The following is a 115,343-nucleotide window of genomic DNA, read 5'->3' on the forward strand; positions in this document are numbered from 1 at the left end:
AATTTGAACAATACTGTCGCAAAACATTAAAAATCAAAATATTTCAATAATATGACACCGCGTATGATGTTTCATACGCGGTGTTCGGGTTTTCTGTAGTTTCAGCCTTTGATCGTTTTTTACTTTGAAATACGCCCGCCGCTAATCTTCGCGGAATGCCCGGTTCAAACTATCCGTAATAGGAGAAACCAGATAATCGATGGCGCGGCGCTCCTTGTGCACGATGATTATTTCAGCGGGCATGCCGGGATAGAGTCGGGCCGTCGGATTTGCGGCAAGGGATGCCGGAGTAATTTCGGCACGGGCCACGAAAAACGCCGTGTCGGTCTTTTCATCCAGCGACTGGTCGGCGGCTATATAGGTCAGTTTGCCATCGAGCGGCGCCATCGAACGCTGATTATAGGCAGTCAACCGGATCTGTGCGCCAGCACCAACCGAGATACTGTCGATGTCGCGCGGGCTGATCTTCATTTCAACGACCAGAGGCTCGTTTTCCGGGACGATATCCATGATCGCTTCGCCCGGCGCGATGACGCCGCCCGGCGTGCGCAGCCGGATATTGGCGACGATCCCGTCCTGCGGCGAGCGAACCTCCACGCGCCGCATCACATCCTTGGCGGCAACGATCCGTTCCTGCACATCCGAAAGCTCGACCTGGCTCGACGTGATCTCACCTGCAATCTCGGACTGGAGGTCGCTTTCAATACCCGTCAGGGCGAATTCAGCGCCGGCTTTTGCCTGTTCGGCCTTCGCCTTGTCACCGGCATATTCGCCTCGGTCGCCCGCAAGCTGGCTGAGGCGCGTATCGATTTCCGTCAGTTTCGATTTCTGGGCGAAGCCTTTTTCAACCAGGCTGGCAATGGCCTTGCGCTGATCGCTGATGAGTTCGATCTGGCGGTCGGTGGCCGCGATCTGCGCCGTTGAGGCCTTCGCCTGTTCCGTATACTGCTCGATGGTCTTCTGCTGGATGTCGATCTTGCTCAATTTTTGCGCAAGCCGCTTCTGGAAAAAGATATTCTCGGCGCGGATGGCGTTTTGCGCGTTTTCGCCGCCATCGGCAAACCCTTCCGGAAAGCTGATTTCCTTCTCGCCCGATTGCTCGGCGCGCAGCCGCGCCAGTTTTGCGATCAGGCCGATGCGCCTGCTTTCGAGCGACTGGAGATCGGAACGCGCCTTGGTGTCGTCAAGCCGGAGAAGCGGCTGGCCAACCTTGACGATGTCGCCTTCCTGTACCAGCAGGCGATCCAGAATGCCGCCCTCAAGATGGCTGATGGTCTTGCGCTTGGAATCGACGATGACCGTTCCCATCGCAACCGCGGCACTTCCCAGATTGGCGGAATAGGCCCAGGCGAAAAATCCGCCGAAAGCGACACCAATGGTGGCGAGACCGGCAATGATGAGACCGCGCAGGGGCGAGCGCGAATCCTCCCGCTCCAGATCGAGCGCCCATTCGGGTTTGACGCTGCCGAAACGGGTGAGAGCCTTGTGATCCGCCGATTCTGCACGCGGCGCGAGCAGGCTGGAAACACGACGAGGAATGACAGATTTACCCATCATGCGTTTGCTGCTCCTGTTTGCGGGCCGGTATTGGCGGGTGTCAATGAGGCGACGACATCGGTGCGCGGACCGAATTGCGAAATGCGTCCGTTTTCGAGCACCAGCAGCTTGTCAGCGACCTGCATGATAGAGGGCCGATGTGCGATCATGATGACAATGGCGCCATCGTCGCGGGCGTGTTCAATGGCGCGGATCAGGGCGCGTTCGCCGATGGCGTCGAGATTCGAATTGGGTTCGTCGAGAACGATCAGGCGCGGGCGGTTGTAGAGGCAGCGGGCAAGCCCGATTCTCTGGCGCTGGCCGCCGGACAGTGTCAAGCGACCGTCGCCGACCGGCGTATCGTAGCCGAGCGGCATGCGTCCGATCATTTCATGCACATCGGCAAGGCGCGCGGCTTCCAACACGCGATGCGGGTCGCTGTCACCCATGCGGGCGATGTTGTCCTTGATGGTGCCGTCCAGCAGCGAGACCGATTGCGGCAGATAGCCCGCAATCTCGCCGAATGAACCGCGTTCCCAAAGATAAACATTGTTTCCATCGAGGAAGACGCCGCCGGAAGTGGGCTTGACGATGCCGATCAACAATCGCGCGAGTGTCGATTTGCCCGCAGCCGAAGGGCCGACGACGCCCAGCACTTCTCCGGGCGACATCGAGAATGAAATACCCTTGATGATCGGAACGTCGACACCCGGAGCGGCATAGATCAGCTTGTCGACCACGAGATCGCCATTGGGCCGCGGCGTGGGCATGGTCTGGCGGGTGGCCAGATTTTCCGAAAGCAATGACTGGACGCGCTTCCAGCTGGCGATTGCGCTGACCCACTGGCGCCAGTTTTCGACGATTCGGTCGAATGGCATCAGCAGGCGACCGATAATGATGCTGGTCGCGATCATCGCGCCGGGTGTGATTTCCTGCTGCATGGCAAGCAGCGTACCGATGCCGAGCGATCCGATCTGAATGATGAAACGCGCGGTGCGGGCAATCGAGGATAGGGCGCGGGCGCGCGTTCCGCCGAGGTCGAGCACGTCGAGCGCCTGAACCTGCATCGTGCGCCAGCGGCGGGCGAGCGCCGGGAGCATGCCCATCGCTTCGATGACTTCGGCGTGGCGCAGGCTGCCGCCGATTTTCGAAACAGCCTCGATATTGGCTTGATTCGCTTCCTGGATCAGGTTCCGGGTCAGGAGGTCGGTGAGCACGCCACACGCGACCAGAATGATGACAGCCACAAGACCGATCACGCCCAGCATCGGATGAAGCAGGAACAAAACCCCGAGAAAGATCGGCGACCAGGCCGCATCGAGCGGTGCATTGATGGCGGGTGAGGTCAGGAAACTGCGCAATTCGTTGAGATCGCGAAGGGTCTGGGTCGCTTTCGGCATGCCCTGGTTCACCGAAGCCTGCACGGCGGCGGTCAGAACCGCGAGATTGAGGCGGCGCACAAGCGCGCTTCCCATGGCCTGGAAGGAGAGCGATCGGATGAACTCCAGCACGCCGAACACCAGCATGGCGCCGACAGCCAGCAGGGTCAGCATGGTGAGCGTATCCATGCTTCGGCTGTTCAGCACTCTATCATGAACCTGCAACATATAGAGAGGTACAGTGAGTTGTAGCAAATTGATACAGGCACTCAGCAGCACCGCATAAAGCAGCCCCGACAGGAAAACGCGGCGGGCCTTGAAAATCAGGCCTTTGGGCGTAGTTACAGAATCGTCCTGCCCCTTTTTGTGTGTGGGGCTCTTGCCAATCGAACTGATTTCGCGAGTATCATTCATACGCTATCTGCCTTGGAATGGTCACAGGTGGCGGATATCCCTAAAAACTGTGGTCAGGTTCTCAATATCAGTAAAGTAATACTGTAGAGAATGTGACAGAAAAAAGGTTCTTGAGGCGGGGAAATGCGAAAGGAGCAAAGAAAATATAACCGAAAATTTCTTCAAAATTTGAAGTAAAATTGAAAATGGAGAGAAAAAGATGCAAAAACTTCTACACGAGGGAGTGGAAGTCGAAACATCAGTCGATGGCTTTACTGCCGTTGATTTTCCTGAAGTCACCGCCGAAAAACAGGAACGCAGACATCCGGTTCATACAGTCGTTATCACGCATTTCGAACTGGCCCGGATGATAGAACGAGTGAACCGCCGCTTTGTGAGCTTGCTGAAAACCGAGCTGACGAAGTTGGGCGTGGAAGATATCGGCCCGGCTCAGACCCTGGTTCTGATGGCTATCGGCGATGTCGAGCTCACTGTGGGTGAACTATTGGATCGCGGACATTATGTCGGTTCCAACATTTCCTATTATTTGAAACAGCTTACCGACGGTGGCTATGTCGATCGCGTTGCCTCGCAAAGGGACAAACGATCCGCGCGTATTCGCTTGACGGACAAGGGTGAACGGCTGTGTGCCAGCCTGCGAAACGCAAGCCGGGCCTACAATCACATTCTCACGCGGGATGAAGATGATCTCAGAAATCTGGAGATCGCCTATCAGACCCTGCACAGACTGGAACTCGTGTGGGGTAATGCCGCACGGTTCGGCATTTGATGCGTCGCGGCGATTTTCGGCCGTCGGTCGAGCACGTTTTGTAACATGCGTATAGCATTTGTGCACAGGCGTGGCTTCGGCCAGTTCGCTGCGCTGGCTGAAAATCTGGCCACCAGCGGACATGATGTAAGCCTGATCTGCGAGACAGTGGACCGTCGCCTTCCAGCGGTCCGCGTCATCCGCCACAGAGTGGAAACCGGGCCTCGCACCGGCGGTGCGATGGCCAGATATCTTGAAGTGCCCGATCATCACACGAGGATCGGGTACCGCGTGGCAGAGACACTGGAATCCATGGCTCATCACGGTCAGGCGCCCGATATCGTCGTCGGCCATATCGGTTGGGGCAGCATGATGTTCGTCAAGGACGTGCTGCCCGCGGCACCGGCGCTTGGCTATTGTGAATTCTTTTATCGCGCCAATGGCGCGGATGTGGGGTTCGCCCCCGATGACAGACCCGATATCGAGACCCGCAAGCGACTGCGCCTGCGCAACATGGCGCAGCTCATTACCCTTGAGGGGATCGACGGTGGCCTGAGCCCTACGCACTGGCAGAAAAGTCTTTATCCGCGTTCGGTGCACAATCGCATTGCCGTGGTGCATGAAGGCGTGGATACGAAGCTTTTCTATCCCGATCGCCATGCCACGATCCAGTTGCCGGATGGGCGGACGCTGAAAGCAGGGGAATCGCGCGTGATTACATTCGTCGCGCGCGATCTCGAGCCCTATCGCGGGTTTCCCCAGGCGCTTGAAGCGGCAGCCAAGGTTATTCGCAAGAACGACGACGCAATCTTCGTTTTTGTCGGCGGCGATGGCGTCAGCTACGGAACGCCGCCGCCGGGGGGAGGCTCCTGGCGCGAGCATCTCATCAAGAATTTCGATCTGCCGCCTGATCGTGTCGTCTTTCCGGGCACGATTGCGCATGGCCAGTTGCGCAAGCTCTATCAGATATCGACGGCCCATATCTATCTGACCTACCCGTTCGTCCTGTCCTGGTCGGTCGTGGAAGCGATGGCTTGCGGTGCGCTTGTCATCGGCTCGGACACGCCGCCTGTGCGCGAAGTGATCCGCTCGGGACAGAACGGCCTGCTGGTGCCCTTTTTTGATACAGATGTGCTGGCCGAAGTGATCCTGAACGTCCTGCGCGACCCGGATGCATGCCTTCCGATGCGGGCAGCCGCGCGCCGCACGGTGGAAAACCGGTTCAGGTTGTCGGATTGTTTACGGCAGCAAAAAACCTTGATCGATGCAGTATTGAACGGGCGATAACGAGTATGTGGCGATAATCGGGCATGGAAAGCCCAATAATGAAATATAAAATATCGTATTTCAGTGTGTTTACGGTGTAATATCAATATATCGTGACTTTGTTTCAAATTTTGAATTAAAACCTTTTCAAATATTCGCAATATTATCATATAGTTGATGCTATATCGCTGTTGACAATACATAATCTGTATTTTCTGATTGTAGCGGCAGGCCGAGACTCCCAAGTCGGCCCTCACACAATGGATGATTATGTTGAGCACACCACTTCCTGCGATCTCGGCGCGGAAATCCCGCCGATATGCCATTGCTTCGATGCGTGATCGTGAAGCCCTGGAAGCGACGTCTCTGGGCGAGCTGACCACCTTTGTCGAAGGCGATGGAAGACGTCTTCGGCTGGCGAATACATTTCCTCTTGTGGCGGTTGCCGCATCGCAGGAAGGCGAGAACGAGCTGAAGACGATTCTGGAGCAGGTTTATCGTCTGAGCACCATTCCGGAACTTCCCGTTGTGCGCATCGACGACACGACGCCGGAGACTGTGCCGCACTTGGTCACGCAATTGCTCGAAAGCAGTTTGGACCGTCTCGTCGGCCATGTCAGCAAGGTCCATGCCGAGCTTGCCATGCTGCGGCGCGAACGCGAGACGATGTTTGAGAATTACCGGGCGATTGAGGATGCATTCCACGCCCGCAACTGGGATTCGTCGACCGAAATCTTCAGCCATGCCCCTTTGGTCGATCCGAAGGATGAGGGGTTTGCACGCCTGCTGCGCGAATCGGAGATCGAGCAACTGTTTCCGGTTTCGAGCTATGCCGTGTCCGGTTTCGCCCTGCATTTCCGCGATCTGCCTGCCAACCGCAACGGCCAGCTGATTGTGACGCTGGACTATCTGGAAAGCGGCGAAGGCATTGCGGAATGGCTGGTGCCGTACGGCACGCTGCATTCGGAATGGAATTTCTTCGCGCTTCCAAAGGCCTGCGACGGCAGTCATCGCACATTGCGCCTGCGCATATCCGCCACGGGCGGCGTTCCACCGGAACTGTCGCTCGGCAATGTGATCGCCAATGAGCGTTATGCAGCGCGGGCCCGCATTCCGCATGCCGATCTCGACATGCGACCGCTGGCGCTGCGGATTTTCACCGGCCTGCCGGGTGTTCGTCCCGCATCGCTGCCCAATGCCATTGTGCCGACCGCGCTGATGAATGGCCGCAAGGTCGATGATTATCGCCTGCCGATCGAGTTGTTGCGCAATGTGGCCAATGTTTCCGTTACGCCCATTACGCCGGATTTTCCGACGGTGCGTTTTCTGGAACATGAAGATGCCATTGGCTGTCACCCGCTTGAGGAGGGCGTCACCGCGGCTGCGATCCGCCGTGTGGTCGCGCCGGGAACGGTGCGCATTTCCGCCCGCGCCGTGATCGATCATCCCGAAGGGCAGCCCTGTGCGGTTGGTCTATTGCTGGTCAATCTGGCGTCCGATGTGAAGGAGGAAATCAACGCGATTTCCAGTCTCGACCGCCGCCGTCAACAGGTGCTGTTCAGCGGTTGGTCGGAAGTCGCGCCCAATCGCCCGATCGACATCAACTTCATGCTTGAAGAACCGATCGACCGCACGATGGATCTGGTGGTGCTGAGCAGGGCGGCTGCGGATTCCGTCGATTTTTCCTGGCTCAAGGTCTTCAATTTCCGGCTGGTCAAGCACGTCGAGGCGCGCCCGGTTCAGGAATTAGCCAAAGAGGCCGCGAATGTACGATAGGTCGAAGGATTTGATCGTCATTGCCATGCCGCTTTATGGCCATGCGGCGCTTGCGCTCGAAGCACTGGAAACCATTCTCGCATCAGAGACGGTTTTCCGCACGCAGATCGTGGTATCGGTCGATGGCGATCCGCGCCGTGAGGTGTTCGACAGCCTGACGCTTTATGCGGCAGCGCATTCCAACATTCACATCATCTTCGGCGAGAATGCCGGTCCCGGCGGCGCGCGCAATCGTGCTGTCGACTATATTCTCGAAGAGATGCCGGATGTGAAGGCGGTCTATTTCGTCGATGCCGACAACCGGGTGCAGCCGCATACCATCGACACGCTTTATCGCAAGCTTTTGGCGTCGAATGCGGGCTGGGTCTACACCAATATCGACACGTTTTCGGTCAACTGGCGCGCGCATTACGGCGACAGCTATTCGCGGCTGATCCACTGCATCACCGACAATATCTGCGATACGGGATCGATGATTTCCGCGGATGTCTTCCGCAGCGGTGTGCGTTTCGATGACGACCGGCAAAATGGCTTTGAAGACTGGGAGTTCTGGCTCTCGGCGATTGAAGCGGGATTCGTCGGCGCACCCTGTCACGATACCGGCTTTGAGTATCGCCTACGTGCGGAAAGCCGTTTCAAGGAAGCCAATCGCGACCGTTCCGGCTCGATCAGTTTCTTGCGCAAGCGGCACAAGGCATTGTTCCGACGCCCGACGCTTGTGGGTTTCGAACATGAGGAATGTCCGCGCTATGGCGTGATCCGGGCAGGCGAGGGGACGGTCAGCCTTTTCACCGATCTTGGCCTTGGCACATCCGACCTGAAATTCGATGATGTCATTCGCGCATTCTGGGGCAGCGTTTCCGAGCCCGATAATTTTCACTTTCCGCCATTTCTGGCCTCGTCCAACACGGAAACGCTGAAGCTTCTGGCGCGGTCGCGGCTGCTGCCGAATATATTGTCGCGGCTCGAAAAGCTGTCGGAACAGGCCAATATCGTCTTTGTGGAACTGACCAATGTCGAAGACGAGCGGCGGATCGACACCGAGATCATGCCGTCGGGCACGCGCCAGCCACATGCCGATCTGATTTTCGTTTCGACCAGACTGATCAAGGAAATCATCGAAAACGATGCGCTGGACTGGTTCACATCCTTGGGCACGCAGCAATTGTGGCCCACATCGGCGCTGATGAAGGTGCGCTTCCCGTTCCCGCGCGTTCGTCAGCGCCGTGCCCTGTCGCGGCCGGAACAGTCGATGCTCAATCTGGTGACATCGATTGCGACAAGCCCGCTCAAGCAGAGCGCGTCCGCGCGCTGGACCTGGCGCCCGCGCCGCTTGCCGGCATTGTCGGACATGTATCGGGTCTTGCGCAACGAACTTGGCGGCGGGCCGGTTCTGCCGCTGGCGCATAACCCGGCAAGGAAAAAGACCGCTGCCGTTCTGGTGCCGAACGCCTCTTTCGGCGGGGCGGAGAAGGTTGCCTATGCCGCCGGCCGCGAGTTGAAGAACCAGGGTTTCGAAACCCATCTCTTCGTGCTCGGCAATGAACGCATGGATGTGCTCGACGAGTTCGATCAGGCCTTCGATTACCTGCATTTCTGGAAGGAGGGCATCCCGGCCTGGGGCGACACAAATCGCTTCCTCGGTCAGGACTTCATCACGGAAGATCATCCGCTCGACTGGAGCATCCTGCGCGGCCAGCTTTCCGGCTTCGATCTGGTGGTGAACAACCACGTCATGGCCGCGCATCCCCTGATGGGGAAGCTGCGCTCGGAAGGCACGCGCACCGCCTGCTATCTGCATGTGGTGGACGAAACGGTCTTCCGCCGTCAGGCCGGTCAGCCCTATGCGGCAATTGCTTTCGAACACGCCTATGACGCTTTTCTCACCTGTTCGGATCAGCTGAAAATCTATCTGCACAGTTTTGGCGTGCCGTTTGAAAAAGTGTTCTCGGTGCCAAACGGGGCCAGTTTTTCAATCGATACAAAACAGCGGGAGCAAGTCACCGCAGCGCGCAAGCAGGGCCGCAAGGGCGAGCCGATGCGTATCCTCTATATGGGACGGCTCGACCGTCAGAAGGGCATCGACCGGTTGCACGACGCAATTGTCAAGCTGAAAGAGCAGGGTATTCCGTTCGAGGCGCAGGCCATCGGCGGCGAAATCCTGTCCGACGATCCAAGCGCATCGTGGATGACGCGCCTGAAGGAAGCAGGCGTGAAGGTTTCCCCGCCGGTCTTCGACGGCAAGGACATTGCGAACCATCTCGCATGGGCCGATGTCCTGCTGATGCCGTCGCGCTGGGAAGGCGCGCCCTTGATGATCGCCGAGGCGCAGCAGCTTGGCTGCGTGCCGGTGGCAACCGCCGTCGGTGCTGTCGACGAGCTTATCAATCATGGCCGCGACGGCATTCTCATTCGCAATGGCAATGACGCGCAGATCGTCTCCGACATGACGCGCATCCTGACCATTCTTGCACAGGATCGCGATGCGTTGATGCGGACCGCCGAAGGGGCACTCGCCTCCGCTGCCCACCGCACATGGAGCGCGGCATTTTCCGAATTTACCGACTGGGCGAACGAAATACGTCCCGTCTATCCGAAATCCCGGTCTTCCCAGCCGGATGTTGCAGACGATGCCAGCGCGACCGCCGTTCTCCCCGGCCGCGCAGTTGCCTGATTATACCAGAAAGGTCGACCTATGAGCCGCCCAACCAATCCACGAATCCTCGTCACGGGCATTCCGAGCCATCTGACGCGCCTCATCCAGCGTGCGGATAAGGCGCAGGTCCATTACTCGGAAAAGCAGCGGGATTCCGAATCCAGGGATAATTTTATCCAGGAGCTGAAGAATATCTCCAATACCGGCAATTATCTGATCGGCGAAGGTGCGATGACGGCGCTTTTGCCGACGGCCCGGCACATTCCGTTCTGGCACCTCTATAATTGCGTCAATAATGGAACGGGACTGGAAGAGATCAACAAGGAATTCGATATCTGCGTCTTCACCTGCGCAAACCTTCTGCGCAAGGGACTTTCAGCGGATGCCGAAGCGCTTGTTCTGTCCAGGCTCGACATGCCCGTCGTCATGCTTGGCATCGGCATTCAGAACCGGCCCGATATTGAAGGCGAGGACGGTTTGCCTGCGGGCACGAAGAAACTGCTGGAAGTGTTGAAAGGCCGCGAACATTATTTTCTCACGCGCGGCGAAAACGCAGCCGGTTATCTGCGTGACCAGGGCTTTTCCTATGTCCGTCCGGTCGGCTGTCCGTCGCTCTATTTCAGGCCGGACAATATGCGCAAGGCCATCAGCCGTCTGCCGGATGTGAAGGTCGGCGAGGGCCGCACCGTCTTCACCGGCTATATGGGGGCTGAACTTGAAACCATCGGTGACATGAATGCACTCGGTTCGAATGACGGATGTTCGGCCTATGTGGTTCAGGACGAGCTTCTGCATTTCGATATGCAGCTTGAACCCGATGCCAATGGCCGCGCCTATGATTCAACCACCGGCGAACTCGTCGGCCCGCTGACCTACAAGGGCTCGGGCGATCTCAAGAAGAAGATCAGCGTTCACGCCTTTCTCGATACCAATCAATGGCGCGCCTGGTGCTCGACCATGGATTTCTCCTTCGGTCGCCGCTTCCATGGCAATGTCATCTCCATGCAGGCGGGCGTGCCGAGCCTGATGGTCGCTGTCGATGACCGCATGCGCGAGATGCTGAATTTCTCCGGCCTGCCGAAGATCGATGCGCGTGATCTCAATGCTGCCAATGATCGTCGCGCTTTCGTCAGCGATCATATCGCTGCGATGAACATTCCCGACGTCATCGAAAACTATTCGGCTCGGGAGCGGAATTTCCGAAGCGTGCTGTCAGAAATCGGCATTGGCTGATCCTGGAGCTTTGTCCAGCAGTTTTATCAATTCAAGCGAAGATGGATCATCATGCGCATAATGATTACCGGCATCCCGTCATATCTGATGCGGACCGTCGAAAGTGTTTCCGGGGCGCGCGTTAAGCATCGCCCCTATTTCGAGCCCATCCGCACCAGGAAGGATGTGATCGATCAGGTCAAGAAGATTGCCAATACCGGCAATTATCTCATCGGCGAGGGCGCGGCCAACGCCGTGCGCGGCCATGATGTGACCTATGTGCCGTTCTGGCATCTGGCCAATAGTCTCAATTCGCCGGATACTTATGCGGAGCTGAATGAGAGCTTCGATCTGTGCCTTTTTGCTTCCGCCAATCTTTTGCGCCCCGGCTATGCGGCCACGACGGAATCCTTCGTCTTTGAAAAGCTGAACATGCCGATCGTGGTCATGGGCATCGGCATTCAGAAGAAGGAAAACCTGAAGGCGGAACTGCCGGAAGGCACGCGCCGGTTTCTCGAAATCCTGCGCCGCAAGGAGAGTTTTTTCCTCACGCGCGGGCATTTCACCGAGGCGTTTCTGAAGGATGCGGGCATGAAATATGTCCGTCCGACCGGGTGTCCGTCGCTCTATTATGCACCCGACCAGATGAAGCGCTCTCTGGCCCGTCTTGCCGACCCGACGCTTGCCGATGCGCAGAAAATCTCCTTTGGCGGTTATCTTGGCAGCGTGGCCGATACGATTGTCGATGCGCATGCGCTGCTCGAAAAGGACAGCGTCGCAAGCTATGTCATTCAGGACGAAGTCATCGTCTACAACATGAACATGGCGGTGGAAGATCATGCGGAAGCCTACGATCAGGCCGCAAGCCGCATCACCGCGCCTGTCGATTACAAGCATATGGAAAAATGGCAGCGCAAGAATGAATTGCTGGTGTTTTTCGACACGCATAAATGGCGCAGCTGGATTTCCGGTCAGGATTTCGGTCTGAGCCGCCGCTTCCATGGCACGATCATCGGCATGCAGTCGGGTATTCCGGGACTGATGATCGCCGTTGATGATCGTATGCGTGAAATGCTGGGCTTCGTCGGATTTCCGCATATCGAGGCAAGCGTCTGGAATCGCGAGCCACAGAAAAAGGCATATCTGCGCGACTTTCTTTCCAGGATCGATGTGCCTGCGGCCATCAATCGCTATTCGGAATGCGAGGCCAATTTCAATGGCGCGCTGAAGGATATCGGTATCCGCTGATGAAAACCGGCAGGAGCATTGGGGGCAGGAAACGGGCAATGGCAGTCCTGCTTGGCGCTGCCTTGCTTGCCATGGCACCCGGTGGGGCTCTTGCCGATACGCGCTTTGGCGTCAACCGGGTCAATATGGCCTGGCTCAAGCCCGCCGAGCGCGAACAGATCTTCGACCAGATGGTGAAGAACGGTGTGGCGGCGGTCAGGCTGTCCCTGACAAGGCCGCTCGATCAAAGTATCGATGCCGTGCGTCTGGCCCATGAAAAAGGACTGGCCGTCCTGCTCGAAATCTCGCTCAACAATGCGGATTTCTATCCGGAGGGAACGAAGCCCCGGTCTGGACGCGGACGCATCTGGGATATGTATCGGCTTTCCGACATATCGCCGGAGCGTTTTCAGCAGGTGGTCGGGGACGCCTTGCAGAAGATCGACGCGCTTGGGGTGCCACTGCTTGCCGTCGAACCCGGCAATGAGATCAATTGGGGCGCCTATAATGGCGATCTGGCCATTCTGCCCAAGGCAAAGATGAAGACCGCTCGCTCACTCGACGCGATGGAAGAGCTTCCCCTCGTCGAAAAGGGTGCGGAAAAATACGTCGAACTTTTGCGCATCGTGCGTGCGGAACTCGCGCAAACCAGACACAGCGCCAGGGCAAAGGTAGTATCTGCGGGCCTGTCCGATATTCCCTTCATCGATGCCGACCGGCGGGGAATAGATACGGTCGAGCCTGCCGCCTTTACCGATCTTCTCAAGAAGTACGGCCTGGATGAAGCTGCCGATGGCTATGGCATCCACATCTATCCGGGCAGCAGCGGCACGCAGGCCGCACGGGCGAAACACATCAGCAATGCGCTGTCATTTTGCGGCGGCGCCAATGGCAAGCCATGCTGGATCACGGAATGGGGCTTTGCCAACACATCCAAGGCCTGCCCCGCCAATGACAATAATCGCGAAAAACTGGTCGGGAAGGCCCGCGACCGCTTTCGCCAGATGATGGATAGCGGCCGGATCGCAGCCGCCTATTATTTTGATTGGGATGCAAGCACGTATGGTGTGTGGCGCTGCGGCGCGCTGACGCCGGCCGGTAAAGCTGCAACGGTGACGCAATGAAACTCAAGACTGTGATCATTGGCGGTTCCAACACCGTCATGCTGCCGGGCTATCTGCCCACACTTCTGTCGACCATGGCGCGGCGCGGGGTGGAACTCGATATCCTCGCCGATCTTGCGGTCGGCGGCACGACGAGCGCGCTTGGCCTTTATCAGCTCAAGCAGTTTGAACGGCTTGAAGAGTGCGAGCTGCTGCTGATCGAATATGCGATCAACGATGCTTTTGTTTACGGCGATGAACGGCGCCCATTCCGCCATTGGGCGCGGTTTTACGAGGGGATCATACGCTACGCGCTTGAGCGCAATCCGAACCTTCGCATTGCAACGCTCATCTTCGGCGCGCGCAATGGCTCCTTTCTGAATTCCGTTCCTTCAATTGATGCGGGCATCCATTACATCTCGCAATGGTATGGAACCATCTCCGCCGATGTTTCACGAATGCTGATGCAGCAATATGGCCGCGATGTCGTGAGCAATCCGGCCTTCTATCTCGATCAGGGCCATTATGCGCGCCCGGTTTCGACAACCATCGTCGCGAATCTGATCGCCGATGTTCTCGAACCGGCCTTGTCGGTTCCGCATCGTCCCAAGGCGCTGCCATTCGCCATCGATCCCGACCATTTCGCCAATGCGCGGGCTTTGAGCGGCGAGCAGCTTTGCAAGCGGCTTGGCCGCGTGCCGGTCCAGTACAGCAACCGCCGCTTTTCGATCTCGGCGCTTGATCTTGGCTCGGACAGAATGCGCTTTGAGGTGGATAACGGGCAGTTGCTGGCGCTTGGCTATGTCTGCGATCCGCGTATTCCGCCGCTTGATGTGGCAATGGGCGGGGAGGTGCATCGCGCTGCGATGATGAAGGGAGGCGTGCGTGATGGCACCTACAAGTTCCTCGTGTCGATGCTGAGTTTCGAGTTTCTTTACGGCGCGAAATTGCTGGAGGCTCGCGGAAATGTGGCGCTGATCCTGTCTGGAGCCGACGAGGGCGTGGAGCACAAGCTGCATGTCCCCAAAGACAGTGCCCACCACGAGGAGCTGCCCGCGGAGCCGGTTCTTCCGATCACCGGTATCCTGTTTTCCGGCAATCTGAAAGTCATGTCGCTGGAGAAGAAAGCTGCGGCAAGCGCGGATTTATCGGAAGCGGCCCAATAGTGCGCCATGCCGTGTAAATCCTGACGCTGGCTCATGGCGGTCATCGCAACCGACCGGCCATGTATAGCTTTATTAACCCGTTGTTAAGAATCTGGAACAAACCGGTCTTTTGCGTGTTAGAATAACATATGCAGAAATGCACAATGCACATCGCTACGCACCATGGGAGGGAGGGCAGAGATGAGCAATATTCTATTCTGGACCGCTTTGGTGATTGTACCCGTGCTTTTGGGTACAGCCTATGCCTATCTGCAATCGATCCGCCACAGGGACGATTTTTAAAAGCAGAGCTATAGTTTCGGCGGGATGATTCAAGCGAAGCGCCGCAGTAGTTCCGGTGCATGAAATCGACGTGGATTGAAAATCGGTCCGCCATTCGTGGCAGGACCGTGTCGGTGGCGCTTCGTCGGCGCCGACAGGCAACATGCTCATTGCCCTGGTTTTGTGAAATAGTTTCATTTTATCAGCGATATTTTACGTTGCCTAATGAAAGAAAATACCCTTGTATTATTGGGACTGCGGCAGCCGTCGGGGCGCTTTGAACAGACTTCAGCACGAAGGGGCGTGCCACGCCGGTTGACGCTCCCGGCATTCTGACAATGTTTGCATGGAAACGGCGAGACGCAGCCACGATGGGAACAGTGTGAAGCTGAACATCTGAACCGGCGACGGTAATGGCAGGTCGAACAGACCGCATCATTCAAAGGAGGGTACAACGGTAATGGGTAGACGCGCATATGAAAAGCTCGCGGGGATCTGTGCATCCCTGAACACGTCCGAGCAGGAACTTGCCCATTCCCTCGGTATCTCGCGCATTGCGTTGAAAGCGATAGACCGTACCGACGCACCTCTTTATCTACGGCTGGCGCTGGCCGCTTTGGTATCGGAAATGAACCCCGATGAAATATTGAATTCCAAACGTGGAAATGGGGAAATCGACGCATCCCTCCCGCTCTTGTCTGCGCGCTAACAGGCAAGGTCATCGGTTCGAAGATCTCGGACGACAAGATATTTCGCCTTGCTTCCTTTGACGGAAATATCCCGTTCTCAGCAACAGGCGGTTGCGTTCCGCATGCGTGCAGCCCATGCCGTGGCAAGATGACGGAACGGCCGCTTTCGGCTTTTCACGCGCTGCAACGCAGCCATGGTCGCAAAGACCGTGGCGAACAACGTAGCGGCGGCTTCTTCCCTCGCCATTTTCCACATCCCATTGTGAGGGGCGTTCTCCCGAGCGCCCCTTTTTGCGGCATTGCGATCAATCTGTAACGTTACAGATTCTTTGGGTGAGAGCGATGCCTGCATCTCGGCAAGCATTATATGGCATAAAAAATCTCTTCTTCTCCCGAAGTATGAACTATATTAAAAATAGCATAATCAATGCATTAATATGGGCGCGCATAGGAAATTCCAGAGGCTGACAATTAAGGGCTTGCAAGCGAAGGCTTTTTGAATACCATACCTGTAACGTTTCAGATTTGGGAGGATATGGAATGTTGCCTGGAAGGACAAAGATTCTTGCCGCATCCGTTTGTCTGGCTATGACAACGCTGACAATGGTGGGCTCGGCTTCAGCGGCCAATCTCGAAGTCACGCATTGGTGGACCTCCGGCGGTGAAGCCGCGGCGGTCAAGGTGCTGGCTGAAAAATATGACGCGCTCGGCGGCGATAAATGGGTTGATGGCGCCATCGCCGGAAGCGGCTCTACCGCGCGCCCCATCATTATCAGCCGTATTCTCGGCGGCAATCCCATGGGGGCCACCCAGCTCAACCATGGGCGGCAGGCCGAGGAACTGGTTCAGGGCGGCTTGATGACAGACCTGACCGAGCTTGCTGAAAAGGAAGGCTGGGCTGACTTCATTCGGCCAAAGAGCCTTCTGGACTCCTGTACTTATGAAGGTCGGCTCTATTGCGTGCCGCTGAACATTCATTCCTGGGAATGGATGTGGATCAATCCGCAGGCATTCCGTGATGCCGGTGCCGAACCGCCGAAGAACTGGAATGATCTTGTCGCTGCGGCACCCAGGCTGCGGGAAAAGAACATCGTGCCGCTGGCAACCGGGGACGGCTGGCAGGTGAACGGTATGCTGAACGTGCTGACAACCGCAATCGGCGGCAAAGACCTCTATCTGAAGGTCAACAAGGACAAGGATGCCGAAGCGGCGCGCGGCCCGGAAATGAAGAAGGTTTTTGAGGCGCTGGCGGAGGCGCGCTCGCTGGCCGACCCCGGTTATGTCGGCCGTTCTTGGAACGAGGCAACCAATATGGTGCTGACCGGCCGCGCCGGCACGCAGATCATGGGCGACTGGGCGCAGGGCGAATTCGGCACCGCCGGCAAGGTTGCCGGCAAGGATTATGACTGCCTGCCCGGTCTTGGTCTGCATCCGTATCTGGATACGGGCGGCGATGCGATCTACTTTCCTAAGAACAATGACCCGGAAATCACCAAGGCGCAGCTGAAGCTTGCAAGCATGCTCGTTTCCAAGGAAACGCAGGTTGCGTTCAATCTTGCCAAGGGTTCGCTACCGATCCGTGGCGATGTCGATCTCGATTCAGCTTCAAGCTGTATGCGTGCGGGCATCGATATTCTGAAAGACCCGGACAATATCGTTCCGTCGGTGGAACAGTTGCGTGCCCCCGATACGCAGGGGCAGATCGAAAGTCTTGTCGCCGAATTTTTCTCCAATCCCGACATGGCGGTCGATGACATTCAGGAGCGTTTTGCGGAGATTATCGAGCAGGCACAATAATCTCATTCAGGTCCCGCACGGTCGATGAGGACGATGGTGCGGGATTTCCCGAAAAACGGGACAGGGAGGATAGCAATGGCCGTCATCGAAGAGGGCAATCGTCGAAGACCGCCCGGCATATTTCGCAATCTGAACGCGAAAGTTGCCGCACTTCCGATGATCGCGACGGTTCTCGTGGTTTTCATCGGTTGTACGCTCTGGACAGTGCTCTATTCGTTCACATCTTCCAAGTCGCTGCCGATGTTGAACTTTGTCGGTTTCGACCAGTATACGCGCCTGTTTTCCGCAACCCGCTGGCATGTCTCGGTGCGAAACCTTGCGATCTACGGCATTCTCTGCATGGGCTTTTCGCTCGTGACAGGGTTCGTGCTCGCAGCCCTGATGGACCAGAAAATTCGCTTCGAAAACACGTTCCGCACGATTTTTCTCTATCCCTATGCCCTGTCGTTCATCGTGACCGGCCTCGTCTGGCAGTGGATATTCAATCCGCAGCTCGGCCTGGAGAAAGTCGTCCGCGATATCGGCTTCGACAATTTCCAAATGGCGATCCTGTCGAGCCGCACCTACGTCATCTATGCGATTGTCATTGCCGGGCTCTGGCAGATGACCGGCCTGGTCATGGTTCTTATGCTGGCCGGGCTGCGCAATGTCGACGATGAAATCTGGAAGGCGGCGCGCGTCGACGGCATTCCGAAATGGAAAACCTACCTTTTCATCATCCTGCCCATGATGCGCCCTGTTCTGGTGACGACGGTGGTGCTGATCGCGACCGGCATCGTCAAACTCTACGATCTGGTTGTTGCCATGACCAATGGCGGTCCCGGCATAGCGTCGGAAGTTCCGGCGAAATATGTCTATGACTTCATGTTCGGCTGGGCCAATCTCGGGCAGGGGCTTGCCGCTTCCACGGTCATGCTGACCACCGTTCTTGTCATCCTTGTTCCATGGACGATGCTTGAATACAGCCGGAGGAAAGCGCGATGACGGAAGCTGTCCTGAACAGACAATCGCCGACCGGGGCCGACGCCGTTCACTCGAGGGTCGGTTCGGCAACGAAGCAGGCATCGCAACCCTGGGGACGCAAGCCGAAACGTCGCTTTGCGCCTGCAACCATCATGCTCTACTGCGTCCTGTTTGTCGCTGCCGTCTATTATCTGCTGCCGCTCTACGTGATGGTCGTCACATCCTTGAAAGGCATGCCCGAAATCCGGCTTGGCAATATCTTTTCACCGCCAGTCGAGATCACTTTCGAACCATGGGTCAAGGCCTGGAGCCAGGCTTGCACCGGCCTTTACTGTGAAGGCATCAGCGCGGGTTTCTGGAATTCGATCAAGATCACCGTGCCAAGCGTGATCGTTTCCATCGCCATTGCTTCGGTCAATGGCTATGCACTGGCAAACTGGAAGTTCAAGGGATCGGAGATATTCTTTGCGATCCTGCTGTTCGGGGCATTCATTCCGTATCAGGTCATGCTTTATCCGCTCGTCATCATTACGCGCGAGCTTGGGATATTCGGCACGCTGACCGGCGTTGTCTTCATCCATACCATCTTCGGCATGCCGATCCTGACACTGTTGTTCCGCAATTATTTCGCCGGTCTGCCGCCGGAACTCTTCAAGGCGGCACGTGTCGACGGAGCCGGGTTCTGGCGCATTTTCTTCCAGATCATGCTGCCGATGTCGCTGCCGATCTTCGTTGTCGCGATCATTCTGCAAGTAACGGGTATCTGGAACGATTTTCTGTTTGGCGTGGTGTTTGCCGGAACGCAGAATTTTCCGATGACCGTTCAGCTCAACAATATCGTCAACTCCATGCAGGGCGTGAAGGAATATAACGTCAATATGGCTGCCACCCTTCTGACTGGGGCCGTGCCGCTGCTCGTTTACTTTCTGTCCGGCCGTTATTTCGTTCGCGGCATCGCCGCCGGCGCAGTGAAAGGATGAGTTCATGAGTTCAAGCGTTTCCATCCAGGATCTGTCGCTCGACTTCGGCTCGGTCAACGTGCTGCAAAATCTCAATCTGGAAATCGGCGAGGGCGAATTTCTCGTGCTTCTCGGGCCTTCCGGTTGCGGCAAGTCCACGCTGCTCAATTGCGTGGCGGGTCTTCTCGACATTTCCGAAGGCAGTATTTTCATCAAGGGGCGCAATGTCACCTGGGAAGAACCGAAGGATCGCGGCATCGGCATGGTGTTTCAGTCCTACGCGCTTTATCCGCAGATGACGGTTGAAAAAAACCTTTCCTTCGGCCTGCGCGTTGCCGGCCTGCCGAAAGGGGAGATCGACAAGCGGATCAAACGCGCCGCCGAAATCCTCCAGATCGAGCCCCTGCTGCAACGCAAGCCCTCGGCGCTGTCGGGAGGGCAACGTCAGCGTGTCGCGATCGGCCGCGCACTGGTGCGCGATGTCGATGTGTTTCTGTTCGATGAGCCGCTTTCCAATCTCGACGCAAAATTGCGTTCCGAATTGCGCGTCGAGATCAAGCGTCTTCACCAGAAGCTCGGCAATACGATGATTTATGTCACCCATGACCAGATCGAAGCCCTGACGCTGGCGGATCGCATTGCCGTGATGAAAGGCGGGGTGGTGCAGCAGCTGGCCGACCCGCTCACGATTTACAATCGACCGAAGAACCGGTTCGTCGCGGGCTTTCTCGGTTCGCCATCGATGAATTTCTTTTCAGGCGAAATCGCTGCCAAAGACGGCAAGCCCATATTCCATATCGGAGAGAGCGCCGTGTGTCTGGACGGATATGACGGGTCGCTGCCGCCGGGACGCAAGGCCACGCTCGGCATTCGCCCGGAGCATGTGAGGCTGGGCGCTGAGGATGGCTTTGAGGCCGTCGTCGATCTGGATGAGCCGATGGGCGCCGACAGTCTGGTCTGGCTGCGCCTCAACGGGCATCCGCTATCCGCGCGGGTTGAGGCCGGTAAACGCTATCGGGCAGGCGAAACGGTCAGGATCGGCTTCAAACCCGATGCCCTGTCGCTTTTCGATGCCCAAACGGAGGAGAGGCTTTAGATGAATAGCGAAAAACGCGCCCCTTAAGAGCCTTCAGCAAGAGGCGAAATCATTGGCTTTCAGTCGGCGGACCGAAGACGGTTTCGGACCGCGCGGGAAAGTTTTGCCCGAAAGAAAGCCCGACACAATTCTGGATAGAGTGCCAAGGATGAGGACATGAACGGATATTCCTACCAACTTTACAGCTCCCGCAATTTCCAGCCGCTGGAGCGCACGCTCACCATGCTGCGCGACCTCGGCTATCGTGGGGTCGAAGGCTATGGCGGAGTTTACGGCGATCCGGCGCGGTTGAAGAATGATCTGGATGCGTCAGGGCTTTCCATGCCGACCGGGCATTTCGGTCTTGATATGCTTGAAAACGATGTCGACCGGGTTCTGGAAATCGCAAAGGTCGCCGATATGAAGGCGATTTTCTGCCCTTATCTCGAAGCGGATCGCCGCCCGGACAGCGTTGCCGGCTGGCAGGCGTTCGGCAAGCGTCTTGTCGCAGCCGGAGAGCCTTATCGCAAGGCGGGCTATGCGTTCGGCTGGCACAATCACGATTTCGAGTTCCGCCCGCTGGCCGACGGTTCCGTGCCGCAACAGCATATTCTTGACGCTTCGTCCGATCTTGCATGGGAGGCGGATATTGCGTGGATCATCAAGGGTGGCGCTGACCCGCTTGAATGGATCGAGCGTTATGGCGACCGCATTCTTGCAGTTCATGTGAAGGACATTGCCGCAAATGGCGAGAACGCCGACGAAGACGGCTGGGAGGATGTCGGCCACGGAACCGTTGATTGGGCTGCCCTGTTTGCGGCCTTGCGCAAGACACCGGCCCGCTATTTCGTCATGGAACACGATAATCCGTCGGACGATACCCGATTTGCGAGCCGTTCCATCGAAACCGTAAGACATTTTTGAGCGGGAGAACGACATGAGCAGGACACTTGGTGTCGGTATTATCGGTTGCGGCAACATATCTGCGGCCTATCTCAGGCTGTCTCCCATGTTTCGGGGCATCGAAATCAGGGCATGTGCCGATATTGATCCCGCGGCGGCGAAAGCGCGTGCGGAGGAGTTCGTCGTAAAGGCCCAGTCCATCGATGAACTGCTTCGTAACGACGAGATCGATATCGTCGTCAATCTGACGGTTCCGGACGCCCATTATGCCGTGACGAAACAGATATTGGCTGCGGGCAAACATGCCTATTCGGAAAAGCCGCTGGTTCTCTCGATGGAACAGGGTTTGGAACTGAAGGCGCTTGCCGATGGCCGCAATCTCAAGGTGGGATGCGCGCCGGATACGTTTCTGGGTGGGGCGCACCAGTTGGCGCGCCGCGAGATCGATCGCGGTTCGGTGGGCCGCATTACATCGGGCACATGTCATGTCATGAGCCATGGCATGGAGCATTGGCATCCGAATCCGGACTTTTTCTTCCGAAAGGGCGGCGGGCCGATCCTGGATCTCGGGCCCTATTATATCGCCAATCTCGTCAACCTCATCGGACCTGTGAAACGTGTCGCGGCCCTGACGTCAGCCGCGACGCCGGTACGGACGATCAGTTCCGAACCGCGCAAGGGCGAAACCATTCCTGTCGAGACGCCGACGACCATTCATGCGCTGCTGGAATTCGAACAGGGTGCAACAATAACCCTTTCGGCAAGTTGGGATGTTTGGGCCCATCGCCACGCGAACATGGAATTATATGGCACCGAAGGATCGCTCTATCTGCCCGACCCGAATTTTTTTGGCGGGGACGTGCAATTGGCGAAGCCGGGAGAGCCTGCCGGGCTTGTTGAGAATTGGGACCACCCTCTTGGGATTGCCAATGAGCAGCATGCGCAAGGTATGATGGCGAATTACAGGACCGTTGGCCTGGCGGATATGGCGGCAGCCATTCTGGACGGTCGTGACATGCGCTGTTCGCTGGAACGCGCATTGCATGGGGTCGATGTCATGCTGGCTATCCTTAGGTCGGGTGAGGAAAAGCGATTTATCGATATCGAAACACGCTGTACGCGCCCGGAAGCACTGGATGTTGCGGCGGCAGAAGCCCTGCTGCGGCCAGCAGAAAACGGAAAAAGACGGGCGGCAAACTGAGATTGCATCGCTCCTCCCGAGCGATTGGAGGCTATTTCGTTCCTGTAGGGACGAAGTGGCCTCCGCCCATTCTTACCCGATGGTTTGCAGTGACTTGACATCGACGCCGTTGATGCGGCCAAGGATGGCTTTTCCAAGCTGCTGCCCGGCCAGCTTGAAATTTTCCTCGACGACAATCAGGCCCGGACGAAACCAGTGCAGGATTTGCGTCGACTGCTTGGCTGCCACATCGACCTCATTGCCTATGCTCAATCCGGCGTCTTCGACGCCTGCAACAACGGCCAGGGCCGCGGCACTGCCGGAGCAGATGATACCGTCCGGCCGCTCCGGTCTTCGCATCAGACGGGCCACGTGCTGCCGCAGATCTTCAAGCGGCGTGTCCAGATCCACGCCTTCGAGCGGCGATCCGCTGCAATGAAAGGCTCGCAGCCCTTCATAAAATCCGCCCGCCATATGCCGGTAATAGGTGAGATGCGCGGGGGGAGCCAGCAAGGCAAGCCGCTTTCGCCCGCGCGTAGCGAGTTTACCGACCATATCCAGCGCGAAAGTAAAATTATCGAAGTCGTGATAGGGATGCTCGATGCCCGTATCGGTGCGGCCATGCGTGGCGAAGGGAAAATCATGTTCCGTCAGATAATGAACACGTTGATCGTCCGGTTCCGTGCGGGAGAAAATGATTCCGTCGGCTGACCCCGTTTCGACAATATAGCGAATGGGCTCGATCGGCGCCCGCGAATGAAAATAGGGCGTGAGAATGAGGTGGTACTGCGTTTCTGCCAGTACATCCGCGACCCCGTGAATGACCTGACTGGTAAAGCCCATGATCTCGTCCTGCGTGTTCAGGACAAGCGCGATAACATTTGTCTTGCCGGTCCGAAGACGTACGCCAGCCCGATTGGGACGATAGCCAATCTGCCGTGCGATCAGTTGCACACGTTTTCGCGTTTCCGGGCCTATTTCCGGCGCATCCTTCAAGGCGCGCGACACCGTCGTCACACCAAGGCCGGTCATGAACGCTATCGTCTTCAATGTCGGGCGTTCATTCTCGAGGAACGGTCTGGCTGGGTTTTGCGGCCTGGAAGCCTGCGAGCTCCGTTTTTCGTTCATACGCGTGTCGTCCGGAAGCGAGGGGCGAGGTATACGGCAAATATAGAATTTTCTTTATCTATCAATAGCTTGTTTTGACGAGCTTGTCATCTTTTATGATGACGGGCCACCCGTTTTTGATACTGCCATGGGTTGAATATAGCGCATCTCATGCATCATATCCGAAGGGAGATTTGTTCTGCACCCGATCAATCCGGCGCGCGCCGCCGGGACAAATCAGGGCTTGCCGATATTCGCCGTTTTGACCGGACTGTCATGATGGATCCGGCCAGGCTTAATTGCGAAGGCACTGCGAGACGCCTTTGGCGATCACAAGCATATCGGCGACCGTCGCGGTGAAGGGGTGATGGCGAGATCGGACGCGCCATGCCGAAGGCCCGCTTCCGGGGGGCTATTATTCCCGCCAGGCTGGCAAAAGCAGTTCGGCGACCAGCCCGCCGGATGGATCGTTCATCAACCGGATATCGCCCGCATTGGCCCGTGCCACATTGCGCGCAATCGTCAAGCCGAGGCCGAAACCGCCGGACTCACGATTCCTGGACTTGTCGGCTCGGTTGAAGGGCTGGAACATCTCTTCAATTTGGTTCTCCGGAATGCCCGGACCATCATCCTTCACGCGCAGCACGAGTTCGTCGTTTTCATGCCGAAGCGACAGTTCGGCCTTGCCGCCATAGGCAATGGCATTGTCGATGAGATTGGTGATGCTGCGCTGGATCGAAACCGGCTGGCAACAGGCAATGGCATCGCGCCGGTCGGAGTTTCGCTCATCCAGCGTGGCCTGCGGATAGTTATCGGCGATCGAAAGGAGAAGCGACCAGAGATCGACTTTTTCCTTTTCTTCATTGGCCAGTTCAAATGTAGCGAAGTCGATGACCGAGCGCGAAATCGCCTCGATATCATTGAGATCCCTGGCGAGCGACGTTGCAAGCGCTTCATCTTCGACCAGCGCCAGACGAAGCCGGACGCGGGTTAGCGGCGTGCGCAGATCGTGCGCCAGCGCAGCCGCAAGCTGCTCGCGTTCAGCCACGTAATCAAGCAATCTGGCTTGCATCGTATTCACCGCCTTTGCTGCGGCTTTATATTCCCGGCTGCCATCTTCGGGTAATGGCGGGCTTTTAAGGTCGCCGCCGATCCGGTGTACGGCGTGTTCCAGCACGCGGTAAGGAGCGGTGAGGCGGCGGGTCGCCCATATGGCGACGAGAACCACGCTGAGCGCAACAAGCGCAAAAAGCGGAATGGTTTCGCTTGTGATGATCGGATCGGCTGGGGTGATCCGTGTGGTGAAGTTCATCCAGCGCCCGTCGCCGAACTGCAGCGACGTGGTGAGGCTGGCGCTCTGGTTCGTCGTTGCAGCAAGGTCGTTGATCTGTTTCTCGACATCGCCCATATCGACATTGTCGGGGTTCTGCGCCAGGGCGGCGTGAAGCCCATGTGCGAGTTTGTTCCGGCGTATGCGCGCATCGATCACGCCGTAACGCGCCAGCCGCGCGACAAGCACATCTTCCAGTTCTGCAAGGTCGTCTTCACTGGCCAGTACGGAGGGCACATCGGGTTGCGCCGTGATCGTGATCGCCTGGCCGGAATTGGTCAGACGAACCGCAAGATTGTTCCAGTCGCCAAGCGGGGTCGTGCTGAGCAGCTTGACGAGCGCTGTCGCCCTTTCGCTGAGACGAAAGAGTTCCAGCGCATTGTTTGCATCCTCGCGATCCTGCGAGACGATCCAGAGCGTTGCGATCTGCGTAATCAGAAGGCCGCTTATCAGAATGGTGAGAAGCCAGCTCGGCAGAGAGCGCGGAAAGGGAAACCTCATTCCAATTCGACCTGATGCCCGAACTGATAGCCGCCGCCGCGAATGGTGAGGATTATCTGCGGGGAGCGCGGATCGTCGTTCAATTTGCGCCTGAGCCGGCTGATAAGGATATCGACGCTTCGATCATAACCGTAAACCGCCTGGTTTCCGGCCATTTCCATGAGCTGGTCGCGGCTGAGTATATGCTGCGAACTTTTGACGAAGGCTTCGAGCAGATTGAACTCGGCACTCGTCAGCTCGACGCGCACGTCCGACGGCGATGTAAGACGCCGCCGCGCGCAATCGAGCGTCCAGCCGGCAAAACGGTAGCTGTGCGTGACGGGGCGGCTTGGTCCACGGTTGTTCTCCAGCCGTCTTAGAACGGCGCGGATACGGGCGAGCAGTTCGCGCGGATCGAACGGCTTGGCCAGATAATCGTCCGCACCGATTTCAAGGCCCAGTATCTTGTCGGCGGCATCGGCAATCGCCGTCAGCATGATGATCGGCACGCGCGAATGGCGGCGGATATCCTGACATATCTCAATGCCGCTCTTGCCGGGCAGCATGACGTCGAGAATAATCAGATCGATGGCAGTGCGGCTCATCACATCATGCATCTCGTCGCCGCTATGGGCGACGGAAACGCGCATGCCGCGGCGTTTGAGGAATTCGTGCAGAAGGTCACGTATGTCCTTGTCGTCATCGACGATCAGAACGTGGGCGTCTTCTTTCAATTTGCAGCTTCCATAATAGCGTTCATTCCCTTGATAGTAGCGCCGGGATTGCGACGATAAAAAGCCTTTGGCTTCGGTTTTCAACCGACATCTGGCCGGCGCTACAATTCAGAAACAAATTGCAACAGACGCGAAAAACAAGCGCAAACAAGGCGTGCAATAACGGTGTCGCTGAAGAAACTGAAGCCTATTGAAAGATCGAATTCGTATGTATCGCTCGATTTTTATATCGAAAACAGCTGCGAGAGCGTTTCTTTCACCCCTTTGCCTTGCGGCCATGCTGTCTTTTCCGCTTCCCGACGGAGCAATGGCGGCACAGCTCATAACGCGCAGCGAACGGTGTGACAGGCTTCAGCATCAACTGCAAACCGCGCTTTCCGGTCGTGTCGAAACTCGGCGCGCCCGTCAGGCGGAAACCTTGCAGAAGCGAGGGATGAAGTTCTGCGCAAGCAGAAGAGAGGCGCAGGGCCTGCGAGCCTATGCCGAAGCCCTCAAACTTCTAGGGGTCAAACCCGACGTGGCCGACGCAGGCGGACAGGAAACTGCTTTACCTCCGGTGGGGAAGAACCCCAACGGAAAACCCAATTGAGGAACCGGAAAATGAAGAAGTCGCTTATTTCTGCTCTCGGCATGGCTGTTGTTTTGGGTCTGTCCGCTCCTGTTCTGGCGGCGAGCGCTCCAAGCACCGCTCCGGCCGCTGCTTCGACGACCGTAAAGCATCATGTCAAGAAGACCGCTCCGGCCAAGAAGCTTAATAAGGCGAAGAAGCCGCACAAGAAGGCCGTTCCGGCCAAGAAGCACTAAGTTTTGCGTGTTGTGCGATAACCGGCAAGCTCCCTCGCAGTCCGGTATTCGTCACAAAAGGCCGCTGCCTGTCGGACACAAGCTGTCCGATCTGCAGCGGCCTTCTTCTTTGTCCGTCCGTCGGGAGTCCGGTCTTGCCGAAGCCATTCCAGCCGCCATATTCATCGGTTGGACCGTGAGGAAGAGTTCGGATGACGACAATCGACCTGAAACGTATTTATGACGCTCCGTCGCCTGATGACGGCTACCGCGTGCTTGTGGACCGCGTCTGGCCGCGCGGTATGACGAAGGAGAAGGCAGATATCGACCTTTGGGCCAAGGATATCGCCCCTTCGACCGATCTTCGCAAATGGTTCGGCCATGATCCCGAAAAATGGAATGATTTTCAGAAGAAATATCGGGCGGAACTGGAGGGCAACAGGCCAGCGCTGAAGAATCTCATCAGCGAGGCCGAGGCAAGGGGCGGGCGTCTGACGCTGTTATATGGCGCAAGGGACGAAGAGCATAATCAGGCCGTTGTCCTGTATGCGTTCATGCGGTCCCTGTAGGGCATTCAGTCCCTGCCTTCCTCGGGTGCTCCCAATGGAAACAGGTGACGGAACGGCCGGGCCTCATCAAGCGCACGGGCGTAACTTGGCCGCGCGAGCAGACGTTTGCGGTAGGCCCGCAGATTGGCGAATTTTTCGGGAATGGCATAGGTCCAGTCTGCATAAAGCAGGGAAGGCGCGGCGGCACAGTCCGCGAGGCTGAAATCGTCGCCCACGACCCATTCCCGACCCTCCATATGCCGGTCCAGAAAAGCGTAAGCCGTGTCGAACGCCGCCCGCCAGCGATCTCCCCCGTCGTCATGTTCCCGGCCAATCGCAATATAGACAAGGCGTTGCTGGGGATAGTTTACGTAATTATCGAAGAAACGATCCCACATGCGCACATCCGCGCCGACCAGCGGTGCGGATGGGATCAGCCGCTTTGTGTGAGGATAGGCTGCTTCGAGATATTCGATGATGCCTGTTGCTTCGAAGACCAGTTTTCCATTGTCCGTCAGGACCGGAAATTTGCCGAACGGCCAAAGCGCGGCGAATTCACTGGCCACCGGTTCGGTGCCGTCGAGCATGCCGGTTTCGAAAGCCAGGTCCTTTTCGTAGAAGGCCGTTATCGCCTTCTGGCAATAGGACGAGAAGGGATGAAGATAGAGTTTCAGCGTCATCATGATCCTCCCAGACAGATGGCAGATGAACGTCAGGCGCCGTTGGTGCGATAGTCCGCACGATTGATGCCATGACGCTGCATCTTATCGTAAAAGGTCTTTCGTGGAATACCGAGAGCTTCGATCGTTTCCTGGACATTGCCCTTATGGGCGGCAAGCGTTTCGCGGATCAGGGTTTCCTCGTAGCGCTCAAGCCGTTTTGGAAGGGGCTCCTGTGCACTGGCCGTGGGCTGTGGCGAATGGAGCGCTTTTGCAACGCCAAGAGCGACACGGTCGGCGAAATGGGCCAATTCTCGGACATTTCCCGGCCAGTTGTGGCTCATCAGGTGACGATGTGTCGCCGCATCGATTGCCGGAACCTCGCGATTGAAGCGTTTTGACGCCCGCGTCAGAAAATGCGCGAAAAGCAACGGGATGTCTTCCCGTCTTTCCCGCAGCGGCGGAATGGAAAGGGTGACGACATTCAGCCGGTAATACAGGTCTTCACGGAAATCACCCCTTTGCGCGGGATCGCCAAGGTCGATCTTTGCCGCCGCCACGACACGCAGATCGACGGGGCGAACCTCATTGGTGCCGAGCGGCGTAATCTCCCGCATTTCGAGAACACGCAGCAGTTTCACCTGTGTCGCAGCGGGCATGCTTTCGATTTCATCCAGAAACAATGTGCCGCGGCTTGCGTGCTCAATCCGTCCGAGCCGCTTTTTCTGCGCTCCGGTGAACGCACCGGCCTCATGACCGAACAATTCGCTTTCAATGACGGTTTCGGGCAGGGCGCCGCAGTTCAGCGCCACGAAATTGCCTTTGCGGCGGCGGCTCCACTTATGCAGGAGCTGCGCGACGACTTCCTTGCCGCTGCCGGTTTCCCCCGCCACAAGTACATCCACATCCGTGTCGGCTATGTTGCGCAAGGTTCGCCGCAGATTGTCCATGGCCGGCGTCTGGCCGATCAGCGGCAGATCGCCCTCCACGTTCTCCGCCGCCTGTCGCAGCGCACGGTTTTCAAGGACAAGCTGGCGCTTCTCCCAGGCGCGGCGGATGCTGTGCACCAGCCTGTCGGCGGCAAAAGGCTTGGCGATGAAATCATAGGCACCGTCCTGAATGGCCTGTACGGCCATCGGAATATCTCCGTGACCGGTAATCAGGATCACGGGCAGATCGGAATCAATCGCCTTTATCCGTGCAAAGAATTGCAGGCCGTCGATATGCGGCATGCGGACATCGGTAACGACAATGCCGTCATAATCGGGGGCAATCGTGCCCAACGCATCAAGAGCGTTGGAAAAATCGATAACCCTGAACCCGGCAAGCTCAAGCGTCTGGCGCGTAGCGCGGCGCAGCGCCCCATCGTCATCGACAAGAATAATGCAGGGTGAACTGTCCATCATGCTTTTCTCAATTCGATGTGGAAGGATGTGCCTTTGGTGCTGCTTTGTACGGATATGGTGCCGCCATAGTCCGTGACGATTTCCTTCACAATGACCAGACCCAGACCCAGACCTTTTTCCTTCGAGGTGTTGAAAGGCGAAAACAGATTGTCGCGAATATGCTGCGGCATGCCAGGCCCATTGTCGCAAACCCTTATGACGACCTTGTCGCCCTCCACATGGGTCCGGACCTCAATTCGACCGTCATGTTCTTTTGAATCAACGGCTTCCAATGCATTCTGGAACAGGTTTATGAAAACCTGTTCCAGCCTGATCGAGGGGCCGATGACCTTGAGATCGGACGGCGGCAGCGCAATATCGAGTTGATCCATACGGCCGGAAAAACGGCTGCGCAACAATACGAGCGCGCTTGATATGACCTGACGGAGGGACGTCGGCTCGGACGGGGAGCGTCCCTTTCGCGCGAGTGCTTTCAGATCCCCGGTTATGGTGCCGATACGCTCTGTCAGTGCGGCGATTTCGTTGAGGTTTTCGGCTGCATCCGAAAGCTGGTTTCGTTCGATGAACGTTTTTGCATTGTCCGCATAGGCGCGAATGGTCGCCACCGGCTGATTGATTTCGTGGGCCACTCCGGCAGCCACCTGTCCCATGATGGCAAGGCGGTTGGCATGAACGAGATCCTGCTGCACGCCCTGAAGCATGGTTTCGGTGCGGCGATGGTCGCTGATTTCCGCCTGCAATCTGTCTCGCGCGAGACTGAGATCACGGGTGCGTTCTTCGACCCGTTCTTCCAGTTCCATTCGCGTGCGCCGCGCATCGGCGATGCGGGCCGCCAGAATTTGCCTGCGCCGCAGAACCAGTCCGCTAATCATCGCAGCCGCAGCGAGAGCGATAAAAGTGAACAGGCGGGCCTCGCGTATAGCGGCGGGTATTTGCGGGCGAATGGGTGCAAGGCTGTACATCTGCCATGGCGTGGAGGGCACATCCGAACGGATGGCCAGAAAATCCGTCTTGCGTGCATTGCCCGGCAGCAGGGCATCAATCAGCAAAACATCGTCCCCGTCGATGGAATTGACCGATAATGGCAGCGGGCTGAGGTGCGTGTCGCCGAACTGCCGGCTATCGCGGATGGAGCGACGCTCATCCTCCCCGATTGAACCGATGGTCATGAAGCGCCAGGAAGGCAGGCTTGTAATCAGAACGATATCGCGCTCATCCGTCACAAAGGTTGGCCGCCCGGCATCGTTCCAGGCGCTTTCCAGCCGATCGAATTCCAGCTTGACGACGATCACGCCAAGCGGACCGTCCGGGCCGTCGACGCGGCGGGATATATAGAGTCCGGGATGATTGCTGACATTGCCGAGCGCGAAATATTCAGTGCTGCCCTTCTTCAGTGCATCATGGAAATAGGGACGAAACTCATAGCTGTTGCCGACAAAGCTGTCCGGCTCCCGCCAGTTGCTTGCAGCGATGGCAATGCCATCCATTCCGACAAGATAGATGACAGCCGCCTGCGTGCCTTCCGCCAGCGTTTCCAGTTTAAGGTTCAGAGGATCGATCGTGGCGGCTGATTTATCCTGTAGCGCCATTTCCAGCGCCCGGTCCTTTGACAATACCAGAGGCAAGGCGCGCTGCTTGTCGAGAACGGCGCGCAACAGGGCTGTGTTCAGGTTGGCATCGATCCTTGTCTGTTCGCTCAGCGACAAAACGGCCTTGTCTCGCGCCATGTCACCGACGATCCAGAAGGCAAGCGCAAAAACCACGGCCCAAAACAACCCAAACAACGCCCATGTCCTGCGGTTGGAGTTTTTGGGGTGAGGCGGAGTGCCTGCGGCGGAATCATTAGAAATCATTATCTCTATTGTGCATTATTTCGCACATTGCAGAAACAGAAATGTGCGGTTGACCGCACTTATGCGCCCCAAAAATAACTGCGGAAACTAATAAACACAAACAAAACAATGGTTTGAATGAAGGCGGTAAACTGGCACGGAGATTGCAATTCATAGGTCCAGCAGCGGTGGAAACCGTTGAAACTTGAGACTGAAAGGCCCGGGAGGCTGGACAAGTTCCGTGCTGGGCCGAACGGAGGACATCATGATTGCAACACCTTCCGGCACTGCGGCCGCGCCGCGCGGTCGGGTTCCTTTTTACAAGCATCTTTACGTACAGGTCTTGGTGGCCATCGCAGCCGGTATTCTGCTTGGCCATTTTTATCCGGAGCTTGGTGCGCAGCTTAAACCGCTTGGCGATGCGTTCATCAAACTCGTGAAGATGATAATCGCCCCTGTCATTTTCCTGACTGTCGCGACCGGCATTGCCGGGATGACCGATATGAAAAAAGTGGGCCGCGTTGCCGGCAAGGCAATGATCTATTTCCTGACATTCTCGACGCTGGCCCTGATTATCGGCCTTATCGTGGCCAATCTTGTGCAGCCGGGCGCCGGAATGCATATCGACCCGGCTTCGCTTGACCCGAAAGCGGTTGCGAATTATGCCGCCAAGGCGCATGAGCAGACCGTCACCGGCTTCTTGAGCAATATTATCCCGACCACGATTGTCGGAGCTTTTGCGGAAGGCGACATTCTCCAGGTTCTGTTCATCTCGGTCCTGTTCGGCATCGCGCTTGCCCTGGTTGGCGACAAGGGCAAGCCCGTGACCGACTTTCTCCAGGTTCTGACCGCGCCGGTTTTCAAGCTGGTTTCGATCCTCATGAAAGCGGCTCCGATCGGCGCTTTCGGTGCCATGGCTTTCACCATCGGCAAGTACGGCATCGGCTCGATTGCCAATCTCGCAATGCTGATCGGTACGTTCTATCTCACCTCACTGCTGTTCGTGCTTGTCGTTCTGGGTGCGGTCGCGCGCTATAACGGCTTTTCGATCCTCGCGCTCATCCGCTATATCAAGGAAGAACTGTTGCTCGTCCTGGGCACATCCTCGTCCGAAGCAGCCCTGCCCACGCTGATGGACAAGATGGAGAAGGCAGGCTGCAAGCGCTCGGTGGTCGGCCTTGTCATCCCGACGGGCTATTCGTTCAATCTGGATGGCACAAACATCTACATGACGCTGGCCGCGCTTTTCATCGCGCAGGCAACCGATATTCCGCTGTCGCTCAGCGATGAGATTCTGCTTCTGCTGGTGGCGATGCTCAGCTCCAAGGGGGCCGCAGGCATTACGGGGGCCGGTTTTATCACGCTTGCCGCGACGCTGTCCGTCGTGCCGGCTGTTCCGGTCGCCGGTATGGCGCTGATCCTCGGCATCGATCGCTTCATGTCGGAATGCCGTGCGCTGACAAATCTTGTCGGCAATGCTGTTGCAACCATTGTCGTGGCGCGTTGGGAAAACGAACTGGATACCGAAAAGCTTGCCGCCGCAATGAGCGGCAGGCCCGTTGTTGCGGATTTTGTTCCGCAGCTGGAGCCGGCCGAGTAACAGCGCTATTCATTTACAGGAAGAAATGGCCCGCTTCTGGCGGGCCGTTTCTATTCAGTAATGGCAGGCTTGCCCTGTGTTATCAGTCGGGCACTATGCTGGCCTGAAATATAGGTCCACAGCCAGCTCCAGGCGACGGCAGCACGGCTTCGCGTTCCGATGAGGAAGAAGATGTGCGCGATGCCCCAGAACCACCAGGCGATCAGTCCCTTGAGCTTGAAACGCCCCATATCGACCACGGCGGCACCCCTGCCGATGGTGGCCAGATTGCCCTGATGCCTGTAACGGAAGGGCATGGGCGGCGTTTTGCCTTCGACCCGGCTTCTGATGACCCTGGCAACATAGGCCCCTTGCTGTTTGGCTGCCGGAGCGATGCCGGGAACCGGCTTGCCATCCTCTCCTTCCACCCAGGCCGTATCCCCGATGACGAAGATATCGTAATGACCGGGAACGTTGAGGTTGGACAGGACCTTGACCCGTCCTGCACGGTCGCATTCAGCGTTCAGCCATGTCGCGGCGGGGGAGGCGGCAACGCCTGCCGCCCAGATCGCCGTGCGGCACGGAACGAATTCGTCGCCAATGGTTACGCCTTCGGCGGTGATGTCCCTGACCGGAATTCCGAGCCGCACGTCCACGCCAAGTTTCTTCAGCGCGTTCAGGGCATAGTCGGACAGGTCCTCTGGAAATGCGGACAGAATGCGTGGGCCGGCTTCCAGCAGCATCACGCGTGTCTGCCGCGTGTCGATATTGCGAAATTCGGGCCGGATGGTCTGCTTGGCAAGCTCTGCGATAATGCCCGCAAGCTCGACGCCGGTTGGTCCCCCGCCCACAATGGCGAAAGTCAACAGCGCCTGTCGTTTGGCTTCGTCGGTTTCGCGTTCCGCCCGCTCGAAGGCCAGAAGCAGGCGCCGGCGAATGGTGGTCGCGTCCTCAAGCGCTTTCAGCCCCGGAGCCAGCGCTTCCCACTGATCATTGCCGAAATAGGCATGACGCGCTCCTGTGGCGAGCACCAGCATGTCATATGAAATCTCCGTGCCGTCTTCGAGCCGCACCAGGCGGTGCCCGGTATCGACGCCGGTGACTGTGCCGAGCAGCGTTGTCACCTCCCTGCGATCCTTGAACAGATGGCGGATCGGCCAGGCAATCTCCGACGTGGCAAGGATGGTCGTTGCAACCTGATAGAGCAGCGGCTGGAAAAGATGATGATTGCGCTGATCGACCAATGTTATCCGCACCCTGACATTGCGGAGATCGTGGATCAGTTGCAATCCGCCAAAGCCTGCGCCGACGACAACGATATGAGGTTCACGCTTTTTGCTCATTATTTTCCGCCTGTTTTTCCTTTCTCAGTATGTAGGCTGTGGTGACGAAAAAGAAGAAAAAACAAGCGGGCATGAGCCGGGCGCAGTCAGCGCGTTCTGTCATCAGGTCGAGGACAGGACCAGCAGGTCGCGACGCACCTCATCGCCATTGCCGCTTGAAAGTTGCTTCTCGATGGCCCCATGCGTTGCCTCCCAGATCGGCACCGCCGCAGCAAGGACGGCTCTGCCCGCCGCCGTCAGTTGCAGCAAGCGCTCGCGCCTGTCGTTCGGGTTGACGATGATCTCAACCCAGCCTTGCCGCTGCAAAGGCTTCAATGCGGCCGTCAGGGTTGTCTGGTCCATGGCCAGAAGTTCCGCGACCGGCTTCATTGGCGGCGGCGCAGGTCGATTGAGCGACATCATCAGCGAGAATTGGCCATTTGTCAGCCCCACGGGGCGCAGGGCATCGTCAAAGCGGCGGGCGAGGGCGCGGGCAGCGCGCTGAACATGCAGACAGAGGCAGGTATCCCGAACCAGAAGTGTAGTTTCAAAAGGCACATCGAGGGTATTTGACATGCCCTATTAATATTGATATCAATGTAAATCGTCAAGCAATAACATGATATTTGGGCACGGGCAGGGAGCAAAAGCCGGAGGAGGGCTAGCACCATGAATGAGGTCGTATCCCGCGAGGTTTGGCTTGAGGCGCGCCGTGCGCTTCTGGCAAAGGAAAAGGAAGCCACCCATCTGCGCGACAAGGTCAATCGCGAGCGTCAGGCACTGCCCTGGGTGAAGGTCGACAAGGATTACAGCTTTGACACGCCTTCCGGGCGCAAATCGCTTTCCGATCTGTTCGACGGTCGCAGCCAGTTGCTGATTTATCATTTCATGTTCGGTCCCGACTGGGATCAGGGCTGCACGGGATGCTCGTTCCTTGCTGATAATTTTGACGGTGCGGTGACGCATCTCAACAATCATGATGTGACGCTTGTTGCCGTTTCACGCGGGCCGCTGGCAAAACTGGAAGCCTACAAGAAGCGGATGGGGTGGCATTTCCCATGGGTTTCGGCTGAAGGCAGCGATTTCAATTTCGACTATCACGTCTCCTTCACGAAGGATGAGCTCGAAAACGATCGTGTTTTCTATAATTTCGACAGATTGCCAGCCGCGGACGCCTTTGATGAGCTGCCGGGCATGAGCGCTTTCTACAAGGATGAAAGCGGCGCGATCTACCACACTTATTCAAGCTATGCCCGCGGCATCGAGGAATGGATCGGTACGCTGATGATCCTCGACCGCGCGCCCAAGGGCCGCAACGAAAACGGCACGATGCATTTCGTCAAGCGGCACGATGAGTATCAGGCACAGGCTTCCAGGCACGGCTGCTGCGGCTGATCGCTCGGACACGACATCCAATCCAAGGGAGGATATTCGATGAATAAGAGCGCATCTCCGTTCGTCTGGTACGAACTCATGACAACAGATGCTGATAATGCCCAGGATTTCTATACGAAAGTCGTCGGCTGGACCGCGAAGGATGCCGGTGTTCCCGGCATGAAATATACGCTGTTCGAAGTGCCCGGATGCATGATCGCAGGCATGATGTCGATGGCCGACATGCCAAAGGAGGATTGCGGCGGCCAGCCCGGCTGGATCGGTTATGTCGGCGTGACAAGTGCCGATGACTATGCCCGCAAAGTCGAAGCGGAGGGCGGCAAGGTTCTCAGAGCCCCGCAGGATATTCCGGATATCGGGCGGTTTGCGATTGTGTCCGATCCGCAGGGAAGTGTTTTCGCACTCTTCGAGCCAAAGGACGACACGCCCCCGCCGGCTGATTTCGGTTCGCGCAAGCCGGGCCATCCGGGCTGGCATGAGCTGCATGCCCAAGATTGCGAGACGGTGTTTCCCTTCTATGAGAAAGTGTTCGGCTGGAAGCTCTCACGCAATTTCGATATGGGCCCGATGGGCAATTACAAGGTGTTCAGTGTCGATGGCGCTGACCATGGCGGGATCATGACCGCACCGCCCGGCGCACCGGTTGGCTGGGGTTTTTACTTCATGGTCGACGGCGTGAAGGATGCGGCCGGCAGGATCAAGTCTCTGGGCGGAACGGTTCTGCACGAACCGATGGAAGTGCCGAACGGCGATTGGGTTGTCAAAGGCAAGGACCCGCAAGGCGTGAACATCGCGCTTGTCTCGCCGAAACCGTAGGGCATGGCTCCCGAAAGCGGGAACCGTTCCGGCGGGGAAATCAGTTCACCGAACTGATTTCCGATCCGGCTGCGACCGGACAAGACACTGAAACCCTATTGCCACTGTGAAAGAGATTGAGTAGAAGTGTCGTCACATCAAGAGTTGGGGCGACGCCCAACGCCAACCTGCCTTTCCGGGCAAGGTGGTACTCTCTGCAAGGGGAGGATGTGGCCAAACCGGCAATTATACGGATAAAGCCACTCGCGTCTGCCCTGACACAACGAAGGACCGACGCGACATGCCGATTAAAATTCCTGACGATCTGCCAGCAACCAGTGTTCTCGAAGCCGAGGGCGTCATGGTCATGCGTGAGGCAGACGCCATTCGTCAGGACATTCGGCCGCTGAAGATCGGTCTTCTCAACCTGATGCCCAACAAGGTCACGACCGAGACGCAGATTGCACGTCTTCTCGGCGCGACGCCGCTACAGGTCGAGCTTACGCTTGTCCGGATCACCAACCATGTGGCACGCCATACGCCTGCCGATCACATGCTGTCCTTCTACCAGCCATGGGAAGAGGTGAGGGACCAGCGTTTTGACGGCTTCGTCATCACGGGCGCTCCGGTCGAACGCCTCGAATTCGAGGAAGTCACCTATTGGGATGAAATGCAGCGTGTCTTCGACTGGACGCAGACCCATGTGCACCGGACGCTGAACATATGCTGGGCTGCACAGGCTGCGGTTCACTATTTCCACGGCATGGCCAAATACGAATTGCCGGGCAAGGCGTCGGGCGTCTATAGCCAGCGCAACCTCGTGCCGTCATCGCCTTATCTTCGCGGCTTTTCCGACGATTTCAAAATCCCGGTTTCGCGCTGGACCGAAGTGCGCAAGAGCGACATTCCTGCCGACAGCGGATTGAAGGTGCTGGTCGACAGCCCTGAAACCGGGCTCTGCCTGCTGGACGATCCGCGTCATCGTTCGCTGCACATGTTCAATCATGTGGAGTATGACACGACATCGCTTGCGGACGAGTATTTCCGCGACATTCAGGCTCAACCGGAAACGAAGGTTCCAGCGAATTATTTCCCCGGCGACGATGCGACGCGCCAGCCGGAAAACCGCTGGCGCAGCCACGCGCATCTTCTTTTCGGAAACTGGATCAACGAGATGTATCAATCCACGCCCTACGACCTCGACACTATCGGCAAGCGTTAAGGGCGCAGAACCCGGCGTCGCGATGTTGTATGCCGGGTTGCGAGGCAAGGTTTCGGTAAAGGCAGTCTCACTGCTTTTACGGGCGATCAGCTGGCGGCGCGCGCCAGCCACCTATGCCATTCATCTTCCGAGCCGTGGAAGACGTTGAGGTCGATCTTCCCGTTTACGCCCTGCGACAGGCCTGATCCCGAATATTGCCAGAATGTCCACGGACGGCCCGGATAGACCTTGGACGGGTGCTGGGCGACCGCTCGCAGCCAGAACGGATAATTGGTGAAGGCGCCTTTCAGGTTGTCGTCATAGAAATCCGGCGCGGTATAGATGATCGGCCGCTTTCCATAATGCTGTTCGAGCCTGTCCATGAAGACCTGCATCTTTTCCCGCACCTGGGCCGGAGAAGGCCGCCGCTTGCAGGACGAATCGCCGTTCCATTCCACGTCGATGACGGGGGGAAGCGCATCCGCATCCCTGGGAACATTACGGATAAACCAGTCGGCCTGCTGGCTTGCCACGCGACACCAGTAGAAGAAGTGATAGGCGCCGCGCTTGATGCCCGCCGCTTTCGCCGCGCGCCAATTCCTGGCAAACATGGGGTCGAGATGGTCGCCGCCATCGGTTGCCTTGATATAGGCGAAGTTTGCGCCCTGCGTGCGCAGTTTCACCCAGTCGATATCGCCCTGCCAGCGGGAGACGTCCACGCCATGCACGGCGAGCTTGCGCGGCGAAGAGCGCCCGAAATTGATCGGTTTCGCATCACGAAAGCGGTGGCTGTAGATTTTCGTGCGTTCCTGCGGTGCAAGTCGCACCGGCGGATAGGCTGCGACCTCCGGCTTGGGAACCGAGATGCGCGCCTGTGGGCGTTCTTGTGGCTGTTCCACGGTCCGTTCCGGCGGCCTTGGTTGCGGCGTGACGGCTGCCGGGGGCTCGGCCTTGAACGGGCCTGCATCCGGTATGGGGCCAGCCCATGCCAGGACTTCTTCCCGCTCGGCAACAGGCATTGGCTGCGGTGCGCGCGCCATCTCGCTCAACGGGGCGGGCGGAACCGGACGCGTGATCGAACTCGTTGTCTCCGCCGAGGTTTTCGTCTGGAGCATGATGCCGTCGATGCCGGAACTCGACGTACAGCCTGTCAAAGCGGCACAGGCAAGGGCAATGACCGATACAACCGAAGAACGCATGAGCACCCGTAACGCAAAACAAATGGCTGCAACGCTCGTTGCGAGCGAATTGCTAACCAAAGCTTACCGGGAAATGCTGAATCCAAAGTTTACGAAATTGCTAATGATCATTCTCTAATGCGATTGTTCGAGAATTTTTATGAGCCTTGTTGCAGACGTCTCCAATGCGGCTTCATCAAATCCTGAGAAACCGAGGATAAGTCCCTGGCGCGGCGTCAGTTTTGTATAAAGCGCCGAGAGGGGGTGAACCTCGATGCCAGCCTCCGCGAGCATGGAGGCCAGGCGGATATCGCTTTGTCCGTCCGGCAAGGCCAGCAGCAGCGAGAGTCCGGCGGGCGGAGCCTCAATTCGGAAAAGTTTCGGCTCACCGGGCGCCAGTGCCGCGATGAGCCTGCGGCGGCGCGATGCATATATGCGGCGCATGCGCCTGATGTGCTGGGCAAAGGCGCCCGTCTCGATAAAACTGGCCAATGCCGGCTGGGCCAATGGCGACGGCGCGGGAAACAGGGTTTGTCGCAGCACTTTGAACGGATCGGCCATATGTGAGGGTACGATGAGAAAGCCAAGGCGCAGGAGTGGCGAGAAGACCTTGGAGAAGCTTCCGATATAAAGAATGCGTTCCGGGTCGAGCGACAGGAGAGCGGGCAGGGGTTGGCCGACATAACGGTGCTCGCTGTCATAATCATCTTCGATTATGAGCGCGTCGTATTCTCGCGCCCAGGCAATCAGTTCCAGGCGGCGCCCCAAGGCCATGGTCACGCCGGTCGGGTGGTGTCGTGCCGGTGTGACGAAGGCAGCACGCGCATCGACGGCTTTCTCACGACCCGCCGAGACATCAAGACCGCTGCCATCGACCCGAACGGGGATGATGTCGAGACCGTTGGCGCCAAGGATCTTGCGCGCCGGCGGATAGCCGGGCTCCTCCATCCAGAGCTTGTCGTTTGAGGTAAACAGCGCTTCCCGGATGAGGGAAAGAGCGTCTGCGCTGCCGCCGGTAATGATGATCTGATCCGGCGATACGATCATGCCCCGCCATTCGTGCAAATGACGCGACAGCGCTGATCGCAGGCGATGAAAACCGAACACATCGCGGCTGTCCAGCAGATCGGCGGAAGGATTGCGCCAGACGCGCCCGAGCAGTTTGCCCCACTCATCATGTGGAAAATGATCGCTATCGAACACGCCAAGCCGAAAGGGGCCGATTTCCTCGCGATGAAACCGCGGCTGCGTTGCCGTCCTGCCCGGAGAGGGCTGGCCAATGGTCAGGCTGGTATCCGGCAGTTCGGCAACGACGCGGGTGCCCGATCCTTGCCGTCCTTCCAGATAACCCTCGGCAATCAACTGGTCGAACGCGGCAAGAACCGTGGTGCGGGAGAGGCCGAGTTCCACAGACAAGGCACGTGTGGAAGGCAATCTCGCATTCGGCTTCAGGCGGCCCGCCAGGACTGCCTGTCTGATCTGTTCAACCAATTGGGCGGCAAGTGAAACCTCACTCGCACGATCAATCCCGAATTCCGGCACGCTGTTGGAAAGTGGCATCTTCTGAATTGTCTAAATTGGTTATTTCTTCAAGGCCACTATGCGGGCAGTCTGGCCAAATATAAAGGAGAAATATCGGCCATGATGACAGCCCCTTCCGAACGCAGCCGTGTCAAACGCATGCATGAACGCGGTGCCTATGATGCAGCCACGGTTCATTCGATTATCGACGCTCAACCCCTGGCGCATGTGGCCTATGTGTTCAGCGGAACGCCCTATGTCTCACCAACGCTGGTCTGGCGGGAAGGCAATTTCATTTACTGGCATGGCTCATCCGCCAGCCGCATGCTTGAAAGCTGCGACGAAACGGAAGTCTGCGTGAGTTTTACGCTGCTCGATGGGTTGGTTCTGGCCCGTTCGGCCTTTCACCACTCCTGCAATTATCGCTCTGTCATGGCTTTCGGTACGGCGCGCAAGGTTTCGAACGTTGCGGCGAAGGAACACCATTTGCGCAGTTTCGTGAACGGTCTTTTCCCCGGACGCTGGGAAGGGTTGCGCCCGATGATGGCAAAGGAACTGAAGGCCACCATGCTTCTGGAACTGGAGTTGAACGAGGCTTCGGCAAAGGTTCGTTCCGGCCCGCCGAAGGACGACGATGCTGACTATGCGCTGCCGATCTGGGCGGGCATCATTCCCATGAGCATGCAGATGGGTGCGCCGATCGACGATGGACGTGTTCTGCCGGGCGTTGCTGCTCCGGACGCCGTCATGCCGTTCGGCTATGGGGCGGAAGCAGCGGAATAAACCGCCGACGGCTCAAGCGGGTCCGAGGAAGATATGTGTCTCGGACTTCGCAATCCCGTCCATTGCGCGAATGCCTGTTACCAGCCGATGAAATTCGTTCATGTTGGGAACTTCGATCTCGGCGATCAGATCCCACGTTCCGTTGGTGGTGTTGACTGCGGAAAAGCCGGGGTTTTTGCGCAAGGTCGCGATCACGCTTTTGATGTTTCGTCCGGTGAGTTCGATCATCATGATGCCGCGGATCATGTCGGTGGAACCATGATCCTTCAGCCGAACTGTAAAGCCGGCGATAACACCCGATGCGATCAGCCGTTCCATCCGGCTCTGGATTGTGCCCCGCGCCACTCCGAGAATGCTTGCAAGCGTCGGGATGGACGCGCGCGCGTTAACGCGCAATTCCGAGATTAATCGTTGATCCAGATCATCCATCATTCCACCGCTCATTTGACGATTTCGTCAGTTTGATTGCGTTTATCGCAGATTACTGGACATTTCTATACAAGAATGACGTTTTCGTTGATCCTTTGCTTCGTTAGCGTGCTTGAAAATAAACAAGCCGGATAAGCAGAAACACAACCGGCAAGGGGAATTCGGAGGTGGATCGATGGAGTTTTCTTTCTCCTGCTCCTGGGTAACCGGGACGCGACGGTCTTGTCTGTTCCGAATAGGTTTTCCCGAGAAATTTGCCGCCGCCCGTTGGGCGTCGACGATCTGGAAAGATGCGCCTATCTGGCGCTCGGAACGGGCATCGCCCGTGATCGCGTTACGATCACTTAGGAGAAAATGAAATGAAAACCCTTCTGTCTTCACTCATTGCAGCTGGCGTCGGCGCTTTGATGATGCTTGCGCCCGCGCATGCGGACGACCTCCAAAAGGTCAAGCAGAGCGGCGAATTGCGTATAGGCATGAGTGGCGTTTTTCCGCCGTTCAGCTTTGTTGATGGTCAGAACCAGGTCGTCGGTTTCGATGTCGATATCGGAACTGAAATCGCCAAGCGGCTCAGTGTGAAGCCGGTTGTCGTGACCACCGCTTTCGACGGCATCATTGCCGGGCTGCGTGCGGGCAAGTTCGACATTGTTGTCGGCAGCATGAGCATCACGCCGGAGCGCGAAAAGGCCGTCGATTTCGCAGGCCCTTACTATCGCGGTGGACGTGGCATCTTCGTGACCGAAGCTTCGCCGATCAAGTCCATGGACGAACTGAAGCAGGGCAAGACTATTGCCGTGACGCTCGGCGAAACCAGCGACAAGTGGGCGCGCGAGCAGGGTGGCTGGACCGTCCGAACCTACAAGGGTATCCCCGAACTGCTGCTTGAACTCCGTTCGGGGCGTGTGGACGCTATTGCTTCGGATGATATTCCGATCCTGATCGCCATCAAGGAAAGCGGCGAGAAAGTTCGCCAGCTCGACACGCCCGAGCTTCAGGGCACCGACAATGTCGGGATTGCTCTGCGCAAGGGGAACCCTGAGCTGAAGGATGCGATCAACAAAGCTCTCGACGACATGAAAGCCGACGGTACCTACGAGAAGATCTCGAACAAGTGGATCGGTCGCGACATCCGCTAATCGCATGAAACCCCATGCCGGGACGGCAGTTGGAATAAACGTCCCGGCAGCATGTCTTTCCGGCTTGGTTTTCCAGACAGGAAAGGGGAGATAATGAATTTCTCTTTGATGGCGGAGGTCTTTCCATATTTTCTGGAAGCCGCCCTTGTTACCGTCGAGATATCGGCGCTTGCCATTCTTATCGGTTTGAGTGTCGGTGCACTTGCCACAACCGCGAAACTGTCGCGCTTCTGGCCATTGCGTTTCATCGGAACGGCTTACGTCAGTGTGTTTCGCGGCACACCTTGCCTGTTGCAGCTTTTCGTTCTCTATTTTGGCGGGCCGCAGATCGGCATCAATCTGGAGCCCTTCGCAGCCGGTGCTATCGGTCTGGGGCTCAACATCGGTGCCTATTACGCGGAAGCCATGCGAGGTGCTATTCTGACGGTTGATGCGGGGCAGAATGAAGCTGCCCGTTCCATTGGTTTCAGCAGTGGGCAGTCGATGCGCTTTGTGGTGTTGCCACAGGCCGCCCGTCTGATGATCCGCTCGCTTGGGGTCAATACCGTCATGCTGATCAAGGGTTCCGCTCTGGTTTCAGCAATTTCGGTGGTCGAGTTGACCTATACGGCCCAACGTTTCATCGGTTCCACCTATCGTCCGTTTGAGATATTCGGCATCGCCGCGGCCATTTATATGGTTCTTATCTATATCGTTGCACGCTTCGTGGATTTCCTCGAAGCCCGCTACGCGCTCAAATAGGCGGTGATCCCATGCAACTCGATTTTTCCATCGTCCCGCCCTATACCGAACTCCTCATGACCGGCATCTGGTGGACGCTCATCATTGCCGTGTCCTCATCGATCGTGAGTTTCTTCGGTGGCATCGCCTTTGCTCTGCTTGTCCTTTATGGAAACTGGCTGGTGCGCTATCCGGTTCGCTTTTTCATCTGGCTGTTCATGGGCACCCCGCTGCTTTTGCAGCTGTTCCTACTCTATTACGGTCTCTCGCAGATCGGCATCAACATTCCGGCTGTTTGGACAGGCATCATCGGCTTGGGCCTGCATTTCGCGGTCTATAATTCCGATCTCTTCCGCACTGCCATCCTGACTGTCGATCCGGGGCAGAACGAGGGAGCCCGGTCGCTTGGCTTCGGCAGCGGCCAGACCCTGCGCTACATCATCATTCCGCAGGCTGTCCGCAATGCGCTGCCGCAGGTGGGTAACAATCTGATCGCACTCCTGAAGGACACGGCACTCGTGTCGGTGATCGGTATAACTGAGCTGGTGCATGCGTCGCAGCAGGCGATCAGCGAAACCTACAGCCCATTTGAATTCTACATCACTGCCGCAGTGATCTTCTACCTACTCAATCTCATCCTGGAAGCCGGATTGCATTGGATGGAAAAGAAAGTCGAGGCCTACCGATGAGCAACAGCAAACCCATGGTGGAAGTGCGTGATGTCCACAAGTCCTATGGCGCGCTCGAAGTTCTCAAGGGCATTAATCTGTCGGTTGAACGCGGCCAGATCATCGCCATTATCGGTCCTTCCGGTTCTGGTAAAAGCACGCTGCTTCGCTCGATCAATCATCTGGAAACAGTCAATTCAGGCCAGATACTTCTGGATGGAGTTCAGGTGAACCAGCCATTGAGCGGACGCGCTTTCGAGCGCCATATCAATGCCGTGCGCCAGCAGATGGGCATGGTTTTCCAGCACTTCAACCTGTTTCCTCATCTCAACGTGATGGAAAACATCACGCTTGGGCCCATCAAGCTGAAGGGCAAGAGCAGGCCGGAAGCGCAGGAACTGGCTGTTTCTCTTTTGAAGAAGGTCGGCCTTGCCGACAAGGCTTCAATGTATCCGTCGCGTCTTTCGGGCGGGCAGAAGCAGCGTGTGGCCATCGCCCGTGCGCTTGCGATGCAGCCCAAAGTCATGCTGTTCGACGAAGCGACTTCCGCGCTCGACCCGGAGCTGGTCGAAGAGGTCAATCAGGTCATGAAGCAGCTCGCACAGGAACACATGACCATGTTGATCGTGACCCATGAAATGCGTTTTGCCGCCGAGGTTTCCGACAAGGTGCTGTTCATGGACAAGGGTGTCGTGGTCGAGGAAGGCCAGCCGGATGTGATCTTCACCAACCCGGAAAATGAAAGAACGAGAGCGTTCCTGAGAAAGCATCTCAACCAGTAAGTCGGCGTTTGAACCAGATTTGAGAGCCCGTCTGTGCCTTATCCAGGGCGCGGAGACGGGGAACTATTAAGCGAGGAAAGACCGTGGCAACCCCAAATGAATGGAACCCGACCGATCGGGTGCGAGAACTCTCCTATCGCATGGTAAGATGGCCGAGCGAGACGGGAACACCTGACGAGGCGTCCTTCGGTCCGAAGCTTGCCGAGCTTTTGCGCGAGATTCCCTATTTCCAGAAGAATCCAAACGACATTGCCGTTATCGATAGCCACGGTTCGCCGATGACCAAGAATGTCATCGCCGTCGTTCGTGGTGCGGGGCGGCGAGCTCTGGCGCTGGCCGGTCATTTTGACGTGGTCGAGACTGCCAATTATCGCGATTTGAAGCATCTGGCTTTTGAACCGGATGCCTTGCTGGAAGCGCTTTTGGCCGATCTTACCAACCGCCCACTCGCGTCGAATGAGGAAAAGGCGCTCGCTGACTTTCAGAGCGGAAACTATATCCCCGGACGTGGTATGCTCGACATGAAGAGCGGTGTTGCCGCCGGTATCGCGGTATTGGAACGTTTCTCGCAGCTGCCGGATCGCGAAGGTAATCTGATCCTGTTCGCCACACCTGATGAAGAGCGCGGTTCGAGAGGTATGCGCAGCCTGCGCGATGCCTTGCCTGAACTTGCAGAGCGCTGGGGTCTCGATATCGTTGCCGGTATCAATCTGGACGCAACCAGCGATCAGGGCGACGGTTCGGAAGGCCGGGCCATCTATCGTGGCACTATCGGAAAACAGCTTCCTTTTGCCTTCATTGTCGGGCAGCCGTCGCATGCGAGCTATCCGTTCGAAGGCGTCAGCGCTCACCTCATCGCATCGGAAATCATGCGGGCGGTGGAGGCTAATGCAGCCCTTTGCGACACGGCTGATGGTGAAGTTTCGCCACCTCCGATCTGTCTTGAGGCGCGGGATTTCCGTGGCGGCTATGAAGTGACCACGCCGGAACGGACATGGATAGCCTTCAACTGGCTCACTCACTCCATTTCACCCGACGCTTTGTTTCACCGTTTCAAGGCGGTTGTCGGTGAGGCACTGGATCGCGCGATCACGCATTTCAATGTCGAAGCGGCACGCTTTGCAAAGCTCGTCGGTAGCGAGGCGGATGCCAATCACAAGGGACGCATTTTGACTGCGGCCGAGTTGCGCGAGGAAGTTCGGCGCATCGGTGGTGATGCGGCAATCGAACGGATAACCGCACTCGAAGCTGAACTTTCCAGCAGTGACAACCCGCTCCTCATCACGCGGGAGCTTGTCAATGCCATGGTTGCCGAGGCACGTATTACAGGTCCGACGGTTGTTATCGGCTTCGGAAGTCTCGTCTATCCGCATGTTCGCATGGGAGGTGAAACGGCAGACGAACAGCGTTTCGCGGAAGCTTTGGAAACCGCACGCGTCGAGATTGAACGTCAGTTCGACACAACGATCCGATACCGCGAAATCTTCGCCGGTATTTCCGACATGAGCTTCTTCGGGCACGTACCGAATGCAGCGGATAGCGAAATCATCGCAGCGAATACACCGGCGGCTCAGTTCATCGATCGCGCCCATCCGAAGGCACTTTCCTATCCGGTGGTGAATATTGGTCCATGGGGCCGCGAATATCACCAGCGGCTGGAACGGGTCTACGCACCTTATGCCTTTACAGTGCTGCCCCAGTTTCTCTATGGCATTGCTGCGCGCTTCCTGAAATCTTAGAGCGCGTTTCCTTGTCCTTCACCTGGCCTGATTAACCGTGATCGCGATCATGTGAAGGACATCGTCGGCGCTGCAACCGCGTGAAAGGTCGTTGGCGGGTTTGGCAAGGCCCTGGAGCACCGGACCGATAGCCTGCGCACCGCCAATGCGCTGGGCGATCTTGTAGCCGATATTGGCCGCTTCGAGATTGGGAAAGACGAAGACATTCGCATTGCCTTTCAGTGGGGAACCAGGCGACTTCGCATGGCTGATCGCCTCCACGAAGGCGGTGTCGAACTGCAATTCACCGTCGATGCAAAGGTCGGGCCGTGCCGCGCGCACCTTCCGGGTCGCCTCGACCACTTTCGATACACGCTCATGCGCAGCGCTCCCGCCCGTCGAAAAGGAAAGCATGGCAATCGCCGGGTCTTTTTCGGTCAACTGGCGGTAGGATTCCGCCGACTGCATGGCGATATCGGCAAGCTGCGCGGAATCCGGTTCCACCACCAGTCCGCAATCGGCAAAGATGAATGCTCCCTTTTTCTGGTGATGCGACTGGCAGAGCAGCATCAGGAAAAAGCTGGAAACAAGCGATGCCCCTTCCGCCTTGCCGATGATCTGCAAGGCATGGCGCACCACATCGGCGGTGGTTGAAACAGCGCCCGCCACCGTCCCGTCCGCATCGCCCGCGCGCACCATCATGGCGGCAAAGCCGAGCGGCGTTGTTGCCATCGCGGCGGCCTGCTCCTCCGTCATGCCCTTGGCCTTGCGCAGTTCGTAAAGAGCCTGCGCATAATCAGCACTTCTGGCCGATGTCTCGGGATCGATGATATCAATGTTCGATCCGCCGATCTGCCTGCCAATAATCTCCGCCGAACCAAGCAGCGTGATGCGGGCGATGCCCTCGCGGTCGGCGCTGAGCGCCGCGTCGATGATACGCGGGTCTTCTCCCTCCGCCAGCACGATATGGCGCGGGTTCAAACGGGCTTTCTCGAAAATCTTTTCCAGTGGCAGCATGGCTCAAGCTCTCAGAAAGGCCGGGAGTTTTCCTCCCGGCCTGATCGCTGACGGGTTGGCTCAGACAGGCATTTGCGCGCGCATGTCGGCCTTGCTGATGCCGGCCACCACGACCGGCTTTTTCATCGCGTCCCGGCGGAAGGGTTCGCCCAGTTCCTGATTGAGAACGACTTCGATGAAGGTCGTGACCCCCTTGGCCTGCTCATCGATTGCCGTTTGCAGGGCCTCGGTCAGGGCCTGCTGGCTATCGACGGTCACGCCCTTCAGTCCGCAGCCATCCGCCACCTTGGCATAGCTGAGATTAGGGTTGAGCTCGGTGCCGACGAAATTATTGTCGTACCACAGCGTCGTGTTGCGCTTTTCTGCACCCCATTGATAGTTGCGGAAAATGACCATGGTGATGGCTGGCCAGCCCTTGCGCCCGATGGAGGTCATTTCGTTCATCGAGATACCAAACGCCCCGTCGCCGGCAAAACCCACGACCGGTGTTTCCGGCTGGCCGATCTTGGCGCCGACGATGGACGGAAAGCCGTAGCCGCAGGGGCCGAACATGCCCGGCGCCAGATATTTGCGGCCATGTTCGAATGTCGGATAGGCGTTGCCAATGGCGCAATTATTGCCGATATCCGTCGACATGATCGCATTTTTCGGCATGGCCGCCTGAATGGCCCGCCATGCCTGACGCGGCGACATGCGGTCTTTCTCGCGCTCGCGCGCATCCGCGTTCCATTGCGTGCCTGGATCGTCATCCTCGTGATCCATGGACGAAAGCTGCTGGAGCCAGGCGGATTTGCGCTGGTGAACGAGTTGCTTGCGCTCCTCGCGGCCTTCATTTCCGGCATTGGCGCCAAGCTGGTCCAATATCTGCCGGGCGACCTGTTTTGCGTCGCCGCAAATGCCAACCGTGATCTTCTTGGTGAGGCCGATGCGATCCGGATTGATATCGACCTGAATGATCCTGGCATCCTTCGGCCAATAGTCGATACCGTAGCCCGGCAGGGTCGAGAACGGATTGAGGCGGGTGCCGAGCGCCAGAACCACATCCGCTTTCGCAATCAGTTCCATCGCAGCCCTGGAGCCGTTATAGCCGAGTGGGCCGACCGAAAGCCGATGGCTGCCGGGGAAGGCGTCATTATGCTGATAGCCGCAGCAGACCGGCGCATCGAGTTTTTCGGCAAGGGCGATGGATTCCGGTATTGCCCCGCCGATGACGACACCGGCACCATTGAGAATGACCGGGAATTTTGCTTCGGTCAGGATTTTTGCAGCCTCGGCAATGGCCTCGCGCCCGCCGCTCGGGCGCTCCAGGCGCACGATCTGCGGCAGATCCACATCGATCACCTGCGTCCAGAAATCCCGCGGCACGTTGATCTGCGCCGGTGCGCAGCCGCGCCATGCCTTTTCGATAACACGGTTCAGCACTTCAGGAATGCGGGTGGCATCGCGCACCTCTTCCTGATAGCAGACCATTTCCTCGAACAGCGCCATCTGGTCCACTTCTTGAAAGCCGCCCTGGCCGATGGTCTTGTTGGCGGCCTGCGGCGTCACCAGCAGCATGGGCGTGTGGTTCCAGTAGGCGGTCTTGATGGCGGTGACGAAGCCCGTCACGCCCGGTCCGTTCTGGGCGATCGCCATGCCCATCTTGCCGGTCACACGGGTATAACCGTCGCAGATCAATGCTGCGTTGGTTTCATGGGCGCAATCCCAGAAAGTGATACCCGCCTTTGGAAACAGATCGGAAACCGGCATCATGGCCGATCCGATAATCCCGAATGCATGTTCTATCCCATGCATCTGCAAAACCTTCACGAAGGCTTCTTCCGTCGTCATTTTCATGGCGCATCCCTTTCCTTGCAATTCAGAGAACTTCGTCTTTCAGCGCATACCAGCGGTACATGGCGCGCTGGCCTATGCGCCTGAATGGCGTCAACATGCCGTAACTCGGCAATTCGGAGGTGAAGATCGGCAGGTCCAGGCCCTGTCCGCGACCGGCCATGAGCTGTGCGACGCGGCGTCCGGCCTGTGCCGAATACATGACGCCGTTGCCGCCATAGCCCATGGCATAATAGATTTCCTGTGCCGGGTCGGGCCGATAGATGCGGGGCATCATGTCGTGGCTGACATCGACCCATCCCCACCATGAATAATCGATCCCGATGCCGGTGAGCGCCGGGAATTTCCGGTAGAGGCCGGAAAGCAGCAGATCGTAATGTTTCGGGTTTGGTGCATCGGCCCCGGTAATGGCGCTGCGACTGCCGATCTGCATCCGCCCGTCGGGGAGGAAGCGGTAGTAATGGCGAAGCGTGCGCGTGTCCGTCAGCGGAATGCCGGTCTTGGGACCACAGGCCTCGATTTCATCCGCCGTCAGCGGGCGTGTCACGACCGAATTCGACAAGACCGGCATCAGCCGATAACGGGTCAGGGGATGCAGGCCGGGCGAGGTATAGCCCGCCGTTGCAAAACAGACCTGCCGCGCCTTGACCGTCCCGTTCGGCGTGTTGAGATGGTAGACATTGCCGTTCCTGCGGCAACTCAGCACCGGGCTTGCCGTGTGCACCTTCGCGCCAAGCTTGCGGGCAAGCCTGAGATAGCCGAAGGCAAGCTTTGCAGCATGGATGCCGATACCGTCCGGTTCGTACATTGCGCCGCGGGCTTCCTGATCGCGGATGAAATCGCTATGGATTTCCTCGCGGCCCACCATGCGGGTGCCATAGCCGAAAACCTCGTTCAGCAGGCGGGATTCCTTCTCCAGAGCGGGCAGCACCTTGTCGCGATGGGCGATGTAGAGATGGCCGCCATCCTGCGGATCGCAATCGATTTCCGGCTCCGCGATCAGGGCGCGAAAGAGATCGAACCCTTCGGCGATTTCCCGGTGCAGCTTGCGCGCGACATCCACGCCCCAGCGCTCGATCCATTGGGACCGCTTGAGCCGACCGGCAGAAATCTGCGCCTGACCGCCATTGCGGGTGCTGCACCCCCAGGCCACGCCGTTCGCCTCCAGAACCGTCGCCTTGATGCCGTGGTCGCGGGCGAGGTGGATCGCGGCAGAAAGCCCGGTATAGCCCGAACCGACAATCACGACATCGGCATCGACATCGCCGCGAATGGGCCCGTCATCTTCCGGTGCGGGGCCTGCCGTGCCGATCCAGTAGGTCGGCGCGTAGTCACGGCCTTGTCCGGGCGTTTTCGAAACCACCGGATCATAGGCGGGGTCGAATGGCTGGGCGGCGGAGAAACTGTTGAGAGCGTGGGTATCCATATGTCGGTCCTCCAGATCACCGACGGACATTGTTGGGGCTTACGCCTTCAGCAAAGGCCGGTTCTTGCGGAATGCCTGTTTGCGGACGATCCTGCCGTCGCGCTGTGTGAAGAGATCGCAGCCCTCAGCCTCGACGCGCGCGCCATTGACATCGGTTCCGCGAAAGGTCCATTCGGACACGGCCCGGTCGCCGCTCACGAAATGGCTGTGTCCATCCCATTGCGCATCGGGCATCGCAGCCCATACGCCGGAAAAAGCCCTGGCAATGGCGTCCTTGCCTTCGATGCGGGTGCCGTAAGCTTCCTCGCCGCCAATGGTGTTGAACACGCAATCATCGGCGAAAAAGGCCATGATCGCGTCGATGTCATGCCGGTTGAAGGCGTCGAAGAGGTCGGAAAAATGTTTCTCTGTGAGGGGTCCGGCGGACATTCGGCTGCTCCTTGATGCGTGTGATATCTGCCCTGATTTCGGGCAAAGCTTGCCCGTGGCGCGGCAGGACTGCCGCGCGATCGATATTGCGAGTAGGAATTCGGTCGGGCTGTTACAGCGGTTGCATCGCCATCAGATCTTGCCCTTCCATGGGATGAGAACCTTTTCCATGTAGCGGATCAGAAGGTCGAAGGCGAAGGCGAAGACCCCGATCACGATGATGCCCATGATGACGGTGTCGCTGGCCAGAAACTGCGCCGCATTGAGCACCATGAAGCCGAGGCCGCGATTTGCCGCCACCATTTCCGCGGCAACCAGCGTGGTCCAGCCCACACCGATGCCGATGCGCATGCCGGTGAAGATTTCGGGCATGGCTGCTTTCATGATGACCTGCGTTATCACCTGCGTCCGGGATGCGCCCATGGCATAGGCGGCGTGAATCTGTTCCGTTGAGACCGAGCGGACGCCGGCCCTGGCCGCAATCGCCATCGGCGCGAAGATCGCGAGGAAGATGAGGAACACCTTCGGGAATTCACCGATCCCGAGCCAGATGATGATCAGCGGCAGATAGGCAAGCGGCGGCAGCGGGCGGTAAAACTCGATGATCGGATCGAGAACCCCACGCGCGAAGCTGCTCATGCCCATCATGATGCCGATGGGAATTGCCGTGACGCAGGCAATCGCGAAGGCCCCCAATACGCGGCCAAGGCTGACGAGCGTGTGTTCGGTGAGCGTCGAGTTTGCCACGCCGTCGGTCATGGCGACCATGAACTTGCCGTAGACCGCGAAGGGAGAGGGGAGAAACAGCGGTTTGACCCAGCCCATCCCCGTTACGAGAAACCAGAGCCCCAGCAGGATCAATGCGGTTACGAGGCTGATGAAGCCGCTATTGCCGTCGCCGGGGGCGCCATAGATTTTACCCGGTTTGACTGGTCTTGCCCGAGTTACAAACTCAAGCATGGACCAGTTCCGGGTTTCCTGATGCACGTTCATCGCCATAGATAATCCCCAGAATTGTCTCACGCATCTTGATGAAGTCGGGACTGGATTTGACGGCGCGCGCGTCACCGCATTCCAGAAAGCGTCGATTGAAATCCAGATCGTAGGTATGGGTGATCCGGCCCGGACGCGGCGACATGACGATCAGCCGCGAACCGAGGAACAGGGCCTCTTCAACGCTGTGCGTGATGAAGAAGAACATTTTGTTGGTCAGTTGCCATACCCGCAAAAGCAATTCCTGGATCGTCTCGCGGGTCAGCGCATCGAGTGCTGCCATGGGCTCATCCATGAGCAGCATTGCCGGGTCGCAGGTCAGGGCGCGGGCAATCCCCACGCGCTGCTGCATGCCGCCGGAAAGCTGGTAGATCTTGTGATTGTGAAAATCCTGCAGGCCGACCAGCGCCAGGTTTTTGGTGGCGCGCGCACGGCGTTCCGCCTTTGGAACCCCCTGTAGCTTGAGGCCAAATTCGGTGTTGTCGATCACATTGAGCCAGGGAAGCAGCGCATGTTTCTGGAACACGACGCCCCTGTCGGCGCCGGGGCCGCGCACCGGCCTTCCGCCCAGCGTGATTTCGCCGGATGACGGGATCATGAACCCCGCCATCAGATTGAGAAGCGTGGTCTTGCCGCAGCCGGACGCGCCAAGCGCCACCACGAAATCCCCGCTGTCGATCCGCAGATTGACGCCCTTCAGCGCAATCACGGCTTCTTCCACATAAAGACCGGGATAGGTCAGACTGACATTCGATACGTTCAAGGTTTCCATGACGTCACCTTTCGGGAACGAAGGAGCGGTTCCGGCATGAACCGGAAGTCACGACTGTGCTGGAACCGTCTCGGTTCAGCGGCTCGCCCGAGGGCCTGCCGCTGGCGGAGGCGCTTGAATTACTTCACGTAATTACTTCGCGGCGGCTTCGGCAAAACTGCCGTTGACGTTGCCGCTATAGTCATCCAGAGCCTGGTCTAGCTGTTTCTGGTCGACGAGGAATTTCGCGCTCTGGGTGATGGATTTGAGCGCCCCGCTATCCTTGCCGCCGCCGAGCCAGGTCGGGGAGGCCTGTTCCTCCACTGTGGGGAAGGACAATAATGCGAGCGCGCCCGGTATGTCGGCGGCATTGCCGCCGATCAGCTTGACCATACCCTTGACCTGGTCGGAATCTGCCGTCCACTGGCCGCCATTGGCCTTGTAGTCGGCATAGGCATCCTTGAGCACCGCGGCAAAGGCGGTCATGAATTTCGGGTTTTCGCTGGCGAAGCTCTTGTCCACCACCAGCCCGTCGAAGGTCGGAACGCTTTTCGCGCCGATTTCTTCCGAATTGGCGATTTCCTTGCCCGTCTTGAGGATTTCGGAAAGCGCCGGCGGCCAGACATAGGCCGCATCGATGTCGCCGCGCTGCCAGGCGGCAACGATCTGCGGCGGCGTCATGTTGAGGATTTCCGCTTCGCGCGGATTGATCTTCCAGACGTCGTTCATGCCGACCAGAAGATGAAAGTGCGAGGTCGAGACAAATGGCACGCCGATCTTCTTGCCCTTGAGGTCTTCCGGCTTTTCGATGCCGGAACCTTCGCGCGCCATCAGGGCCTCCGATTTGCCGATATTATCGAGAATCCAGAAGAGTTGAAGGTCCACGCCGCGTGTGGCGGCTGCGGCAATGCCCGTCGAGCCGATCACGCCGATGGGCACGTTGCCCGATGCAAGTGCCGTTGAAATATCGCCGCCCGATGCAAACTGGCGCCAGTCGATCTTGTATCCGGATTCCTTGGCTGCCGCGTCGAATTTCCCATTGGCAATGGCGGTCAGAAAAGGCCCGACGATCTGCTGATAGCCGACCACGACCGTGGTTTCGGCATAGGCCGCCGAGGTGGAAAGTGCCACGGCCGAAAATAGCACCACCCGTTTTATGTTGTTGAAATAGTTCATGGAGTTCCCCTTCCATTTAAGAACCATGCCTGACTTGGTCACGACTGCTGGCGTTTTCCGCCAATCTCCAGTTCCGGTTACGAACGATAGCCATCTCATCAAATTTGCCTTATATCCAGTTGGAATAGTCAATAAGTCCAGTTTGGCAATCGAGATGGCGTTCCCCAAAATGCGGGCACGCGCCAACTCTAGCGTCGAAATTATTCCACGGGGAGAAACAGAAAGAAGAAACACTATTGCCAAGTGGAGCCATAAAAAGAAAAACTGACGCAGACCGGGTTGAAATTTTCTGATTTGCTAATGGGGTGGAAATTTGGATGCCGTTTCTCCAACGATTTTCTTCATAGATGGAGAACGAAATACAGGATTGCAGGCGCAAATCCGTGAAGCGACGGTATCCTCTATACTGTCCGGCGCAGTATTGCCGGGCGCGCGCATGCCATCCACGCGCGGCCTTGCGGATTATCTGAAGGTTTCCCGTCTGACGGTAACGCTCGCCTATCAGGAGCTGGTCTCGCAAGGTTATCTGGAGGTGCGGTCCCGCAGTGCCTATCACGTGGCCGCAAAGCCGCCGGTCAGCCGGCCAGACCAGAATAATCCGCAGTCGCCCGATATCGCCGTGGACTGGTCGTCAAAGCTGCGGCAGGGTTTTAATATTGCCAAGACGATCCGCAAGCCGCTCGATTGGCGGCGTTACCGATACCCGTTTCTCTATGGCCAGATGGACCAGACCCTGTTCGATCTCGCCGCATGGCGCGATTGTGCCCGGCGCGCTCTGGCGCGCGAGGATTTCATCCTCATGGCAGGCGATTTCGCTGCCGCCGACGATGTGGAACTCGTCAACTATATCCGCTCGCGCACGCTGCCAAGCCGCGGAATACGCGCCGAACCGGACGAAATTCTGGTCACGGTCGGCGCGCAGAATGCGCTCTGGATCATCAGCCACCTCTTGTTGACCAGGCGGTCGCATGTCGTGTGCGAGAACCCCGGTCATCCCGATATCAGCGCCACTTTGCATCTGACCGGCGCACGGGTGACGGCATTGGATGTCGATGAAGGCGGCTTGCCGCCGGAATTGCTGCCGGAGGGCATCGATGCGGTCTTCGTGACACCCAGCCACCAATCCCCGACCGCCGCCACCATGCCGCGGGCGCGGCGTATTGCGCTTCTGGAGGCGGCAGCCGAACGCGATTTCGTCATCGTCGAGGATGATTATGAATTCGAGATGAGCTTTCTCCAGCCGCCGACACCGGCGCTGAAATCGCTCGATCAGTATGGCCGCGTTCTCTATGTGGGCAGCTTTTCCAAGTCGCTGTTTCCCGGACTTCGGCTCGGCTATCTGGTTGCGCCTGCGCCTGTCATCCGCGAGGCGAGGGCGCTGCGCGCGCTCATGTTGCGCCATCCGCCTGGCCATTTGCAGCGAACAGCGGCCTATTTTCTGGCGCTTGGCCATTACGATGCGGTCATCCACCGAATGCGGATCGAATATCACAAGCGTCACATCGTCATGATCGAGGCTCTCGATCGCGAAGGATTGAAAATCGCCGGCAAGTCGGGTTTCGGCGGCACGGCATTCTGGATCGAAGGACCGGAAGGCATGGATGCCGACAAGCTTGCGCGCGATCTGCGCGAGGATGGCGTATTGATCGAATCGGGCTCGCCGTTCTTCTGGAGCGATGACCGGCCGTGCCGCTATTTCCGCATCGCCTATTCCTCCATTCCGATCAACCGCATTGCGGAGGGTATCGAACTTCTGGCCCGGCGCATGCGGCAAATCTTGTAGCTCTGGGAACGCCTGGGTTCAGCCTGCGTTCATGTGGATTGCGATAACGGATTTGTGAAATCGCCGGAATTTGTCCCAATTCGATGGATACCGCTTTCGGCTCTACGGCGTCGTTCCCCGCAGATCTGCGGACAAAACGCATATCGATTCCGCTTTCCGGAAGGAGAAGGATTTATGTCTATTCGTTCCAGGCTTCTTGCGACTGTTGCCGTGCCGGTTTTGTCGGCCTCCATTTTCGCGCAACCCGTACTGGCGGAGACGCCGACGGCTCCAATCCTGCTTGCGCAGGAAAGCGGAGGACAGCCCTCCGACGAATTGTTGCAACAGCAACAGCGTGAGGTGGAAGAACAGCAGAGGGCCGCCGAACGCGAAGCGCAGAGGCAAGCCGAGGAGCAACAGAAGGCAGCAGAGCGCGAAGCGCAGAGCCAGGCTGAAGAACAGGCGAGACAGGCCGCCGAGCAGAAAAAAGCCGAAGAGGAAGCCCAGCGTCAGCGTGAACAACAGCAGAAGGCTGCGGAAGAGGAGTTACGCCGGGCGGAAGAACAGCAGAAAGCCGCCGAGCGCGAAGCGCAGAAGCAGGCTGAGGAACAGGCGAGACAGGCCGCCGAGCAGAAAAAAGCCGAAGAGGAAGCCCAGCGTCAGCGTGACCAGCAGCAGAAGGCTGCGGAAGAGGAGTTACGCCGGGCCGAAGAACAGAAGAAGGGGGATGAAGAGGCAGCACGCAAGGCGGCTGAGCCGCAGGAACAGCCCGCGCCGGTCGTCGAGAAGCCGGTAGAAGAAGCGCCGGCAGCGCAGCCGGAAGCCAAACCTGAAAAGCCTGTATCGGAAGAACCAGCCAAACAGGCCGAACAGCCTGTGAAGGAAGCTCCGGCACAGGAAGCGGAAAAGCCAGCCGAACAACCGGCACAAACATCTCCGGTAACGCCGCCGCAGAAGAAGCCAGCGGAAGAGTCCATCGTGGAGCATCCCGAAGAAGTCCCGCCGCAAGAGCCGAAAGCAGCGCAAGAGCCGAAAAAGGAGACGCAGCCCGCACAGCCGGTCGAGCAGCCCCAATCAACCGAAGGTCAGCAAGAACCGGCACCGAAGATTGTCGACCAGCGTTCGACCGAGGAAAAGCAGGAGATTGCAAAAGACCCGGCCAGGACGGATGATACGGTTGTCCTGCCGGTTGAAAATGGTGCAGCCATTCTCGACAGCGACAAGGATGCCGACAATTCCGGCGGAACCCAGTCGCGCGAGGAACGCCGCAAGCAGCGTGAACAGCAGCGTTCGGCTGAGGAAAATGCTCCGCCGCCCGCAAACGATGCGGCGGCCCAGGTCGCCATTCCCGAGGCGGTCAAGGCTGCGCTCCCGCAGAAGATCGAGGCCAATCTCAAGGAAGAGGGCACCCGGATCAAGGAAGCCCCGGTTTTTGCCGTGCCGGAAACCACCAACATCATCAACAATACGGTGGTGAACAATACGGTCGTCAACAACACTACGGTCAATAATGTGACTAATAATGTTGCGAACGTCAAAGTGGTCGAGCAAGTGGATAATCGCGTCATTCTCGATGTGGGCGACCGCATTTTTGTTCGCGGCGATGACCGTCCGAGGCTGCGCCGCGATGCGGAGCGGACCTATTACGACGAACTGCCGCGCGGGCGCACCCGCGAAACCATCGTTCGTCCCGGCGGATACCAGATCGTTACGGTTTATGATCGTTACGGCGACATTCTCCAGCGTTCCCGTATCGACCGGGACGGCAATGAATATCTGATGATCTATGCGCCCGAATATGATGATAATCCGCGCGCCTCGATCGTGGATGTGGGTTATGAACTGCCGCCCATGCGCCTGACCATTCCGGTGCGGGATTACATTATCGATGTAGCGGACGATCCGGATCGCGATTTCTATGATTTCCTTGCCCAGCCGCCGGTCGAACGCGTGGAACGTGTCTATACAATCGACGAGGTTCGCCATTCCGCCCGCCTGCGCGACAAGGTGCGTCGCATCGATCTGGATACGATCCACTTCGCGACGGGCAGTGCCGAAGTCTCGCTGTCGCAGGCCAAGACCTTGCGCAAGGTTGCGACCGCCATGCAGAAGGTGCTGGCAAAAGACCCCGGCGAAACCTTCTTCATCGAAGGGCACACGGATGCCGTCGGATCGGATCGGTCCAACCTTGTCCTTTCCGACAAGCGCGCTGAATCGGTCGCGAGCCTTTTGACGGAAGTTTATGACATTCCGGCAGAAAACCTTGTCACGCAGGGTTATGGCGAACGCTTCCTGAAAATTCGCACGCAAGCCGCCGAACAGGAGAACCGCCGTGTCACGATCCGCCGCGTGACGCCGCTCGTCCGCCCGGTCGCGCAGCGCTGAACAAAAAGCCCCGGATGCGGCTTTCGCATCCGGGTCTTTCAATGCCGAAATATCGGTTCAGGCGATTTTGGTCTGGATCGCTGTCACGCTGTCCAGCACCTGTTCGCTCATCGGGCGCGGCTTGACTGCGGCGATCTGCACCATCAATTCCGCGATCCTGTCTGCATCGACAACGCCGCATTCGTAAATCTGGATGATTTCGCGGGCCATCTCATCCTTGTGCGGTGAGGTGATCGGGCAACGTGCCATCGCCTCGCACGACTTCACATAAGCCGCCTGGAGCTGTTCCAGCTCAACGGCCTTGAAACGTCCGAAGTAATAATCTCTCGAAAACGGCATTCTATTGCATTCCGCAGATGGCAGACGGACAGATCGTTCCATTCGAAGGCCTACAAAGTCTTGCGATCCGCTATACTGAAGGACAGCCGATTGCAAAGTCTTATAACCTGCAATTGTTTCGTTTATGTAAACTATTCGGCCCGCGCCCTCTCTGGCAAGCGTGACGTGTCGCGGCTTCGACGAGAAGCGCATCAGACCCGCGCAAGTTCAAGCCTTGCAACCATTTCGGCAATCTTGTCCGGGTCATGTTCGCCGGATTCATAGGCCCGGATGATCGCGCGTGCGAGCGCTTCCCTGCTTTCGTGGGTGATGACACAATGCTCCAGCAACAGGCAGCAACGATTAAAGGCGGCCTGAAGCACATGAAGATCGTCCGGCGCGTATGTTCCCTGATATCTGGTGCCGCGAAATGGCATGGTCGCCTCCCCCGTTTTTCTGATTGAAGCCCCAAATTCGAGGGAATGCAACAGATCGTTTCATGACAGCGACCTCGGGCGGATCACGATAGTGTTTCTGGTAATCCGGTGATTTCGAACACAGATGGAGATAATCTCCGGTTTTCGCGTCGCCGGGCCTGAAAGCCCGCTATAAGGGCGTTGAAAGCTGGTTGAAAGCTTGCCTGCGCTAACCATTCAAGACCGATTGAGGAATCGGGATCAGGAGGGGCCCGGCTTTGCCGGGTCGACAGGAGCTCTCGGAGGAGCATAAATGAAAATCTCTATCAATTCATGCCGTCATCTGTTTGGCGCGGCCGTTATTGGCGGCGCGATGGTGCTTGGCGCAGGCGCGGCCCATGCCGAAAAGCTGACCGTGATCGTGGGCGGCATGGAAAAGCAGATTTACCTTCCCGCAGTGCTGACGGAAAAGCTCGGCTATTTCAAGGATGAGGGTCTTGATGTCGAGCTGATCAACAGCCGCGCCGGCGTGGATGCGGAAAACGAACTTTTGGCCGGTGCGGCCCAGGCCGTCGTCGGTTTTTACGATCACACGATCGACCTGCAATCGAAGGGCAAGTTCATCCAGTCCATCGTTCAGTTCAGCCAGGCGCCGGGCGAGGTGGAGCTGGTATCCAGCAAATATGCCGATGCGATCAAGTCGCCCGCCGATTTCAAGGGCCACACGCTGGGCGTCACGGGTCTGGGCTCTTCCACGGACTTCCTGACCCAGTATCTTGCCATGCGCAATGGCCTGAAGCAGGGCGATTACACGCTGCTGCCGGTCGGAGCGGGCAATACATTCATTGCCGCGTTCAAGCAGGATGCCGTGCAGGCCGGGATGACCACCGATCCGACTGTCGCCAATATGCTCAAAAGCGGCGATGCCAAGGTGCTGGTCGATATGCGCACGCCGGACAAGACCATCGAGGCGCTTGGCGGGCCTTATCCGGCAGCATCGTTCTATGTGCAGAGCGCCTGGCTTGAGACGCATAAGGAAGACGCACAGAAGCTTGCCAATGCTCTGGTCAAGACCATGCGCTACATCGCTTCGCACAGCGCCGAGGAAATCGCCGACCAGATGCCCAAGGATTACTATGTCGGCGACAAGGACCTTTATGTGAAGGGACTTGCCGAGGGCAAGGCGCAGTACACGCCGGATGGCCGGATGCCGAAAGATGGCCCTGAAACCGTGCTCAAGGTTCTGGCAACCTTCAAGAAGCCGCTTCAGGAAAAGCAGGTCGACCTGTCGAAGACCTTCACGACCGAGTTCGTGGACAAGGCCAACGCAACGCTCGATGCTGCGAAGTAAGCCGCTCGACTGACGTTCGCATGAACGTCAGTCCCGCTGCCTTCAACAAATTCAACCGCATTGCAGGCGCGCAATAACAAAGTATTGCGCGCGGGCGGTGCCGCATATCCGCGAGGACCCCATGCTGATGGAAGCCCCTAAAACCATTGCGCGTGAGAAAGCTGCTGCAATCGCGCTCAACAATGTGACCCGCCGTTTCGTCACCCCGGATGGCAAGATGATGACGGCATTGCGCGATTTCACGATGAATGTCGCGCAAGGTGAATTTGCCTGTGTCGTCGGCCCGACTGGCTGCGGCAAGTCGACGACGCTCAATCTTGTGACCGGCCTTGCAAGGCCGAGTGCCGGCGAGGTTCGCCTGATGGGCAAGCCCATCGAAGGCATTAGCCCCGATATCGGTTTCGTGTTTCAGGCGGATGCGCTTTTTCCCTGGCTCAATGTCATCGACAATGTGAGCGCCGGTCCGCGCTACCGCGGCATGGGCAAGGAAGAGGCTTATGAAAAGGCACGCAGCTGGATCGCCCGTGTCGGCCTGGCCCGCTTTGAAAAGCACTATCCGCATCAATTGTCCGGCGGCATGCGCAAGCGCGTGGCGCTGGCGCAGACCTTTATCAACGAGCCGAAAATCCTGCTTATGGATGAGCCTTTCAGCGCGCTCGACGTGCAGACGCGTACGCTGATGCAGGGTGAATTGCTCGATCTCTGGCAGCAGTCCGGCGCATCCGTCATCTTCGTCACGCATGATCTTGAGGAAGCCATTGCGCTGGCCGACAAGGTCTATGTGCTGACCGCCGGTCCGGCCACGGTCAAGAGCGTCTATGACATCGATATTCCGCGTCCGCGCGTCATGGAGGACATCCGCTATGACAGCCAGTTCGTCGATATCGCCAAGGTCATCTGGGACGATCTGCGCGAGGAAGTGCAGATCGGCCAGAAGCGCGCACTGGCGAACGGAAACTAGAGCACATTTCGATCTGATAAATCAGATCGGCGCTCTAATGGTTTGTTTTGAACCGCGCATCTTGTCCGAAAACCGTTTCACACTTTCCGGGATGCGCTCTCATCGGAGAAAACGATATGACAACCCAAACTCTCTCCGCGTCAGCAAATTTGCAGGCCAATGCAAGCGGTGACGAACTTGCACGCACCGAAGCAAAGTTTCGCGCCGATATGCGCCGCCGCCGCACGGTGGTCATCCTCGTGCGCCTGGCCATTCTCGTCGCCGTTCTGGGCGGTTGGGAACTGGGTGCGCGCACCGGCCTGATCGATCCATTCTTCTTCGCAAGTCCCTCCGGCATTGCCGACCAGATATGGATATGGATCACGGAAGGCACCTCACAGGGGCCGCTTTCCGAACAGATCATCGTCACGCTTGAGGAAACCGCGCTCGGCTTCCTGATCGGCGCGGTGGGCGGCGTCATCTGCGGCATCCTGCTTGGCCGCAACAAGTTCCTCGCCGACGTGTTCTCGATCTATATCAAGATCGCCAATTCCATCCCGCGCGTCGTGCTGGGTTCGATCTTCATCATCGCGCTCGGCCTTGGCATGGCCTCCAAGGTGGCGCTCGCCGTCGTCATGGTGTTCTTCGTGGTCTTCGCCAATGCGTTTCAGGGCGTGCGCGAAGCCGACCGCGCGCTGATTGCCAATGCGCAGATTTTGGGTGCATCGCGATCGCAGATCACACGCACCGTCATCGTGCCGTCGGCCATGAGCTGGATTCTGGCAAGCCTTCATGTGAGCTTCGGTTTCGCGCTCGTCGGCGCGGTCGTCGGCGAGTTTCTCGGTGCCAAGAAGGGCGTCGGCCTGATGATTTCAACGGCACAGGGCACGTTCAATGCCAATGGCGTCTTTGCAGCCATGGTCATTCTGGCGGTTCTGGCGCTTGTGGTGGAATACGTCATCACACTGGTCGAAAACCATTTGGTGAAATGGCGTCCGCAGGCGCTTTCCGAACAGGGAAGCTGATAGCCGGGTAAAGCCAATTGCGTCAGGCGGCGGGCAGGGTGACAGTCACCGTAAGCCCGCCGCCTTTCGTTTGCGAAAGCGCGACATGGCCGCCCGCCGCATCCGCGACCTCGCGCACGATGGCAAGGCCGAGCCCGCTTCCATCCGCGACCGTGCCCGGCACACGATAGAAACGTTCGAAAACATGTTCATATTCGCTCATCGGGATGCCGGGCCCATTGTCCTCGACCCGGATATGGATTACCTGCCCATCCCGATCGACCGCAAGTGTTACCCTGCCGCCTTCGGGCGTATAGGTGAGGGCGTTATCGACCAGATTGACGATCATCTCGCGCAGCATCGTGCCATCACCGGAAATGACGGCTTTCGGCACTTCGAGCTCGAAGCCGAGATCGATCCTGCGGGCGAATGCCTTGCCTGCGAGGCTTTCCAGAATTTGCTGTCCTGCTTCGGCAAGATCGACACGGTCGGCGCGCGGGCGCCTGCTGCCCGGTTCGGCACGCGACAGCGTCAGCAATTGTCCGGCCAGCCTGGATAGCTGCATGGCCGTGTTCTTGATGCCTGCCAGAACGTCCCTGCGGTCGTGTTCATCGGTTGCCCGTTCAGCGAAGCTGGCCTGTGTGGAGAGCGTGGCAAGCGGCGTGCGCAACTGATGGGCCGCATTCTGGATGAAACGGTGCTGTGCCGACATTTGCCTGCGCACGCGTTCCATATATTGGTTCAGCGCCGTGACGAGCGGTCGAAGTTCGCTCTGGACCGTCTGCGGATCGAAAGGCTCCAGCTCGGAAGTGCGATTGCGGACTTCATTGCGAAGCCGGATCAGCGGACGCAACACAAAGCGCAGGCCCAACAGCGACAGGGCGCCGGCCACGACGATGAGCAGCGATTGCTCCAGCACGGAGTTCAGCCACAGGTCCCGCTGCATGGCTGTATAGCCTGCAAGCGTGACACCCACGACCACATCGACCGCCTGCGGCAGATCGGGCGGTGCGGCAACGGGGTGGCGCAGGACGACCAGACGCAAGGGATGATTGCGATAGGTGCCCTTATAATGGAGCGGGTCGTAATTGGCGATCTCGGCCGGTTTCGGCAAATCGGGAAATCCCGCCAGCAGATGCCCGTCGGACGTCTCGACGCGATAATAGACCCGGTCGCCATATCCCGTTGAAAACATCTCCAGCGCCACCGGCGGAATGACGGCATCGATGGCATTGTGTGAAGCGGCGGTTGCTTCGCCGATGGCGCGGGCGGAAGCCGTCAGCATCCGGTCGGACACGATGCCGGCCATGTTTTCCGAGGCGCGCCATGCGGTCCACAGATTGATCCCGGCGACAACGAGCAGCGGGATCACGATCCACGACACAAGTTGTGCGCGCAGGCTTCGGGAAAGGCGGGGAAACAGCCGTGTCATCTCAAATCGCTTCGCGCAGCAGATAGCCGAGCCCGCGCAAGGTCACGATTTCGGCCTTGCTGCCTTCCAGTTTTTTGCGCAGACGATGGATGTAGATCTCAATGGCGTTTTCGTCGGTCTCGCTGTCGAAATCATAGATGCCCTGAACGAGCGCCGATTTGCTGACGGTGGTTCCGATCCGCCTGAGAAGCTGTTCCAGAACCGCATGTTCCTTAGGCGCCAGTGACAGCGGGTCATCGCAGAGGGAGAAAAGCCGGGTGTTGGTGTCGAAACGCAGCAGGCCGCAGCTCACCACCGGGGCGGTCTTCTGGCTCGCGCGGCGCAAATGCGCGCGGATGCGCGCTTCCAGTTCGCTGAGCTCAAAAGGCTTTGCCAGATAATCGTCGGCCCCCGCGTCGAGGCCGCGAATCCGCCCGTCGAGACTTGCATTGGCGGTGAGGATGATGACGGGAACCTCATTGCCCCGGCCACGAATATGTTCCAGCACGTCAAGCCCGGTCCTGTCTGGGAGGCCGAGATCGAGGATCACCAGATCATATCGGGTGAAGGCGAGTGCCTGTTCCGCGTCGCCCGCGTCGTGCACGGTGTCGACGCTATAATTCGACTGTTGCAGGCTTTTTGCCAGCCAGTTTGCGAGAGTGAGATTGTCTTCGACGAGCAGAATACGCATGGCTGACGATGATCGTGGTTTCAGTTCCGGGTCAAGAAGCTTGGCCCGTAATTCGATGAATCGGATGAATATCTTTCCCCATTTCAGCAGACATATCGGCAATTTGTCGGGAAAACCTCCCATATTGCAGGAATTCACGATAATTTTGAGCACTATCACGGCTATCCTTCGCCATCGGCCTCGGGTAACGCTCGGTACAGCTGCGGGGTCAAGGGAGGGAAATGGAAGGCGGCAGCCGGTTTCAATCGGATGTACTGGTGCGGATGCGCGAATTGCGGGCATAAAACTGCCGGAAAAGACGCAAATTCGCGTCGCATCCACGATCTGCCCTTGCGAGAGCCGGGCCCCGGTTCTATCAGCATCATCAAAAATCGAAGCTTGAGACAGGTTCGGCAGTTCTTTTGCCGGACAGCCAACATCCGGCTAAGATCGAGAAAACAAGACAGGATCGCGAATACGGCTCGGCGGAACCGTTTTCGTCGATCCCATACCGGACAGCGTTCAACCCGCTCTGCCCGAAACCGCAAAATGATGCGGGCGGACAGACAGATTTCGAAAATTGAAATGACATTCAATCTCCCAATCCCAACAGGGCCTGACGCATCATGAAGCAGATGGGCTTTCTCGATATTCTGAGCTTCGGGCCGGACGGCTGGGGCTATGTGCTGATGATGGGCGCACTGGTGAGCGTCGCGCTTGCCGTTCTGGGCTTCCTGCTTGGCGCCGCCATCGGTGTTCTGGCCGCCTGGGCGAAGATTTCCGGCGGGCGCACGCTGCGCGCCGTCGCCGACGGCTACACCACGATCATTCGCGGCATTCCGGACCTTCTCGTCATCTATCTGTTCTATTTCGGCGGCAGCGCGGCAGTCACGGCGCTCGGCAAATATTTCGGCGCGGAAGGTTTCATCGGCTTTCCGGGCTTTCTGGCCGGTGTGCTGGCGATCGCCATTTCCTGCGGTGCGCACCATACCGAAGTGTTCCGCGGTGCATTCCGGGCCGTCTCCAGGGGCGAGATCGAAGCCGCAACGGCCTGCGGCATGGGTCAGATGCTGAAATTTCGCCGCATCATCGCGCCGCTCGCGCTGCGTCACGCATTGCCGGGGCTTGGCAATGCCTGGCAGGTGTCGCTGAAAGAATCCGCCCTTGTGTCGGTTGCCGGTGTGGTCGAACTTCTGCGCCAGGCACAGATCGGCGCGGGCTCGACGGGACTGCCCTTCGACTTCTTCCTCATTGCCGGTGCGCTCTACCTGCTGATTTCGTCGGTTTCCGGCGGGCTTCTGCAACTGGCCGAGCGGCACTTCTCGCGCGGCGTCCGGAGGGCAAAATGAACCTTGAATTGTATTCCGATGCCTTCTTCCAGATGTTGGGCGGCGTGCCGCTGACCCTGAAGCTTGCGGCAACGTCCATCGTTTTGGGCGCCATGCTGGCCCTGCTTTTGGCAATGATGCGCCTGTCGGGCGTCAGGGTGCTGGACTGGATCGCCCGCATCTATGTCTTCGTGTTCCGCGGGACACCGCTTCTGGTGCAGATATTCATCATCTATTACGGCCTCAGCCAATTTCCGGCCATCCGCTATTCGTTTCTTTGGCCAATCCTGCGTGAACCCTACTGGTGCGCGATCATCGCGCTGACACTGAACAATGCCGCCTATGCGAGCGAGATCATCCGCGGCGGCCTGCTGTCGGTGCCGCACGGCCAGATCGAGGCGGCCAAAGCCTGCGGCATGTCGTCCTTCACATGTTTTCGCCGCATCGTCATGCCGCTTGCCATCCGTCAGGCGCTGCCGGGCTACGGCAATGAGATGATATCGATGATCAAGGCGACCTCGCTTGCTTCCATCATCACGCTCATGGAAGTGACCGGCATCGCGGCAAAGCTGATCGCCGAGAGCTATCGGGCGATCGAAATCTTCGTGATCGCCGGTGCGATCTACCTTGCCATCAACTTCGTCCTGACCCGTGCGCTGATGTTCGCAGAATACAGGCTCACCCCTTATCTGCGCCAGCCGGTCGTCAAGCTTTCCTCCGAAGGACAATCATCGTGAGCAAAATCATCTCTCCCAATGCACCGGTGGCGCTGAAAGTCGAAAAGCTGCGCAAGAGCTTCGGCGAAAATGAGGTGCTGAAAGGCATTTCGCTCGAAGCCCGTGAGGGCGAGGTCATTTCGATCCTCGGTTCGTCCGGTTCCGGCAAGTCGACCTTCCTGCGCTGCATCAATCTTCTGGAAATTCCGACGTCGGGCACGGTCACGGTTTCGGGTGAAACCATCCGCATGGCGAAGAATTCGAAGGGCGAGGCCTATCCGACGGACAAGAAGCAGGTTTCGCGCATTCGTTCGGAACTGGGCATGGTGTTCCAGAGCTTCAATCTGTGGTCGCACAAGACCATTCTGGAAAACATCATCGAAGCGCCGATCTATGTGCAGGGACGCCCGCGCGCGGAATGCGTGGCGGAAGCAGAAGCCCTGCTGGCCAAGGTCGGCATTGCCGACAAGCGCGATTTCTATCCGGCCCATCTTTCGGGCGGACAGCAGCAGCGCGCCGCGATTGCCCGTGCGCTGGCGATGAAGCCGAAGGTCATGCTTTTCGACGAGCCGACTTCCGCGCTTGATCCCGAACTGGTCGGTGAAGTGCTGCGCGTCATGCGCGGTCTTGCCGAAGAAGGCCGCACCATGCTGGTCGTGACCCATGAAATGGGTTTCGCGCGCGATGTTTCCAACCGCGTCGTGTTTTTCCATCAGGGACTGGTGGAGGAAGACGGTGCGCCGGAAGACGTGTTCGGCAATTCGAAGTCGGAACGTTTCCGCAAGTTCATCAGCCACGAGAACGCTGCCTGACCAACAAGAATTCTGTGTTCCGGGAGACCGGACAGAAACAACCGCAACAGGATAACCGCAATGAAGACCACCGGACTTTTCAAAGCCGTGTTCATTTCCGCCCTTGCTCTGACGAGCATCCCGGCCCATGCCGAGGAAAAGAAGTGGACGAAGATCACCATCGCCACCGAAGGCGCTTTCCGTCCCTACAATTTCACCAGGCCCGATGGCTCGCTGGATGGCTTCGAAGTCGAGCTTTACAAGGATCTCTGCACCCGCATGAAGGTCGAGTGCACGATGGTCGCCCAGCCATTCGACAGCATCATCCCGGCGCTCAATGCCGGCAAGTTCGATGCGATCATGGCCGGCCTGACCGCTACGCCGAAGCGCGAAGAAACTATCAGCTTCTCGATTTCCTACGGCCTGACGCCGCAGACCTTCGCGACGCTGAAGGACAGCCCTTATGCAAAGCTGCCGCACACCGGCGAAACCCTTTATCTGGCCAAGGATGAAGCGGCTGCCCAGAAGGCGATCGACGATGTATCGGCTGAGATCAAGGGCCGCACGGTCGGCGTCCAGACCGCTTCGCTCGGCCTGACGCTTCTCGACAAATACTTCAAGGACGGTATCGACATCCGCGAGTACAAGACCACCGAGCAGCACGACCTCGACCTGAAGTCTGGCCGTGTCGACCTTATCGTGGCGTCGCTTGCCTATCTCGCGGATGCGGCCAAGAAGCCGGGCAACGAAGACATCGTCATGACCGGCCCGTTCTTCAAGGGCGGCATTCTGGGCCGTGGCGTTGCCGTCGGCCTGCGCAAGGACGATAAAGAGCTGAAGGCGATGTTCGATCAAGCCATTGAAGCCGCAAAGGCTGACGGCACGATCAAGCGCTTGTCGGAAAAGTGGTTCGGCTTCGACGTCACGCCGTAATTTTTCCACTCCGCTCCGTGCTGAACGCCGCCTTCGGGCGGCGTTTTCATTCGGGCATGGCAAACCTTCACATCGAACCGGCTAGCGCCTATAAGGTCGGCCGGAACTTAACGTGAGGATGTGATGATAAAGATCGGTTTTGTTACTGTTTCCGACCGTGCAAGCCGCGGGGAATATGAAGATCTGAGCGGCCCGGCCATGGAGGCATGGATCAAGGGCGCGGTTGTCACGCCCTATGAAACGATCCGGCGCGTCATCCCCGACGGCATGGAATCGGTGCGCGACACGCTTGTCGATCTTTGCGACAATGAAGCCTGCGACCTGATCCTGACAACGGGGGGCACGGGGCCGAGCCCGCGCGATGAGACACCGGAAGCCATGCAGGCCGTCCTGCACAAGGAACTGCCCGGCTTCGGCGAATTGATGCGCCGCGTCAGCCTTGAGCAGACCCCGACCGCAATCCTGTCCCGCCAGACGGCAGGCAGCCGCGGCAGGAGCTTCATTCTCAATCTCCCCGGCAAACCGGCATCCATCGCCATGACCTTGCAGGCCATCTTTCCGGCGGTGCCTTATTGTCTCGACCTCATCGGGGCAGGGCGTATCGATACCGATCCGGCGGTCGTGAAGGCGCACCGTCCCGGCTGATTTTTCCGCACTATCGATCAATGATCGCGTCTCGTCTCGAAGCCTCTGCGTACCGGAAATTTTTCATTTATGAACAATGGCTTGGAGAATTATTTTACTGTATAAATGCAAAAACCGGAGGGGTTTTCCTCCGGCTTTGCCGTTTCGTCCAATCAGGTGATCAGAAGAATACTTTGAAGCGGTCGGCATCGTCCATGAAGGACTTTTCACCGAAAGGCTGTTCGTTCGAGCCGAACGGCATCTGCGCACGCAGTTTCCACGAGGCGGGAACATCCCAGGTCTTGGCCACTTCCTGATCGATCAGCGGGTTGTAGTGCTGAAGGCTGGCGCCGATGCCCGCATTGGCAAGCGCAGTCCAGACCGAATGCTGCGCCATGCCGCCCGACTGTTCGGACCAGACCGGGAAGTTATCGGCGTAGAGCGGGAAGTTTTCCTGAAGGCCCTTGACGACATTCTGGTCTTCATAGAACAGAACCGTGCCGGCGCCGGCAGCAAAGCTGTTGACCTTGGCTTCCGTCTGCGCAAAAGCGTCGGCCGGGACGATCTGGCGAAGCGTTTCCTTCACGATATTCCACAGCTTGTCGCTCTCGGCGCCAAACAGGATCACGGCGCGCGAGCTCTGCGAGTTGAAGGAGGACGGCGTGTGCTTGACCGCTTCGCGGATCAGTTCGGCCACATCTTCGTTCGAAAGCGGCAGCGACTTGCCCAGGGCATACTGCGTGCGGCGCTTCTTGATGGAATTCAGCAGGGCGTTATTCATGATTCAATCCTGTGTTTCAGCGGTCTTGAAGGCTGTCCGGCTCGGGAGTCTCGAAACAGCCTCACGGGTGATGTTGGGGAAAATATTGTGATCCGCGCCGCAGACGCCAGCCCACAATTGCGAAACACACTGTCAACGATCGCAGACAAGTCAGCATTGACTGTTTACAGATCGATTTCAAACCCCGCCGACACCGGATAAGCGCCCGCACCGCGACAGCCGCGTTACTCGCAGCATTATGGGGTTTACAACGGCGCGCGCATATTGGAACCTAACAAAAAAAGTGGGATTTTACCCGCGTGTCTGGCGGCACGATTCCCGTGTCGTTGTCGTGAAATGGGACGAGGTCACGATAGTTTGAAGTCATTTATCATCATCGGAGCCGGAGCGAGCGGCATCATCGTTGCTGTACAATTGCTTCGGCGCGCGCCAGAATCGACCGTGCGCCTTTTCGAGCGGTCGCAACGGCTGGGGGCAGGGATCGCTTATGCGACGGAAAATCCCGGCCATCTTCTCAATGTCCGCGCCAGCAATATGAGTGCGTTTCCCGATCAGCCCGACCATTTCCTGAACTGGCTGCGGTCGAGCACGGTTTCCGCCCCCGGCGATCAGTGGGAGCCGCACAGTTTTGCGCCGCGCAAATTCTACCGCGCCTATCTGGAGCACCTGATCGCGCCCTATATGTGCGCGGACGCGCCGCGTCTTGCCGTTGAACGGACAGGCATTGTCGACGTGATGCTGGACAAGGGCAGGCCGGCGGTCATCACCGGGACCGGCGAGACTGTCGTTGCCGATGCGGTCATCCTTGCTACGGGCAATGAGGCGGCCATCGCGAAATCGGGAAAGCTCGTCACGGAATACTGGTCGAGCAATGGCTATTTCGACGTGCCGGCAGATGCCCCGGTCGCGATATTCGGCACGGGCCTGTCGATGGTCGACAGCGTATTGTCGTTGCTCGATCGCGGCCATCGTGCCCGGATATATGCGATTTCGCGTCGGGGCCTTTTGCCCGCGCGTCACGTTCCGGCGCAAACCTTTCCGATCGGGGCAGACGATCTGCCCGTATCGCTGGGCCTGTCAAAACTTGTGCGGCGCGTGCGCGCCATGATGGCAGAGGCGGAAAGGACCGGTTCCGGCTGGCGCGGCGTGATGGATGGCCTGCGCCCGCATACGCAGCATATCTGGGCCGGGTTGCCGATATCGCAGCGCCGCGGTTTCCTGCGTCACTTGCGTCCGTGGTGGGACGTGCACCGGCACCGCATGGCTCCCGCGGTCGCCGATCGCATCGAGGCTGCCGTGAACAGCGGCCAACTTGAAATCGCGGCGGGGCATCTGGTTTCGGTGCGTGATGAAGGCGACGGAATTGAAGTCGTCTATCGTCCGAGGCACATGGATAAGCAGGAACGGCTCCGCGTGGCGACCGTCATCGATTGCCGGGGCGGCAATCCGCGGTTTTCGACGACCCGCAATGCGGCATTGATCGGCCTGATGGAGCGCGGTCTGGCCCGGCCGGATGCACTCGATCTCGGTTTCGACGTCACGCATGACCTCCAGCTTCTCAATGCGCGCGGTGAGCCGTCCGGCCCGTTTTTCGCGCTCGGGCCGGTCACGAAAGGTGCATTCTGGGAAGTGACAGCCGTGCCGGATATTCGCGTTCAGGCTGAAAGCCTGTCGACAATGCTGCTTGAAGGATAAAGCGCTTTTGCGGCGCACGGCGGGAAGAACTCTGTCATCGGCCTGAAAGATTTTCAGGTCAATATGGCCGGGGATGAGACATTGCGGTTTCAAGCGGTCGATAATTTATAGATTTTCTGGCGCGCGGAACGATAAAATGATTCAAATCTATACGATAAGCCATTGAAAGCTATTGCCATAATGTTCCGTGGCCGGTCATAATGACGCCATCGGAATATATGATTCCTCTCTACAACTTGCCGGAGCGATTCTGTTGCTGTTTTCTTGAGCGGTGCCTGCTTCGGATCAACCCTGATTTCGGCTGGGAGGCCTGTGGCGCATGACGATGGACGGCAGAATGCTTTTCCTGCTTGTCCTTCTTCCATTTCTCGGCAGCGCCATAACCGGATTGTTCCGGGGGGCGGATCGCAGCGGTTCGGCCTGGTTTACGGCAGCGATCGCGCTTGTCGCCTTTATCGTCACCGCGAGCCTTTATCCCGTCGTGTCGGACGGCAAGGTGCTGCGCGGCACCGTGGAGTGGCTCCCGGCCTATGGTCTCAATGTCACCTTCCGCATGGACGGCTTTGCCTGGCTTTTCGCCATGCTCATCACCGGCATCGGACTGCTGGTGGTCATTTATGCGCGTTACTACATGTCGCCCGAAGATCCGGTTCCGCGTTTCTTCTCGTTTCTTCTGTCCTTCATGGGATCGATGCTCGGCGTGGTTCTGTCCGGCAATCTGATCTTGCTTGCCGTGTTCTGGGAGCTGACCAGCACCTTCTCATTCCTGTTGATCGGCTATTGGTATCACAATGCCAGCGCCCGCGACGGCGCGCGCATGGCGCTGACCGTGACGGGCATGGGCGGGTTCTGTCTTCTGGCGGGGGTTCTGGTCCTCGGCCATATTGTCGGGAGCTATGATCTCGATACGGTTCTCGCCGCCGGCAATATCATCCGCACGCACCCGCTCTACAGCGTGGCGCTCATCCTGATCCTGCTCGGCGCCTTCACCAAAAGCGCGCAGTTTCCGTTCCATTTCTGGCTTCCCAACGCCATGGCGGCGCCGACGCCCGTTTCGGCCTATCTGCATTCGGCAACCATGGTGAAGGCGGGCGTCTTCCTGCTGGCGCGCCTGTGGCCGGTCCTCAGCGGAACGGAGGAGTGGTTCTGGATCGTCGGTTCGGCCGGTCTGATAACGCTCCTGATCGCCAGTTTCTTCGCGGTCTTCCAGCAGGACCTCAAGGGCCTGCTCGCCTATTCGACCATCAGCAATCTCGGCCTGATCACGGTTCTGCTCAGCCTCGGCAGCCCGCTTGCCGCTGTGGCCGCAATTTTCCACATGGTCAACCATGCGATCTTCAAGGCGTCGCTGTTCATGGCGGCGGGCATCATCGACCACGAAACCGGCACGCGCGACATGCGCAGGCTGAGCGGGTTGTTGCGCCCCATGCCCTATACGGCAACGCTTGCCATGGTGGCGAGTGCCGCGATGGCGGGCGTGCCGCTGCTCAACGGCTTCATTTCCAAGGAAATGTTCTTCGCCGAAGCGGTCGAAACCCACATGGCCTCCTGGCTCGATACGATCACGCCTTACGTGGCCACGCTTGCGGGTATCTTCACCGTCGCCTATTCCGTGCGCTTCATCTATTCGACCTTCTTCGGGCCGCCGCCGCACGACCTGCCGCGCGAACCGCATGAACCGCCGCACTGGATGCGCCTTCCCATCGAGCTTCTGGTCCTGCTCTGCCTTCTGATCGGCATCGTTCCGGGCCTGTCCATCGGCCCGTTCCTGCATTCGGCTGTCCTGTCGGTGCTGGGCAGGGCAACGCCGGAATACAGCCTCTCCGTCTGGCACGGCTTCAACCTGCCGCTGATGATGAGTATCATTGCCATGATCGGCGGCATTCTGCTGCACTGGATGCTGAAGAACTATCTTGCGACCAGTGAAGACGGCCCGCCCTTCTTCCGGCACTTGCAGGGACAGCGCATTTTCGAGCGCGTTCTGGTGACGCTGTCATGGAACTGGGCGCGCAAGGCGGAGGCCTTCCTCAGCACGCGCCGTCTGCAGCCGCAGCTGCGTATCGTCGTTGCAATCGCCGTCCTTGCGGCTGCCTGGCCGCTTTTCGCTGCCGGTTTGCAGAAAGGCTCGCTCGGCACCCAGCCGGTGGACCCGATCTTCGCCGGGCTGTGGGTGCTGGGCGGCGCCTGCGCCATCGGTGCCGCCTATCAGGCCAAATATCACCGGCTGGCCGCGCTGATCCTTCTCGGCGGGGCCGGGCTCATCACCTGCATCACCTTCGTCTGGCTGTCCGCGCCCGATCTGGCCGTGACGCAGTTGCTGGTCGAGATCGTCACCACCGTTCTGCTGCTGCTCGGGCTGCGCTGGCTGCCGAAGCGTTGGGAAGATCCCGATCCGCTTCCCGTTCAGATCGGCCCGCGCATCCGCCGCTATCGCGATCTGCTGCTTGCCATCGGCAGCGGGGCGGGCGTGGCCGTCATCGCCTATGCAGTGATGACGCGCCTGTCGCCCAGCAGCATCGGCGATTATTTCCTCGAGAACGCCTATTCGGGCGGCGGCGGCAAGAATGTCGTGAATGTCATTCTGGTCGATTTCCGCGCTTTCGATACGTTTGGCGAAATCGCGGTCCTTGGCATTGTGGGCCTGACGGTCTTTGCGCTCCTGCGCCGTTTCCGCCCTGCGCCCGATACGACCGGATCGACGGCCCAGCAGAAGATTCAGGATGCCTATGACGAGGCAGCGCCCGACCGCAAGGCCGGTGAAACACTGGCCGATTATCTGGCCGTGCCGTCCGTCATCATGCAATGGCTGTTCCCGGTCATCATCGTGCTGGCGGTGCATCTGTTCCTGCGCGGCCACGATCTGCCGGGCGGCGGATTTGCTGCCGGTATCACGCTCGCAATTGCGTTCCTGCTGCAATATCTGGCATCCGGCGCGCGCGTGGTCGAGGATCGGCTGCGCATCCTGCCGCTGCGCTGGATCGGGCTCGGCCTGCTGTTGGCCGCCGCAACGGGCATGGGTTCATGGTTCTTCGGCTATCCGTTCCTCACGACCTATTTTCAATATACGGAAATACCGTATGTCGGAAAAATGCCGACAGCCAGCGCCCTGCTGTTCGATCTCGGCGTCTTCTCGCTCGTGGTCGGCGCCACCGTCCTGGTGTTGATCGCTCTCGCGCACCAGTCGCTGCGCAAGCACCGTGTGGAAAAGCTCGCCGCCACGAAGGAGGAGAACTGATGGAACTCGTTCTTGCTCTGGCAATCGGCGTGCTGATGGCATCGGGCGTCTGGCTCATCCTTCGCCCGCGCACTTTTCAGGTGGCAATCGGCCTGTCGCTGATTTCCTATGCCGTCAATCTCTTCATCTTTTCGATGGGGCGTCTGCGCACCAATGCGGCGCCCGTGCTCGACAGCGGCATCGATGTGCAGGCTGCGCAATATACCGATCCGGTCCCACAGGCGCTCGTCCTGACCGCCATCGTCATCGGTTTCGCAATGACCGCACTTTTCCTTGTCGTGCTGCTCGCCTCGCGCGGGCTGACACGGACGGACCACGTGGACGGCAAGGAGAACTGATGTTGGACTGGAAAACACAACTCATTGTCGCGCCGATTGTCCTGCCGCTCGTCACGGCAGCGATCCTGCTGCTGTTCGATGAACGCAGGCGCAAGCTCAAGATGGCCATCAACTCCATCTCGACCCTGGGCCTGATCGCGATTGCCATCACCCTTGCAGGCATGGCGAGCGAAAAGGCGCCCGAAGCTCTGGTTTACCTGATCGGCAACTGGCCCGCGCCTTTCGGCATCGTGCTGGTTCTGGACCGGCTGGCAGCCCTGATGCTGGTGTTGACGAGCCTGCTCGGCATGGCCGCGCTCAGCTTTGCGCTGGCGCATTGGCACAAGGCCAGCCCGCATTTCCATACGATCTTCCAGCTTTTGCTGATGGGGCTGAACGGCGCCTTTCTGACCGGCGACCTGTTCAACCTGTTCGTCTTCTTCGAGGTCATGCTGGCAGCGTCCTACGGTCTGGCGCTGCATGGGTCCGGCCCCGCGCGGGTGAAGGCCGGCATGCATTATATCGCGGTCAATCTCGTTGCCTCGTCGCTGTTCCTGATCGGCGTCAGCCTGATCTATGGCGTGACCGGCACATTGAACATGGCCGATCTCGCGCAGAAGATTTCGCAGGTCGCCCCCGAGGACCGTGCGCTGCTGGAAGCAGGCGCGGCGGTTCTGGGCGTCGCCTTCCTCGTCAAGGCAGGCATGTGGCCGCTCAATTTCTGGCTCGTGCCGGCCTATACGGCAGCGGCAGCGCCGGTAGCGGCGGTCTTCGCCATCATGAGCAAGGTCGGCATTTACGTGCTCCTGCGCCTGTCGCCGCTGATGTTCGGCATCGGCGCGGGTTCGTCCTACGGTTTCGGCAATGACTGGCTCTATTTCGGCGGCATGGTCACGCTCGCCTTCGGGCTGATCGGCGTCGTCGCATCGCAGGCGATGGGGCGGCTTGCCGGTTACAGCATTCTCGTATCGTCCGGCACATTGCTGGCGGCCATCGGCAGCGGCAATACCGCCATGACCGGCGCGGCCCTGTTCTATATGGTCAGTTCCACGCTCACCATCGCGGCGTTTTTCCTGCTGATCGAGCTGATCGAACGCGGACAGGACGCCGCCGCCAACGTTCTTGCCGTTACGATGGAAGCCTATGGCGACGACGAGGAAGAGGAGGAGGAAGACGAGGTCGGCGCGGTGCTGCCCGCAACGCTTGCGGTTCTGGGCACCTTCTTCGGCATCTGCGCGATATTGCTGATCGGCCTGCCGCCATTTTCCGGCTTCATCGCCAAGTTTCTCATCCTCGCGGCCGTCTTCAACGGCGATGGCCCGACGCCGCAGCTTGCAATGCCTGTCAGCCCGGCAAGCTGGATATTGGTCACGCTCATTCTGCTGTCCGGCCTGTCCGCGCTGATTGCGATGACGCGCAGCGGCATCCGCACCTTCTGGGCGTCGCTCGAAGGCAATGTGCCGCGTGTCCTGGTGCGCGAAATCGTGCCGATCGCCGGCCTTCTGGCAATCTGCCTGGCGCTGACGATCGCGGCCGGTCCGGCCATGCGCTATATGGACGAGACGGCGCGTTCGCTGCACGATCCGGCATCCTATATCGGCAGCGTCCTCAATGCGCCGCGCGTCGGTGCGCAAATGGAGGCGGCACAGTGAAGAAAATCCTGCCTTATCCGCTTCTGTTCGCCTCGCTGCTGCTGTTCTGGCTGTTTTTGAACGGCTTCACGCGGGCGCAGCTTCTGCTCGGCGCCATCATCGCGCTCGTCGCATGTCACATCATGACGGCCTTGCGGCCGCAGAAGAACCATATCCGCTCGGTGCCGACGATGCTCTGGCTGTTCGGCGCCATGAGCTATGACGTGCTGCAATCCAACATCGCGGTTGCGGGCATCATCCTGTCGCGCAGGCGCAAGCGGCGTCCGGGCTTCGTCGTTATCCGGCTCGATCTGGAGAACCGCACGGCGCTTGCGGTCCTTGCCTGCATCATCACCGCGACACCGGGCACGGCCTGGGTGGACTACAATGCCGCCAGGCACGAACTGACGATCCATGTGCTGGATCTGGAGGATGCGCAAGCGTGGCGGGACACGATCAAGGGAAGATATGAAAAGCCGCTCATCAGGATATTCGGCGCGGCAGATATCGTGGAAGAGGAGCAATCCGCATGAGCGCAGTCATCATCTTCTGGTCCCTGCTTGCCGCGCAGCTGATGCTTCTGGGTGCCATGGCCTGCGCGGTCTACAGGCTGCTTGTCGGCCCGCGCGCGCAGGACCGCATTCTGGCAACCGACGCGCTTTACCTCAATGCGCTGCTTCTTCTCATTACGTTCGGCATACGCACGGGCAGCATCATCTATTTCGAGGCGGCGCTGATTATCGCCCTTCTGGGTTTCGTCGCCACCGTGGCCCTTTCTAAGTTCCTCATGCGCGGAGAGGTGATCGAATGATGAATGCAGGCGAACTTCCGGTCTGGGCCGCTGTCGTCATTTCATTCTTTCTGGTCGCAGGCGCCTTGCTGACGCTTGTCGGATGCATCGGGCTTGTGCGGTTCAAAAGCTTTTACGAGCGCGTTCATGCTCCCACGCTCGGCTCTTCGTTCGGGGCAGGTGGAATCCTGATTGCGTCGATCATGTTTTTCTCCATCTTGCAATCGAAGCCGATTCTGCATGAAGTGCTTATTACCGTCTTTGTGGTCGTCACAACGCCGGTAACGCTCATGCTGCTCAGCCGCGCCGTGATCCATCGCGACAGAACGCAGGACAGCAAGGAGCTGCCTTCATCGTCCGACCCGCTATAGGTCCGCGGGTTTGGTCGAGGGTGCGGAGAGGGCGGAAAACATGCGGTTTCCGTCACACCAAATGGGGAAAACCGCCGCTTGCAGACACAAGCGGCGACATTGCTTCCGGCCTGACCGGCGACCTGTTTTGGAGTTCGCTCCAAGACCGGCTATCCTGCCTTCCGGAAACATTATCCGCCATTTGCCGAATCCCCGGCCGGACTGCCCGCCAATTGCGGGGTGGAAGCGGCGGCCTATCCCTGTTTCGGGACATTTGGAGGAGTGTCCCGAGGCTGCGGCCAATTGTCCATTCCGGCTTTGCCGGAGATCGGCGGATTGAAGGATCGGGCCATTTGAATTATCTGGATTTCAGTAATTTCTGAAAATTCAGAATTTACGGGAGAGAGAATTTTGGAATTGTCGCCAATCGTTCAGTCGTTCGTGCTCCACTTCGGAGAAATGGGCAGCCGTTGGGGCATAAACCGCACCGTGGGGCAGATCTACGCGCTGCTTTACGTGTCGCCGGAGCCGCTATGCGCCGACCAGATCGTCGATGCCCTGGGCGTGTCCCGTTCGAACGTTTCCATGGGTATTCGCGAATTGCAGGGTTGGAATCTGGTGCTGCTGAAACATATTCCCGGCGATCGCCGCGATTTTTTCACGACGCCGGAGGATGTGTGGCAGATCCTGCGCACGCTCGCCGAAGAGCGCAAGAAGCGCGAGATCGATCCCACGCTCACTGTCCTGCGTGAAATCCTGATGGAGCAGCCAAAAGGCGACAGCGATCTTTATGCGCAGGATCGCATGAAGGACATGTACGGCCTGATCGAAAGGCTGACCAACTGGTACGACGACGTCAAGCGGCTCGATACCGACCGCCTGACCAGCCTTCTGGCGCTTGGCGCCAAAGTGACCCGCTTCCTCGAAACCACGGACAGGATCGTGGCGCTCGGGCGCGGACGAACATCGGCCAGGAAGGAGCCTAAGCGCGAGTGACATCCGTTGTCCCCCGAACGGAAACAGCGACGGCAAAGGACGGCGAAGCGGCAGGCGGCCAACGAGGTTCGCGCCGCGCGCCGCGTCGTCCCGTTCCGTCCCTGCTGAAACGGGGGGCATATCTTCAGGCGCTGGCCGCACTTTTCTGGCTGCCGCAAGCGGGCATTCTCGCTTATGCCATCGGAAGGCTGGCCGATACCGGCTTCGATGGCTCCATCTATTACAGCGCCGCAGGCATCTTCGCGCTCGGTTGCCTGCGCAGCATTCTCGACAGTGCAGGCGCGGCAAATGCTTTCGATGCCGCCCGCAAGGAGCTTTCCCGGCTGCGGAGCGATGCCGTTTTTGCGCTTGCGCAGCGATCTCCCCTCGACATGACGCGCCCGTCATCGGGTGAGGCTGCAAGCATTCTGGCCGAACAGGCGGAGATGGTCGTTCCCTATCTTTCGCGTTTCGTGCCCGTGCGCATCCGCGTCATGCTGGTGCCGCTGGCCATCCTTGCGGTCGTGCTCTGGTATTCCTGGGCGGCGGCACTTGTCCTGATGGTGGCCGCACCCCTGATACCGATTTTCATGGCGTTGATCGGCTGGCGGGCAAAAGCTGCCAGCGAAAAGCAGCTCACCGCCCTTGGCGGCATGAACGGCTTTCTGCTCGACCGTCTGCGCGGCCTTGCCACGATCCGCACCTTTCATGCCGTGGACGCAACCGCGAACCGGTTGCGCGAGAATGCCGAAACCCTGCGCTCGAAGACGATGTCGGTCCTGCGCATCGCATTTTTGTCGTCAGCCGTGCTCGAACTTTTCGCCGCCATCGGCGTCGCCATGGTCGCGGTCTATATCGGCTTCCATCTGCTGGGCCAGCTCGATTTCGGCGCATGGGGGCATAGGCTGACATTGGCCGAGGGCCTTTTCGTCCTGCTTCTGTCTCCGGCATTCTTCGAACCCCTGCGCGATCTTTCTGCCGTCTGGCACGACCGCGCGGCAGGTGAAGCCGCCATCGACGCGCTGGAAAAGGTGGCCGAACATCCGATGCCGATTGTCGGCAAGGGGACAGGCCTTGCGGCAATCGGCGATGCGCCCACGGTCGCCCTGCACGACATCGATTTCGGTTATGCGGCGGGGGCAAAGGTTCTCAGCGGCTTCAATCTCGACATCGAGGCGGGCGAACATGTGGCGCTGCTGGCGCCGAGCGGTTATGGAAAATCCACCATTCTGGCGCTTGTCGCCGGTCTGGCGGCGCCGCAGGCAGGGCGGATCGATATTGGCGGCATCGGGTTGGACGACGATACCGCAGCCGCGCTCCGCGCAAGGATGAGCTGGATCGGCCAGAAGCCGCATATTTTTGCCGGTTCCGCCAGGCAGAACATCACGCTTGGCCGAAAAGCCGAGGTGGAAACCACAAAAGCCATCATCGACGCCATGGCGCTCGGCCATGTTCCGGGCGTCACCGGCAATGGCCTGATCGGCGAGAATGGCGCCGGGATTTCGGGCGGCGAGGCGCTTCGGCTGGCGCTGTCCCGCGCGGCCGTCAATCCGCATGCCGATATTATTCTGGCCGACGAGCCGACCGCCCATCTTGACCATGAAACCGCGAATCTCATCGCCGACAGTCTTCTCAAATTGGCCAAAGGCAAGACGCTGATCGTCGCCACCCATGATGAAACGCTTGCGCGCAGGATGGATCGCATCGTCCGTCTGGATGGTGGCGCGGATGGTGGCGGGGCCTGGCAGAGGAGGGCAGCCGAATGAACGGTTTCCAGTCATTGCAGCCGATCCTGCGGCTTTTCTTCCGGACCAAGGGAACGGCGCTCCTGGCCGGCATCGCGACGGCCGCCGTAACGGTTCTCGCCGGTATCGCGCTTCTCGGCCTGTCGGGCTGGTTCATAACGGCAACGGCAATCGCGGGCCTGAGCATCGCGACAGCCGTTGTGTTCGATGTGTTCGCGCCCGCTGCCGGTATTCGCCTGCTGGCGATCCTGCGCACCGGCTCGCGCTATCTGGAACGCCTCGTCACGCATGATGCAACGCTTGCGATCCTCGCTGCCCTTCGCGAAAAACTGTTCCGCAGCTGGGCGCGCCCGACGGCAGCAAACGCTTTATTGAAACGCCCGGCGCGGCTTCTTTTTCGCCTGACCGCGGATATCGATGCGCTCGATTCCCTTTATCTGCGCGTGGTGGTGCCGGTTGGTGCCGCGCTTGCCACCGCGCTTGTGGCCGGTATCGCGCTTGGCTTGATGAGCCCGCTTTTCGGGCTGGCGGTGGCGATTATCCTGCTTGCCGCCGGGCTTGGCATTCCGCTTTTTGCGGCCCGCCGGTCCGAAAAATCCATGCGGCAGCGCGCCAAGGGCACGGAGGCGCTGCGCGCCCGCACGGTCGATCTTGTTGCCGGGCAGACCGAACTTCTGATGGCGGGACGCCTTGAGGAACAGAAGCTGGCAATGGTCCGCGCGGATGGCTATGTCGCCGCATCGGATCGCAGGCTGAACCGCATAGAGATTGTCACCGGGGCCGGTTTCGGCATCGTTCATGCGGCCCTGCTTGCGGGCGGTCTTGTCGCCGTTGGATTGCTGATGCAGGCGCAAGCCATCGGCGCGCCCGTGGCGGCGCTTGGAATGCTGGTCATTCTGGGGGCGATGGAGCCTTTTTCGGCTTTGCGGCGCGGCGCGATGGAGCTTGGCCGCACGATCCTTGCGGCAAGGCGTGTCGCCCCGCAATTGCAGGATGCCCCCGCGCCGGTGACACTTGAAAACCCGGCAAATGGCACGGCGGTCATGCTTGAAAACGTATCCGTTCGCCATGATGGCGCCGACCGCGATGCCCTGAAGACCATCGATCTCGATATTGCCGCCGGCGAGCGGGTTGCCATCGTCGGGACAAGCGGGGCAGGCAAATCGACTTTGTTCAATCTGCTCGCCGGAGAAATTCCAGCCGACCGGGGCCGTGTCGCGGTTCTCCCGGCCCGGCTCCTCACGCAGCGCACCGAACTTTTTCAGGACAGCCTGCGCGACAATCTGCGGCTGGCGCGGGCGGATGCAAGCGACCGCGAATTGATGGATGCGTTGCAGGCTGCGGGTCTTGGCGCATTGATCGACGAACTGCCTGCCGGTCTGGACACCATGCTGGGCGAGGGCGGTCTGGGACTGTCGGGCGGGCAGGCGCGCCGCCTCGCCCTTGCGCGCCTTTTCCTGACCGATGCCCCGCTCTGGCTGCTGGATGAGCCGACCGAAGGCCTCGACAGTGCCACGGCACAGGATGTTCTTGAGCGCCTCAAGGCCAGGGCCGGTGCGCGCACATTGCTGATTGCCACGCATATCGGCCGCGAGGCGCAAATATGTGAGCGAATCATTGTTTTAAATCAAGGCGCCCTAGTTCAGTCCGTAGGTAAAGGTTCGCAGCGCTTTGGCGAGATTCTCAAAACCATGAGGTAAGCCGCGCTGACGCGGATAAGATTTTGAAGTCCGTGTCCATATTTGGACCGATATTGATATTGGAAGCGGAAGAGAGGCCCCAGAAAGGTCGCCGCAATCAAAAAGGAGCTGCCGCGAAGGGCAGCTCGTAACACCAGGAGGGCCGGATTACCGGCTTAAAGAGATGGAACTCGATATTGTCTCCCTGTCGCGATTGCAATTTGCAATCACGGCACTTTATCACTTCCTCTTCGTACCTCTGACCTTGGGTCTTTCCGTGCTGCTGGCCATCATGGAAACCGTTTACGTTATGACGGGACGACTCATCTGGCGGCAGATGACGAAATTTTGGGGTACGCTGTTTGGCATCAATTTTGTCATGGGCGTCGCGACAGGCATTGTGATGGAATTCCAGTTCGGCATGAACTGGAGCTATTACAGCCACTATGTCGGCGACATCTTCGGCGCGCCGCTTGCCATTGAAGGGCTGATGGCCTTCTTCCTCGAGGCGACCTTTGTTGGCCTGTTCTTTTTCGGCTGGGACCGCCTGTCGAAGGTTGGCCACCTCATGACCACCTATGCGGTCGCCGCAGGTTCCAACTTCTCGGCCCTGTGGATCCTGATCGCCAATGGCTGGATGCAGAATCCGGTCGGCTCGGCGTTCAATCCTGAAACCATGCGCATGGAAATCACGGATTTCTTCGCCGTGCTGATGAACCCGGTCGCCCAGGCCAAGTTCGTGCACACGGTTTCCGCCGGTTATGTCACCGCCGCCATTTTTGTTCTGGGCATTTCCGCCTGGTATCTGCTCAAGGGACGTTCGGTGGAACTTGCCAAGCGCTCCATGACGATTGCGGCGTCCTTCGGCCTGGCCGCTTCGCTTTCCGTCGTCGTTCTCGGCGATGAAAGCGGCTATCTGGCCAACGAACACCAGAAGATGAAGATCGCCGCCATCGAGGCCATGTGGCAAACCGAACCTGCCCCGGCTGCATTCACCGTATTCGGGTTCCCGGATCAGGCCACGCGCGAAACGCATTTCGCGGTGCATATTCCCTGGGTCATGGGCCTGATCGGCACGCGCTCGCTCACAACCCCTATCCAGGGTATCGACGAGCTGGTCCAGAACGCCGAGAACCATATCCGCAACGGCATCGTCGCCTATGATGCCTTGCAGAAAATCCGCGCGGCAGGCGGTACGAATGCCGCCCCGCAGGAAGTCCGGGACGTCTTTGCCGACAACAGCCAGTGGATGGGCTATGCGCTTCTTCTCAAGCGCTATGTCGACGATCCGCGTCAGGCCACCGACGCCCAGATCACGCAGGCCGCGAACGATACGGTTCCCGGCGTCCTGCCGCTGTTCTGGTCTTTCCGCATCATGGTCGGCATCGGCTTCTTCCTGATCCTTTTGACGGGCACGTTCTTCGTTCTGTCCGCGCGCCGTGCGCTCGACCGTCATCCATTCCTGCTGCGGGTTGCCGTGTTTGCGATCCCGCTGCCATGGATCGCAGCCGAAATGGGCTGGATCGTCGCGGAATTCGGCCGTCAGCCCTGGGTCATCGAAGGCATATTGCCGACGGCGGTTGGCGTCTCCAATCTCGGCGCCTCCACCGTGCTTTTGACCATACTCGGTTTCGTGGCGATCTATACGGTTCTCTTCATCATCGAGATGGGCCTGATGATCCGCGCCATCAAGGCCGGACCTGAACCCGACAGCAAGCCGGAAGCCATTCTCGCCCCGGCCAGCATAGCACCTGCGGAGTAAGGATCATGATACTCAGCGATTTGTTGGACTATGAAACCCTGCGCATCATCTGGTGGCTACTGCTCGGTGTGCTGCTGATCGCCTTCGCCGCGATGGACGGGTTCGACCTCGGTGTCGATATCCTTCTGCCGGCCGTCGGCAAGACCGATATCGAGCGGCGCATCATCATCAACACGATCGGCCCGGTCTGGGAAGGCAACCAGGTCTGGCTGATCCTCGGGGGCGGCGCCATTTTCGCCGCCTGGCCACAGCTTTATGCGGTGTCCTTCTCGGGCTTCTACCTGGCGATGTTTGCCATATTGTTCGCCCTCATCCTGCGTCCGGTCGGGTTCAAATATCGGTCCAAGCGCGACAGCGCAGCCTGGAGGCGGGGTTGGGACTGGGCGCTGTTCATCGGCGGTTTCGTGCCCGCGCTCATTTTCGGCGTCGCCGTCGGCAATGTGTTGCAGGGCGTTCCGTTCCGTCTGACCGATGATCTTGGGATTTTCTATGAAGGCTCGTTCTTCGGCCTGCTCAATCCGTTTGCGCTGCTGTGCGGCCTGCTTTCGGTGACGATGCTCTCCATGCACGGCGCGTCGTGGCTGGTGCTGAAGACAACCGGCGATATTCAGGCCCGCGCGCGGTCCTATGGCAGCATTGCAGCACTTTTGACGGTGGTGCTCTATGTGCTGGCCGGCGTCGTGAGCTGGCTCTGGATTTCCGGTTACCGGATCACGAGCGCCATCGTCACCGATGGGCCGTCCAATCCGCTGCGCAAGACGGTGGAGCTGGATCACGGCGCATGGTTTGCCAATTACGCGAACCATCCCATTTTGCTGATCGCTCCGGCGCTCGGCGTTCTGGGGGCGCTTGCGGCCTTCATCGCCCTGCGCAGCCGCCGCGAACTGGCGCCGCTTCTGTTCGGCAAACTGTCGATCTTCGGCATCATTTCCTCGGTCGGCGTGTCGATGTTCCCGTTCATCCTGCCCTCGTCCATCGATCCGCGCGCAAGCCTGACGGTATGGGATTCGTCCTCCAGCCATATGACGCTGTTCATCATGCTGGTCGCGACCATCATCTTCCTGCCGCTGATCGTTGCCTACACATCCTGGGTCTACAAGGTCCTGTGGGGCAAGGTGGACAAGGACATGGTCGAAGACGACAGCAATCACGCCTACTAACTGGAAGGGAAAGCAAGATGTGGTATTTTTCCTGGCTTCTTGGCCTGCCGCTTGCAGCCGCTTTCGCCGTGCTCAACGCCATGTGGTATGAGCTGATGGACGACCGGGCGCGCAAGCGCCTGGCCGCCGATCCGACGGCGGATCTGGCACGTGAAGGCAACAAGCATCACTAAACAAGAAACGGCCCGGAAACGGGCCGTTCTCATTATCGGTTCAAGCTTGGGGAATTGTCAGTTCGGCGACAAAATCATAGGCATCGCCGCGATAGAGCGATTTTGTGAACTCGACCACGCGGCCGGATGACAGATAGGAAATCCGCTCGATGGAAAGCCCCGCATCGCCCTCACTGACGCCCAGAATGTGCGCGTCGGGGTCCTTGATGTTGCAGGCGGCTATGCGCTGGACGGCGCGCACGGGCCGAAATCCGGTCCGGTCGAGTTCGGCATAAAGCGAGCCTCCGACCGCGTCCGGGTCGGGCAGGATTTCGCTGGACAGGCTTGCCCGTTCGATGGCCAGCGGCAGATCGCTTGCCATGCGCAGGCGCCCGAGGCGGGCCACGCGGGTTTCCGACGAAACGCCGAGTTTCATCATTTCTTCCGGCGAGGGATAATAAAGGCCGCGTTCCAGCCATCTGGATTGGGTGGTGATGCCGCGCCGCGCCATGTCTTCGGTAAAGGACGTCAGCATGGAAAGCGATTGCTGTACGCGCTCGCCCGGCCGCACGACGAACGTGCCCGAACCGTGACGGCGCACGAGAAGCCCCGCCTTGACGAGATCGTCCACGGCCTTGCGCACCGTGACGCGGCTGATATTGGCATATTCGGCAATGTCGCGTTCCGGCGGCAGGGCTTCGCCGTCAACCAGTTGCCCGGCGCGGATCGCAGCTTCCAGCGACTGGCGCAGCTGCATATAGAGCGGCCCGCCGGAAGCGGGGGCGGAGCCTTGCAGGTTCTTGGGCAGGAAAGCGCTGAAATTTCCGCTCATTCGCGCGCCTTTCCATTGTGCGGCCCATATCGCTTGAGGGCAAGCTGCAAGGCGCCGGTCAGGGCGTCCGCCGCGGGCTCGACCAGAAGCTTCTGCTGGCGGGGCGGCAGCCATTCCACATAGAGCGGCGCCATGCCGCCAAGCAGGCTGATCCTTTCCCCGCCCTGTCCGATCAGCACATCGAGCGTTTCGCTGACATAACCGGCGGAGCGCTCCAGCAGCATCCGCGCCGTTTCGTCGCCTTCGCCCGCATAGCGGAAAACACGCGGCGCATATGTGCCGAAATCTCCGGGTTTCGCCGTCCAGGCAAACGCGACCAGATTGTCCGGATTGTTGTCGAACTCGTTGAGAAGATCGGTCGTCAGCCGCGTGCGCGGATGAATGCCGTCATGCACCAGCAGGCATTCCTGCAACAGGCTTTGCCCCAGCCGCGCCCCGCTGCCGAGATCGCTCAAGGGGAAACCCCATCCGCCGACCGAATGAATATGCCCGTTCCGGCGCGTGATATAGGCCGTTCCCGTGCCGAGAATGGCGACGATCCCGTCCTGATCGCCAAGCGCGCCCTGAAGCGCGATCAAGCCGTCGAATTCCACATTGGCATGCGCGAAGGGCAGGCCGCGTTCGATCGGAAGGCCAGCACCCTCGACATTGCCGCCCGCAAGTCCCAGAACCGCATGGCTTGCCGCATAATGCGCCTTGTCCAGCCCGGCCCGGTCAAAAGCGTCGTCGATCGCGGCGATCACATTGGTGAGCGCCGTCTGCGGATCGGTGACGATATTGGCGGAGCCGCTGCGCCCCGAACCCAGAATCGCGCCGTCGCTATCCGCCACCACGGCGCGGCAGCCGGTGCCGCCGCCATCGACGCCAATGAAGAATTCAGTCATGAAGATACCTCCAGCTTGAAGATACCAAAAAAATACCATTAACCAAGCAGATTTGTCGCCCTGTGAAAAAATTGATTAATCCATTGATAAATTTCGGAAAAAAAGAATGGTTTCAATTTTTCTGCGGGAAAGTCGTAAACTTCTCTGGACAATTGGTACGTTTTTGGCATTAATTTCAGCGGAAGGGGAGCGCAATGCCGCTGAGGGCGAGGATCACGCGGATTCGGGGTGGAGATAACCGGCGGGGGTCGGTGCCTTTCCCGCAACGCGAGGAGCGTTCGTACCGATGCGGCCTGGCGTCGTTTCGCCTCTTTTGCGCATCCGCGCTCGAGAGCATTTCCAGCAAAAGTGCGAAGCGGTTTTGCGTCGGATAATGCGTGAAAACAAATAGATAGAGCGGTTCCGGCGATACCATTCAAACCGGAACCGCTCTAAAAAACGGGAGAAGGTTAATGGTTCGTAATACGTTGAAACTCATGCTGCTGGGTTCCACGCTGCTGGCGTCGGGCTCGGCCGCGCTTGCGGAAGACGTCACGCTGACGGTGGAAAGCTGGCGCAACGACGATCTGCAAATCTGGCAGGAAAAGATCATTCCGGCTTTTGAAGCCAAGAATCCCGGTATCAAGATCAATTTCGCGCCGAGCGCGCCGACGGAATATAACGCCGCGCTCAATGCCAAGCTCGATGCCGGTTCCGGCGGCGACCTCGTTGCCTGCCGTCCGTTCGACACCTCGCTTGAACTTTTCAACAAGGGCAAGCTTGCCGATCTGACCGATCTGGAAGGCATGAAGAACTTCTCCGACGTCGCCAAGTCCGCATGGACCACCGACGACGGCTCGAAGACCTTCTGCGTGCCGATGGCCTCGGTCATTCACGGCTTCATCTACAATCAGGAAGCCTTCGACAAGCTGGGCCTCAAGGCGCCGACGACGGAAGCCGAATTCTTCGACGTTCTTGAAAAGATCAAGGCGGACGGCACCTATATCCCGATGGCCATGGGCACGAAGGATATGTGGGAAGCCGCGACCATGGGCTACCAGAATATCGGGCCGACCTACTGGAAGGGCGAAGAAGGCCGCAAGGCGCTGATCGCCGGCAAGGAAAAGCTTACCGATCCGCAATGGGTCGAGCCGTTCAAGGTGCTTGCCAAGTGGAAGGATTATCTGGGCGACGGTTTCGAGGCGCAGACCTATCCCGACAGCCAGAACCTGTTCACGCTCGGTCGTGCGGCCATCTATCCGGCCGGCTCGTGGGAAATCGGCCTGTTCAACACGCAGGCCCAGTTCAAGATGGGCGCCTTCCCGCCGCCGGTCAAGAATGCAGGCGACACCTGCTACATCTCCGATCACAACGATATCGGCCTTGGCCTCAACGCTTCCAGCAAGCATGCGGAACAGGCAAAGGTGTTCCTGAACTGGGTCGCTTCGCCTGAATTCGCGGAAATCTACGCCAATGCGCTGCCGGGCTTCTTCAGCCTCAATTCGACGGCGGTGAAGATGAACGATCCGCTGGCGCAGGAATTCGTTTCCTGGCGCGAAAAGTGCAAGCCGACCATTCGTTCGACCTACCAGATCCTGTCGCGCGGCACGCCGAACCTCGAAAACGAAACCTGGGTTCAGTCGGCCAACGTCATCAACGGCACCGTAACGCCGGAAGATGCCGCCAAGAAGCTGCAGGAAGGTCTCGACAGCTGGTACAAGCCTGCGAAGTAAAACGCGGGGGCAGTGTGGGCGGCGATCGCGGGGGCGCGCCGCCCATATCTTTTCATCCGGCACATCGACATGCCGTTTTGCAAATGGTGCAATCCGTGTCAGGTTAAACCTGCTGCATGTCGTGGACATGGAGAGGTTTCCATGGCGCGGCATTCACCCGAATGGTTGCGACACAAACAGCTGTCCTTGCCTGATCATGCATGAAAACAAGATTCGGAACGGTTTGCCGGTTCGTGCCGGCGGCCCGGTCGAGTAAGAACATCAAAAGAGCGAATGCCTATATGAGCCAGTCTGCCGACATGACAGCTATTGTGCACAAGCGCCCGAGGCGTTGGCATATACTTGTATTTCTTCTGCCCTGTGTGCTGATCTATACGGCGGTGATGGTGCTGCCGCTGATCGAGACCTTGCGGCAGGCCTTCTTCAATGTCGTCGACGGACAGCGCGCCTTTGTGGGGTTCGCGAATTTCCAGGCCCTTTTCGGCGATCCGAACTGGTCGCGCGATTTCTGGAATGCGTTGAAAAACAACGTCATATTCTTCTGCATTCACATGCTGGTTCAAAACCCGATCGGCATCCTGCTGGCAGCCATGCTGTCCCTGCCGAAACTGCGTTTTGCTGCCTTCTACCGCACGGCCATCTTCCTGCCGACCTTGCTGTCCTTCGTGATCGTCGGCTTCATCTGGAAGCTCATCCTGTCGCCGATCTGGGCCGTGGCGCCATGGATGATGGATCTCGTCGGCCTCAAATGGGCGTTCGGGCCATGGCTCGGCAAGGCGGATACGGCGCTCGTCACCGTGTCGCTCGTCTCGGTCTGGCAGTTTGTCGGCATTCCGATGATGCTGATCTATGCGGCGCTTCTCAACATTCCCGAGGAAATCGTGGAAGCCGCCGAATGCGACGGCATCACCGGCTGGAGCCAGTTCTTCAAGATCAAGCTGCCGCTCATCATGCCATCCATCGGCCTGATCTCGGTGATGACCTTCGTTGCCAATTTCAATGCCTTCGACCTCGTCTATTCGATGCAGGGGGCCTTGGCCGGGCCTGACAAGTCGACCGATATCCTGGGCACGTTCCTGTACCGCACCTTCTTCGGCTTCCAGTTGCAGCTTGGCAATCCGTCCATGGGCGCCACCATCGCCGCCGTGATGTTCCTCATCATTCTGGCCGGCGTGTCGCTCTACCTGTTCGGCATCCAGCGCCGCATGCGCCGCTATCAGTTCTGAGGAGCGAGAACCATGTCGAAAGCACGCACATCGCCCATTCGCACCACGCTCGTCCATGCGGCCCTGATCTTCTATATGCTGATCGCCGTTTTCCCCGTGGCGCTGACGCTCATCAATTCGTTCAAGGACCGCAATGCGATTTTCCGCACGCCGTTGCAGTTTCCGACGCCGGAAAGTTTTAGCCTCATCGGTTATGAAACCGTTCTGAAACAGGGCTCGTTCCTGACCTATTTCCAGAACAGCGCCATCGTCACGGTGGCGAGCATTTTCCTGGTGATCCTGTTCGGCGCGATGGCCGCCTTTGCGCTTGCCGAATATCGCTTCAAGGGCAACACGCTGATGGGGCTTTATCTGGCCATCGGCATCATGATCCCGATCCGGCTCGGCACGGTCGCGCTGTTGCAGGGGATGGTGGCCGTCGGCCTCGTCAACACGCTGACGGCGCTGATCCTCGTCTATACCGCGCAAGGCCTGCCGCTTGCGATCTTCATCCTGTCGGAATTCATGCGAACCGTGTCCGATGATCTGAAGAATGCCGGGCGCATAGACGGCATGTCGGAATATACGATCTTCTTCAAGCTGGTGCTGCCGCTGATCCGGCCCGCCATGGCCACGGTTGCCGTCTTCACCATGATCCCGATCTGGAACGATCTCTGGTTCCCGCTGATCCTTGCGCCAAGCGAAGCCACCAAGACGGTGACGCTCGGTTCGCAGCTCTTCATCGGCCAGTTCGTCACCAACTGGAATGCGGTTCTGTCGGCGCTTTCGCTGGCGATGTTCCCGATCCTCATCCTTTATGTTCTCTTCTCGCGGCAGCTGATCCGCGGCATCACCGCGGGGGCTGTGAAATGAGTTCTGCAATGCAAAATCCTGTCCGTGTCCTGTCCGCCGGGCTTGGCAATATGGGCCGCAGCCATGCGCTCGCCTATCACCGCAATCCCGGTTTCGAGATTGTCGGCCTCGTCAATCGCACGAAGGTTGCCGTGCCGGATGAGTTGGCGGGCTATGAAATCCATCCGTCCTTCCATGATGCATTGAAGGAATTGAAGCCTGATCTGGCCTGCGTCGCCACCTATTCGGAAAGCCATGCGGATTATGCCTGTGCCGCGATGGAGCAGGGCGCGCATGTGTTTGTGGAAAAGCCGCTGGCAACGACGGTCGAGGATGCGCGCCGGGTGATCGACTGCGCGCGGGCCAACGGGCGCAAGCTCGTCATCGGCTATATACTGCGCCATCATCCATCCTGGATGCGGCTCATCTCCGAGGCGCGCCAGCTTGGCGGGCCTTACGTCTTCCGCATGAATCTCAACCAGCAATCCAGCGGCGCGACCTGGGAAACGCACAAGAACCTGATGAACACGACGTCGCCCATTGTCGATTGCGGCGTGCATTATGTGGATGTCATGTGCCAGATCACCGACGCCCGGCCGGTGGAAGTGCGCGGCATGGGCTTGCGGCTTTCGGATGAGATCAGGCCGGACATGTATAATTACGGCCATCTTCAGGTGCTGTTCGATGACGGCACGGTCGGCTGGTATGAGGCCGGCTGGGGGCCGATGATGTCGGAAACCGCCTTTTTCGTGAAGGATGTGATTTCGCCGAATGGCTGCGTTTCCATCGTCATGAACGAGGCCGTCACCAGGTCCGACGATGTGGACGCGCACACCAAGACCTCGACGATCCGTGTTCATCGTGCAGAGCGGGGCGCGGACGGCAAGTTCCTGAAACCGGATACGGATCTCTCCATGGCCGATGAGCCGGGCCATCAGGAATTGTGCGAACGCGAGCAGGCCTACATGCTGAAGGCCATTCGCGAAGATATCGATCTCAACCGACATATGGATGACGCGCTGCAATCGCTGCGCATCTGCCTCGCGGCGGATGAAAGCGTGCGCTCGGGCCAGCCTGTCAAACTGTAAGCCGGTAGAATTTAAGGGAATTTATCACGTGGGATCGCTGCTACTCAAATCGGTACACAAGCGCTACGGTGCACAGGAAGTTCTGAAAGACATCAATCTGGAAGTGCAGGACGGGGAGTTCATCATCTTTGTCGGCCCTTCCGGCTGCGGCAAGTCAACGCTGCTGCGGTCCATCGCCGGCCTGGAAGATGTGTCGGCCGGGCAGGTGCTCATCAATGGTGAGGATGTGACCGTCACGCCGCCATCCAAGCGCGGCATCGCCATGGTGTTCCAGTCCTATGCGCTTTATCCGCATCTGACGGTGAAGGACAATATGGGCCTCGGCCTCAAGCAGGCCGGTGCGCCGAAGGATCAGATCGAAAGCCGCGTGTCCAGGGCTTCCGCCATGCTGGCGCTGGAACCTTATCTCGCGCGCCGCCCGGCGGAACTTTCCGGCGGCCAGCGCCAGCGTGTCGCTATCGGGCGCGCCCTGGTGCGCGACCCGGAACTGTTCCTGTTCGACGAGCCGCTGTCGAACCTCGATGCGGCGCTGCGCGTGCAGACCCGGCTTGAAATCGCCAAGCTGCATCGCGAGTTGAAGGCAACGATGATCTATGTCACCCACGATCAGGTGGAGGCGATGACCCTGGCCGACCGTATCGTGGTGCTGAATGCGGGCCGCATCGAGCAGATCGGCTCGCCGATGGAACTCTATAACCGCCCGGACAATCTGTTCGTCGCCGGTTTCATCGGCTCGCCGCAGATGAACTTTCTCGATGCCGCGCGCATCGGCGCAACCGGCGCGAAGACCATCGGCATTCGCCCCGAGCATCTTTCCGTCAGCCGCGAGGGCGGAACGTGGAAAGGCAAGGTCATCCATGCCGAACATCTGGGCGCGGATACGATCCTCTATGTCGAGACGGAAACGGCAGGGCTTGTCACGGCCCGCCTGTTCGGCGAGCAGCACTATAATGAAGACGATGTGATCTTCCTCACCCCGGATGAGGGCAAGACCCACCATTTCGACGAGGCTGGCAAGGCGATCCGCTGATCTTCCTTGTCGGAATCCAAGCCACGCAAACCGCGCCTGTTACATGGGGCGCGGTTTTTGCTTTTTAAGGCCGGGAATCGCCGCTGAAAATGTGCCCGCCCGCAATGCGGGATATGGACAGAATGTCTCACCCCATGGCATTTTCCTGTCATGACAAACGCGGACAGGCGGCGAAATAGTACCAATCAGTACTGACGTTTCCGTCAATGCATAGCAAGAAAGTTGCGCGGTGCAGCGCGGATTCTTTCCATATAAAACTGCCTGTAAATCATGGGAATAAGCTTATTTCCTCCTGGGGCAAAGGGCGGTGGCCCCCGCCATGGCGAACCGCTTCCAAACAAAACAATGGCAGGCCCTGAAAAATAATCTTGCTTTATTCGGAAAGCCGTTCCACCCTGAAAGACAGTGAAACCGGAGGAGGAAAAACCGGCTTCACGTCGCATGGGAGGAGTGGTCGGTTTTCCCTCGGGAAGACTGCGGTGGCAGGACATAAGGGAGCCTTGCCGGGGCAAGCCGGGCAGATTTGCCGTTGGGGCTGGTCGCGTTGTTTTTGCGCTTGCCGTCCATGATCTCTCATTCGACACTCAATGCAAGTTTTGCGAGGTATGCCCGCATGAGCGATGATGTCGTACTTTCACTGCATGTTCCCGAGCCGGAATGGCGTCCGGGCGATGCGCCGGATTTCTCCCACGTCAAGATTCCCCGCGCGGGCAGCGTGCGCAGGCCCGAGATCGATGAAAAGCCGGAGGCCATGCGCGATCTGGCTTTCAGCATCATCCGGGTTTTGAACCGGGAAGGCGAGGCGGTCGGCCCATGGGCGGGCACGCTCACCGACGACGAGCTGAAGGACGGGCTTCGCCACATGATGACGCTGCGCGCCTATGATGCGCGCATGATGATGGCGCAACGCCAGGGCAAGACCTCGTTCTACATGCAGCATCTGGGCGAAGAGGCGGTGAGCTGCGCTTTCCGTAAAGCGCTGCGCAAGGGCGACATGAATTTCCCGACCTATCGTCAGGCGGGCCTTCTCATCGCGGATGACTATCCCCTCGTCACGATGATGAACCAGATTTTCTCCAACGAGCAGGACCCGCTGAAAGGCCGCCAGCTTCCGGTGATGTATTCGTCGCAGGAACACGGCTTCTTCACCATTTCCGGCAATCTGGCGACACAATATACGCAGGCCGTCGGCTGGGCGATGGCATCGGCCATCAGCCATGACACGAAGATCGCAGCCGCATGGATCGGTGACGGTTCGACGGCGGAAAGCGATTTCCACGCCGCACTGGTCTTCGCCTCCACCTACAAGGCTCCGGTGGTGATGAACATCGTCAACAATCAATGGGCCATTTCCACCTTTCAGGGCATTGCGCGCGGCGGCTCCGGCACTTTTGCCGCGCGCGGCCACGGCTTCGGCATTCCGGCACTGCGCGTTGACGGCAATGATTATCTGGCCGTCCATGCCGTTGCCAAATGGGCCGTGGAACGGGCAAGGCGCAATCTCGGCCCGACCATCGTGGAATATGTGACCTATCGCGCCGGCGGGCACTCCACCTCGGACGATCCGTCCGCCTATCGTCCCAAGGCCGAGAGCGATGCATGGCCGCTTGGCGATCCGATCCTGCGGCTCAAGAACCATCTCATCAAGCGCGGTGTGTGGTCGCAAGAGCGTCACGAGCAGGCGGAAGCCGAGGTGATGGATATCGTGGTGAGCGCGCAGCGCGAGGCGGAAGCCATTGGCACGCTGCATGATGGCCGCAAGCCCTCCATGCGCGACATGTTCGAGGATGTCTATGCCGAAACGCCGCCGCATCTTATCCGCCAGCGTCAGGAAGCGGGGTTCTGATCTATGACGAAAATGACCATGATCGAGGCGATCCAGAACGCCCACGATATTGCCATGGAACGCGATCAAAAAGTCGTCGTGTTCGGCGAGGATGTCGGTTATTTCGGCGGCGTCTTCCGCTGCACCGCCGGCCTGCAGAAGAAATACGGCAAGGAACGCTGCTTCGATGCGCCGATCAGCGAGCTTGGCATTGTCGGCACGGCGATCGGCATGGCCGCTTACGGCCTGCGCCCCTGTATCGAAGTGCAGTTCGCGGATTATGTCTATCCCGCCTATGACCAGATCGTGTCGGAGGCCGCGCGCCTTCGCTATCGCTCGGCAGGCGAGTTCACCTGTCCCATCGTGATTCGTATGCCTTCCGGCGGCGGCATTTATGGCGGGCAGACCCACAGCCAGAGCCCGGAAGCGCTTTTCACCCATGTTTCCGGCCTCAAGACGGTCATGCCATCGACGCCAGCCGACGCCAAGGGCCTGCTGCTCGCGGCCATCGAGGATCCCGACCCGGTGATCATGTTCGAGCCGAAGCGCCTTTATAACGGCCCGTTCGACGGCCACCACGACAAGCCGGTCACGTCATGGAAGAAACATGATCTGGGCGAGGTGCCGGACGGCTATTATACCGTGCCGCTCGGCAAGGCCGCGATCCGCCGCGAAGGCAGCGATGTGACCGTGCTGGCCTATGGCACCATGGTTCATGTGGCGCTTGCCGCAGCAGACGAAACCGGCGTCGATGCGGAGGTGATCGACCTGCGCACGCTTCTGCCGCTCGACACCGAGACGATCATGGCCTCGGTGAAGAAGACCGGACGGTGCGTCATCGTGCATGAAGCGACGCTCACCTGCGGCTACGGCGCGGAGCTTGCCGCACTCGTTCAGCGTGACTGCTTCTATCATCTGGAAGCGCCGATCCTGCGCGTCACCGGCTGGGACACGCCTTATCCGCATGCGCAGGAATGGGCCTATTTCCCCGGCCCGGACCGTGTCGGCCGTGCGCTCACATCGATCATGGAGGCTTAAATGGCTCATTTCGCAATCAAGCTCCCTGATGTCGGCGAAGGCGTTGCCGAGGCCGAACTTGTCGAATGGCATGTGAAAGTGGGCGACATCATCCGCGAGGACGATCTTCTCGCCGCCGTCATGACCGACAAGGCGACGGTGGAAATTCCCTCCTCGCGCGCGGGCAAGGTGATCGCCATCAATGGCGAAGTGGGCGAGAAGATCGCCGTTGGCTCCGAACTCGTGCGCCTTGAAATCGAAGGCGGCGCGGCGGAAAAAGCCGAAGCGCCGCAAGCGCAAGCCGTCGAGCCGGTGGCGCCTGCCGCCGCCGCGCCGGAAGCGCCGGTGCTCCTGCAAACGCCTGTGCCCGAAAAACCCGTCGCGCCGAAGCGTGAGGGTGCCGCTCGCCCGTTCACCGGCGCCGGCCCGGTTCGGCAGGAAGGCGAAAAGCCGCTCGCCACGCCGTCGGTGAGGCTTCGCGCGCGCGATGCGGGCATCGATCTGCGCCGCGTCCGCGGTACGGGACCGGCGGGGCGCATCACGCATGAAGACCTCGACGCCTTCTTCCAGATGGAAAGCGGCGCTGCCCCGGCGGTGTCGGGCTATGCTGCCGATACATCGGTCAATGAAATCAAGGTGATCGGCCTCCGGCGCAAGATCGCCGAGCGCATGGCGGAAGCCAAGCGCCACATTCCGCACATCACCATTGTCGAGGAAGTCGACGTCACCCAGCTTGAAGAGTTGCGCAGCAGCCTCAACCATGAAAAGAAGGAAGGGCGCCCGCGCCTCACGCTTCTGCCTTTCGTCATCCGTGCAATTGTGAAGGCGGTCAAGGAACAGCCGGGCCTCAACGCGCATTTTGACGATGAGGCGGATATTATCCGCCAGTTCGGCGGCGTGCATGTCGGCATCGCCACGCAGACGCCGAACGGCCTCATCGTCCCCGTCGTGCGCCATGCCGAAAGCATGAGCGTGTTTGCGGCGGCGACCGAGCTTTCCCGTGTTACCGAAGCCGCCCGCAACGGAACGGCCAGGCGCGAGGAACTGACCGGTTCCACCATCACCATCACTTCGCTTGGACCTCTCGGTGCAATCGCCACCACCCCGATCATCAACCGTCCGGAAGTCGCGATTGTCGGCATCAACAAGATGGCAGTGCGCCCGATGTGGGACGGCGCGCAATTCGTGCCGCGCAAGATGATGAACCTTTCATGCAGTTTCGATCACCGGATCATCGACGGCTGGGACGCTGCCGTCTTCGTGCAGAAGCTGAAAAGCCTCGTCGAAACGCCTGCCATGATTTTTGTAGAGGGATGACCAGATGAGCGAGATTTCCTGCAAACTTCTGATTATCGGCGGCGGTCCCGGCGGCTATGTCTGCGGCATTCGCGCAGGCCAGCTTGGCATCGATACGGTGCTGGTGGAAAAGACGCGCCTTGGCGGCACCTGCCTCAATGTCGGCTGCATTCCGTCCAAGGCGCTGATCCACGCGGCGGATGAGTTTCATCGCCTCACCACTTTTGCCGCCAAAGGCCCGCTCGGCATCACGGCGCAAAACCCGGCCATCGATTTCGCCAGAACGCTGGAATGGAAGGATGGTATTGTAACCCGCCTGAACAGCGGCGTTGCCGGGCTTTTGAAGCGGTCGCGCGTGCGCATGTTCCAGGGGCAGGCGCGGTTTCAGGACGGCAAGACCGTGCTGGTCGATACGGATACGGGCCGCCAGACCATTCATGCCGAAAACATCGTGATCGCAACCGGCTCGGTGCCGGTCGAGATCGAGGCTTTGCCGTTCGGCGGGGCCGTCATTTCCTCCACCGAGGCGCTTTCCCTGGAAAAGATACCGGAGCGGCTCGCCATTGTCGGCGGCGGCTATATCGGGCTTGAAATCGGAACCGCCTTCGCCAAGCTCGGCGCCAAAGTAACGGTTGTGGAAGCAGCCGACCGCATCCTCCCGCAATATGACGCGGAACTGACCCGCCCCGTGATGGCGCGGCTGAAGACGCTTGGCGTGGAGGTTCTGACCGGAACGTCCGCCAAGGGGCTGTCAGCGGATGGCAAGGCGTTGGAAATCCGCACGCAGGACGGGGCCGTCAAGGCGATCGCGGCCGACAGGATCCTCGTGACCGTCGGGCGCAAGCCGCAGACGGATGGCTGGGGCTTGAGCGAAATCCGGCTGGATATGGATGGCCGTTTCATCCGCATCGATGATCGCTGCCGCACCTCGATGCGCGGGGTCTATGCCATCGGCGACGTCACCGGCGAACCGATGCTGGCGCATCGCGCCATGGCGCAGGGCGAGATGGTGGCCGAAATCATCGCTGGCGGCAAACATGTGTGGGACAAGCGCTGCATCCCCGCCGTCTGCTTCACGGACCCGGAAATCGTGACTGTCGGTCTTTCGCCCGATGAGGCCCGCAAGGCCGGGCATGATATCCAGGCTGGCCTTTTTCCGTTTCAGGCCAATGGCCGCGCCATGACGATGGAACGTGACGATGGCATGGTGCGCGTGGTCGCCCGCGCGGACAATCATGTCATTTTGGGTATTCAGGCAGTCGGGGCCGGGATTTCGGAACTGTCGGCCGCTTTTGCGCAAGCCGTGGAAATGGGCGCGCGTCTGGAAGATATTGCAGGCACGATCCATGCGCACCCGACCTTGAGCGAAGGGCTGGCCGAAGCCAGCATGAAAGCGCTCGGCCACGCTCTACATGTTTGACGATTTACGCTCGTGCCGCCAGACGAAGATGGCGGCACCGGCAACCATGGCCGCCAGCGCAAACCATGTGATGGCATAGGAAAGGTGGCTGTTGCGGAACTTCACCACCGTCAATCCGCCGATGGGAAGCGTCCCCGCGCCGGACGATGCATCGGCATCGATGAAATAAGGCGCGACGGGCCCGAGATTGTCCTTTTCGGCAAAGGCCGCAACATCGCGTGAGTTCCAGTTGTCGCGCGCCGGATCGTTCGGGCGGAGGAAAAATCCGCCCGGTTCAGGCATGCGCAGCAAGCCTGTGACGGTCGTTTCTCCCGCTATCTGCGTTTCCAGCCGTGATGACGGATCGCGCTTGTCGCCGGGGACAAAACCCCGATTGATGAATGTCAGCGCTCCGTCCGGCGAACGCATCGGCGTCAGCACCCAATAGCCCGCGCCGCGCTCGGTCAGCGCATGGACCAGAACTTCCTTGTCATTCAGATAGGTGCCGGTCAGCGCGACATGACGATATTCGTCTTCCTTTTGGTTGACATTGGCCCAGTCGTCCTTTCCGGGTGCTGCGACCGGCGCGGCATGAACGCGCGCATCGACCCTGGCGATCAGATCGAGCTTCCATTGCAGCCGCTCCACCTGCCAGATGCCTAATCCCGTGAAAAGAATGAAGAAAATCCCCCCCAAGACCGACATCAGGCCAAGGAAGAAGCGGGAGGAAGTCTTCTGGATCACTTGTCCATTCCGGGGGGAGGGCATCGTCTTGTCCTTCAATAGCGGCAGCCAGTGGCCTTCTATAACAAAAATGCAATGGCAAGAAAGGGCAGGACCACAAAAGAACGTGATTGCGGGGAAACGCGCGCGATCATGTGCGATCAACGGCAAAAATACAGCGCCTGCCGCACTGTGGTGAGTGCGTGGCGCTTAAGCAGGATCAAACTCTATTGCTTCGTTCTCAGGCAAGCTTATGAACTTTGCGCCTGCGATGCGAATAGCCGCCCTTCGACAGGCGCAATACGTTGCAAACCTGTGTCTTGTCTTCCGAGGGCTTTGGCATCTGCTCGTGAATGCGAAGCAAAATCTGCTGTGTGACCGTGCGATCCCTGTCCGTGGCTACAGGGCCGATAATAATGCTCTTCATCGATCATTCTCCCTGTCTTCTTGGCCTGAAACGGCTTCGAAAGCCGTCCCGACCGATTATCAAGAATGGACCAATGAATGAAGTATTAACCAAATTTTACATCTTGACAAGTGCATCGGCGCAACAGTTTCCACCCCATTGGCAAGGCATGGAAAAAGCCCGATCGCGTGTGCGATCAGGCTTTTTCTGTTCCTCTATGCCGCCGGTCAGTCGCGGTTGCCGGTCAGGATTTCGCGTTTTCCCACATGATTGGCGGGGCCGACCAGCCCGTCCTTTTCCATGCGCTCCACAAGGGAGGCGGCGCGGTTATAACCGATGCCGAGACGGCGCTGGATATAGGATGTAGAGCACTTCTTGTCGCGCATCACCACCTTGACGGCCTGTTCGTAAACATCGTCGCCGTCTTCCGAACCCATGGCGGTCGCATCGAACACGGCCGCCTCCTGGGTTGCGTCTTCTTCTTCCTCGTCTTCCGTGACGGTCGCCAGATAATCCGGGCGTCCCTGTTCCTTCAGATGGTTGACCACCTTTTCGACTTCCTCATCGGAAACGAACGGGCCGTGGACACGGACGATGCGCCCGCCGCCTGCCATGTGCAGCATGTCGCCCTGACCGAGAAGCTGCTCGGCGCCCATTTCGCCAAGGATCGTGCGGCTGTCGATCTTCGAGGTGACCTGGAAGGAAATACGGGTCGGGAAATTGGCCTTGATCGTGCCGGTGATGACATCGACCGACGGGCGCTGCGTGGCCATGATGAGGTGGATGCCGGCGGCACGCGCCATCTGGGCCAGACGCTGGACGGCGCCTTCGATATCCTTGCCCGCAACCATCATCAGGTCGGCCATCTCATCGATGATGACCACGATATAGGGCATCGGCGTGAGATCGAGTTCTTCCTGAATATAGGTCGGCTCGCCTGTTTCCTTGTCGAAGCCGGATTGCACCGTGCACATTACGGTTTCGCCCTTGCCCTTGGCGGAAGCCGCGCGGGCATTGAAGCCTTCGATGTTGCGCACGCCGAGACGGGCCATCTTGCGATAGCGCTCTTCCATCTCGCGCACGGCCCATTTCAGCGCCACGACCGCCTTCTTGGGATCGGTGACAACAGGCGTCAGGAGGTGCGGAATGCCGTCATAGATGGACAGTTCCAGCATCTTCGGATCGACCATGATGAGGCGGCATTCTTCCGGCTTGAAGCGGTAGAGCAGCGACAGGATCATGGTGTTGATCGCAACCGACTTGCCCGACCCCGTGGTGCCCGCCACCAGAAGGTGGGGCATCTTGGCCAGTTCCGCGATGATCGGCTCGCCGCCGATGCCCTTGCCGAGGCAAAGCGGCAGGCGGTAGTTCGAAGCCTCGAAGGTGCGGCTGTCGATCATTTCGCGAAGATAGACGGTTTCGCGATTGGCGTTCGGCAGTTCGATGCCGATGACATTGCGGCCCGGAACCACGGCCACGCGGGCGGAAAGCGCCGACATGGAGCGGGCAATATCGTCGGCAAGGCCGATGACGCGCGAGGATTTCACGCCGGGGGCCGGTTCGAACTCATAAAGCGTGACCACCGGGCCGGGGCGGACATGGATGATCTCGCCGCGCACACCGAAATCCTCCAGCACGCTTTCGAGAAGTCCTGCACTGCGCTCCAGCATTTCCTGCGTGATGACATTTCCATCCTGTTCGGGCGGCAGCTGCAGGAGATCGCGCGGCGGAAATTCATAAGCGCCATGCATGACCGGGGCTTCGGCGCGGGGGAGGGGCTGCGGCTGGTAAAGCGCAATCGACGGCGCGGCCCTGACCGGAGCAGGGGTTTCGAAGACAGGTTCAGCCACCGCCTCGACGACATGTTCTTCCGCTTCCGCGACCGCCAGAACGACGTCGTCTTCGGTGGCCTCACCGGCCATGTCCGGGATGATTTCCGGCTCGGATACGACCGGCTGCGGGGCGGGCATTTCAACGTCGGCGGCGGCGATCGGTTCCGGCGCGGCCATCTCCACGGGCGCCGGCGCTGCCGGCATTTCCGCAACCGGCTGGACGGGAGCAGCGGCCTCCGGCTCGGGCTGCTTGTTCCATTCGCGAATACGGAATTGCGCCAGAATGGATTCCACCGTCGGCGCGGGCTTGCGCGGCTCGACCGGCATGGCGGAAACGAGCGGCGCGGCCGATACAGGCGCCAGATCGATGTCGCAACCTTCCCAGAAGGCGAAATCGGACAGATAGGCAAAGGCGGATGGCGCAGCCGGGGCTGCGGTCTCGATACGGTCCGGCGTCACCTCCGCTGCCGTTTCCACCGGCGCGCCGGCAACGGGAATCGCAGGCATTGCCGGAGGCACCGGCGCGACAGGCGAACGAACCATGCTCTCGGATACGGTTTTCTGGAGTTCGGCAACGGCCATGGGCTGGGCTTCGGCGACCTTCTCGACACTGATCGCAGGCGCGGCTTCTGCCCGGACCTGCGGGCGCTCGCTGATGCCCGGCAGTTCCTCGCCGCGGCGGCGCAGGAGTTCCACCTCCGGCGTGCGGGTGAAGCGCACATTCGCACCCAGCGAAAAATGGATTTTCCAGGCATCGTCACTCGCCGGATTGTGGCTTCCCGTCTGGCCGCGAGGCTGTTTCGGGTCCTGAGCGTTCTCTGCACGATTTCCTGTCGAGTGGGGGAAATTTTCTCTCAAATTACGCATGATACCTGAACCATGAATACTATCGCCTGAATGAGCCCAAGTAATAAAAAATGAAGGTTAACAACCCCCTTCCGAAATGCGCGGAACGACAGAAATTTCTTGTGGCGGCCATGCCGTCACGAGCGGCGAAGCCGGCGAAAAAACACCCCAGGTTGCACATTAAAACCTTTTGATATCAACGATATAAAGCGCGTTCTTATATTAAATTATACGATTATAAGACAATCAAGGGTAGTTTTCGGCGCCTGTTCATTTCGATCCGGAAAACCGGCCCGGCGTCAAAAGCGACAGGGGCCGGGAGACTCCCCCCTCAATCCCGTGCGAGCGCCACGACAGGGTCGAGCTTCGAGGCGTTGCGGGCCGGAATGAAGCCGAAACCGATGCCGATCAGGCTGGAGCAGACGAGCGCGATCACCATGGATGCAGGCGAATAAATAAGCTGGAACATCGAACTGAACTGCGCGAACAGCACGCCGAATCCTGCCGCGATAAGAACGCCGAGAACGCCGCCGATGAGGCAGACCAACACCGCCTCGATCAGGAATTGCTGCAAAATATCGCTCTGGCGGGCCCCGATGGCCATGCGGACGCCGATCTCGTTGATTCTCTCCGATACGGCCACGAGCATGATGTTCATCACGCCGATGCCGCCGACGAAAAGCGATATGCCCGCAATGCTGGAGATGAGAAGGGCGAGCGTCGCGGTCGTGGCCGCGATGGTCTTTTGCAGGCTGTCTGTATTGAAGATCGAGAAATCCTTCTCGCCATGCCGCTTGGTCAGAAAGGCGGTTATCATCTTTTCGGCTTCCGCCGGGTCCATCGTGTCGGCGACGCGCACGAGGATCATCTGGAGGGAGCGCGAGCCGGTCATGCGGGTCTGCACGGTTGAGTAGGGCAGGTAGACTTCCATCGTCTGGGCGCTGCCCATGCCCTGTTCCTCGGCCTTGACCACGCCGACGATCCGCACCGGCACCTTGTTGAGAAGGATGATCCTGCCGATGACGGAACCCGCCTCGCGCGGAAACAGGGTGGTCCTTGCGGTTTCGTCGATCACAGCCACCTGTGCCAGATCGTCCACATTCTGCTGATCGAAAAAGCGGCCTTCCAACAGCTTGCTGTTGCGCGTGACAAAATATTCCGCCCCGACACCGTTGACTGAAACGCTGACTTCCTTGTCGCTGACGCGAATGGTGGAACTGGTCGAGTCATATGGCGTGGCCGCCACGACATAGGGCAGCCTGGCGATCTCCCTGGCGTCGCTGAGATTGAGCGTCGTGATCTGGGCCGCTTTCAGGTCGCCAAATCCCTTGCCGGGACTGATATAGAGCGTATTGGTGCCAAGATTGCTGATGCCTTCCAGGATCTGGCGTTGCGAGCCCTGGCCGAGCGCCACCACACAAACGACCGAGGCCGTACCGATGATGATGCCGAGCATCGTCAGGAACGTGCGCAGCCGATGCGCATTCATCGAGCGGAGCGCCATTGCGAAGGCCTCGTTGAAGCGGTCGCGCATCCCGGCGAGATGGCCGGGCCTGGCGGGCGGCTCCTTTTCGGCTGCGGCTTCGGCCGCGGGCCGCAGGGCGTCCGCGCTTTTCGTATCGGAGATGATTTCGCCATCGCGGATTTCGATGATGCGCTGCGCGCGTGCTGCAACCTGCCGGTCATGTGTGACGATGATGACCGTTCGGCCCTCGCGGTTCAGCTCCTGAAGGATGCCGAGGACTTCTTCGCCGCTATGGCTGTCGAGCGCGCCTGTCGGCTCGTCGGCAAGGATCACATCCGCATTGTTGATGAGGGCGCGGGCGATGGAGACACGCTGCTGCTGCCCGCCGGAAAGCTGGCTTGGCCTGTGGTGCGTGCGCTCGCCCATGCCGAGCCGGCGAAGCAGCATTTGCGCCCTTTCGCGCCGCCGCTCTTTTCCCTGTCCGGCATAAATGGCAGGAATCTCCACATTTCCAACCGCATCCAGCTCGCCAAGGAGGTGATAACGCTGGAAAATGAACCCGAAATGTTCACGCCGCAATTGCGCCAGCTCATCGGCTTCAAGCTCCGATGTCGCGCGGCCGGAGATCAGATATTCGCCCTCCGACGGACGGTCCAGGCAGCCCAGAATGTTCATCAGCGTGGATTTGCCCGAGCCGGACGCGCCGATGATCGCCACCATCTCGCCGCGCTCGATGGTCAGGTTCACATGGTTGAGAACCGTCGTGAAGTCGTCACCCGACGGATAGCGGCGCGAAACACCCTTGAGCGAGAGGAGCGGCGCATCATTCATGTCAGATACCGACCGGCGCGGGAGAGCCGGTTTGATTGTCGGTCACGACCTTGTCGCCCTCGTTGAGGCCCGAGCGGATTTCGGTGTTGATCTTGTCGGTGATGCCGGTTTCGACCGTCCGTTCCTCGATCTTGTCGGCGCCGGTCAGGACGCGCACCGTGGCCTTGCCGGGCTCGTTCGTATCCTTGAGGGCCGTCACCGGCGCCATCAGGACATTCGTTGCCTTTGCAAGCAGAATGTGAACCTCGGTCGTCATATAGGTCCGAAGCATCCCGTCGGGATTGGGAACGCTGAAAATACCCTTGTAGTAAATGGCTGAAGCGGTGGCCGCACCGGAGGAACCAGTGGTGGCTGTGGTGAAACTCTTGTCGTTGACGATGGAATCCGGCGCCGGTTCGATCCTTTCGAGCGTCGCGTCATAACGCTTCATGTTTTGCCCGGAGATCGTGAAGAAGAGCGGCATGCCCTCGCGCACCTGCGTGACGTCCGCTTCCGAAATATCCGCCTCGACGGTCATCGTGTCGAGCTGGCCGAGAATGGCGATGGTCGGCGCGCTTTGCTCAGCATTGACGGTCTGCCCCTCCTGAACGACGGTGGCGAGGATCGTCCCGTCGATCGGCGCGGTGATGCGGGTATAGGCGAGATTGGTCTCGGCGATCTGCACGGCGATTTTCGCCGCGGCGATTGCCGCGTCGGTATTGGCGACCTGCGCTTCCTTCGATTTCAGGTTGCTGACCGCCTTGTCGTAATCCGCGCGTGCGACGGCATTCTTGCCGATCATCATTTGGTTTCGCGCCAGGTCCTGCCGGGCAAGTTCCAGATCGGCAATGTTCTGGGCGCGGGTGGCTTCGTTCTGGCGAAGTGCTGCCTCGGATTTGTTCAGCTCGTTTTGCAGATTGGTCGAATCGATCAGGGCCACGACCTCACCGGCCTTTATCTGCTCGCCCGGCTTCACCTTGAGCGAAAGAATGCGCCCGGTTGTCTGCGCGCCGATGGCGACGAGGTTCTTGGGCCGCAATGTTCCCGTGGCAAGGACCGAACTCTCGATATCGCCCCGCTTGACGGCAGTGGTGGCAGGCAGCGGGTCTTCTTTCGTCAGGAAGCGAACGGCGACATACCCCACGATCAGCAATGCGATGAGGACAGCCAGCCACAGGCGCCAGCGAAAACCGCGTTTCGGCTTGGAATTCATAGTGGTCTCTTATCGGTTGTCAGCGGAGGTGGAGGCGTGGCCTTGACGATGCGGGGGCCTGTATAGCCATCGACGACTTCAGGTCTTGCAACGTCAATGCGGCCGTTCCAGCCGCCGCCCAATGCTTTTTGCAGGGCGACATAATTCACGACCAGATCGGTTCTGGCCTGATTGAGGTTGGTTTCCGCGCTCAGGAGATCGCGCTGCGCGGTCAGCACATCCACAAAGCTCTTCGTGCCGGCCCTGAACTGCTCCAGCGTCAACATGTTGATCTTGCGGCTGTTGCTGACGATCTCCTGCAATTGCGCGGTCCGCAGGCGGTTCTGGTTCAGCGATACGCTGGCGTTCTCGACTTCGCTGAGCGCGGTCAGGATGACCTTGCGATAGGCGATGAAAAGCTGGTCGCGCGCGGCCCTTGCGGCCTCGACATCCGCATTCAGCTGGCCGCCATGAAAGATCGGGATGGTCAGGCTTGGGCCGAAACTCCAGCCGATCGTTGACAGTTTTCCAAGATCGCCGAAACTGGCGCCGCCCGTATTGATGTTTCCTGTCAGCGAAATACTCGGATAAAGCTGCGCCTGCTTCTGGCCGACGCTGGCATTGGCGCTTGCATAATCGCGTTCGGCGGCGCGAACGTCCGGCCGGCTCAAGAGCAGATCGGCGGGCAGGCCGGCGGAAACCTTGCGCGGGATCGCGGGTATCGGGCGCGACCTGTCGAGAAGGCCCGCAAGCGCCGAAGACGAGCGCCCCGTCAGGACGGACAGCTGGTTGAGATACTGCGCATAGCTGATCCTGAGCCCCGGTATCTGCGCTTCCGTCGTCGCGGCCTGCGTCTGCGCACTCAACAGATCGACCTGCGATATGTTTCCGGCTTCAAGCTGGTTGCGCGTCAGCGCCACGGTCTGGCGCTGGGAGGCGGCATTGCGCTGCGCAATGGCGATGCTGGCCTGCGCGCCGCGCAAATTCGCATAATTGGTGGCAATATCACCGATGAGCGTGACAAGCGCTGCCCGCAATTGTTCGTTTGCGGATTCGAGACTGTAATAGGCCGCTTCCACGCCGCGCTTGTTGCCGCCGAAAAGATCGAGTTCCCAACTCGTCTCGAAACCCAGGCCCGACTGGGCCGCGACCCGGGTTATTGTGTGGTCGGATCGGGAATAGGTCCCTTTTCCGTCAAGCTGCGGGTAGAGTATGCCTCCAGCGGAGATATAATTGGCGCGCACCTGCCGCACCTTGGCCTTGGCGGTTGCCACGTCCGGGCTACTGGCGATGGCGTCCGCGATCAGCTGATCCAGAACCGGGTCCTTCAGGTTCTTCCACCAGTCGCCAAGCTGCGGGGCGCGTCTGTCAGCCTTGCTGTTCCACCCGGCGGGCGTCAGCACATGCGGTTTCTGGTAGTCAGGGCCAACGGTAACGCATGCTGCCAGCATGGGCAGAATGCTTCCCAGTACGGTGATGCGAACAAGTGATGGCGTCAAATAATAGGTCCTGAAATATATATGCTGTCGTCGGAACGGCTTTTGATCGCTCCGAAAACGAAGCGCTCTTATACTTGCAACGGTTGTACCTGGGCAGTCCAAAGTCGTGGGAGCATGCCATAGGTCGCGCTGAGTCGCGATCAGAGGCATCATGCCATCGCTCACAGACGGTCATCAGCCAATGATCGCAGCAAAACGCGGCAATACACAGAAATTATTGGAATTTACGCGAAATCCGCCGCGGGTTGGCCCATCCGGCCCGCATGGTTATCCAGCCAGTCGGCAAGTGAGCGCCGTCTTGCGGCGCGCCCGCGCATGGGCTCGGCCATGCACATGGAGTTGAGCACGGCTTCCTCGGTGGATTCAACCGCTGCGCGAAAAAGCGTGTCGATGCGATTTTCGTTGAGCACCGCGATTTCGACCACATCACGCTTTTCGTCATGATCGAATGTCACTGCCGTCGAAAAGCCGATGGCGATATCGCCGCTGCCGTGCCCCCAGAAAGCCCCCAGACGCGCCAGCCCCGCGCCGCAGCGTCGGGTCACGCGCTTCAATTGCCGGTGTTCCATTGCCACATCGGTGGCAAGCACGAGGATGACCGAGCCTTTTTCGGGCTGATCGTCCATTTTCGGCGAGGGCCTGCGCCCGTCGGGAAGAACCAGATCGCCAGCGCGGCCGAAATTGGTCAGCGCCAGCACGCCGAGATGATGGGTCTTGCCATCCAGTTCGAACCGACGCGAGGATGTGCCGATGCCGCCCTTGAAGCCGAAACAGCTCATGCCGGTGCCCGCGCCGACATTGCCTTCAGCCACGGCGGCCCCGGCAATCTTCAGGGCTTCCCGCGCGTCGGCTTCCGTGACAGCCATCGCCTGGATATCGTTGAGCGGGCCGTCATTGCATTCCAGAACCACCGGATTGACGGTGGCCGTGGTGCGCCCGATATCGGGATTGGCCGCGATGGCCTCGCGGATCAGCGCATTGGCGCAGGTTCCAACGCCGAATGTATTGGTGAGGAGGATCGGCGTTTCCAGCGTTCCCAATTCCTCGACCTGCACAAGGCCGGTGCTTTTGCCAAAGCCGTTGATGACGTCGCAGGCTGCCAGCACCTTGCGGCGATACATGTTGCCGCCATGCGGGACGATTGCCGTCACGCCGGTATTGATATCGCCGTCACGCAAGGTGCGGTGGCCGACGTGTACGCCCGGCACATCGGTGATGGCGTTTTGCTCGCCCGGCTGCATGATGCCGCAAATGATGCCGTAATCGCGTGCCTTGCCTGTCATGGGTCACTGTTCTGTCAGGAGGGAAGGGGCACGGGCCCAAACCCGATAGCTACTGGAAGAGAACCTGTCTTTGCAGAAGGCAGGCTTTGCCGCAACATGAATAAACTTCATTTCACGATTGGCAACAGGCCACTGAATCTAGAGTACCGGCTCCGACCCTGTGCGTGCCATATCCATGTAGATTTCCTGCAGGCGGCGGGTGATCGGCCCCGGCTTACCATCGGAAACTGTCTGGTCCTCAATGCCGATGATCGGCGTCACGAAGCTTGATGCGCTGGTGAGAAATGCTTCCTTGGCGGCCTTCGCCTCATCGACGGTGAACAGGCGCTCCTCGATGCGCAGGTTCTGTTCCTCCGCGATCTTGATGACGGCGCGGCGCGTGCAGCCGGGAAGGATGGCATGCGAATTGGGCCGCGTTACCAGCACGTTGTCATTGGTGATGATGAAGGCCGTCGATGAGCCGCCCTCGGTGACGAAGCCGTCCTCCACCAGCCACACCTCATGAAAGCCCTTGCTCTTGGCCTGTTTCTTGGCCAGCACCTGCGCCAGAAGCATGACGGTCTTGATGTCGCGGCGTGCCCATCGCGTATCGGGCGCAACATCCACACGCACGCCGTTGCGCACCGAAGGCGCATTGGCGAGGTTCTTGGCCTGCGTGAACATGACGAAATTCGGCTTGATGTCGTCGGCATAGACGAAATCGCGCTCGGCTTCGCCGCGCGTCACCTGCATATAGACGACGCCTTCGCGCAGTTCGTTGCGCTTCATCAGTTCGATCTGTGCCGCGCGAATGGCGTCCAGCGATGCGGGCAGCGGAATTCCAAGTTCCCTGACGGAGCGTTCCAGACGGGCAAGATGCAGTTCGTTATCGACCAGACGGCCATCGATGACGGCACTGACTTCGTAAATCCCGTCACCAAAGAGAAAGCCGCGATCGAACACCGACACTTTCGCTTCGTTTTCTGCGACAAAAGCGCCGTTCAAATAAATTACCCTGGCCAAAACACGTCCTCGGACATCTGTATGATTGATCGATCCGGACGGTAGGGAAAAACTTTTCCCGCTGCCAATGCTATGTTTTGCAATCACTATGCAGAAATTGCATAAGGGTAAGGCAGTAAGGCAATAGGGCAGTAAGGCAGTAGGAAAAGGTCAGGTTGAGGCCATTCCTAACATACTGCCCTTTTGCCTTACTGCCTTACTGCCCTTTGCAAGAAATGCCCTTTGCAAGAAAGGCCCCCAATGGAACTGAAATGGCTGGAAGACTTCATCGCGCTGGCGGCGACGTCGAGTTTCTCGCGCGCGGCGGATGCCCGTCATGTGACGCAATCGGCGTTTTCCCGCCGGATCAAGCAGCTTGAACTCTGGCTGGGGGTCACGCTTGTCAACCGGGCGACCTTTCCGGCCGAACTTACCCGCGAGGGGCGGACCTTCCTGCCGGTCGCGCAGGATACAGTGCGCCAGTTCTACAATACGCGCAAGGCATTGCAGCCAAGCCGCGAGGTCCAGAACCCGGTCCTCACATTTTCAGCGCTCCACACGCTGACGGTGACATTCTTTCCGCACTGGCTGAAGCAGATCGATGACGATGTCGGCGGCATCCGCTCCCTGCTCAGCCCCGATCGCGGCGGCTTCGAGGACAATATCGCGACACTGACGGAAGGCGAGGTCCATTTCTTCCTGACCTATGCGCATAATTCCGTGCCGATCCTCATCGACCGCACGCAATTTCCCTATATCGTGCTCGGTACCGAACGGCTGATGCCGGTCTCGCGTCCTTCCTCGACGGGTCCGGTCCTGGATCGCGCAATCGCCAGCGGGGAGGCGCTGCCATATTTGAGCTATGGCGACTTTTCCTTTTTCGGCGCTGCCTTGTCGCAGAAATTTGCTTCCGGCACGGCATTCAAGCGCCAGGTCGTGCACGAAAACACCATGTCGATCGGCTTGAAGGCCATGGCGCTCGCGGGCTGGGGCATGGCCTGGCTGCCGGAAAGCCTCATTTTTGACGAGCTGCAACGCGGCGAACTCGTAGCGGCTTCAACTGATCCCTATTGGGATTTCACGGTCGAGATCCGCATTTACCGTCATGATGCGGCGCTTCCGGCCCATGCCGAGAGTTTTTGGGACTATTTGCAGGCAAAAGATCGGGCGATATCCCAAAAGGGCGATTGACAGCGGCCCATCGCCGGGGCTGTAACAGCACTGCATATATCAAGCCGGCAGCAGGGGACAGGTCGCGGCATGAAAATGACCATCGAACAGACGCTCGATCAGGCGGGTACGGGCGCTTTCCAACGCGGTCTTCTCGGCGTGTTCGGCCTTGTCTGGGCCGCGGACGCCATGCAGGTGCTCGCCGTGGGCTTTACGGGTGCGGCCATTGCAAAGACATTCGGGCTGACGGTTCCGCAGGCATTGCAGACCGGCACGCTGTTCTTCCTCGGCATGCTGATCGGCGCGGCCCTGTTTGGAAGGCTGGCCGATAAATATGGCCGCCGCCGCGTGCTTCTCATCACCGTCGCCTGTGATGCCCTGTTCGGGCTGCTTTCGGCATTCGCGCCCGGTTTCGGCATCCTGCTTGCCCTGCGCTTCATGACGGGCGTGGCCGTCGGCGGAACCCTGCCGGTGGATTATGCGATGATGGCAGAATTCCTGCCCGCCAGAAATCGCGGCCGCTGGCTGGTCATGCTTGAAGGTTTCTGGGCTGTCGGCACAGTGATCATTGCGCTCGCGGCCTGGGCGACGAGCCTCGCAGGCGTCGAGGATGCGTGGCGCTATATCTTCATCGTCACCGCGGCGCCGGCGCTGATCGGCATCTGGCTGCGCCTCTGGGTGCCGGAATCCCCGATGCATCTTTTGAAGTCGGGACGCCCGGAAGAAGCCAAATCGGTGATGAACCGCGTGCTTCGCCGCAATGGCAAACCGGAACTGCCGCCCAAGGCGCGCCTCGAAGCGCCGCTGATGGCGACGGGCGAAAAGCTTCTTTCGCCCAATCTGCGCCAGCGCACGCTGACGACGCTGGCGATCTGGTTTCTCGTTTCGGTGTCCTATTACGGCATCTTCACCTGGATACCGGCAAAACTTGCCGGGGATGGTTTCGGCTTCGTCCGCGGCTATGGCTTTCTTGTGGTGGTCGCACTCGCCCAATTGCCGGGCTACGCGCTCGCCGCCTATGGCGTGGAAGCCTGGGGCCGCAAGAAGACGCTGATCGCCTTCCTGTTCATCAGCGCCGCTGCCTGCGCGCTCTTCACCGTCGCCAACAGTTCGGCGGTCGTCGGCGCATCCATCCTCATCATGAGCTTTGCCCTGCTCGGCACATGGGGCGCGCTCTACGCCTTCACGCCCGAGCTTTATCCGACAGGATTGCGCGCCAGCGGCATGGGAGCGGCAGGCGCGATGGCCCGCCTCGGCGGCCTGCTTGCGCCGTCTGCGCTGGCGCTCGTCATCAGCCAGAGCTTTTATGTTGCCGTGGCATTGTTTGCAGGACTGCTGGCGCTGGCCGGAATCATCGCCTTCTTCATCGATGTGGAGACGCGGCAGAAGGCTTTGGATTGAGCAAAAAAGCCTGGAAATCAACGCGAACTTCCGGGCTTTTTCAGTGAACTACGCTCTATTCCTTATCCATTGCTTTCGGTAGGCGGCATAGGCTGCATTGCCCGGCCTGAAAATCCTGCCATGCTGTTCTGGCACGCTTGCACCGGCCAGCAATCCGGCACCAAAAGACGTGCCGGTCGATCCCGCTACGGCTTCGACTTCGCGCCCGGTAAAGTTTGCGAGAGCATCGAGATAGGTGGTGTTTCCGGCAAATGGGCCTTCGACGATAACGGGGCCATCGGCACCCAAAAGGTGAAGGCAGGTTTCGGTCATCAGCGCCGCATAGATGCAGGCAGCAACATAGCGTTGCGCGTCGCTGGCCGTGTCCGCATTGATCCAGCGAAGCTTTGAATGCGGGTAGGGACCGCAATCGGGAACGGCGGAAGGCAGTGCCATGATCTGCTGCTCCAGTACGCGCGCCACAATACCGGGCAGGTCGGCGGCCGGAGGCATGGACAATCCCTCAGTCATGATGTCGAACTCGCGCCCGCCCATATAGCGTGCGGAAGGTACGGCGCGGCCATAGGCATCCACATTGGCCAGCGTATCGCGTTTTGGGTCAAGTCCGTCTAGATTGCCGCCAACGGCGAAACTGACCACCCAAGTCCCGGTTGATACGACCGAAAACGGGCCGTCCCGATCCATGAGATGCGCGAGCAGCGATGCATTGGAATCGTGAATGCCGCAATGAACCTGGATAGACCCGTTCAGGCCGATTTCCTGTGCGATTTCAGGAAGCACATTGCCGAGCGCATCGAAAGCCGAACGAAGCGGCGGAAATTTTTCGCGGAGGCCCAGCCGGTCAACGAGGGGCGAGAAAACGGCTTCCTTCGGCAGCCAAAGATCGGTGTGGCAGCCGAGCGACGTCACCTCCGTGGCGGCGATCCCGGTCAGACGCCAGGCCCAATATTGCGGATAGGTGAATATGTAATGCGTCCGCGCAAAATCGTCGGGAAACATGGTCTTCAGATAATGAACCTGCGCGCCGAGATTGAGGCCGAGCGAAAGCGACGGCGAGAATGTATGCCGGAAATCCGGTTTGATCGCGGCATAGGCGGCGCGGATTTCAGCCGGATAGTCCAGTTCATAATCAAGGACCGGCATTGCGAGCGAGCCATCCTCCGCGACGAGGACCGCCGCCGCGCCATGGGTCGTGATGGAAATGGCATCAAAGCCCGGTTCTTTGGCGAAAGCGGCGAGGCTTTTCAGGAAAAAGCGCCACAACGCCTCAATGTCATAATGCGGATAGAGACCATCGCACAGCACTTTATTCGGCATGCGGCAGGCGGCGATCTCTTCGCCGCCTGCCGCATCGAGCACCACGACCTTGGCATTGGTCTTGCCGATATCGAGAATGGCAATGCGCTTCATGGCATATAAAAGACAGGCTTGAGGTCTATGGAAACCGGCGAATTATCCGGGTTCGTCGCCATGATATCGGCCATATGTGCCCACCATTTTTTCATCACCGGATGATCGGGCAGGGCGGCCATGCCATGCGTGGCCGTGCGTGTCAGCACACCGAACAGGCTGTTGCTCTCGTCATCGAGATAGATCGCGTAATCCGACACGCCCGCCTGGCGCAGAAGGTCGACCAGTTCCGGCCAGATTGCGTCATGGCGGCGGCGATATTCCGCCTCCATGCCGGGATTGAGCTTCATGCGAAATGCGTAACGTTCAGCCGTCATGCCGCGCGCCTTCCCTTGAACTGCCGGATGAGGATCGGCAGTGAAATGGTGACGATGAGCAAAAGGCCGATGAAGATCGACATGACGATGCCCGGCACGTTGAGCAATCCCAGACCAAAGGTTACGAGCCCCATCACGAATGCCGCAATCACCACGCCGACGATTGTACCCGAACCGCCAAGGATCGACACGCCGCCAAGCACCACCATGGTGACGATTTCCAGTTCCCAGCCTTGCGCGATGGACGGGCGCGTGGAACCAAGGCGCGAGGTCAGGCAGACGGAGGCGATGCCGCTCATCGCGCCGGTCATCAGGAAAAGCACGAATTTGGTTTTTTCGACCGGAATGCCGGAAAAGCGCGCCGCGAATTCATTATTGCCGATGGCATAGATGCGGCGTCCGAAGCTGGTCCAGTGCAGGATCACGCCGAACAGCACGGCAAACAGAACGAACAGCGCGAACTCGAACGAGATCACCCAGAACACATAGCCCTGTCCGAAATAGGCAAAGCTTTCCGGATAGCCGCCAAAGGCCTGATCGCCGAGCACGATATAGGAAATACCGCGAAACAGGCTCATCGTGCCGATGGTGACGACGATGGAGGGCAGTTTCAGCCCGGCCACCAGCCCGCCATTGATCGCGCCGCAGACAAGGCCGGTGCCGATACCGATCATGACGAGGCTCGGCGTGCCGACGCCAGCCTGCGCCGCCGCGCCCATGGCCGTGGAGGCAAGCGCGATGATGGCAGCGACAGAAAGGTCGATTTCGCCGGAAATGATGAGAAGCGTCATCGCAAAGGCGATCAATGCCTTTTCGGTGAAATTGAACGTGGCATCCGACAGGTTCCACGCATTGAGGAAGTAGGGCGAGGCGAAGGAATTGGCGATAAAGATCGCCACCGCCACGCCAAGCAGAAGCATTTCCCAGCTTGCGAAGATGCGGGAAAAAGGCGTTCCGAGCCGGTCCGGAATGTGACGGCGCTGTTCGTTATTCATGCCCGGGCCTCCTCATAAGTCTTCGCGGCCTTGTCGCGCAAGATAATGCGTCCGCGCCGCTTTTCCTGCCGCGCATTGAAGATCACGGCCAGAATGATGACGGAACCGGAAATCGCCATCTGCCAGAAGGGCGATATGTCGATGACGGGCAGGGCATTCTTGATGACGCCAAGGAACAGCGCACCCAGAACGGCGCCTGCAACCGTACCGATCCCGCCAAGTGTCGAGATGCCGCCGATGACGCAGGCCGCAACGCTGTCGAGTTCAAACCCGGCAGCCACATCCACATAGGCAACGGCATAGCGCGATACCCAGAGATAACCGCAAAGTCCGGCCAGTGCGCCCGAAAGCACGAAGGCGAAGAAGCGCGTGCGGCCAACATCGATGCCCGTATAGACGGCAGCAGTCGGATTGCCGCCGGAAGCATAAAGGGCACGTCCGAAGAAGGTTCGCGTCATCAGCACATAGATGAGCGCCACGATCACAATTGCTGTCCAGCCGAGAAGCGGCAGGCCCAAAACCACCGTGCGCGGCGTGTTGAGAAACGGTGCCGTCATCTGGTGGGCATTCACCCAGGCACCGCCGGACAGCACAAAGGCCATGCCGCGATAGATGGTGAGCGTGCCAAGCGTGACGACAATAGCCGGAATGTTGAGCTTCCAGACCAGAATGCCGTTGATCGCGCCCAGAACCGCACCGATGCCGATGGCAAGCACGATGAGAAGCACGAGCGGCAGGCCCGGATAGGTCGCGTTCAGCATCGCGACCGCCATGCCGGTAAAGGCGAGATTGGCGGCGACCGACAGGTCGATGGACTTGGTCAGGATCACCGCCATCTGTCCAAGCGCGATAATGATCAGGATCGACGTATCGTTGAAAATATTCGCCAGATTGCCGGCGCTGGCAAAGCC

General features: G+C 59.0%; 100 protein-coding genes, 1 pseudogene and 1 riboswitch (1 of these 102 running past the window's edge). Of the genes and pseudogenes, 62 read left to right on the forward strand and 39 right to left on the reverse strand.

Translation table 11 applies throughout. The features are described from left to right. Positions 1–141 precede the first annotated feature (141 nt). Both AVM02_RS08535 and AVM02_RS08540 read right to left on the reverse strand, forming a co-directional pair. The gene (locus AVM02_RS08535; protein WP_411506543.1) at positions 142–1,557 is read right to left on the reverse strand and encodes an HlyD family type I secretion periplasmic adaptor subunit; all 1,416 of its coding nucleotides are present in this window, start codon (positions 1,555–1,557) and stop codon (positions 142–144) included. Then, the gene (locus tag AVM02_RS08540) at positions 1,554–3,329 is read right to left on the reverse strand and encodes a type I secretion system permease/ATPase (protein ID WP_411506544.1); all 1,776 of its coding nucleotides are present in this window, start codon (positions 3,327–3,329) and stop codon (positions 1,554–1,556) included. The genes AVM02_RS08535 and AVM02_RS08540 overlap by 4 nt, the downstream gene beginning before the upstream one ends. 199 nt (positions 3,330–3,528) lie before the next feature. Between AVM02_RS08540 and AVM02_RS08545 the strand changes: the two genes are divergently transcribed. The 15 genes from AVM02_RS08545 (at position 3,529) to AVM02_RS08615 (ending at position 22,331) form a co-directional block, all read left to right on the forward strand. Further along, a complete protein-coding gene (locus AVM02_RS08545; protein WP_411506545.1) occupies positions 3,529–4,098 on the forward strand; it encodes a MarR family winged helix-turn-helix transcriptional regulator in 570 nt (189 codons plus the stop codon). Between the two features lie 45 nt (positions 4,099–4,143). Continuing rightward, positions 4,144–5,364: a glycosyltransferase family 4 protein gene (locus AVM02_RS08550; RefSeq protein WP_411506546.1), complete on the forward strand. Its 1,221-nt coding sequence runs from the start codon at positions 4,144–4,146 to the stop codon at positions 5,362–5,364. A 249-nt stretch (positions 5,365–5,613) separates the two neighbouring features. Beyond that, complete coding sequence (locus AVM02_RS08555) at positions 5,614–7,119, forward strand: DUF6212 domain-containing protein (RefSeq protein ID WP_411506547.1); 1,506 nt, start codon at positions 5,614–5,616, stop codon at positions 7,117–7,119. After that, positions 7,109–9,793, forward strand: a complete 2,685-nt coding sequence (locus AVM02_RS08560) for a glycosyltransferase (protein WP_411506548.1) — start codon at positions 7,109–7,111, stop codon at positions 9,791–9,793. The genes AVM02_RS08555 and AVM02_RS08560 overlap by 11 nt, the downstream gene beginning before the upstream one ends. 21 nt (positions 9,794–9,814) lie before the next feature. Continuing rightward, positions 9,815–11,008 (forward strand): polysaccharide pyruvyl transferase family protein, encoded by a 1,194-nt coding sequence (locus AVM02_RS08565; RefSeq protein WP_411506549.1) that lies wholly within the window; start codon positions 9,815–9,817, stop codon positions 11,006–11,008. A 51-nt stretch (positions 11,009–11,059) separates the two neighbouring features. Beyond that, on the forward strand, positions 11,060–12,235 hold the full coding sequence (locus AVM02_RS08570; protein WP_411506550.1) for a polysaccharide pyruvyl transferase family protein: 1,176 nt from the start codon (positions 11,060–11,062) through the stop codon (positions 12,233–12,235). A 38-nt stretch (positions 12,236–12,273) separates the two neighbouring features. Further along, entirely contained in the window at positions 12,274–13,338 is a 1,065-nt protein-coding gene (locus AVM02_RS08575) for a glycoside hydrolase (protein ID WP_411506551.1), read from the forward strand. After that, a complete protein-coding gene (locus tag AVM02_RS08580; RefSeq protein WP_411506552.1) occupies positions 13,335–14,483 on the forward strand; it encodes an SGNH/GDSL hydrolase family protein in 1,149 nt (382 codons plus the stop codon). The genes AVM02_RS08575 and AVM02_RS08580 overlap by 4 nt, the downstream gene beginning before the upstream one ends. Positions 14,484–15,204: 721 nt before the next feature. After that, entirely contained in the window at positions 15,205–15,453 is a 249-nt protein-coding gene (locus AVM02_RS08585) for a hypothetical protein (protein WP_411506553.1), read from the forward strand. A 520-nt stretch (positions 15,454–15,973) separates the two neighbouring features. Continuing rightward, positions 15,974–17,230: an ABC transporter substrate-binding protein gene (locus AVM02_RS08590; protein WP_411506554.1), complete on the forward strand. Its 1,257-nt coding sequence runs from the start codon at positions 15,974–15,976 to the stop codon at positions 17,228–17,230. A gap of 75 nt (positions 17,231–17,305) precedes the next feature. Further along, complete coding sequence (locus AVM02_RS08595) at positions 17,306–18,214, forward strand: carbohydrate ABC transporter permease (protein WP_411506555.1); 909 nt, start codon at positions 17,306–17,308, stop codon at positions 18,212–18,214. Then, positions 18,211–19,173 (forward strand): carbohydrate ABC transporter permease, encoded by a 963-nt coding sequence (locus AVM02_RS08600; protein ID WP_411506556.1) that lies wholly within the window; start codon positions 18,211–18,213, stop codon positions 19,171–19,173. Before AVM02_RS08595 ends, AVM02_RS08600 begins: the two co-directional genes overlap by 4 nt. 4 nt (positions 19,174–19,177) lie before the next feature. Continuing rightward, on the forward strand, positions 19,178–20,248 hold the full coding sequence (locus tag AVM02_RS08605; RefSeq protein ID WP_411506557.1) for an ABC transporter ATP-binding protein: 1,071 nt from the start codon (positions 19,178–19,180) through the stop codon (positions 20,246–20,248). Between the two features lie 156 nt (positions 20,249–20,404). Beyond that, complete coding sequence (locus AVM02_RS08610) at positions 20,405–21,151, forward strand: sugar phosphate isomerase/epimerase family protein (protein ID WP_411506558.1); 747 nt, start codon at positions 20,405–20,407, stop codon at positions 21,149–21,151. A 13-nt stretch (positions 21,152–21,164) separates the two neighbouring features. Continuing rightward, positions 21,165–22,331, forward strand: coding sequence for a Gfo/Idh/MocA family protein (locus tag AVM02_RS08615; RefSeq protein WP_411506559.1), 1,167 nt, complete (start codon positions 21,165–21,167; stop codon positions 22,329–22,331). Between the two features lie 72 nt (positions 22,332–22,403). Here the strand turns inward: AVM02_RS08615 and AVM02_RS08620 are convergent, their stop codons facing one another. The 3 genes from AVM02_RS08620 to AVM02_RS08630 form a co-directional block, all read right to left on the reverse strand. After that, a complete protein-coding gene (locus tag AVM02_RS08620) occupies positions 22,404–23,438 on the reverse strand; it encodes a LacI family transcriptional regulator (RefSeq protein ID WP_411506560.1) in 1,035 nt (344 codons plus the stop codon). A 394-nt stretch (positions 23,439–23,832) separates the two neighbouring features. Then, positions 23,833–25,248 (reverse strand): ATP-binding protein, encoded by a 1,416-nt coding sequence (locus AVM02_RS08625; RefSeq protein WP_411506561.1) that lies wholly within the window; start codon positions 25,246–25,248, stop codon positions 23,833–23,835. Further along, complete coding sequence (locus AVM02_RS08630) at positions 25,245–25,961, reverse strand: response regulator (RefSeq protein WP_411506562.1); 717 nt, start codon at positions 25,959–25,961, stop codon at positions 25,245–25,247. Before AVM02_RS08630 ends, AVM02_RS08625 begins: the two co-directional genes overlap by 4 nt. 208 nt (positions 25,962–26,169) lie before the next feature. Between AVM02_RS08630 and AVM02_RS08635 the strand changes: the two genes are divergently transcribed. The 3 genes from AVM02_RS08635 to AVM02_RS08645 all read left to right on the forward strand — a co-directional run bounded on the left by AVM02_RS08635 (position 26,170) and on the right by AVM02_RS08645 (position 27,313). Then, positions 26,170–26,550, forward strand: coding sequence for a hypothetical protein (locus AVM02_RS08635; RefSeq protein WP_411506563.1), 381 nt, complete (start codon positions 26,170–26,172; stop codon positions 26,548–26,550). Positions 26,551–26,561: 11 nt separating this feature from the next. Next, positions 26,562–26,765 carry a hypothetical protein gene (locus AVM02_RS08640; RefSeq protein WP_411506564.1) on the forward strand — a complete coding sequence of 68 codons (204 nt, stop codon included), beginning with the start codon at positions 26,562–26,564 and terminating at the stop codon, positions 26,763–26,765. A 191-nt stretch (positions 26,766–26,956) separates the two neighbouring features. Then, a complete protein-coding gene (locus AVM02_RS08645; protein WP_411506565.1) occupies positions 26,957–27,313 on the forward strand; it encodes a DUF488 domain-containing protein in 357 nt (118 codons plus the stop codon). A 5-nt stretch (positions 27,314–27,318) separates the two neighbouring features. Here the strand turns inward: AVM02_RS08645 and AVM02_RS08650 are convergent, their stop codons facing one another. The 3 genes from AVM02_RS08650 to AVM02_RS08660 are packed head-to-tail and all read right to left on the reverse strand — an operon-like array spanning position 27,319 to position 31,210. After that, positions 27,319–27,972: a glutathione S-transferase family protein gene (locus AVM02_RS08650; protein ID WP_411506769.1), complete on the reverse strand. Its 654-nt coding sequence runs from the start codon at positions 27,970–27,972 to the stop codon at positions 27,319–27,321. 32 nt (positions 27,973–28,004) lie between these two features. Next, a complete protein-coding gene (locus AVM02_RS08655; protein WP_411506770.1) occupies positions 28,005–29,354 on the reverse strand; it encodes a sigma-54-dependent transcriptional regulator in 1,350 nt (449 codons plus the stop codon). Continuing rightward, on the reverse strand, positions 29,354–31,210 hold the full coding sequence (locus AVM02_RS08660) for an ATP-binding protein (protein WP_411506566.1): 1,857 nt from the start codon (positions 31,208–31,210) through the stop codon (positions 29,354–29,356). Before AVM02_RS08660 ends, AVM02_RS08655 begins: the two co-directional genes overlap by 1 nt. A gap of 244 nt (positions 31,211–31,454) precedes the next feature. Between AVM02_RS08660 and AVM02_RS08665 the strand changes: the two genes are divergently transcribed. Next, positions 31,455–32,789, forward strand: coding sequence for a dicarboxylate/amino acid:cation symporter (locus AVM02_RS08665; RefSeq protein ID WP_411506567.1), 1,335 nt, complete (start codon positions 31,455–31,457; stop codon positions 32,787–32,789). A gap of 50 nt (positions 32,790–32,839) precedes the next feature. On the opposite strand, the gene AVM02_RS08670 is transcribed toward AVM02_RS08665, so the two are convergent. Both AVM02_RS08670 and AVM02_RS08675 read right to left on the reverse strand, forming a co-directional pair. After that, positions 32,840–34,111: an NAD(P)/FAD-dependent oxidoreductase gene (locus AVM02_RS08670; RefSeq protein ID WP_411506568.1), complete on the reverse strand. Its 1,272-nt coding sequence runs from the start codon at positions 34,109–34,111 to the stop codon at positions 32,840–32,842. 102 nt (positions 34,112–34,213) lie between these two features. Beyond that, positions 34,214–34,666, reverse strand: coding sequence for a MarR family winged helix-turn-helix transcriptional regulator (locus AVM02_RS08675; RefSeq protein ID WP_411506569.1), 453 nt, complete (start codon positions 34,664–34,666; stop codon positions 34,214–34,216). A 93-nt stretch (positions 34,667–34,759) separates the two neighbouring features. On the opposite strand from AVM02_RS08675, the gene AVM02_RS08680 reads away from it, so the two are divergent. From AVM02_RS08680 to metA, 3 genes are all read left to right on the forward strand, one after another. Further along, positions 34,760–35,485 (forward strand): DUF899 domain-containing protein, encoded by a 726-nt coding sequence (locus tag AVM02_RS08680; protein WP_411506570.1) that lies wholly within the window; start codon positions 34,760–34,762, stop codon positions 35,483–35,485. Between the two features lie 39 nt (positions 35,486–35,524). After that, a complete protein-coding gene (locus tag AVM02_RS08685) occupies positions 35,525–36,301 on the forward strand; it encodes a VOC family protein (RefSeq protein WP_411506571.1) in 777 nt (258 codons plus the stop codon). A 129-nt stretch (positions 36,302–36,430) separates the two neighbouring features. Beyond that, a riboswitch (SAM-I-IV-variant riboswitch) is annotated at positions 36,431–36,540 on the forward strand. 41 nt (positions 36,541–36,581) lie between these two features. Next, positions 36,582–37,502, forward strand: a complete 921-nt coding sequence (gene metA / locus AVM02_RS08690; RefSeq protein ID WP_411506572.1) for a homoserine O-acetyltransferase MetA — start codon at positions 36,582–36,584, stop codon at positions 37,500–37,502. Positions 37,503–37,588: 86 nt separating this feature from the next. Here the strand turns inward: metA and AVM02_RS08695 are convergent, their stop codons facing one another. Further along, entirely contained in the window at positions 37,589–38,680 is a 1,092-nt protein-coding gene (locus AVM02_RS08695) for a GH25 family lysozyme (protein WP_411506573.1), read from the reverse strand. A gap of 114 nt (positions 38,681–38,794) precedes the next feature. Then, positions 38,795–40,219, reverse strand: coding sequence for a PLP-dependent aminotransferase family protein (locus tag AVM02_RS08700; RefSeq protein WP_411506574.1), 1,425 nt, complete (start codon positions 40,217–40,219; stop codon positions 38,795–38,797). Positions 40,220–40,300: 81 nt separating this feature from the next. Between AVM02_RS08700 and AVM02_RS08705 the strand changes: the two genes are divergently transcribed. Beyond that, positions 40,301–40,963, forward strand: a complete 663-nt coding sequence (locus AVM02_RS08705; protein WP_411506575.1) for a pyridoxamine 5'-phosphate oxidase family protein — start codon at positions 40,301–40,303, stop codon at positions 40,961–40,963. Between the two features lie 12 nt (positions 40,964–40,975). On the opposite strand, the gene AVM02_RS08710 is transcribed toward AVM02_RS08705, so the two are convergent. Continuing rightward, entirely contained in the window at positions 40,976–41,392 is a 417-nt protein-coding gene (locus tag AVM02_RS08710) for an Lrp/AsnC family transcriptional regulator (protein ID WP_411506771.1), read from the reverse strand. Positions 41,393–41,751: 359 nt separating this feature from the next. Between AVM02_RS08710 and AVM02_RS08715 the strand changes: the two genes are divergently transcribed. The 5 genes from AVM02_RS08715 to AVM02_RS08735 all read left to right on the forward strand — a co-directional run bounded on the left by AVM02_RS08715 (position 41,752) and on the right by AVM02_RS08735 (position 46,437). After that, the gene (locus AVM02_RS08715; protein ID WP_411506576.1) at positions 41,752–42,528 is read left to right on the forward strand and encodes an ABC transporter substrate-binding protein; all 777 of its coding nucleotides are present in this window, start codon (positions 41,752–41,754) and stop codon (positions 42,526–42,528) included. A gap of 93 nt (positions 42,529–42,621) precedes the next feature. Beyond that, positions 42,622–43,269, forward strand: a complete 648-nt coding sequence (locus AVM02_RS08720; protein ID WP_411506577.1) for an amino acid ABC transporter permease — start codon at positions 42,622–42,624, stop codon at positions 43,267–43,269. An 11-nt stretch (positions 43,270–43,280) separates the two neighbouring features. Beyond that, positions 43,281–43,937, forward strand: a complete 657-nt coding sequence (locus tag AVM02_RS08725) for an amino acid ABC transporter permease (protein WP_411506578.1) — start codon at positions 43,281–43,283, stop codon at positions 43,935–43,937. Then, on the forward strand, positions 43,934–44,698 hold the full coding sequence (locus AVM02_RS08730) for an amino acid ABC transporter ATP-binding protein (protein ID WP_411506579.1): 765 nt from the start codon (positions 43,934–43,936) through the stop codon (positions 44,696–44,698). The genes AVM02_RS08725 and AVM02_RS08730 overlap by 4 nt, the downstream gene beginning before the upstream one ends. 140 nt (positions 44,699–44,838) lie before the next feature. Next, complete coding sequence (locus AVM02_RS08735) at positions 44,839–46,437, forward strand: M20/M25/M40 family metallo-hydrolase (protein ID WP_411506772.1); 1,599 nt, start codon at positions 44,839–44,841, stop codon at positions 46,435–46,437. Between the two features lie 18 nt (positions 46,438–46,455). On the opposite strand, the gene pta is transcribed toward AVM02_RS08735, so the two are convergent. From pta to tauA, 7 genes are all read right to left on the reverse strand, one after another. Next, the gene (pta, locus tag AVM02_RS08740) at positions 46,456–47,433 is read right to left on the reverse strand and encodes a phosphate acetyltransferase (RefSeq protein ID WP_411506580.1); all 978 of its coding nucleotides are present in this window, start codon (positions 47,431–47,433) and stop codon (positions 46,456–46,458) included. Positions 47,434–47,493: 60 nt separating this feature from the next. Then, a complete protein-coding gene (gene xsc, locus AVM02_RS08745; RefSeq protein ID WP_411506581.1) occupies positions 47,494–49,269 on the reverse strand; it encodes a sulfoacetaldehyde acetyltransferase in 1,776 nt (591 codons plus the stop codon). A gap of 22 nt (positions 49,270–49,291) precedes the next feature. Then, entirely contained in the window at positions 49,292–50,692 is a 1,401-nt protein-coding gene (locus AVM02_RS08750; RefSeq protein WP_411506582.1) for an NAD(P)/FAD-dependent oxidoreductase, read from the reverse strand. Positions 50,693–50,731: 39 nt separating this feature from the next. Next, positions 50,732–51,121, reverse strand: coding sequence for a nuclear transport factor 2 family protein (locus tag AVM02_RS08755; RefSeq protein ID WP_411506583.1), 390 nt, complete (start codon positions 51,119–51,121; stop codon positions 50,732–50,734). 132 nt (positions 51,122–51,253) lie between these two features. Beyond that, positions 51,254–52,081, reverse strand: a complete 828-nt coding sequence (locus AVM02_RS08760) for an ABC transporter permease subunit (protein WP_411506584.1) — start codon at positions 52,079–52,081, stop codon at positions 51,254–51,256. Then, entirely contained in the window at positions 52,074–52,886 is an 813-nt protein-coding gene (locus tag AVM02_RS08765) for a taurine ABC transporter ATP-binding protein (RefSeq protein WP_411506585.1), read from the reverse strand. Before AVM02_RS08765 ends, AVM02_RS08760 begins: the two co-directional genes overlap by 8 nt. Positions 52,887–53,018: 132 nt before the next feature. Further along, a complete protein-coding gene (tauA, locus tag AVM02_RS08770) occupies positions 53,019–54,041 on the reverse strand; it encodes a taurine ABC transporter substrate-binding protein (protein ID WP_411506586.1) in 1,023 nt (340 codons plus the stop codon). A 313-nt stretch (positions 54,042–54,354) separates the two neighbouring features. Here tauA and AVM02_RS08775 point away from each other — a divergent pair, with 313 nt between their 5' ends. Continuing rightward, positions 54,355–55,824 (forward strand): PLP-dependent aminotransferase family protein, encoded by a 1,470-nt coding sequence (locus AVM02_RS08775; protein WP_411506587.1) that lies wholly within the window; start codon positions 54,355–54,357, stop codon positions 55,822–55,824. Positions 55,825–55,998: 174 nt separating this feature from the next. Next, the gene (locus AVM02_RS08780) at positions 55,999–58,188 is read left to right on the forward strand and encodes an OmpA family protein (protein WP_411506588.1); all 2,190 of its coding nucleotides are present in this window, start codon (positions 55,999–56,001) and stop codon (positions 58,186–58,188) included. 57 nt (positions 58,189–58,245) lie between these two features. Here AVM02_RS08780 and AVM02_RS08785 read toward each other — a convergent pair whose 3' ends face one another. Together AVM02_RS08785 and AVM02_RS08790 are read right to left on the reverse strand one after the other, a co-directional pair. Then, positions 58,246–58,527: a hypothetical protein gene (locus AVM02_RS08785; RefSeq protein WP_411506589.1), complete on the reverse strand. Its 282-nt coding sequence runs from the start codon at positions 58,525–58,527 to the stop codon at positions 58,246–58,248. 191 nt (positions 58,528–58,718) lie between these two features. Next, a complete protein-coding gene (locus AVM02_RS08790) occupies positions 58,719–58,943 on the reverse strand; it encodes a hypothetical protein (protein ID WP_411506590.1) in 225 nt (74 codons plus the stop codon). Positions 58,944–59,235: 292 nt separating this feature from the next. Between AVM02_RS08790 and AVM02_RS08795 the strand changes: the two genes are divergently transcribed. The 3 genes from AVM02_RS08795 (at position 59,236) to AVM02_RS08805 (ending at position 62,238) form a co-directional block, all read left to right on the forward strand. Beyond that, positions 59,236–60,273 (forward strand): ABC transporter substrate-binding protein, encoded by a 1,038-nt coding sequence (locus tag AVM02_RS08795; protein ID WP_411506591.1) that lies wholly within the window; start codon positions 59,236–59,238, stop codon positions 60,271–60,273. 121 nt (positions 60,274–60,394) lie between these two features. After that, the gene (locus AVM02_RS08800) at positions 60,395–61,234 is read left to right on the forward strand and encodes an ABC transporter ATP-binding protein (protein ID WP_411506592.1); all 840 of its coding nucleotides are present in this window, start codon (positions 60,395–60,397) and stop codon (positions 61,232–61,234) included. Positions 61,235–61,350: 116 nt separating this feature from the next. Further along, on the forward strand, positions 61,351–62,238 hold the full coding sequence (locus AVM02_RS08805) for an ABC transporter permease (RefSeq protein WP_411506593.1): 888 nt from the start codon (positions 61,351–61,353) through the stop codon (positions 62,236–62,238). 22 nt (positions 62,239–62,260) lie between these two features. Here the strand turns inward: AVM02_RS08805 and AVM02_RS08810 are convergent, their stop codons facing one another. Together AVM02_RS08810 and AVM02_RS08815 are read right to left on the reverse strand one after the other, a co-directional pair. Then, entirely contained in the window at positions 62,261–63,649 is a 1,389-nt protein-coding gene (locus AVM02_RS08810; RefSeq protein ID WP_411506594.1) for a sensor histidine kinase, read from the reverse strand. 1 nt (position 63,650) lies between these two features. Continuing rightward, positions 63,651–64,319: a response regulator gene (locus tag AVM02_RS08815; RefSeq protein WP_411506595.1), complete on the reverse strand. Its 669-nt coding sequence runs from the start codon at positions 64,317–64,319 to the stop codon at positions 63,651–63,653. Positions 64,320–64,924: 605 nt separating this feature from the next. Between AVM02_RS08815 and AVM02_RS08820 the strand changes: the two genes are divergently transcribed. The 5 genes from AVM02_RS08820 to mog all read left to right on the forward strand — a co-directional run bounded on the left by AVM02_RS08820 (position 64,925) and on the right by mog (position 68,711). After that, entirely contained in the window at positions 64,925–65,647 is a 723-nt protein-coding gene (locus AVM02_RS08820; RefSeq protein ID WP_411506596.1) for an ABC transporter permease, read from the forward strand. Beyond that, positions 65,644–66,363 carry an ABC transporter permease gene (locus AVM02_RS08825; protein WP_411506597.1) on the forward strand — a complete coding sequence of 240 codons (720 nt, stop codon included), beginning with the start codon at positions 65,644–65,646 and terminating at the stop codon, positions 66,361–66,363. The genes AVM02_RS08820 and AVM02_RS08825 overlap by 4 nt, the downstream gene beginning before the upstream one ends. After that, the gene (locus tag AVM02_RS08830) at positions 66,360–67,154 is read left to right on the forward strand and encodes an ABC transporter ATP-binding protein (RefSeq protein WP_411506598.1); all 795 of its coding nucleotides are present in this window, start codon (positions 66,360–66,362) and stop codon (positions 67,152–67,154) included. The genes AVM02_RS08825 and AVM02_RS08830 overlap by 4 nt, the downstream gene beginning before the upstream one ends. A 60-nt stretch (positions 67,155–67,214) precedes the next feature. Further along, on the forward strand, positions 67,215–68,066 hold the full coding sequence (locus AVM02_RS08835) for a transporter substrate-binding domain-containing protein (protein ID WP_411506599.1): 852 nt from the start codon (positions 67,215–67,217) through the stop codon (positions 68,064–68,066). Between the two features lie 126 nt (positions 68,067–68,192). After that, complete coding sequence (mog, locus tag AVM02_RS08840; protein WP_411506773.1) at positions 68,193–68,711, forward strand: molybdopterin adenylyltransferase; 519 nt, start codon at positions 68,193–68,195, stop codon at positions 68,709–68,711. 160 nt (positions 68,712–68,871) lie between these two features. On the opposite strand, the gene AVM02_RS08845 is transcribed toward mog, so the two are convergent. Next, positions 68,872–69,471, reverse strand: a complete 600-nt coding sequence (locus AVM02_RS08845; protein ID WP_411506600.1) for a nitroreductase family protein — start codon at positions 69,469–69,471, stop codon at positions 68,872–68,874. Positions 69,472–69,828: 357 nt separating this feature from the next. Between AVM02_RS08845 and AVM02_RS08850 the strand changes: the two genes are divergently transcribed. The 13 genes from AVM02_RS08850 to cydX all read left to right on the forward strand — a co-directional run bounded on the left by AVM02_RS08850 (position 69,829) and on the right by cydX (position 84,983). Then, on the forward strand, positions 69,829–71,166 hold the full coding sequence (locus AVM02_RS08850) for an FAD/NAD(P)-binding protein (protein ID WP_411506601.1): 1,338 nt from the start codon (positions 69,829–69,831) through the stop codon (positions 71,164–71,166). A 319-nt stretch (positions 71,167–71,485) separates the two neighbouring features. Then, positions 71,486–74,401 (forward strand): monovalent cation/H+ antiporter subunit A, encoded by a 2,916-nt coding sequence (locus tag AVM02_RS08855; protein WP_411506602.1) that lies wholly within the window; start codon positions 71,486–71,488, stop codon positions 74,399–74,401. Then, positions 74,401–74,739: a Na+/H+ antiporter subunit C gene (locus tag AVM02_RS08860; protein ID WP_411506603.1), complete on the forward strand. Its 339-nt coding sequence runs from the start codon at positions 74,401–74,403 to the stop codon at positions 74,737–74,739. The genes AVM02_RS08855 and AVM02_RS08860 overlap by 1 nt, the downstream gene beginning before the upstream one ends. Before the next feature lie 2 nt (positions 74,740–74,741). Further along, a complete protein-coding gene (locus AVM02_RS08865; protein ID WP_411506774.1) occupies positions 74,742–76,370 on the forward strand; it encodes a monovalent cation/H+ antiporter subunit D in 1,629 nt (542 codons plus the stop codon). Further along, positions 76,367–76,882 (forward strand): Na+/H+ antiporter subunit E, encoded by a 516-nt coding sequence (locus AVM02_RS08870; RefSeq protein ID WP_411506604.1) that lies wholly within the window; start codon positions 76,367–76,369, stop codon positions 76,880–76,882. Before AVM02_RS08865 ends, AVM02_RS08870 begins: the two co-directional genes overlap by 4 nt. Continuing rightward, positions 76,879–77,160, forward strand: coding sequence for a K+/H+ antiporter subunit F (locus AVM02_RS08875; protein WP_109988767.1), 282 nt, complete (start codon positions 76,879–76,881; stop codon positions 77,158–77,160). The genes AVM02_RS08870 and AVM02_RS08875 overlap by 4 nt, the downstream gene beginning before the upstream one ends. After that, complete coding sequence (gene mnhG / locus AVM02_RS08880; protein WP_411506605.1) at positions 77,157–77,510, forward strand: monovalent cation/H(+) antiporter subunit G; 354 nt, start codon at positions 77,157–77,159, stop codon at positions 77,508–77,510. The genes AVM02_RS08875 and mnhG overlap by 4 nt, the downstream gene beginning before the upstream one ends. A 390-nt stretch (positions 77,511–77,900) precedes the next feature. Then, entirely contained in the window at positions 77,901–78,485 is a 585-nt protein-coding gene (locus tag AVM02_RS08885; protein ID WP_411506606.1) for a GbsR/MarR family transcriptional regulator, read from the forward strand. Then, complete coding sequence (gene cydD / locus AVM02_RS08890; protein WP_411506607.1) at positions 78,482–80,230, forward strand: thiol reductant ABC exporter subunit CydD; 1,749 nt, start codon at positions 78,482–78,484, stop codon at positions 80,228–80,230. Before AVM02_RS08885 ends, cydD begins: the two co-directional genes overlap by 4 nt. Continuing rightward, positions 80,227–81,909 (forward strand): thiol reductant ABC exporter subunit CydC, encoded by a 1,683-nt coding sequence (gene cydC, locus AVM02_RS08895; RefSeq protein ID WP_411506608.1) that lies wholly within the window; start codon positions 80,227–80,229, stop codon positions 81,907–81,909. The genes cydD and cydC overlap by 4 nt, the downstream gene beginning before the upstream one ends. A gap of 163 nt (positions 81,910–82,072) precedes the next feature. Next, entirely contained in the window at positions 82,073–83,650 is a 1,578-nt protein-coding gene (locus AVM02_RS08900; RefSeq protein WP_411506609.1) for a cytochrome ubiquinol oxidase subunit I, read from the forward strand. A 5-nt stretch (positions 83,651–83,655) separates the two neighbouring features. Continuing rightward, positions 83,656–84,810, forward strand: coding sequence for a cytochrome d ubiquinol oxidase subunit II (gene cydB, locus AVM02_RS08905; RefSeq protein ID WP_411506610.1), 1,155 nt, complete (start codon positions 83,656–83,658; stop codon positions 84,808–84,810). Between the two features lie 17 nt (positions 84,811–84,827). Further along, positions 84,828–84,983, forward strand: coding sequence for a cytochrome bd-I oxidase subunit CydX (cydX, locus tag AVM02_RS08910; protein WP_411506611.1), 156 nt, complete (start codon positions 84,828–84,830; stop codon positions 84,981–84,983). A 40-nt stretch (positions 84,984–85,023) separates the two neighbouring features. Here the strand turns inward: cydX and AVM02_RS08915 are convergent, their stop codons facing one another. Next, positions 85,024–85,794 (reverse strand): GntR family transcriptional regulator, encoded by a 771-nt coding sequence (locus AVM02_RS08915; protein WP_411506612.1) that lies wholly within the window; start codon positions 85,792–85,794, stop codon positions 85,024–85,026. Then, positions 85,791–86,678: a BadF/BadG/BcrA/BcrD ATPase family protein gene (locus AVM02_RS08920; protein ID WP_411506613.1), complete on the reverse strand. Its 888-nt coding sequence runs from the start codon at positions 86,676–86,678 to the stop codon at positions 85,791–85,793. Before AVM02_RS08920 ends, AVM02_RS08915 begins: the two co-directional genes overlap by 4 nt. A gap of 452 nt (positions 86,679–87,130) precedes the next feature. Between AVM02_RS08920 and AVM02_RS08925 the strand changes: the two genes are divergently transcribed. The 9 genes from AVM02_RS08925 (at position 87,131) to lpdA (ending at position 98,123) form a co-directional block, all read left to right on the forward strand. Then, a complete protein-coding gene (locus AVM02_RS08925; RefSeq protein ID WP_411506614.1) occupies positions 87,131–88,390 on the forward strand; it encodes an ABC transporter substrate-binding protein in 1,260 nt (419 codons plus the stop codon). Positions 88,391–88,671: 281 nt separating this feature from the next. Next, the gene (locus AVM02_RS08930) at positions 88,672–89,616 is read left to right on the forward strand and encodes a carbohydrate ABC transporter permease (RefSeq protein WP_411506615.1); all 945 of its coding nucleotides are present in this window, start codon (positions 88,672–88,674) and stop codon (positions 89,614–89,616) included. Between the two features lie 12 nt (positions 89,617–89,628). Further along, positions 89,629–90,468, forward strand: a complete 840-nt coding sequence (locus AVM02_RS08935) for a carbohydrate ABC transporter permease (protein WP_411506616.1) — start codon at positions 89,629–89,631, stop codon at positions 90,466–90,468. After that, complete coding sequence (locus AVM02_RS08940; protein ID WP_411506617.1) at positions 90,465–91,535, forward strand: Gfo/Idh/MocA family protein; 1,071 nt, start codon at positions 90,465–90,467, stop codon at positions 91,533–91,535. Before AVM02_RS08935 ends, AVM02_RS08940 begins: the two co-directional genes overlap by 4 nt. Before the next feature lie 28 nt (positions 91,536–91,563). After that, positions 91,564–92,565, forward strand: coding sequence for an ABC transporter ATP-binding protein (locus AVM02_RS08945; protein WP_411506618.1), 1,002 nt, complete (start codon positions 91,564–91,566; stop codon positions 92,563–92,565). A 613-nt stretch (positions 92,566–93,178) separates the two neighbouring features. Continuing rightward, positions 93,179–94,411: a 3-methyl-2-oxobutanoate dehydrogenase (2-methylpropanoyl-transferring) subunit alpha gene (locus AVM02_RS08950; protein ID WP_411506619.1), complete on the forward strand. Its 1,233-nt coding sequence runs from the start codon at positions 93,179–93,181 to the stop codon at positions 94,409–94,411. A 3-nt stretch (positions 94,412–94,414) separates the two neighbouring features. Then, positions 94,415–95,428 (forward strand): alpha-ketoacid dehydrogenase subunit beta, encoded by a 1,014-nt coding sequence (locus tag AVM02_RS08955; RefSeq protein WP_411506620.1) that lies wholly within the window; start codon positions 94,415–94,417, stop codon positions 95,426–95,428. Continuing rightward, positions 95,429–96,724 carry a dihydrolipoamide acetyltransferase family protein gene (locus tag AVM02_RS08960; protein WP_411506621.1) on the forward strand — a complete coding sequence of 432 codons (1,296 nt, stop codon included), beginning with the start codon at positions 95,429–95,431 and terminating at the stop codon, positions 96,722–96,724. It begins immediately after the preceding gene. 4 nt (positions 96,725–96,728) lie between these two features. Next, positions 96,729–98,123, forward strand: coding sequence for a dihydrolipoyl dehydrogenase (lpdA, locus tag AVM02_RS08965; protein ID WP_411506622.1), 1,395 nt, complete (start codon positions 96,729–96,731; stop codon positions 98,121–98,123). On the opposite strand, the gene AVM02_RS08970 is transcribed toward lpdA, so the two are convergent. The 8 genes and pseudogenes from AVM02_RS08970 to AVM02_RS09005 all read right to left on the reverse strand — a co-directional run bounded on the left by AVM02_RS08970 (position 98,112) and on the right by AVM02_RS09005 (position 109,160). After that, positions 98,112–98,870 (reverse strand): SURF1 family protein, encoded by a 759-nt coding sequence (locus tag AVM02_RS08970; protein WP_411506623.1) that lies wholly within the window; start codon positions 98,868–98,870, stop codon positions 98,112–98,114. The genes lpdA and AVM02_RS08970 overlap by 12 nt on opposite strands. Positions 98,871–99,066: 196 nt before the next feature. After that, the gene (locus AVM02_RS08975; protein ID WP_411506624.1) at positions 99,067–99,252 is read right to left on the reverse strand and encodes a hypothetical protein; all 186 of its coding nucleotides are present in this window, start codon (positions 99,250–99,252) and stop codon (positions 99,067–99,069) included. 206 nt (positions 99,253–99,458) lie between these two features. Continuing rightward, positions 99,459–101,477: pseudogene (locus AVM02_RS08980) on the reverse strand (DNA translocase FtsK); the annotation flags it as partial. A 763-nt stretch (positions 101,478–102,240) separates the two neighbouring features. Continuing rightward, on the reverse strand, positions 102,241–104,205 hold the full coding sequence (locus AVM02_RS08985; protein WP_411506625.1) for a MacB family efflux pump subunit: 1,965 nt from the start codon (positions 104,203–104,205) through the stop codon (positions 102,241–102,243). Between the two features lies 1 nt (position 104,206). Continuing rightward, a complete protein-coding gene (locus tag AVM02_RS08990) occupies positions 104,207–105,397 on the reverse strand; it encodes an efflux RND transporter periplasmic adaptor subunit (RefSeq protein ID WP_411506626.1) in 1,191 nt (396 codons plus the stop codon). Next, the gene (locus tag AVM02_RS08995) at positions 105,394–106,827 is read right to left on the reverse strand and encodes an efflux transporter outer membrane subunit (RefSeq protein WP_411506627.1); all 1,434 of its coding nucleotides are present in this window, start codon (positions 106,825–106,827) and stop codon (positions 105,394–105,396) included. The genes AVM02_RS08990 and AVM02_RS08995 overlap by 4 nt, the downstream gene beginning before the upstream one ends. A gap of 272 nt (positions 106,828–107,099) precedes the next feature. After that, a complete protein-coding gene (locus AVM02_RS09000; RefSeq protein WP_411506628.1) occupies positions 107,100–108,158 on the reverse strand; it encodes a P1 family peptidase in 1,059 nt (352 codons plus the stop codon). 138 nt (positions 108,159–108,296) lie between these two features. After that, the gene (locus AVM02_RS09005; protein WP_411506629.1) at positions 108,297–109,160 is read right to left on the reverse strand and encodes a D-amino-acid transaminase; all 864 of its coding nucleotides are present in this window, start codon (positions 109,158–109,160) and stop codon (positions 108,297–108,299) included. A gap of 240 nt (positions 109,161–109,400) precedes the next feature. On the opposite strand from AVM02_RS09005, the gene AVM02_RS09010 reads away from it, so the two are divergent. Together AVM02_RS09010 and AVM02_RS09015 are read left to right on the forward strand one after the other, a co-directional pair. After that, positions 109,401–110,330, forward strand: a complete 930-nt coding sequence (locus AVM02_RS09010) for a LysR family transcriptional regulator (protein WP_411506630.1) — start codon at positions 109,401–109,403, stop codon at positions 110,328–110,330. 69 nt (positions 110,331–110,399) lie between these two features. Continuing rightward, a complete protein-coding gene (locus AVM02_RS09015; protein WP_411506631.1) occupies positions 110,400–111,710 on the forward strand; it encodes an MFS transporter in 1,311 nt (436 codons plus the stop codon). A gap of 48 nt (positions 111,711–111,758) precedes the next feature. On the opposite strand, the gene AVM02_RS09020 is transcribed toward AVM02_RS09015, so the two are convergent. The 4 genes in view from AVM02_RS09020 to AVM02_RS09035 are tightly spaced (each overlapping or abutting the next) and all read right to left on the reverse strand, a layout consistent with a single transcriptional unit that may run on beyond the window. Continuing rightward, positions 111,759–113,120: an FGGY-family carbohydrate kinase gene (locus tag AVM02_RS09020; RefSeq protein ID WP_411506632.1), complete on the reverse strand. Its 1,362-nt coding sequence runs from the start codon at positions 113,118–113,120 to the stop codon at positions 111,759–111,761. Then, positions 113,117–113,437: an L-rhamnose mutarotase gene (gene rhaM / locus AVM02_RS09025; RefSeq protein WP_411506633.1), complete on the reverse strand. Its 321-nt coding sequence runs from the start codon at positions 113,435–113,437 to the stop codon at positions 113,117–113,119. Before rhaM ends, AVM02_RS09020 begins: the two co-directional genes overlap by 4 nt. Beyond that, positions 113,434–114,432 (reverse strand): ABC transporter permease, encoded by a 999-nt coding sequence (locus tag AVM02_RS09030; protein ID WP_411506634.1) that lies wholly within the window; start codon positions 114,430–114,432, stop codon positions 113,434–113,436. Before AVM02_RS09030 ends, rhaM begins: the two co-directional genes overlap by 4 nt. Beyond that, on the reverse strand, positions 114,429–115,343 hold the 3' portion of the coding sequence (locus AVM02_RS09035; RefSeq protein ID WP_411506635.1) for an ABC transporter permease. 84 nt of this gene lie beyond the right edge of the window; 915 of the gene's 999 nt are visible here — the last part of the coding sequence; its start codon lies off the right edge, out of view — the gene reads right to left on this strand; it ends in the stop codon at positions 114,429–114,431. Before AVM02_RS09035 ends, AVM02_RS09030 begins: the two co-directional genes overlap by 4 nt.

It is taken from the genome of Brucella anthropi (assembly GCF_046630315.1).
In the GTDB taxonomy this organism is placed as follows: Bacteria; Pseudomonadota; Alphaproteobacteria; order Rhizobiales; family Rhizobiaceae; genus Brucella; species Brucella anthropi_A.

Bases quoted from the DNA above. Each gene is read 5' to 3' on its own strand.
- AVM02_RS08535 (WP_411506543.1), bottom strand. From the start codon at position 1,557: ATGATGGGTAAATCTGTCATTCCTCGTCGTGTTTCCAGCCTGCTCGCG.
- AVM02_RS08540 (WP_411506544.1), bottom strand. From the start codon at position 3,329: ATGAATGATACTCGCGAAATCAGTTCGATTGGCAAGAGCCCCACACAC.
- AVM02_RS08545 (WP_411506545.1), top strand. From the start codon at position 3,529: ATGCAAAAACTTCTACACGAGGGAGTGGAAGTCGAAACATCAGTCGAT.
- AVM02_RS08550 (WP_411506546.1), top strand. From the start codon at position 4,144: ATGCGTATAGCATTTGTGCACAGGCGTGGCTTCGGCCAGTTCGCTGCG.
- AVM02_RS08555 (WP_411506547.1), top strand. From the start codon at position 5,614: ATGTTGAGCACACCACTTCCTGCGATCTCGGCGCGGAAATCCCGCCGA.
- AVM02_RS08560 (WP_411506548.1), top strand. From the start codon at position 7,109: ATGTACGATAGGTCGAAGGATTTGATCGTCATTGCCATGCCGCTTTAT.
- AVM02_RS08565 (WP_411506549.1), top strand. From the start codon at position 9,815: ATGAGCCGCCCAACCAATCCACGAATCCTCGTCACGGGCATTCCGAGC.
- AVM02_RS08570 (WP_411506550.1), top strand. From the start codon at position 11,060: ATGCGCATAATGATTACCGGCATCCCGTCATATCTGATGCGGACCGTC.
- AVM02_RS08575 (WP_411506551.1), top strand. From the start codon at position 12,274: ATGGCAGTCCTGCTTGGCGCTGCCTTGCTTGCCATGGCACCCGGTGGG.
- AVM02_RS08580 (WP_411506552.1), top strand. From the start codon at position 13,335: ATGAAACTCAAGACTGTGATCATTGGCGGTTCCAACACCGTCATGCTG.
- AVM02_RS08585 (WP_411506553.1), top strand. From the start codon at position 15,205: ATGGGTAGACGCGCATATGAAAAGCTCGCGGGGATCTGTGCATCCCTG.
- AVM02_RS08590 (WP_411506554.1), top strand. From the start codon at position 15,974: ATGTTGCCTGGAAGGACAAAGATTCTTGCCGCATCCGTTTGTCTGGCT.
- AVM02_RS08595 (WP_411506555.1), top strand. From the start codon at position 17,306: ATGGCCGTCATCGAAGAGGGCAATCGTCGAAGACCGCCCGGCATATTT.
- AVM02_RS08600 (WP_411506556.1), top strand. From the start codon at position 18,211: ATGACGGAAGCTGTCCTGAACAGACAATCGCCGACCGGGGCCGACGCC.
- AVM02_RS08605 (WP_411506557.1), top strand. From the start codon at position 19,178: ATGAGTTCAAGCGTTTCCATCCAGGATCTGTCGCTCGACTTCGGCTCG.
- AVM02_RS08610 (WP_411506558.1), top strand. From the start codon at position 20,405: ATGAACGGATATTCCTACCAACTTTACAGCTCCCGCAATTTCCAGCCG.
- AVM02_RS08615 (WP_411506559.1), top strand. From the start codon at position 21,165: ATGAGCAGGACACTTGGTGTCGGTATTATCGGTTGCGGCAACATATCT.
- AVM02_RS08620 (WP_411506560.1), bottom strand. From the start codon at position 23,438: ATGAACGAAAAACGGAGCTCGCAGGCTTCCAGGCCGCAAAACCCAGCC.
- AVM02_RS08625 (WP_411506561.1), bottom strand. From the start codon at position 25,248: ATGAGGTTTCCCTTTCCGCGCTCTCTGCCGAGCTGGCTTCTCACCATT.
- AVM02_RS08635 (WP_411506563.1), top strand. From the start codon at position 26,170: ATGTATCGCTCGATTTTTATATCGAAAACAGCTGCGAGAGCGTTTCTT.
- AVM02_RS08640 (WP_411506564.1), top strand. From the start codon at position 26,562: ATGAAGAAGTCGCTTATTTCTGCTCTCGGCATGGCTGTTGTTTTGGGT.
- AVM02_RS08645 (WP_411506565.1), top strand. From the start codon at position 26,957: ATGACGACAATCGACCTGAAACGTATTTATGACGCTCCGTCGCCTGAT.
- AVM02_RS08650 (WP_411506769.1), bottom strand. From the start codon at position 27,972: ATGACGCTGAAACTCTATCTTCATCCCTTCTCGTCCTATTGCCAGAAG.
- AVM02_RS08655 (WP_411506770.1), bottom strand. From the start codon at position 29,354: ATGGACAGTTCACCCTGCATTATTCTTGTCGATGACGATGGGGCGCTG.
- AVM02_RS08660 (WP_411506566.1), bottom strand. From the start codon at position 31,210: ATGATTTCTAATGATTCCGCCGCAGGCACTCCGCCTCACCCCAAAAAC.
- AVM02_RS08665 (WP_411506567.1), top strand. From the start codon at position 31,455: ATGATTGCAACACCTTCCGGCACTGCGGCCGCGCCGCGCGGTCGGGTT.
- AVM02_RS08670 (WP_411506568.1), bottom strand. From the start codon at position 34,111: ATGAGCAAAAAGCGTGAACCTCATATCGTTGTCGTCGGCGCAGGCTTT.
- AVM02_RS08675 (WP_411506569.1), bottom strand. From the start codon at position 34,666: ATGTCAAATACCCTCGATGTGCCTTTTGAAACTACACTTCTGGTTCGG.
- AVM02_RS08680 (WP_411506570.1), top strand. From the start codon at position 34,760: ATGAATGAGGTCGTATCCCGCGAGGTTTGGCTTGAGGCGCGCCGTGCG.
- AVM02_RS08685 (WP_411506571.1), top strand. From the start codon at position 35,525: ATGAATAAGAGCGCATCTCCGTTCGTCTGGTACGAACTCATGACAACA.
- metA (WP_411506572.1), top strand. From the start codon at position 36,582: ATGCCGATTAAAATTCCTGACGATCTGCCAGCAACCAGTGTTCTCGAA.
- AVM02_RS08695 (WP_411506573.1), bottom strand. From the start codon at position 38,680: ATGCGTTCTTCGGTTGTATCGGTCATTGCCCTTGCCTGTGCCGCTTTG.
- AVM02_RS08700 (WP_411506574.1), bottom strand. From the start codon at position 40,219: ATGCCACTTTCCAACAGCGTGCCGGAATTCGGGATTGATCGTGCGAGT.
- AVM02_RS08705 (WP_411506575.1), top strand. From the start codon at position 40,301: ATGATGACAGCCCCTTCCGAACGCAGCCGTGTCAAACGCATGCATGAA.
- AVM02_RS08710 (WP_411506771.1), bottom strand. From the start codon at position 41,392: ATGGATGATCTGGATCAACGATTAATCTCGGAATTGCGCGTTAACGCG.
- AVM02_RS08715 (WP_411506576.1), top strand. From the start codon at position 41,752: ATGAAAACCCTTCTGTCTTCACTCATTGCAGCTGGCGTCGGCGCTTTG.
- AVM02_RS08720 (WP_411506577.1), top strand. From the start codon at position 42,622: ATGAATTTCTCTTTGATGGCGGAGGTCTTTCCATATTTTCTGGAAGCC.
- AVM02_RS08725 (WP_411506578.1), top strand. From the start codon at position 43,281: ATGCAACTCGATTTTTCCATCGTCCCGCCCTATACCGAACTCCTCATG.
- AVM02_RS08730 (WP_411506579.1), top strand. From the start codon at position 43,934: ATGAGCAACAGCAAACCCATGGTGGAAGTGCGTGATGTCCACAAGTCC.
- AVM02_RS08735 (WP_411506772.1), top strand. From the start codon at position 44,839: ATGGTAAGATGGCCGAGCGAGACGGGAACACCTGACGAGGCGTCCTTC.
- pta (WP_411506580.1), bottom strand. From the start codon at position 47,433: ATGCTGCCACTGGAAAAGATTTTCGAGAAAGCCCGTTTGAACCCGCGC.
- xsc (WP_411506581.1), bottom strand. From the start codon at position 49,269: ATGAAAATGACGACGGAAGAAGCCTTCGTGAAGGTTTTGCAGATGCAT.
- AVM02_RS08750 (WP_411506582.1), bottom strand. From the start codon at position 50,692: ATGGATACCCACGCTCTCAACAGTTTCTCCGCCGCCCAGCCATTCGAC.
- AVM02_RS08755 (WP_411506583.1), bottom strand. From the start codon at position 51,121: ATGTCCGCCGGACCCCTCACAGAGAAACATTTTTCCGACCTCTTCGAC.
- AVM02_RS08760 (WP_411506584.1), bottom strand. From the start codon at position 52,081: ATGCTTGAGTTTGTAACTCGGGCAAGACCAGTCAAACCGGGTAAAATC.
- AVM02_RS08765 (WP_411506585.1), bottom strand. From the start codon at position 52,886: ATGGAAACCTTGAACGTATCGAATGTCAGTCTGACCTATCCCGGTCTT.
- tauA (WP_411506586.1), bottom strand. From the start codon at position 54,041: ATGAACTATTTCAACAACATAAAACGGGTGGTGCTATTTTCGGCCGTG.
- AVM02_RS08780 (WP_411506588.1), top strand. From the start codon at position 55,999: ATGTCTATTCGTTCCAGGCTTCTTGCGACTGTTGCCGTGCCGGTTTTG.
- AVM02_RS08785 (WP_411506589.1), bottom strand. From the start codon at position 58,527: ATGCCGTTTTCGAGAGATTATTACTTCGGACGTTTCAAGGCCGTTGAG.
- AVM02_RS08790 (WP_411506590.1), bottom strand. From the start codon at position 58,943: ATGCCATTTCGCGGCACCAGATATCAGGGAACATACGCGCCGGACGAT.
- AVM02_RS08795 (WP_411506591.1), top strand. From the start codon at position 59,236: ATGAAAATCTCTATCAATTCATGCCGTCATCTGTTTGGCGCGGCCGTT.
- AVM02_RS08800 (WP_411506592.1), top strand. From the start codon at position 60,395: ATGCTGATGGAAGCCCCTAAAACCATTGCGCGTGAGAAAGCTGCTGCA.
- AVM02_RS08805 (WP_411506593.1), top strand. From the start codon at position 61,351: ATGACAACCCAAACTCTCTCCGCGTCAGCAAATTTGCAGGCCAATGCA.
- AVM02_RS08810 (WP_411506594.1), bottom strand. From the start codon at position 63,649: ATGACACGGCTGTTTCCCCGCCTTTCCCGAAGCCTGCGCGCACAACTT.
- AVM02_RS08815 (WP_411506595.1), bottom strand. From the start codon at position 64,319: ATGCGTATTCTGCTCGTCGAAGACAATCTCACTCTCGCAAACTGGCTG.
- AVM02_RS08820 (WP_411506596.1), top strand. From the start codon at position 64,925: ATGAAGCAGATGGGCTTTCTCGATATTCTGAGCTTCGGGCCGGACGGC.
- AVM02_RS08825 (WP_411506597.1), top strand. From the start codon at position 65,644: ATGAACCTTGAATTGTATTCCGATGCCTTCTTCCAGATGTTGGGCGGC.
- AVM02_RS08835 (WP_411506599.1), top strand. From the start codon at position 67,215: ATGAAGACCACCGGACTTTTCAAAGCCGTGTTCATTTCCGCCCTTGCT.
- AVM02_RS08845 (WP_411506600.1), bottom strand. From the start codon at position 69,471: ATGAATAACGCCCTGCTGAATTCCATCAAGAAGCGCCGCACGCAGTAT.
- AVM02_RS08855 (WP_411506602.1), top strand. From the start codon at position 71,486: ATGACGATGGACGGCAGAATGCTTTTCCTGCTTGTCCTTCTTCCATTT.
- AVM02_RS08860 (WP_411506603.1), top strand. From the start codon at position 74,401: ATGGAACTCGTTCTTGCTCTGGCAATCGGCGTGCTGATGGCATCGGGC.
- AVM02_RS08875 (WP_109988767.1), top strand. From the start codon at position 76,879: ATGAGCGCAGTCATCATCTTCTGGTCCCTGCTTGCCGCGCAGCTGATG.
- mnhG (WP_411506605.1), top strand. From the start codon at position 77,157: ATGATGAATGCAGGCGAACTTCCGGTCTGGGCCGCTGTCGTCATTTCA.
- cydC (WP_411506608.1), top strand. From the start codon at position 80,227: ATGAACGGTTTCCAGTCATTGCAGCCGATCCTGCGGCTTTTCTTCCGG.
- AVM02_RS08900 (WP_411506609.1), top strand. From the start codon at position 82,073: ATGGAACTCGATATTGTCTCCCTGTCGCGATTGCAATTTGCAATCACG.
- cydB (WP_411506610.1), top strand. From the start codon at position 83,656: ATGATACTCAGCGATTTGTTGGACTATGAAACCCTGCGCATCATCTGG.
- cydX (WP_411506611.1), top strand. From the start codon at position 84,828: ATGTGGTATTTTTCCTGGCTTCTTGGCCTGCCGCTTGCAGCCGCTTTC.
- AVM02_RS08915 (WP_411506612.1), bottom strand. From the start codon at position 85,794: ATGAGCGGAAATTTCAGCGCTTTCCTGCCCAAGAACCTGCAAGGCTCC.
- AVM02_RS08920 (WP_411506613.1), bottom strand. From the start codon at position 86,678: ATGACTGAATTCTTCATTGGCGTCGATGGCGGCGGCACCGGCTGCCGC.
- AVM02_RS08925 (WP_411506614.1), top strand. From the start codon at position 87,131: ATGGTTCGTAATACGTTGAAACTCATGCTGCTGGGTTCCACGCTGCTG.
- AVM02_RS08930 (WP_411506615.1), top strand. From the start codon at position 88,672: ATGAGCCAGTCTGCCGACATGACAGCTATTGTGCACAAGCGCCCGAGG.
- AVM02_RS08935 (WP_411506616.1), top strand. From the start codon at position 89,629: ATGTCGAAAGCACGCACATCGCCCATTCGCACCACGCTCGTCCATGCG.
- AVM02_RS08940 (WP_411506617.1), top strand. From the start codon at position 90,465: ATGAGTTCTGCAATGCAAAATCCTGTCCGTGTCCTGTCCGCCGGGCTT.
- AVM02_RS08950 (WP_411506619.1), top strand. From the start codon at position 93,179: ATGAGCGATGATGTCGTACTTTCACTGCATGTTCCCGAGCCGGAATGG.
- AVM02_RS08955 (WP_411506620.1), top strand. From the start codon at position 94,415: ATGACGAAAATGACCATGATCGAGGCGATCCAGAACGCCCACGATATT.
- AVM02_RS08960 (WP_411506621.1), top strand. From the start codon at position 95,429: ATGGCTCATTTCGCAATCAAGCTCCCTGATGTCGGCGAAGGCGTTGCC.
- lpdA (WP_411506622.1), top strand. From the start codon at position 96,729: ATGAGCGAGATTTCCTGCAAACTTCTGATTATCGGCGGCGGTCCCGGC.
- AVM02_RS08970 (WP_411506623.1), bottom strand. From the start codon at position 98,870: ATGCCCTCCCCCCGGAATGGACAAGTGATCCAGAAGACTTCCTCCCGC.
- AVM02_RS08975 (WP_411506624.1), bottom strand. From the start codon at position 99,252: ATGAAGAGCATTATTATCGGCCCTGTAGCCACGGACAGGGATCGCACG.
- AVM02_RS08985 (WP_411506625.1), bottom strand. From the start codon at position 104,205: ATGAATGATGCGCCGCTCCTCTCGCTCAAGGGTGTTTCGCGCCGCTAT.
- AVM02_RS08990 (WP_411506626.1), bottom strand. From the start codon at position 105,397: ATGAATTCCAAGCCGAAACGCGGTTTTCGCTGGCGCCTGTGGCTGGCT.
- AVM02_RS08995 (WP_411506627.1), bottom strand. From the start codon at position 106,827: ATGCTGGCAGCATGCGTTACCGTTGGCCCTGACTACCAGAAACCGCAT.
- AVM02_RS09000 (WP_411506628.1), bottom strand. From the start codon at position 108,158: ATGACAGGCAAGGCACGCGATTACGGCATCATTTGCGGCATCATGCAG.
- AVM02_RS09010 (WP_411506630.1), top strand. From the start codon at position 109,401: ATGGAACTGAAATGGCTGGAAGACTTCATCGCGCTGGCGGCGACGTCG.
- AVM02_RS09015 (WP_411506631.1), top strand. From the start codon at position 110,400: ATGAAAATGACCATCGAACAGACGCTCGATCAGGCGGGTACGGGCGCT.
- AVM02_RS09020 (WP_411506632.1), bottom strand. From the start codon at position 113,120: ATGAAGCGCATTGCCATTCTCGATATCGGCAAGACCAATGCCAAGGTC.
- rhaM (WP_411506633.1), bottom strand. From the start codon at position 113,437: ATGACGGCTGAACGTTACGCATTTCGCATGAAGCTCAATCCCGGCATG.
- AVM02_RS09030 (WP_411506634.1), bottom strand. From the start codon at position 114,432: ATGAATAACGAACAGCGCCGTCACATTCCGGACCGGCTCGGAACGCCT.